This window comes from Achromobacter sp. GW823-FHT04E03 (genome assembly GCF_058796095.1).
Genome location: NZ_JBXAIJ010000004.1, coordinates 223,650 through 336,919, shown reverse-complemented (window position 1 = coordinate 336,919; position 113,270 = coordinate 223,650). Strand labels below are relative to the sequence as shown.

At 66.7% G+C, this 113,270-nt stretch carries 105 protein-coding genes and 2 tRNA genes (2 of these 107 cut by a window edge); 64 read left to right on the top strand and 43 right to left on the bottom strand.

The features are described 5' to 3' along the window. The 13 genes from AC1RHV_RS26690 to AC1RHV_RS26630 form a co-directional block, all read right to left on the bottom strand. Window positions 1–66 carry the 5' end (the start) of a D-alanine--poly(phosphoribitol) ligase gene (locus AC1RHV_RS26690; protein ID WP_175161244.1) on the bottom strand. It extends 1,377 nt beyond the left edge of the window, so 66 of the gene's 1,443 nt are visible here — the first part of the coding sequence; it begins with the start codon at window positions 64–66; the stop codon falls past the left edge of the window. Window positions 67–82: 16 nt separating this feature from the next. After that, window positions 83–1,210 carry an MBOAT family O-acyltransferase gene (locus AC1RHV_RS26685; RefSeq protein WP_054458338.1) on the bottom strand — a complete coding sequence of 376 codons (1,128 nt, stop codon included), beginning with the start codon at window positions 1,208–1,210 and terminating at the stop codon, window positions 83–85. Between the two features lie 7 nt (window positions 1,211–1,217). Next, window positions 1,218–1,427, bottom strand: coding sequence for a hypothetical protein (locus tag AC1RHV_RS26680; RefSeq protein WP_054458336.1), 210 nt, complete (start codon window positions 1,425–1,427; stop codon window positions 1,218–1,220). Further along, window positions 1,424–2,611: a D-alanyl-lipoteichoic acid biosynthesis protein DltD gene (locus AC1RHV_RS26675; RefSeq protein ID WP_054458333.1), complete on the bottom strand. Its 1,188-nt coding sequence runs from the start codon at window positions 2,609–2,611 to the stop codon at window positions 1,424–1,426. Before AC1RHV_RS26675 ends, AC1RHV_RS26680 begins: the two co-directional genes overlap by 4 nt. Then, window positions 2,589–2,828, bottom strand: a complete 240-nt coding sequence (locus tag AC1RHV_RS26670; RefSeq protein WP_006226661.1) for an acyl carrier protein — start codon at window positions 2,826–2,828, stop codon at window positions 2,589–2,591. Before AC1RHV_RS26670 ends, AC1RHV_RS26675 begins: the two co-directional genes overlap by 23 nt. A 416-nt stretch (window positions 2,829–3,244) precedes the next feature. Then, entirely contained in the window at window positions 3,245–3,748 is a 504-nt protein-coding gene (locus tag AC1RHV_RS26665) for an outer membrane lipoprotein (protein WP_013391382.1), read from the bottom strand. Window positions 3,749–3,943: 195 nt separating this feature from the next. Next, entirely contained in the window at window positions 3,944–4,885 is a 942-nt protein-coding gene (locus AC1RHV_RS26660; protein WP_054458332.1) for a carbohydrate kinase family protein, read from the bottom strand. Between the two features lie 12 nt (window positions 4,886–4,897). Further along, window positions 4,898–6,250, bottom strand: a complete 1,353-nt coding sequence (locus AC1RHV_RS26655; protein ID WP_192353467.1) for a DUF3426 domain-containing protein — start codon at window positions 6,248–6,250, stop codon at window positions 4,898–4,900. A gap of 24 nt (window positions 6,251–6,274) precedes the next feature. Next, window positions 6,275–7,204 (bottom strand): 50S ribosomal protein L11 methyltransferase, encoded by a 930-nt coding sequence (prmA, locus tag AC1RHV_RS26650; protein ID WP_054458328.1) that lies wholly within the window; start codon window positions 7,202–7,204, stop codon window positions 6,275–6,277. A 103-nt stretch (window positions 7,205–7,307) separates the two neighbouring features. Further along, entirely contained in the window at window positions 7,308–8,654 is a 1,347-nt protein-coding gene (gene accC, locus AC1RHV_RS26645; protein WP_054458326.1) for an acetyl-CoA carboxylase biotin carboxylase subunit, read from the bottom strand. Window positions 8,655–8,663: 9 nt separating this feature from the next. After that, entirely contained in the window at window positions 8,664–9,122 is a 459-nt protein-coding gene (gene accB, locus AC1RHV_RS26640) for an acetyl-CoA carboxylase biotin carboxyl carrier protein (protein WP_054458324.1), read from the bottom strand. 87 nt (window positions 9,123–9,209) lie between these two features. Beyond that, a complete protein-coding gene (gene aroQ / locus AC1RHV_RS26635) occupies window positions 9,210–9,644 on the bottom strand; it encodes a type II 3-dehydroquinate dehydratase (RefSeq protein WP_013391376.1) in 435 nt (144 codons plus the stop codon). 89 nt (window positions 9,645–9,733) lie between these two features. Further along, on the bottom strand, window positions 9,734–10,267 hold the full coding sequence (locus AC1RHV_RS26630) for a TlpA family protein disulfide reductase (RefSeq protein WP_492302270.1): 534 nt from the start codon (window positions 10,265–10,267) through the stop codon (window positions 9,734–9,736). A gap of 94 nt (window positions 10,268–10,361) precedes the next feature. Between AC1RHV_RS26630 and mpl the strand changes: the two genes are divergently transcribed. From mpl to AC1RHV_RS26565, 13 genes are all read left to right on the top strand, one after another. After that, complete coding sequence (gene mpl / locus AC1RHV_RS26625; RefSeq protein WP_119450716.1) at window positions 10,362–11,732, top strand: UDP-N-acetylmuramate:L-alanyl-gamma-D-glutamyl-meso-diaminopimelate ligase; 1,371 nt, start codon at window positions 10,362–10,364, stop codon at window positions 11,730–11,732. Window positions 11,733–11,761: 29 nt separating this feature from the next. Continuing rightward, a complete protein-coding gene (locus AC1RHV_RS26620; protein ID WP_054458319.1) occupies window positions 11,762–12,364 on the top strand; it encodes a YqiA/YcfP family alpha/beta fold hydrolase in 603 nt (200 codons plus the stop codon). Window positions 12,365–12,436: 72 nt separating this feature from the next. Next, window positions 12,437–14,341 carry a ribonuclease catalytic domain-containing protein gene (locus tag AC1RHV_RS26615; RefSeq protein ID WP_492302269.1) on the top strand — a complete coding sequence of 635 codons (1,905 nt, stop codon included), beginning with the start codon at window positions 12,437–12,439 and terminating at the stop codon, window positions 14,339–14,341. Window positions 14,342–15,367: 1,026 nt separating this feature from the next. After that, window positions 15,368–16,039: a response regulator transcription factor gene (locus AC1RHV_RS26610; protein WP_192330153.1), complete on the top strand. Its 672-nt coding sequence runs from the start codon at window positions 15,368–15,370 to the stop codon at window positions 16,037–16,039. Then, window positions 16,026–18,512, top strand: coding sequence for a sensor histidine kinase (locus AC1RHV_RS26605; RefSeq protein ID WP_492302268.1), 2,487 nt, complete (start codon window positions 16,026–16,028; stop codon window positions 18,510–18,512). The genes AC1RHV_RS26610 and AC1RHV_RS26605 overlap by 14 nt, the downstream gene beginning before the upstream one ends. Before the next feature lie 152 nt (window positions 18,513–18,664). Further along, on the top strand, window positions 18,665–19,762 hold the full coding sequence (locus AC1RHV_RS26600) for an ABC transporter substrate-binding protein (RefSeq protein ID WP_054459002.1): 1,098 nt from the start codon (window positions 18,665–18,667) through the stop codon (window positions 19,760–19,762). A gap of 144 nt (window positions 19,763–19,906) precedes the next feature. Beyond that, window positions 19,907–21,679: an ABC transporter permease gene (locus AC1RHV_RS26595; RefSeq protein ID WP_054459000.1), complete on the top strand. Its 1,773-nt coding sequence runs from the start codon at window positions 19,907–19,909 to the stop codon at window positions 21,677–21,679. Next, complete coding sequence (locus AC1RHV_RS26590; RefSeq protein WP_125471209.1) at window positions 21,672–22,760, top strand: ABC transporter ATP-binding protein; 1,089 nt, start codon at window positions 21,672–21,674, stop codon at window positions 22,758–22,760. Before AC1RHV_RS26595 ends, AC1RHV_RS26590 begins: the two co-directional genes overlap by 8 nt. A gap of 129 nt (window positions 22,761–22,889) precedes the next feature. Continuing rightward, on the top strand, window positions 22,890–23,789 hold the full coding sequence (locus AC1RHV_RS26585) for a TonB family protein (RefSeq protein WP_119450721.1): 900 nt from the start codon (window positions 22,890–22,892) through the stop codon (window positions 23,787–23,789). Continuing rightward, window positions 23,786–24,649, top strand: coding sequence for a shikimate dehydrogenase (gene aroE / locus AC1RHV_RS26580; protein WP_492302267.1), 864 nt, complete (start codon window positions 23,786–23,788; stop codon window positions 24,647–24,649). Before AC1RHV_RS26585 ends, aroE begins: the two co-directional genes overlap by 4 nt. 5 nt (window positions 24,650–24,654) lie before the next feature. Further along, a complete protein-coding gene (mtgA, locus tag AC1RHV_RS26575; RefSeq protein ID WP_054458994.1) occupies window positions 24,655–25,377 on the top strand; it encodes a monofunctional biosynthetic peptidoglycan transglycosylase in 723 nt (240 codons plus the stop codon). A 79-nt stretch (window positions 25,378–25,456) separates the two neighbouring features. Beyond that, window positions 25,457–26,635, top strand: coding sequence for an LPS export ABC transporter permease LptG (lptG, locus tag AC1RHV_RS26570; RefSeq protein WP_054458992.1), 1,179 nt, complete (start codon window positions 25,457–25,459; stop codon window positions 26,633–26,635). After that, complete coding sequence (locus tag AC1RHV_RS26565) at window positions 26,632–27,465, top strand: symmetrical bis(5'-nucleosyl)-tetraphosphatase (protein ID WP_054458990.1); 834 nt, start codon at window positions 26,632–26,634, stop codon at window positions 27,463–27,465. The genes lptG and AC1RHV_RS26565 overlap by 4 nt, the downstream gene beginning before the upstream one ends. 828 nt (window positions 27,466–28,293) lie before the next feature. Here the strand turns inward: AC1RHV_RS26565 and AC1RHV_RS26560 are convergent. Then, window positions 28,294–28,839 carry a hypothetical protein gene (locus tag AC1RHV_RS26560; protein WP_175213176.1) on the bottom strand — a complete coding sequence of 182 codons (546 nt, stop codon included), beginning with the start codon at window positions 28,837–28,839 and terminating at the stop codon, window positions 28,294–28,296. Further along, window positions 28,839–29,774 carry a LysR substrate-binding domain-containing protein gene (locus AC1RHV_RS26555; RefSeq protein ID WP_054458988.1) on the bottom strand — a complete coding sequence of 312 codons (936 nt, stop codon included), beginning with the start codon at window positions 29,772–29,774 and terminating at the stop codon, window positions 28,839–28,841. Before AC1RHV_RS26555 ends, AC1RHV_RS26560 begins: the two co-directional genes overlap by 1 nt. Window positions 29,775–29,941: 167 nt before the next feature. On the opposite strand from AC1RHV_RS26555, the gene gtdA reads away from it, so the two are divergent. The 12 genes from gtdA (at window position 29,942) to AC1RHV_RS26495 (ending at window position 41,017) form a co-directional block, all read left to right on the top strand. Further along, on the top strand, window positions 29,942–30,994 hold the full coding sequence (gtdA, locus tag AC1RHV_RS26550) for a gentisate 1,2-dioxygenase (protein ID WP_054458986.1): 1,053 nt from the start codon (window positions 29,942–29,944) through the stop codon (window positions 30,992–30,994). A 78-nt stretch (window positions 30,995–31,072) separates the two neighbouring features. Beyond that, window positions 31,073–31,771 carry a fumarylacetoacetate hydrolase family protein gene (locus AC1RHV_RS26545; RefSeq protein ID WP_313388054.1) on the top strand — a complete coding sequence of 233 codons (699 nt, stop codon included), beginning with the start codon at window positions 31,073–31,075 and terminating at the stop codon, window positions 31,769–31,771. Window positions 31,772–31,788: 17 nt separating this feature from the next. Next, window positions 31,789–32,427: a maleylacetoacetate isomerase gene (gene maiA / locus AC1RHV_RS26540; RefSeq protein WP_313388053.1), complete on the top strand. Its 639-nt coding sequence runs from the start codon at window positions 31,789–31,791 to the stop codon at window positions 32,425–32,427. Further along, window positions 32,424–32,807, top strand: a complete 384-nt coding sequence (locus AC1RHV_RS26535; RefSeq protein ID WP_054458979.1) for a chorismate mutase — start codon at window positions 32,424–32,426, stop codon at window positions 32,805–32,807. Before maiA ends, AC1RHV_RS26535 begins: the two co-directional genes overlap by 4 nt. Then, entirely contained in the window at window positions 32,800–33,789 is a 990-nt protein-coding gene (locus AC1RHV_RS26530; protein ID WP_119450291.1) for a Bug family tripartite tricarboxylate transporter substrate binding protein, read from the top strand. The genes AC1RHV_RS26535 and AC1RHV_RS26530 overlap by 8 nt, the downstream gene beginning before the upstream one ends. A gap of 46 nt (window positions 33,790–33,835) precedes the next feature. Next, entirely contained in the window at window positions 33,836–35,188 is a 1,353-nt protein-coding gene (locus AC1RHV_RS26525; RefSeq protein WP_492302266.1) for an FAD-dependent oxidoreductase, read from the top strand. 18 nt (window positions 35,189–35,206) lie between these two features. Further along, the gene (locus tag AC1RHV_RS26520; protein ID WP_054458972.1) at window positions 35,207–36,418 is read left to right on the top strand and encodes a 3-hydroxybenzoate 6-monooxygenase; all 1,212 of its coding nucleotides are present in this window, start codon (window positions 35,207–35,209) and stop codon (window positions 36,416–36,418) included. Between the two features lie 29 nt (window positions 36,419–36,447). Further along, entirely contained in the window at window positions 36,448–37,623 is a 1,176-nt protein-coding gene (locus tag AC1RHV_RS26515) for an ABC transporter substrate-binding protein (RefSeq protein WP_192353460.1), read from the top strand. Window positions 37,624–37,685: 62 nt separating this feature from the next. Beyond that, entirely contained in the window at window positions 37,686–38,600 is a 915-nt protein-coding gene (locus AC1RHV_RS26510; RefSeq protein ID WP_082401347.1) for a branched-chain amino acid ABC transporter permease, read from the top strand. Window positions 38,601–38,611: 11 nt separating this feature from the next. Beyond that, window positions 38,612–39,580: a branched-chain amino acid ABC transporter permease gene (locus tag AC1RHV_RS26505; protein ID WP_054458968.1), complete on the top strand. Its 969-nt coding sequence runs from the start codon at window positions 38,612–38,614 to the stop codon at window positions 39,578–39,580. Then, entirely contained in the window at window positions 39,573–40,325 is a 753-nt protein-coding gene (locus AC1RHV_RS26500) for an ABC transporter ATP-binding protein (RefSeq protein WP_119450289.1), read from the top strand. The genes AC1RHV_RS26505 and AC1RHV_RS26500 overlap by 8 nt, the downstream gene beginning before the upstream one ends. After that, window positions 40,325–41,017, top strand: coding sequence for an ABC transporter ATP-binding protein (locus AC1RHV_RS26495; RefSeq protein ID WP_054458964.1), 693 nt, complete (start codon window positions 40,325–40,327; stop codon window positions 41,015–41,017). Before AC1RHV_RS26500 ends, AC1RHV_RS26495 begins: the two co-directional genes overlap by 1 nt. Here AC1RHV_RS26495 and AC1RHV_RS26490 read toward each other — a convergent pair. The 6 genes from AC1RHV_RS26490 to AC1RHV_RS26465 form a co-directional block, all read right to left on the bottom strand. Beyond that, window positions 41,014–41,376, bottom strand: coding sequence for a glyoxalase superfamily protein (locus AC1RHV_RS26490; protein WP_118933914.1), 363 nt, complete (start codon window positions 41,374–41,376; stop codon window positions 41,014–41,016). The genes AC1RHV_RS26495 and AC1RHV_RS26490 overlap by 4 nt on opposite strands. A 447-nt stretch (window positions 41,377–41,823) precedes the next feature. Then, window positions 41,824–42,840 (bottom strand): Bug family tripartite tricarboxylate transporter substrate binding protein, encoded by a 1,017-nt coding sequence (locus tag AC1RHV_RS26485; RefSeq protein WP_059379098.1) that lies wholly within the window; start codon window positions 42,838–42,840, stop codon window positions 41,824–41,826. Between the two features lie 166 nt (window positions 42,841–43,006). After that, on the bottom strand, window positions 43,007–43,747 hold the full coding sequence (locus AC1RHV_RS26480; RefSeq protein ID WP_042795434.1) for an amino acid ABC transporter ATP-binding protein: 741 nt from the start codon (window positions 43,745–43,747) through the stop codon (window positions 43,007–43,009). 60 nt (window positions 43,748–43,807) lie between these two features. Continuing rightward, on the bottom strand, window positions 43,808–44,908 hold the full coding sequence (locus AC1RHV_RS26475) for an amino acid ABC transporter permease (protein ID WP_054458957.1): 1,101 nt from the start codon (window positions 44,906–44,908) through the stop codon (window positions 43,808–43,810). 1 nt (window position 44,909) lies between these two features. Then, window positions 44,910–46,100: an amino acid ABC transporter permease gene (locus AC1RHV_RS26470; protein WP_054458955.1), complete on the bottom strand. Its 1,191-nt coding sequence runs from the start codon at window positions 46,098–46,100 to the stop codon at window positions 44,910–44,912. A gap of 130 nt (window positions 46,101–46,230) precedes the next feature. After that, complete coding sequence (locus tag AC1RHV_RS26465; RefSeq protein ID WP_054458953.1) at window positions 46,231–47,247, bottom strand: amino acid ABC transporter substrate-binding protein; 1,017 nt, start codon at window positions 47,245–47,247, stop codon at window positions 46,231–46,233. A 291-nt stretch (window positions 47,248–47,538) separates the two neighbouring features. Between AC1RHV_RS26465 and AC1RHV_RS26460 the strand changes: the two genes are divergently transcribed. From AC1RHV_RS26460 to AC1RHV_RS26435, 6 genes are all read left to right on the top strand, one after another. Further along, entirely contained in the window at window positions 47,539–48,297 is a 759-nt protein-coding gene (locus AC1RHV_RS26460) for a cell division ATP-binding protein FtsE (protein WP_054458951.1), read from the top strand. Further along, a complete protein-coding gene (locus tag AC1RHV_RS26455; protein WP_175163493.1) occupies window positions 48,294–49,202 on the top strand; it encodes a cell division protein FtsX in 909 nt (302 codons plus the stop codon). Before AC1RHV_RS26460 ends, AC1RHV_RS26455 begins: the two co-directional genes overlap by 4 nt. A gap of 287 nt (window positions 49,203–49,489) precedes the next feature. Continuing rightward, window positions 49,490–50,236, top strand: a complete 747-nt coding sequence (gene cheD, locus AC1RHV_RS26450) for a chemoreceptor glutamine deamidase CheD (RefSeq protein WP_054458947.1) — start codon at window positions 49,490–49,492, stop codon at window positions 50,234–50,236. 26 nt (window positions 50,237–50,262) lie between these two features. Beyond that, entirely contained in the window at window positions 50,263–50,814 is a 552-nt protein-coding gene (thpR, locus tag AC1RHV_RS26445; protein WP_225590533.1) for an RNA 2',3'-cyclic phosphodiesterase, read from the top strand. 47 nt (window positions 50,815–50,861) lie between these two features. Then, the gene (locus AC1RHV_RS26440) at window positions 50,862–51,422 is read left to right on the top strand and encodes a 5'-3'-deoxyribonucleotidase (protein ID WP_054458946.1); all 561 of its coding nucleotides are present in this window, start codon (window positions 50,862–50,864) and stop codon (window positions 51,420–51,422) included. Window positions 51,423–51,493: 71 nt separating this feature from the next. Continuing rightward, a complete protein-coding gene (locus tag AC1RHV_RS26435) occupies window positions 51,494–52,831 on the top strand; it encodes an NAD(P)H-dependent oxidoreductase (RefSeq protein ID WP_054458944.1) in 1,338 nt (445 codons plus the stop codon). Window positions 52,832–52,864: 33 nt separating this feature from the next. On the opposite strand, the gene AC1RHV_RS26430 is transcribed toward AC1RHV_RS26435, so the two are convergent. Together AC1RHV_RS26430 and AC1RHV_RS26425 are read right to left on the bottom strand one after the other, a co-directional pair. Beyond that, window positions 52,865–53,611: a FadR/GntR family transcriptional regulator gene (locus AC1RHV_RS26430; RefSeq protein WP_054458942.1), complete on the bottom strand. Its 747-nt coding sequence runs from the start codon at window positions 53,609–53,611 to the stop codon at window positions 52,865–52,867. 107 nt (window positions 53,612–53,718) lie between these two features. After that, on the bottom strand, window positions 53,719–54,456 hold the full coding sequence (locus AC1RHV_RS26425; RefSeq protein ID WP_013396517.1) for an SDR family NAD(P)-dependent oxidoreductase: 738 nt from the start codon (window positions 54,454–54,456) through the stop codon (window positions 53,719–53,721). 240 nt (window positions 54,457–54,696) lie between these two features. Between AC1RHV_RS26425 and AC1RHV_RS26420 the strand changes: the two genes are divergently transcribed. The 11 genes from AC1RHV_RS26420 (at window position 54,697) to lpdA (ending at window position 66,832) form a co-directional block, all read left to right on the top strand. Further along, complete coding sequence (locus tag AC1RHV_RS26420) at window positions 54,697–55,515, top strand: shikimate dehydrogenase family protein (RefSeq protein ID WP_119450286.1); 819 nt, start codon at window positions 54,697–54,699, stop codon at window positions 55,513–55,515. A gap of 42 nt (window positions 55,516–55,557) precedes the next feature. Continuing rightward, on the top strand, window positions 55,558–56,793 hold the full coding sequence (locus AC1RHV_RS26415; RefSeq protein WP_054458939.1) for a branched-chain amino acid ABC transporter substrate-binding protein: 1,236 nt from the start codon (window positions 55,558–55,560) through the stop codon (window positions 56,791–56,793). Between the two features lie 167 nt (window positions 56,794–56,960). Continuing rightward, window positions 56,961–57,902, top strand: coding sequence for a branched-chain amino acid ABC transporter permease (locus AC1RHV_RS26410; RefSeq protein WP_054458937.1), 942 nt, complete (start codon window positions 56,961–56,963; stop codon window positions 57,900–57,902). After that, window positions 57,899–59,167: a branched-chain amino acid ABC transporter permease gene (locus AC1RHV_RS26405; protein ID WP_492302265.1), complete on the top strand. Its 1,269-nt coding sequence runs from the start codon at window positions 57,899–57,901 to the stop codon at window positions 59,165–59,167. Before AC1RHV_RS26410 ends, AC1RHV_RS26405 begins: the two co-directional genes overlap by 4 nt. Further along, window positions 59,164–59,916: an ABC transporter ATP-binding protein gene (locus AC1RHV_RS26400; protein ID WP_054458933.1), complete on the top strand. Its 753-nt coding sequence runs from the start codon at window positions 59,164–59,166 to the stop codon at window positions 59,914–59,916. Before AC1RHV_RS26405 ends, AC1RHV_RS26400 begins: the two co-directional genes overlap by 4 nt. Next, window positions 59,913–60,632, top strand: coding sequence for an ABC transporter ATP-binding protein (locus AC1RHV_RS26395; protein WP_054458931.1), 720 nt, complete (start codon window positions 59,913–59,915; stop codon window positions 60,630–60,632). Before AC1RHV_RS26400 ends, AC1RHV_RS26395 begins: the two co-directional genes overlap by 4 nt. 34 nt (window positions 60,633–60,666) lie before the next feature. Next, window positions 60,667–61,455, top strand: coding sequence for an SDR family NAD(P)-dependent oxidoreductase (locus tag AC1RHV_RS26390; protein WP_054458930.1), 789 nt, complete (start codon window positions 60,667–60,669; stop codon window positions 61,453–61,455). Window positions 61,456–61,493: 38 nt separating this feature from the next. Beyond that, on the top strand, window positions 61,494–63,677 hold the full coding sequence (locus AC1RHV_RS26385; RefSeq protein WP_492302264.1) for an alpha-ketoacid dehydrogenase subunit alpha/beta: 2,184 nt from the start codon (window positions 61,494–61,496) through the stop codon (window positions 63,675–63,677). Beyond that, window positions 63,674–64,165 (top strand): VOC family protein, encoded by a 492-nt coding sequence (locus tag AC1RHV_RS26380; RefSeq protein WP_492302263.1) that lies wholly within the window; start codon window positions 63,674–63,676, stop codon window positions 64,163–64,165. The genes AC1RHV_RS26385 and AC1RHV_RS26380 overlap by 4 nt, the downstream gene beginning before the upstream one ends. Before the next feature lie 10 nt (window positions 64,166–64,175). Next, the gene (locus tag AC1RHV_RS26375; protein ID WP_492302262.1) at window positions 64,176–65,426 is read left to right on the top strand and encodes a pyruvate dehydrogenase complex dihydrolipoamide acetyltransferase; all 1,251 of its coding nucleotides are present in this window, start codon (window positions 64,176–64,178) and stop codon (window positions 65,424–65,426) included. A gap of 8 nt (window positions 65,427–65,434) precedes the next feature. Further along, the gene (lpdA, locus tag AC1RHV_RS26370) at window positions 65,435–66,832 is read left to right on the top strand and encodes a dihydrolipoyl dehydrogenase (protein WP_492302261.1); all 1,398 of its coding nucleotides are present in this window, start codon (window positions 65,435–65,437) and stop codon (window positions 66,830–66,832) included. A 25-nt stretch (window positions 66,833–66,857) separates the two neighbouring features. Here the strand turns inward: lpdA and AC1RHV_RS26365 are convergent, their stop codons facing one another. From AC1RHV_RS26365 to AC1RHV_RS26315, 11 genes are all read right to left on the bottom strand, one after another. Next, window positions 66,858–67,739, bottom strand: a complete 882-nt coding sequence (locus AC1RHV_RS26365) for a LysR family transcriptional regulator (RefSeq protein WP_175160912.1) — start codon at window positions 67,737–67,739, stop codon at window positions 66,858–66,860. A gap of 117 nt (window positions 67,740–67,856) precedes the next feature. Further along, window positions 67,857–68,264 (bottom strand): RidA family protein, encoded by a 408-nt coding sequence (locus tag AC1RHV_RS26360; protein ID WP_042796274.1) that lies wholly within the window; start codon window positions 68,262–68,264, stop codon window positions 67,857–67,859. A gap of 42 nt (window positions 68,265–68,306) precedes the next feature. Then, window positions 68,307–68,732, bottom strand: coding sequence for an acyl-CoA thioesterase (locus tag AC1RHV_RS26355; RefSeq protein WP_013391343.1), 426 nt, complete (start codon window positions 68,730–68,732; stop codon window positions 68,307–68,309). A 20-nt stretch (window positions 68,733–68,752) separates the two neighbouring features. Then, window positions 68,753–70,393: an AMP-binding protein gene (locus tag AC1RHV_RS26350; protein WP_492302260.1), complete on the bottom strand. Its 1,641-nt coding sequence runs from the start codon at window positions 70,391–70,393 to the stop codon at window positions 68,753–68,755. A gap of 62 nt (window positions 70,394–70,455) precedes the next feature. Continuing rightward, window positions 70,456–71,625: an acyl-CoA dehydrogenase family protein gene (locus tag AC1RHV_RS26345; protein ID WP_054458917.1), complete on the bottom strand. Its 1,170-nt coding sequence runs from the start codon at window positions 71,623–71,625 to the stop codon at window positions 70,456–70,458. Between the two features lie 2 nt (window positions 71,626–71,627). Continuing rightward, entirely contained in the window at window positions 71,628–72,485 is an 858-nt protein-coding gene (locus tag AC1RHV_RS26340; protein ID WP_042796271.1) for an enoyl-CoA hydratase family protein, read from the bottom strand. A gap of 41 nt (window positions 72,486–72,526) precedes the next feature. Further along, complete coding sequence (locus tag AC1RHV_RS26335; protein ID WP_054458915.1) at window positions 72,527–73,318, bottom strand: SDR family NAD(P)-dependent oxidoreductase; 792 nt, start codon at window positions 73,316–73,318, stop codon at window positions 72,527–72,529. Then, window positions 73,315–75,666: a bifunctional salicylyl-CoA 5-hydroxylase/oxidoreductase gene (locus AC1RHV_RS26330; protein ID WP_054458914.1), complete on the bottom strand. Its 2,352-nt coding sequence runs from the start codon at window positions 75,664–75,666 to the stop codon at window positions 73,315–73,317. The genes AC1RHV_RS26335 and AC1RHV_RS26330 overlap by 4 nt, the downstream gene beginning before the upstream one ends. 628 nt (window positions 75,667–76,294) lie before the next feature. Continuing rightward, complete coding sequence (gene ilvD / locus AC1RHV_RS26325; protein WP_054459450.1) at window positions 76,295–78,163, bottom strand: dihydroxy-acid dehydratase; 1,869 nt, start codon at window positions 78,161–78,163, stop codon at window positions 76,295–76,297. 107 nt (window positions 78,164–78,270) lie between these two features. Beyond that, window positions 78,271–79,086, bottom strand: coding sequence for an AraC family transcriptional regulator (locus tag AC1RHV_RS26320; RefSeq protein WP_175160906.1), 816 nt, complete (start codon window positions 79,084–79,086; stop codon window positions 78,271–78,273). A 64-nt stretch (window positions 79,087–79,150) separates the two neighbouring features. Beyond that, window positions 79,151–80,041 carry a LysR family transcriptional regulator gene (locus AC1RHV_RS26315; RefSeq protein ID WP_492302259.1) on the bottom strand — a complete coding sequence of 297 codons (891 nt, stop codon included), beginning with the start codon at window positions 80,039–80,041 and terminating at the stop codon, window positions 79,151–79,153. Window positions 80,042–80,154: 113 nt separating this feature from the next. On the opposite strand from AC1RHV_RS26315, the gene AC1RHV_RS26310 reads away from it, so the two are divergent. Together AC1RHV_RS26310 and AC1RHV_RS26305 are read left to right on the top strand one after the other, a co-directional pair. After that, window positions 80,155–80,700 (top strand): GNAT family N-acetyltransferase, encoded by a 546-nt coding sequence (locus AC1RHV_RS26310; RefSeq protein ID WP_054459444.1) that lies wholly within the window; start codon window positions 80,155–80,157, stop codon window positions 80,698–80,700. Next, complete coding sequence (locus AC1RHV_RS26305; RefSeq protein WP_192353058.1) at window positions 80,697–81,887, top strand: MFS transporter; 1,191 nt, start codon at window positions 80,697–80,699, stop codon at window positions 81,885–81,887. Before AC1RHV_RS26310 ends, AC1RHV_RS26305 begins: the two co-directional genes overlap by 4 nt. Before the next feature lie 33 nt (window positions 81,888–81,920). Here AC1RHV_RS26305 and queC read toward each other — a convergent pair whose 3' ends face one another. Further along, window positions 81,921–82,640, bottom strand: coding sequence for a 7-cyano-7-deazaguanine synthase QueC (gene queC / locus AC1RHV_RS26300; protein ID WP_054459441.1), 720 nt, complete (start codon window positions 82,638–82,640; stop codon window positions 81,921–81,923). Window positions 82,641–82,862: 222 nt separating this feature from the next. Here queC and ppc point away from each other — a divergent pair, with 222 nt between their 5' ends. The 7 genes from ppc (at window position 82,863) to AC1RHV_RS26265 (ending at window position 93,414) form a co-directional block, all read left to right on the top strand. After that, window positions 82,863–85,712 carry a phosphoenolpyruvate carboxylase gene (gene ppc / locus AC1RHV_RS26295; RefSeq protein WP_054459439.1) on the top strand — a complete coding sequence of 950 codons (2,850 nt, stop codon included), beginning with the start codon at window positions 82,863–82,865 and terminating at the stop codon, window positions 85,710–85,712. A 96-nt stretch (window positions 85,713–85,808) separates the two neighbouring features. Then, window positions 85,809–86,330, top strand: coding sequence for a sigma-70 family RNA polymerase sigma factor (locus tag AC1RHV_RS26290; protein ID WP_175160902.1), 522 nt, complete (start codon window positions 85,809–85,811; stop codon window positions 86,328–86,330). A 6-nt stretch (window positions 86,331–86,336) separates the two neighbouring features. Continuing rightward, on the top strand, window positions 86,337–87,338 hold the full coding sequence (locus AC1RHV_RS26285; protein WP_119450272.1) for a FecR domain-containing protein: 1,002 nt from the start codon (window positions 86,337–86,339) through the stop codon (window positions 87,336–87,338). A gap of 120 nt (window positions 87,339–87,458) precedes the next feature. Beyond that, window positions 87,459–89,918, top strand: coding sequence for a TonB-dependent siderophore receptor (locus tag AC1RHV_RS26280; protein WP_346547327.1), 2,460 nt, complete (start codon window positions 87,459–87,461; stop codon window positions 89,916–89,918). 279 nt (window positions 89,919–90,197) lie between these two features. Further along, window positions 90,198–91,133, top strand: coding sequence for a 3-hydroxyacyl-CoA dehydrogenase family protein (locus tag AC1RHV_RS26275; RefSeq protein WP_054459431.1), 936 nt, complete (start codon window positions 90,198–90,200; stop codon window positions 91,131–91,133). Between the two features lie 180 nt (window positions 91,134–91,313). Next, complete coding sequence (locus tag AC1RHV_RS26270) at window positions 91,314–92,654, top strand: short-chain fatty acid transporter (protein WP_054459429.1); 1,341 nt, start codon at window positions 91,314–91,316, stop codon at window positions 92,652–92,654. 31 nt (window positions 92,655–92,685) lie between these two features. After that, on the top strand, window positions 92,686–93,414 hold the full coding sequence (locus AC1RHV_RS26265) for an SDR family NAD(P)-dependent oxidoreductase (RefSeq protein ID WP_054459427.1): 729 nt from the start codon (window positions 92,686–92,688) through the stop codon (window positions 93,412–93,414). Between the two features lie 47 nt (window positions 93,415–93,461). On the opposite strand, the gene AC1RHV_RS26260 is transcribed toward AC1RHV_RS26265, so the two are convergent. Continuing rightward, a complete protein-coding gene (locus tag AC1RHV_RS26260; protein WP_054459426.1) occupies window positions 93,462–94,244 on the bottom strand; it encodes an IclR family transcriptional regulator in 783 nt (260 codons plus the stop codon). A 145-nt stretch (window positions 94,245–94,389) separates the two neighbouring features. Between AC1RHV_RS26260 and AC1RHV_RS26255 the strand changes: the two genes are divergently transcribed. Genes AC1RHV_RS26255 through AC1RHV_RS26230 form a run of 6 tightly spaced genes read left to right on the top strand, consistent with a single transcriptional unit; the run spans window position 94,390 to window position 98,203 of the window. Next, on the top strand, window positions 94,390–95,079 hold the full coding sequence (locus tag AC1RHV_RS26255; protein ID WP_013396544.1) for a 3-oxoacid CoA-transferase subunit A: 690 nt from the start codon (window positions 94,390–94,392) through the stop codon (window positions 95,077–95,079). Beyond that, entirely contained in the window at window positions 95,076–95,720 is a 645-nt protein-coding gene (locus AC1RHV_RS26250) for a 3-oxoacid CoA-transferase subunit B (RefSeq protein WP_013396545.1), read from the top strand. The genes AC1RHV_RS26255 and AC1RHV_RS26250 overlap by 4 nt, the downstream gene beginning before the upstream one ends. A gap of 52 nt (window positions 95,721–95,772) precedes the next feature. Then, entirely contained in the window at window positions 95,773–96,048 is a 276-nt protein-coding gene (catC, locus tag AC1RHV_RS26245) for a muconolactone Delta-isomerase (RefSeq protein WP_043546701.1), read from the top strand. A gap of 13 nt (window positions 96,049–96,061) precedes the next feature. After that, window positions 96,062–96,358 (top strand): YciI family protein, encoded by a 297-nt coding sequence (locus AC1RHV_RS26240; RefSeq protein ID WP_054459424.1) that lies wholly within the window; start codon window positions 96,062–96,064, stop codon window positions 96,356–96,358. 19 nt (window positions 96,359–96,377) lie between these two features. Next, window positions 96,378–97,157, top strand: a complete 780-nt coding sequence (gene pcaD, locus AC1RHV_RS26235; protein ID WP_175160896.1) for a 3-oxoadipate enol-lactonase — start codon at window positions 96,378–96,380, stop codon at window positions 97,155–97,157. Between the two features lie 5 nt (window positions 97,158–97,162). After that, entirely contained in the window at window positions 97,163–98,203 is a 1,041-nt protein-coding gene (locus tag AC1RHV_RS26230) for a cyclase family protein (protein WP_492302258.1), read from the top strand. 76 nt (window positions 98,204–98,279) lie between these two features. Here AC1RHV_RS26230 and AC1RHV_RS26225 read toward each other — a convergent pair whose 3' ends face one another. The 5 genes from AC1RHV_RS26225 to hemA all read right to left on the bottom strand — a co-directional run bounded on the left by AC1RHV_RS26225 (window position 98,280) and on the right by hemA (window position 102,552). Then, entirely contained in the window at window positions 98,280–98,843 is a 564-nt protein-coding gene (locus AC1RHV_RS26225) for a UbiX family flavin prenyltransferase (RefSeq protein WP_119450266.1), read from the bottom strand. Between the two features lie 7 nt (window positions 98,844–98,850). Next, entirely contained in the window at window positions 98,851–99,177 is a 327-nt protein-coding gene (gene grxD / locus AC1RHV_RS26220; RefSeq protein ID WP_042797530.1) for a Grx4 family monothiol glutaredoxin, read from the bottom strand. 94 nt (window positions 99,178–99,271) lie between these two features. Next, window positions 99,272–100,096 carry a peptide chain release factor N(5)-glutamine methyltransferase gene (prmC, locus tag AC1RHV_RS26215; RefSeq protein ID WP_492302257.1) on the bottom strand — a complete coding sequence of 275 codons (825 nt, stop codon included), beginning with the start codon at window positions 100,094–100,096 and terminating at the stop codon, window positions 99,272–99,274. Window positions 100,097–100,104: 8 nt separating this feature from the next. After that, window positions 100,105–101,187 (bottom strand): peptide chain release factor 1, encoded by a 1,083-nt coding sequence (prfA, locus tag AC1RHV_RS26210; protein ID WP_054457628.1) that lies wholly within the window; start codon window positions 101,185–101,187, stop codon window positions 100,105–100,107. Between the two features lie 90 nt (window positions 101,188–101,277). Then, window positions 101,278–102,552, bottom strand: a complete 1,275-nt coding sequence (hemA, locus tag AC1RHV_RS26205; protein ID WP_042796220.1) for a glutamyl-tRNA reductase — start codon at window positions 102,550–102,552, stop codon at window positions 101,278–101,280. 300 nt (window positions 102,553–102,852) lie between these two features. On the opposite strand from hemA, the gene AC1RHV_RS26200 reads away from it, so the two are divergent. The 7 genes from AC1RHV_RS26200 (at window position 102,853) to AC1RHV_RS26170 (ending at window position 112,099) form a co-directional block, all read left to right on the top strand. Beyond that, a tRNA-Phe gene (locus AC1RHV_RS26200) sits at window positions 102,853–102,928 on the top strand. 875 nt (window positions 102,929–103,803) lie between these two features. Next, window positions 103,804–106,302, top strand: coding sequence for a mechanosensitive ion channel family protein (locus AC1RHV_RS26195; RefSeq protein WP_192353063.1), 2,499 nt, complete (start codon window positions 103,804–103,806; stop codon window positions 106,300–106,302). A gap of 35 nt (window positions 106,303–106,337) precedes the next feature. Beyond that, window positions 106,338–106,413, top strand: a tRNA-Phe gene (locus tag AC1RHV_RS26190). A 112-nt stretch (window positions 106,414–106,525) separates the two neighbouring features. Beyond that, window positions 106,526–108,265, top strand: coding sequence for an ATP-binding cassette domain-containing protein (locus AC1RHV_RS26185; RefSeq protein WP_225591442.1), 1,740 nt, complete (start codon window positions 106,526–106,528; stop codon window positions 108,263–108,265). 40 nt (window positions 108,266–108,305) lie between these two features. Further along, the gene (locus AC1RHV_RS26180) at window positions 108,306–109,073 is read left to right on the top strand and encodes a hypothetical protein (protein ID WP_125470470.1); all 768 of its coding nucleotides are present in this window, start codon (window positions 108,306–108,308) and stop codon (window positions 109,071–109,073) included. A 135-nt stretch (window positions 109,074–109,208) separates the two neighbouring features. Continuing rightward, window positions 109,209–109,604, top strand: a complete 396-nt coding sequence (locus tag AC1RHV_RS26175) for a hypothetical protein (protein WP_492302256.1) — start codon at window positions 109,209–109,211, stop codon at window positions 109,602–109,604. A gap of 128 nt (window positions 109,605–109,732) precedes the next feature. Then, complete coding sequence (locus tag AC1RHV_RS26170) at window positions 109,733–112,099, top strand: copper-transporting P-type ATPase (RefSeq protein ID WP_492302255.1); 2,367 nt, start codon at window positions 109,733–109,735, stop codon at window positions 112,097–112,099. 36 nt (window positions 112,100–112,135) lie between these two features. Here the strand turns inward: AC1RHV_RS26170 and AC1RHV_RS26165 are convergent, their stop codons facing one another. Beyond that, window positions 112,136–112,987, bottom strand: coding sequence for a nucleotidyl transferase AbiEii/AbiGii toxin family protein (locus tag AC1RHV_RS26165; protein ID WP_492302254.1), 852 nt, complete (start codon window positions 112,985–112,987; stop codon window positions 112,136–112,138). Next, window positions 112,984–113,270, bottom strand: the end of a protein-coding gene (locus AC1RHV_RS26160) for a type IV toxin-antitoxin system AbiEi family antitoxin domain-containing protein (protein ID WP_119450257.1). It continues 313 nt past the right edge of the window; the window shows 287 of its 600 coding nt (coding positions 314–600); its start codon lies off the right edge, out of view; it ends in the stop codon at window positions 112,984–112,986. Before AC1RHV_RS26160 ends, AC1RHV_RS26165 begins: the two co-directional genes overlap by 4 nt.

The window sequence follows — 113,270 nt, the reverse complement described above, 5'->3', positions numbered from 1 at the left end:
GACCGCAGGCGCGTCGGGCGCATATCCGGTATCTGTGAACTGGAAAGACTTCAGATCGAAACGCATGCCGAAACTCCCGGCGTCAGATGGGACTGCGGCCGCTGAACACGTACAGCGCCAGCGCAGCAAGAATCAGGGTGAGCACGCGCCCGAGAAAGCGCATGACGGGCTGCGCCAGCGCAGCCTGCAAGGCCGGGCGGGTGCGCGCCGCGTTGATCAGCAGGTTGTGGCCCACCGAGTACGCACCGAACATCAGGCCGCTGACGATGTAGTGCAGCGACAGGCCATTCCAGACGCCCATGGCCAGCAAGGTCGCGAAGATGCCGATGTTCTGCGCCGCCATGCGGTGGCGTCCAAAGAACTTGGTCTTGCTCAGCGCCTTGTAGATGGGCATGAACACCACGTCGCGCAACCACTCCGACAGGCTGATGTGCCAGCGGCGCCAGAAATCCTGCGGGTTCAGTGTGGCCAGCGGATTGCGGAAGTTGATCGGCAACGTGAAGCCGAACAGCATGCCGATACCGATCGCCATGGTGGAATAGCCGGCGAAGTCGAAGAACAGATAGGCGCTGTAGAGCGTAGCGTTGAGCGCCACGCCAGTGAACGAATAGTCATGCGCGTCCAGCGTCGCAAGGCCGTAGCGCCAGATCAGTTCGGCCACGCCGAACTTCTGGATTACGCCCAGCATGATGAGCTCCAGGCCGCTGAGCCAGGTGTTCAGGTTCACGCCTTCGTAGCCGCGCTTCAGGTCCGCCTGGAAATTACGCCAGCGGTACATGGGACCGGCCAGCAACGTCAGCGGGAAAAACAGGTAGATGAAGTAGTCCAGCGGCGACACGCGTTCGTTGCGCTGCGCGAACAGCAGCACGTCGATGGCGCGGAACGTGGCGAAGGACAGCCCCAGCATGGCACCCAGGTGCGACACGCCCGTCTTCACCAGCAGCAGCGGCGTCATGGTGATGATCACGGCCAGCCAGGTGGGGATGTAGTTGCGCCGCACCGCCCACAGCGCGGTGCCGGAAATGGCCAGCAAGGCGATGGGTTGATACGGGCGCGCCCAGAACACCGCCATCCACACGCCCAGGCAGATCACGCCGATGATGTGGCGGTAGCCGATACGGAACGGCATGCCGAAGGAACGGTAGGCCAACAGGCCCAGGCCGCCGCACAAGGCGCCGCCGAAAAAGCTCAAGCTTGCGAACAATTCCATGGCGGGCTCAGAACTGTTGGTATTGGAATTCGACCTTGATCGGCCCGCCGCTGCCCGTGGTGGGCTGCGCCTGCAGCACGAACACCAGGATCACGCCGATATACAGGCATAGGTGCCAGAGAAATCGGCGGCCCCAGGCGACGGCCGCCTTGCGGGTTTCCTGCCCTTCAACAGCGCGGCCGGCCTCGGGCGCGGCCGCGGGAAGAATCTTGCTCATCGGGAAAAGTACTCCGCAATGCCTTGATCGGCCATGGCCCAGCCAAGTTCGGCGAGGTGCATGTCGTCGCGCAGCATGCCCGGTTCAAAGGGGATGCTGTAGAGATCCAGGCAGCCCATCTGGTAGCGCTCGCACATACCCGTGATGGCGGCCACCACCGGGTCGAAGCGTTCCACGTCCAGGATGAGCTTGGGATTGAAGGGCTGGATGACGAAGTAGGCGTGGACCTTGCGCTTCTGCAGCAAGGCCATCACGCGCGACAGGTCGCCGAGTTCCGTGCGGGTGATCGGATCGATGTCGGCGAACTCGTTGCGGGCTGGCGAATACAGCGCCGCCAGGTACTGCTTGTAGTAATCGTCGCGCACGTCGTAGGGGTTATGGCCGCCCAGGTCCTGTTCGACCACGCGCGCCTGATGCGTCAGCCGGCCCCACTGGCCCTGGTCCAGGCGTGCGGCCGACGGCCACGACACGTAGCGGTGCGCCGGCACGGATAGCTTGGTGCGCGGACGATCGGGTGCAGGTTCCTTGCGCGCATGCCACCACAGCGCCAGCTTGTCCTTCAGCTCGGCAACCTGGCCATTGGCGATGAGCCACAGCAGGCCCCAGTTGGCGTTGTCGCTGATCCAGTTCTGCATCTGTTCGCGCGTGTTGGGCTGGTCCCAGAGCCGGTCCCAGACCGGTCCCGTGACGTGCTCCGCGAACGCGCTGCGCGGCAACTGCCCGCCCGAGGCAAACCAGGCCGGCGACAGCATGATCACCAACCGTGTATTGGGCGTGAGCGAATCCGCCACCGACTCCAGCACGCTGACGATGCCATAGGACTGGAACATGGCGTGGCCATAGGCCAGCGTCGGCACTTTCAGCTCTTCGGGGAAGAAGCGGTAAGGCACGAAGCGCAAGTCGTGGCTGGACAGTTCGGACGAGCCGAGCACGACCAGCGTGCCATCGCTCAGGGCGTTGCCCAGGCGGTTCAGGTTGACGTGCTGCGTACCCCAGTCCGGCCCCAGGTTGGGCAGGTAGTTGCTCTTGGCGGAGCCCGCGGCCGAGGGCGCCGACATGGGATTCACGACGCGGCTGAGCAGATCGTCCGCGCCGCAATACGTACCCACCGCCAGAGCCACCGCCGTCGCGGCTGCCGCGACGTGAGACAACAGCCGGGTATTACGAAGTATGGGCAGCGACATAGCCGGCAAGCGTGCGGACCGACTGTAGGTGCTCCGCGATCTCGGGAGCCGGAATGCTGCAGCCGTACTCCGACTCGACCGCCAGCGTGATGTCCACGGCGGCGAGCGAATCGACCAGGCCTGTGGCAATCAACTGCGTATCGGGGGTGACTTTCTTCATGACGATCGACTCGACGATCTCGCCGATCTTGGTGTGGAGTTCTTGCTCGGTATGCATAGATAGTGCGGCGTTACAGGCCTGATCGGCCAACAATCCCCCGCCCCGGGATTCAGGACGACGAGATTACAGAGAAACTGCTGAAACCAGGCTGAATATCCAGCCCCCCGGCAATCGACGTTCCGATGCACTCAGTTACATGATTTTCGCAATGCGACGTCGATCGCAGGCGCAATCATGGCACCACGTTCGTCAAATCGCCATGACGCTTTTGGAGGAAATCGCGAGAAAACGCTGGCAAACGTAACGTTCGCGGGTAAGTCCCTGGGCGCCGCGTTGCGGCCGAGCGACAGATTTTTACGCTTATCCAGCTTTTGCCGCCTTGCCCCCCCTTTTCGCCCCATGCACCGGCAATAAAAAAGCCCCCTGACGGGGGCTTTTGCGTGGCCGCGCCGCAAGCGGCGCTGGACTGGTCATTACATCGGCGTAACGCGGGTCGGGCCGGAGCCGCTGATCACCTGCACGCGCTGTCCCACGCTGATGGGCACATCGGCTTCCTGCGCGACCACGCGGGTTTCGCCGTTGTCCAGGCGCACGGTGATTTCGTAGCCGGAATTCTTGCCGGTCTGGTTCTCGATGGCGTTACCCGCCAGCGCGCCCAGGATGACACCGCCCACAGTGGCGATGGTGCGGCCGGTGCCGCCGCCGATGGCGTTACCCGCCACGCCGCCCAGCGCGCCGCCGGCCACCATGCCGACGCCGCTGGACTTGTCGTTCTGGATCACGATAGGACGCACGCCGGTGACCGTGCCGGTACGGACGATCTGCTCGCGCTGCGCCTGGTCATAGCTGTAGACGCCGCTGGACGCGCTGCGGTTGGCGCAGCCGCCCAGGACCGCCATCGAGGTCACGACGGCGGCGATCGCCAGCCAGCGCCCCGCGCGCGGCGTCACCAGGGAAAAAGTTTTGCTTTGATTCATTTGGACTCCTCGATCGGCCGTTGCCGACGATGTACTCATCATACCCTGGCCCCGAATTGGGGCCAGCGATGCTGCAACACACTGAAACGCACCGCCAGAAGCTGAAAAACACAGCCGCAAAAGACGCCGGAACCCGGCGTCTTCAGCCCTCGCCAACGCTTCGACCGCAGCGCAACTGCAGGGTTCCCGAGGGGTTTAGAGCGGCAGATGAATACCGTAGGTCGCGTGCAGCACGGCGTCGATCTCGGCGCGCGATGGCGCATGGTTTTGCGGGCCGCGCGAAGCGATCTTGATGGCGCCCATGACGTTGCCCAGACGGCAGCTGTCTTCCCAGTTCCAGCCGCTGGTCAGGCCGTAAAGCAGGCCGCCGCGCTGCGCGTCGCCGCAGCCGGTCGGGTCGACCACCTGGGCCGCGCGCACCGGCGGAATCTGGATGGTCTTGCCTTCGGTCAGCAACGTGGCGCCTTCCGCGCCGCGCGTCACCACCACGGCCTGCAAGCTACGGGCGATGTCGTCCATGCTGCGGCCCGTGCGCTGTTCCACCACGCCGGCTTCATAGTCGTTCACCGTCAGCGCCTGCGCCAGCTTGAGCATGCGCTCCAGGTCCGCCCCATCGAACAGCGGCATGGCCTGGCCCAGGTCGAAAATGAACGGAATGCCGCGCTTATGCAGGCGCTCGGCATGGGCGAACATGCCTTCCTTGGCGTCGGGCGCAACGATGGCCCAGGCCGCGTCGGCGTCGCTCAGATCATTTTCCGCCGCGTGCGACATGGCGCCCGGGTGGAAGGCAGTGATCTGGTTGTCGTCCAGATCGGTGGTGATGAAGCACTGCGCGGTGAACGTTTCCGGAATCACCTTCACGCGGCTGACGTCGATGCCCAGGCCAGCCATGCGCTCCATGTACTCGCCCGCGTCTTCACCCACGGTCGCGACAGGCACTGGCTTGCCGCCCAGGAGGTTCATGTTGTAGGCGATGTTGCCCGAGCAGCCGCCGTATTCCTTGCGCATGCTGGGCACCAGGAACGACACGCTCAGCGACTGGATGCGGTCGGCCAGAATGTGTTCCTTGAAACGTCCTTCAAACACCGCGATGGTGTCGAACGCCATCGAACCGCAAACCAGAACTGGGGTAGCCATGCGAGTCATCCCTTAAGGAAAGAATTTATTGATTTGAAAGCCATTGACCTGGACGCCAGTCACTTCAATCGGCACGGAAATCTTCAATTCGCCCTGAGGCGCGAAAGGACCGCGCAGTTGCTCGGGCGTCAGATAATCTTCGGGCTTGAGCGCGCGGCGCACCACCACCGTGTCCGACAGGTCGTTCAGGTCCAGCATCAGGGCGGGCCAGTGCTGCGGCTTGTCGTGACGGTTGCGCATCACCACCGTCAGCACCAGGCGGCTGCGGCCGTCATCGATCGCTGCCGCGCCGGTCGGCGGCTGCAGCGACGAGGAAGTGATGTGTATGAGTTCCAGGCGACGCGCGTACCCCACGGTGCAGCCCAGCGGCTGGCACGCCATCTCCAGCGCCGGCCGCAGAATGGGCACGGAATTGGCGATATCGGTGCGGTACACGTATGCCAGTTGCAGGCCCAGCGCGATCAGGCCGATCAGGCAGGCGTAGCCCCATAGCTTGCGCAGCAGGCCTTGCCGCTCCTCGCGGTCCTGGTCGAGGAATTCGGGCGGCGCGCGGCCCACGTCGGTGGCGCTGGAATAACGCGTGCGGGTGTCGCCCAGCACGGGCTCGCCAGCGTCTTCGCGATCGGGGCCGTGATCGTCGCGGTAGTGTTCCCGGTAATCGTCGGGGTCGTCGTCGCGATGCTCGTCGGCGTACTCGTTGTCATATTCGTCGTCGCGCGCTTCGTCACGCACGTCGGCGCGAGCGCGGCCTATGGTGAAGGACGGCTCCGCATGCTGGCCGCGCACGGCCGTGTCGGCATGATGCCCCGCCCTCGAAGCCGCGGGCGCAGTCCAGCGCAGCGGATCCTCGTCATCGCCTACGTCGTCGTCGGCCAGGTCGTCCGATTCATGACGCCTTGCATCTTCCTCGCCTGGGATCGGTTCGGCGCGCCGGCGGATATCGTCGCGGCCGCGCAGCACGGCAGGCGGCACCGCGGGCGGACTGTAGGGCGCCGCCACGGGTGCGCGCGGCGGTTCGGGCTCGTCGTCCCAGGGCGCGATCTGTGAAAAATCCACCGCGGGCGCGGGACGCTCCGGCGGCGGTGCGGCGGGAGGCAGAGGCGCAATGGGGGCAACCGGCACCTGCGGCGCAACGGGCGTCGCCAAGACTGGTGCGGCCTGGCTGGCGGCGGGCGTCACCGGCATCGGCGGTGCGGCCGGCGGCACGGATTGCGGCGCCGCGCCCGCGGCCGGCAGCAGGCAGGCGCGCCCGTCAAACACGGTCGAGCAGGCGCCGCAGCGCACCAGGCCATTACGGACCCGCAGCTGGTCAGGCACCACCTTGAAGGTGGTGCCGCACTGCGGGCAACGGGTGGTCAGGGCCATGGCGCGATCCAGCGGTGGCAGCGCTCAGGCCTTCTGGCCGTGCAAGCACACCCAGCCGTCGCGCGCGCGCCAGACCGACATGGCGATCCAGGGCGCGTAGGCGGCGGCCACTTCCTCGGCCTGCCGTTCCAGCACGCCGGACAAGACCAGATGGCCGCCCGCGGCGACGCGTCCGGCCAGCATGGGCGCCAGCACCTTCAGGGGGTTGGACAGGATGTTGGCGACCACCACTTCGAACGTGCCATCCGCCAGCCCGTCGGGCAGCATGGCCCGCAGCTCGACGTGGTTGACCTCGGCATTGAAGATGGTGCTCTGCACTGCCTGGGCGTCGATATCCACCGCCTGAGTCGGACCCGCGCCCAGCTTGCGCGCGGCGATCGCCAGGATGCCCGAGCCGCAGCCGTAGTCCAGCAGCGTGGCGCCGGCCGGCAACTCGGCTTCCAGCCAGGCCAGGCACAGATGCGTCGTGGGATGGCTGCCGGTGCCGAAGGCCAGGCCCGGATCCAGCTCGATGTGGATTGCGCCTTCCTGGGTGGCGGCGTCCGGCTCGAAGGCCGGCACATCGGGATTGTCGCGGTGCCAGCTGGGCACGATCCACAGGCGTTCGGCGATATGGATGGGGCCGAACTGCGACTGTGTCAGGCGCACCCAGTCGGCGTCGGGCACGTCACGCAGGCTCCAGCCCTCGAACACGGCGGGATCGAGTTCGCCCGCGGCGGCGGCTTCTTCCATGATCTGCGCGGGATCGGCTCCGTCGGGCAGCAGGGCGACGACGCGGTTGCGGTCCCAGGCCTGCACGTCGGGCTCGGTGCCCGGTTCGCCGAACAAGGGACGCTCGTCGTCGGTGCCCAGGTCGGCATCTTCGACAGATACCGACAGCACGCCAGCTTCCAGCAGGGCATCCGAGAGGGCTTCGGCCTGCGCCTCCAGGCAATGGAGCACGAGTTCACGCATGATGATTCTTCCATCTGGTCAACGGGCCGCGGCTTGCGCCGCGGCCCGTTGACCGTAAAACAAAACAGGAGCGGCCCGGGAGCGGAAAGCCCCCGGATCGCGGTCAGGGACGCTGAGCCAACTTGTGTTCCAGGTAATGGATGCTGGTGCCGCCTTCGATGAAGCGGGCGTCCTGCAGCATTTCGCGATGCAGCGGGATGTTGGTGGAAATGCCTTCCACCACCATTTCCGACAGCGCGGTGCGCATGCGGGCCAGTGCCTGGTCGCGCGTGTCGCCGTAGGTGATGACCTTGGCGATCATCGAGTCGTAGTTCGGCGGCACGAAATAACCGTTGAACGCATGCGAATCGATACGCACGCCCGGGCCGCCCGGCGTGTGCCAGTTGGTGATGCGGCCGGGGCTGGGCACGAAGCGGAACGGATCTTCCGCGTTGATGCGGCATTCGATCGCGTGGCCCTTGAAGGTGATGTCGCGCTGGCGCAGCGTGAACTTTTCGCCGGCGGCGATCAGGATCTGCTGCTGGACCAGGTCCACGCCGGTGATCAGCTCGGTAACCGGGTGTTCGACCTGGATGCGGGTGTTCATTTCGATGAAATAGAACTCGCCGTTTTCATACAGGAACTCGAACGTGCCCGCGCCGCGGTAGCCCATCTTGCGGCAGGCATCGGCGCAACGGTCGCCGATGCGCTCGATCAGGCGGCGCGCGATGCCGGGCGCCGGCGCTTCCTCGATGACCTTCTGGTGACGGCGCTGCATGGAGCAGTCGCGCTCGCCCAGCCAGACCGCGTTGCGGCCGCCGTCGGCAAGCACCTGGATTTCCACGTGGCGCGGATTCTCCAGGAACTTCTCCATATAGACTTCGGGGTTGTTGAACGCGGCGCCCGCTTCGGAACGCGTCATGGTGACGGCGTTCAGCAGCGCAGCCTCGGTGTACACCACGCGCATGCCGCGGCCACCGCCGCCGCCTGCCGCCTTGATGATGACCGGATACCCGACTTCGCGCGCAATGCGGACGATTTCCTGCGGATCGTCGGGCAAAGCGCCTTCCGAACCCGGCACCACCGGCACGCCGGCTTCGATCATGGCGCGCTTGGCGCTGACCTTGTCGCCCATCAGGCGGATGGTGTCGGGACGCGGACCGATGAAGACGAAGCCACTCTTTTCGACGCGATCGGCGAAGTCGGCATTTTCGGACAAGAACCCGTAACCCGGGTGGATTGCCTCGGAATCCGTGACTTCGGCCGCCGAAATGATGGCCGGCATGTTCAGGTAGCTTTCACGCGACGGCGCGGGCCCGATGCACACCGATTCATCGGCCAGGCGCACGTACTTGGCTTCGCGGTCGGCTTCGGAGTGCACCACCACGGTCTTGATGCCCAGCTCGCGGCAAGCGCGCTGAATGCGCAGGGCGATTTCGCCCCGATTGGCGATCAGGATTTTTTCGAACATTTTCAGCTATCAGCCAATGACGAACAGGGGTTGACCGTACTCGACGGGCTCGCCGTTTTCGACCAGGATTTCTTTGATGACGCCGGACTTGTCGGCTTCGATTTCATTGAGCAGCTTCATGGCTTCAATGATGCACAGCGGATCGCCTTCCTTGACGGTGGCGCCGACGTCGATGAACGGCGCGGCGCCCGGGTTCGGCGCGCGATAGAACGTGCCGACCATCGGAGCCTTCACGACATGGCCCTGGATCACCGGCGCAGCTTCGGCGGCGGCGGGCGCGGCCGGAGCGACGGCCTGGGCCACCGGCGCCGCCGGCACGCCAGCTTCGGGGTGGTGGTACGCGACCGGTTGCAAGGTCTGCGAGAACTTGACGATCCTCACCTTGCCTTCGCCTTCGGTGATTTCCAGCTCGGCGATGCCCGATTCAGCCACCAGGTCGATCAGGGTTTTGAGTTTTCGGAGGTCCATAGAAGCTGCTTCCCGAGATAGTGTCGGCGACGTCCCAGCGTCGGGTCCGCGCCGTATAAGATGTAAATGCTGTGGTTTGGTGCGAGATCAGTGCCGCACTGCGTAACGCAGAGCCGCCTCGTAGCCATCCGCGCCCAGGCCGCTGATGAGGCCTACCGCCAAGTCGGACAGATAAGAGTGATGCCTGAAGGGCTCTCGCTTATACAGATTGGACAAATGTACTTCAATAAATGGGATCGCGACCCCAGCCAGCGCATCGCGAATTGCGACGCTGGTGTGCGTATATGCCGCCGCGTTGATGATGATGAAGTCGGTGCCGTCTTGCCGGGCCGCCTGGATGCGGTCAACCAGCGCGCCTTCGTGATTGCCTTGCCACGCTGTCAGCGTGGCGCCCAGTTCGCCTGCGAGCAGCTCAAGTCCCTCGTTGATCTGTTGCAGTGTAAGGCTGCCGTAGATGTGAGGTTCTCGGGTGCCGAGCAGGTTCAGGTTCGGGCCATGCAATACCAGTATGTTTTGCGCCATGCGCTTGCCAATGAGTGGTTTGCCAATTGTTGGCAAAACAGCCGATAAACCAGCTTTTTACGCCAATTCCTACTATTTGTCCAACAGACTTACGCCTTTAAACCAGATAAGGTGCGATCCAGGTCGTCGGGCTGGATTTCACCCAATATCTTCCGGTTAATTCGGCCATCTGCATTGAAAACAATAGTAAAAGGCAGGCCGCCGCTGGGATTCCCCAGCTTACGCAATGTATCGATGGCGCCGGCCCCTATCACCCACAAGGGGTAGGAAACCTGTACTTTCTCGACAAATTTTTGCATATTCGCAGCCGAATCGACACCAATGCCGACAAATCGTACATGCGGGTACTTTTTCTGCAAAACGTCGAGCTCGGGCATTTCTCGGACGCACGGCGCGCACCAGGTTGCCCAGAAATTGACCACGATGGGCTGGCCTTTCCAGCCCGCCAGCGTATGGGACGCCCCGTTCAGGTCGGGCAGCGGCATCTGCATCAGGGCGGCGACGGGATCGCCGGCATCGGCTGCGGCCGAGGGCGTCGAGGTCTTGCGGCCCATCAGGGTGTAGCCGCCCGCAACCGTGGCGGCTATGGCCACGCCGGCGGAAAGAAGTAGGCGTCGATTCATGGCGCGATCATAACCGCTGCCGCAGGTTTGCGCCGCGCGGGCCGCGGCTGGCCGCCACTCTATATATATACAATGCAGGACAGGAGAGTTTTCAATGCACCTGCATATTCTTGGCATCTGCGGTACGTTCATGGGCGGTCTGGCGCTGATCGCGCGCGCCGCCGGCCACAAGGTCACTGGTTGCGATGCGGGCGTGTACCCGCCCATGAGCACGCAACTGTCCGAACAAGGCATCGAGCTGATCGAAGGCTTCGGCGCCGAACAGCTGGCGCTCAAGCCCGATCTCTTCGTGATCGGCAACGTGGTCAGCCGCGGCAATCCTTTGATGGAGGCCATCCTGGATTCGGGCGCGCGCTACGTGTCCGGCCCGCAATGGCTGGGCGACAACATCCTGCCCGGCCAGCACGTGCTGGCGGTGGCGGGCACCCACGGCAAGACCACCACCAGCTCGATGCTGGCCTGGGTGCTGGAAGCCGCGGGGCTCGCGCCCAATTTCCTGATCGGCGGCGTAGCACAGGACCTGCACGTGTCCGCGCGCTTCGATCCGTCGCGCCGCCCCTTCGTGATCGAGGCGGACGAGTACGACACCGCCTTCTTCGACAAGCGCTCGAAGTTCGTGCACTACCGTCCGCGCACGGCCATCCTGAACAATCTTGAATACGATCACGCCGACATTTTCCCCGATCTGGCAGCGATCGAGACCCAGTTCCATCATCTGGTGCGCACCATCCCTGGATCGGGCCGCATCGTGCGCCCGGCCCACTGCGCGGCGCTGGACCGCGTGATTGCGCGCGGATGCTGGTCCGAAACCGTCACGTTCGGCGCCGATGGCGCCTGGCAGGCGACGGCTCCGGATGCCGAGGGCGCATTCAGCGTGCTGCGCGGCGGCGTGACTGCCGGCACCGTGCGCTGGAACCTGACGGGCGAGCACAACCGCATGAACGCGCTGGCGGCTCTGGCCGCCGCCGAACACGTGGGCGTGCCGGCAGCCCAGGGCATCGAGGCCCTGAGTCGCTTCGCGGGGGTGAAGCGCCGCATGGAACTGCGCGGCACGGTCAACGGCATCAAGGTCTACGACGATTTCGCGCATCATCCCACCGCCATCGCCACCACCCTGGAAGGCCTGCGCCGCCAGGTCGGGCCGGCCCGTATCCTGGCCGTGCTGGAACCGCGCTCCAACACCATGAAACTGGGCACCATGGCCGCCCGCCTGCCCGAGGCCCTGGCCGACGCCGATCTGGTGTTCTGCTTCGGCGCCCATTCCGGCAAGCACGCCCTGGGCTGGAATCCGGCCGAAGTGCTGGCGCCCCTGGGCGACCGCGCTTCCAGCTACGATGACATCGGCGCGCTGGTCGCCGCCGTGGCGGGCGCGGCGCGTCCGGGCGACCAGGTGCTGGTCATGAGCAACGGCGGCTTCGGCGGCGTGCACGGCAAGCTGCTGGACGCCTTGCAGGCGCGCGGCTGATTCCGGCAAAGACACCGCAAAGGCGAGCCATGATTCTTTATCTGCACGGTTTCCGTTCCTCGCCGACCTCCTTCAAGGCCCGGATGATGGCCGACGCCATGGCCGAACGCGGCCTGTCGGCGGCCTGGGCCTGCCCGCAACTGCCCGCCAGCCCGCGCGAAGCCGTCGCGCAGGCGTTGGACATCGCCCGGCGCCAGCTGGCAGGCGCGGACTCGCCCCGTGCGCTGACCATCATCGGCTCGTCGCTGGGCGGCTTCTATGCCACCTGGCTGGCCGAACAGCTGGGCTGCAAGGCGGTGCTGCTGAATCCGGCGGTCGAGGCCGCCCGCGACCTCGCCACCCAGATCGGTGAGCACCGCATGTATCATTCCGACGCGCCGTTCGTCTTCCTGCCCGAATACGTGGACGAACTGGCCGCCATCCATGTCCCCCGCATCTCCCAGCCCGACCGCTACCTCCTGGTGGCGGCCACCGGCGACGAGGTGCTGGATTGGCGCGAGATGCGCGACCGCTACGCGGGCTGCCGCCAGCGCATCGTGCAAGGCAGCGACCACGGTTTGTCCGATTTTGCGGACTGGATGCCCGAAGTGCTTGAATTCGCCCTTGGCGACAAGCAGGTTCGCCCCCAATAATCAGTATCAGACTTCTACACTCTATAAGCAGCGCAAGGCGGCGCGTGCGCGCCGCCCAGGACGATCCCCACCATGTATGTGTTTTACGAAGACGACGGCAGCTTCAAGGCCGGCAATATCCTGTCCGAGACCGACGCCAGCCTGCAGGTGGAATCGGAATCCGGCAAGCGCAGCAAGATCAAGCGCGCCAACACCTTGTTCAACTTCGCCGCGCCCGAACCGGCCGCGCTGATGAGCCAGGCGGCCGCGACCGCCGAAACGCTGGACCTGCAATTCCTGTGGGAATGCGCGCCGCAGGATGAATTCGACTCCCCCGCGCTGGCCGCCGACTACTTCGGCCACGCGCCCACGCCGGTGGAACAGGCCGCGCTGCTGATGCGCCTGCACGGCGCGCCGGCGTACTTCCACCGTCGCGGCAAGGGCCGCTACCGCCCCGCCCCGCCGGACATTCTGGCCGCCGCCCTGGCCGCGCTGGAGAAAAAGCAGCGCCAGGCCGAGCAGCAGCAGGAATGGGTGGATGAAATGGCTGCCGGACGCCTGCCCGAGCCCATCGCCCAGGCCGCGGAGTCGCTGCTGATCCGCCCGGACAAGAATTCGCAGCAATGGAAGGCGCTGGACGCCGCCTGCGCCAAGCTGGGCAAGAGCCCCGACCGCCTGCTGCTGGAACTGGGCGCCTGGCCGCATGCGCTGGCGCTGCACAAGCGCCGCTTCCTGGCGGTGAATTTCCCGCGCGGACTGGCGTTCCCGGACCTGGAACTGCCTGCCATCGACCGCGAGCTGCCGTTGTCCGACGCCGAAATCTATTCGGTGGACGACGTCACGACCACGGAAATCGACGATGCGCTGTCCGTCTCCACCTTGCCCGACGGCCGCCTGCGCGTCGGCGTGCACGTGGCGGCCCCGGGCATTACCGTGACCCGCGACAGCGATTTCGACAAGCTGGCGCGCGCGCGCCTGTCCACCGTCTACATGCCGGGCGACAAGATCCCCATGCAGCCGGACAGCATCATCCAGGCGTTTTCGCTGGACGCCGGCCGCGAAGTGCCGGCGCTGTCCCTGTACGTGGTGGCCGATCCGGAAACCGGCGAAATCATCGAATCGGAAACCCGCCTGGAACGTATCGTGGTGCGCGAGAACCTGCGCCACAACATGCTGGACGCCCAGGTCACGGAAGCCAGCCTGTCCGATCCGTCGGCCGACCTGCCCTACGGCCACTGGCTGCGTCCGCTCTGGAAGCTGGCCCAGGCCCTGTCGGCGCAGCGCGAGAACGTGCGCGGCAAGCCTGAGAACAATTCGCGGGTAGAGTACAGCTTCTACCTGGACGGCAACCCCGACGATCCCGACACGCCGGTACACCTGGTGCCGCGCCAGCGCAACGCGCCGCTGGACCGCATGGTGGCGGAATACATGATCCTGGCGAACAACCTCTGGGGCGGCCTGCTGCACCAGCATGGCGTGCCGGGCATCTACCGCTCGCAACAGGCTGGCCGCGTGCGCATGAGCACCCAGGCCCTGCCGCACGAGGCCATCGGCGTGCCGCAGTACGCCTGGAGCACTTCACCGCTGCGCCGCTATGTGGACCTGGTGAACCAGTGGCAGTTGATCGCTGCGGTCGAGCACGGCGTGTCCGCCCGCCTGGTCGCCCCTTTCAAGCCGCGCGACGCGGACCTGTTCGCCATTATCGGCGCCTTCGATGCGCAATACGCGGCCTGGGCGGAGTTCCAGAGCGCGATGGAACGCTACTGGTGCCTGCGCTGGCTGAAGCAGCACAACGTGACCCGCACGGTGGCGCACGTGCTGCGCGAGGATCTGGTGCGGTTCGCGAATGCGCCGCTGGTGACTCGGGTGGGGGGAATGCCGGAGCTGGAGCGCGGGACTGCGGTGGAGATTGATATTCTGGGGATGGATGAGTTGTCTCTGGAGCTGGATTGCCGGTATATCGGGGAGATCAGTCCTGCTGTGGGTGGGCAGGAGTAAGGTCTTCTGTCTGGCTGGCGTGTTTTGGCGGTGCGCTGCTGCGAGTTCTACGTAGGCCGCCCGTCGGCGCGGGCGCCTGAGGGGCGGGCGCCCACGATTGCGGTCCGGAGCGTTCGCTCCGGACTGCCCCTTCGTCATCTTCGTCCAGGCCTTCGGCCTTCCCTTCAGATTCCCTCGGGCGCATCGAGGTTGCCCACCCCTCAGGCGCCCGCGCCGACGAGCTACGTGCGTCTTGGACTCATGCGCTGCTAGAGCCGTGGTCAGGGGCGATGCTTGTGCTGCCCGCCATTCTCGGCCGCGCGGGCGACCGAGAATGACGTACGTGATTTTTTGAATTTTGATTGTGTTCGCTTGCGCGTATGCGACGAATGGTTTGCTATTGGTCTCCAGCTCTTGGGGGATGGCGGTGATGGGTGGCGCGCGACGGACAGCCGCTTGCGCATGCAGATCCGGACGCGCGCCACCCATCCGGCATTCGCGTTGAAGTGACGATTACTGGCCGACCGCGTGCTTGGCCATCTCCCCAACACAACACCATACCCAGACCTGATTCTCGCTTGCCATATGCGTCACAAAGAGAACGCCTCCACCACCAGCGCGCAGCGCCATCACGCGACGCAAGACGCCGCGTAAGCCCCAAGAGGCCGCCCGCGCGGCCGGCCTGGGGCGGGCCCCGCAAGACACGCCCCACACTAGCCGTGGCAAGGACGCCAAGCACACCGACCGCCCCAAGCGCCCGTGAAGATTCAACTGACAGAGCCTGTCGCGTCGGCGGCCTGCGGGGCGCGGGGCGTCGATAAGCCCGAGGGAATCTGAAGGGAAGGCCGAAGGCCTGGACGAAGATGACGAAGGGGCAGTCCGGAGCGAACGCTCCGGACCGCAATCGTTGCCCCGCGCCCCGCAGGCCGCCGACGCGACAGGCGCCTTAAGAACCTACCACCACCGCAAGCACCAAACCCCAAACCCACAGAACCATCCCAGCCCTTTACACTCCCCCGAAAGCCACAAAAGACACGGAGACAACACATGCGCATTTTGCTGGTCGAGGACAATCTCGATCTCGGCGATGCCGTGGAAAGCAAGCTGCGTTTCGCCGGCCATAGCGTGCAATGGGTACGCGACGGCGTGGCGGCGTTGCGCTGGGGCCTGGGCGAGACCTGGGATGCCCTGGTGCTGGACATCAACCTGCCCGGCAAAGATGGTTTCACCGTCATCCGGGAACTGCGCGCCGCCGGCCTGGAAGCGCCCGTGCTGGTCATGACCGCGCGTTCCGAAATCGAAGACAAGATCGACATGCTGGACCTGGGCGCCGACGACTATCTGGTCAAGCCCTTCGACCTGCGCGAACTCGAAGCCCGGCTGCGCGCGCTGATGCGCCGCCCCGCCGGCCAGACCAGCAGCGTCACCGTCTATGGCAATCTCAGCCTGGACCTTGCCAACCGCAATGTCAGCGTGGCCGGCGCGCCTCTGGAGCTGGGCCGGCGCGAATTCCGTCTGCTGGAGATCCTGCTTGGCAAGCTGGGCCAGACCGTCGCCAAGGAACGGCTGATGAACCAGCTCTTCGACCTGGACGACGGCACGCTCAATGCGCTGGAGCTGCTGATATCGCGGCTGCGCAAGAAGCTGACGGGCGCCTCGATCGATATCGTCACCGTGCGCGGCGTCGGCTATCAGGCCCGCAGCCATGAAGAACCCTGAAAACTTTTCCATCCGCCGCCGTGTCTTCGCGCTGGGCGTGCTGCTGCTGGCCTGCGCGCTGATCGGGCTGGTGTTCTTCCTGCGCGGCTACGCGCAGCGCGCGGCGGAACAGGCGTTTGACCGGCTGCTGGCGGCGTCGGCGCTGACCATCGCCGGCTCGGTGCAGATCGAAGACAACAACGTCACCGTCGAACCGCCGGTGTCCTCATTGGCCATGCTGTCCGGCGGCGAGCGCGTGTTCTACGAGGCCCGCACCTCGAACGGCCGCCTCATCACGGGCTACGACGACCTGGCGCCCGGCATGCCGCTGGCGCAGTCGGCCACGCCGGTGTTCGCCTATCTGCGCTATCACGACGAACCCGTGCGCGTCGCCACCGTAGGCCGGCTGGTGTCCGCCAGCCAGCATGCGGGTTGGGTGACGGTGCGAGTGGCCGAGACGCTAGGCTCGCGCGAGGCCTTGGCCGACGAGATCCTGGGGCGCACCGCACTGCCGCTGGTAGTGGTGTCCCTCGTGGCGCTGGGCCTGCTGTGGTTCGGGGTGCAACGGGCCTTCGCGCCGCTGGCCGTGGTGGAGCGCGAATTGCGCAGCCGCGCGCCCGACGACCTGGCGCCGCTGGTGACGCCTGTGCCGCAAGAAGTGCGACGGCTGGTCGAAGCGCTGAACGCCTTCATGCAGCGCCTGTCCGGCGTCATGGGCACGCTCAACACCCTGGTGGCGGATGCCGCCCACCAGGTCCGTACGCCGCTGGCCTCGCTGCGCGCCCAAGCCGAAGTCGCCCTGGAAGAAACCGATCAGCAAAGGCTGCACGCGCGCCTCGAACGCATCCATCTGAACGCCACCCATGCCAGCCAGTTGATCAATCAGCTGCTGATGGATGCCACCATCACGCACCGCCTGGGCAAGGGATCGCGCACGCTGGTGGGCGTAGCCGAGACCGTCAACGAAACGCGCCGCCGCATCGGCCCGCTGGAAGCGCAGCGCCTGCGCATAGAGATCGCGCCCGAGGTCCGCCGCGCCCGCATCGCCGGCGACCGGGTCGCCTTGCGCGAAATGCTGCGCAACCTGGTGGACAACGCCCTGCGCTATGCGCCCGACGGCCCCGTGGACATCCAGGCCACGCCCGTGGCGGGTTTTCGCGTGGCGCTCAGCGTGTCGGACCGCGGGCCGGGCGTGGCCGACGACGAAAAGGACGCCGTGCAGCAGCGCTTCACCCGCGGCCGCGCCGGCGAAACGCAGCCCGGGTCGGGACTGGGGCTTTCCATCGTGCGCTCGGTGGCGGCCGCCCACGGCGGTTCGCTCTGGCTGCAGGACCGTCCGGGCGGCGGCCTGACGGCGCGCGTGATCCTGCCGCTGGCGCGTTCCGCACCGGGGCGCGCAGCAGCCGCCTGCCTGGGCGCGCTGTGCATGGCGGGCCTGCTGCTGGGCTCGGCCCCCGCCGAGGTACGCGCCGCCGACATCGCGGAAGTCGTCACCCGCTACCCCGCGCCGCAGCCCACGTCCCGGGTCCTGACCATCGCCGGACCCACGGACACGCCGGTGGTCGCGCCGCTGATCCAGGGCTTCCAGTCGCAACGGCCGGACGTCACCGTGGTGTACCGCGAGATGGGCAGCCGCGAGCTCTACGAAGCGGCCGTCGCCGGGCAGTTGAAGGACGTGGACGTGCTGATGAGTTCGGCCTCCGACCTGCAGATCCGGCTGGCCAACGACGGCTATGCGCTGAGCTATTCCTCGCCCTACGCCGCCAAGCTGCCCTCCTGGGCCATCTGGCGCCACGAGGTCTATGGCTTCACCTTCGAGCCGGCCGTCATCGTCTACAACCCCAAGCGCTATACCGAAGCCACCGTGCCGCGCTCGCGCCAGGACTTGTTGCGCCTGCTGGAACGCGACGCCGCGAAGCTGCGCGGCCGCATCGGCACCTATGACATCGCAGCCAGCAGCGTGGGCTATCTGCTGGCCGAGCAGGACGAGCTGGTGTCGTCGAACTTCTGGGGACTGGCCAACGCCATGGGCCAGGCCGGCGTGCGCCTGTCGGCCACCAGCGCCGAGATCCTGGACGCCATCGAGAACGACCAAATCGACATCGGCTACAACATCCTCGGCTCCTACGCGCTGTCGCGGCAGGCCGCGGGCGCGCCCATCGGCGTGGTCTTTCCGCAGGATTACGTGCTGGTGCTGGCGCGCTCGGTGCTGATCGCGCGCACCGCGCCCACCCCGGAGCTGGGCCGGGCGCTGGTGGACTGGCTGCTGTCGCCGGCCGGACAACAGGTGGCGTCCAGCCATGCGGCGCTCGGCTCCATCATGGAAGACACGCCTGGCCGCTGGACCTCCGAAGCGGTGCTGGCGCGTTCCCAGGGCATCGTGCAGCCGGTGGTGCTGAGCCCGGCCCTGCTGGTCGGCCTGGACCAGCGCCGCCATTCGCGCTTCGTGCAGAACTGGATCCGGCTGGTGACGGACACGCCCGCGCGGCCGTAAGGATCGAACGCGCTCGCGCCCACGCCGCCCAGGGATTTCCCCTAGACGCATCCTGCCGCCATGACAGGACGACGACAGACGCCGGCTCCTAAGATGCCCGCAAGCTGGACACGGATCCCGCTCCAACCACAAGACTCATCGGAGACACACCCATGCTTGCCAAGTCCCAACTGGCGGCCGCCTGCGCCGCTGCATTCGCCCTTGCCGCCGGCAGCGCCTTTGCGCAGCAAGTGCCGGCCGGCTACCCGGCCGACTACCAGAAGATCCTGGACGGCGCCAAGAAGGAAGGCAAGGTCGTCATCTATTCGACCACCGATACCAAGGCCGCTGGCCCCGTCATCAAGGGCTTCGAAGCGCTGTATCCGGGCATCAAGGTCGAATACAACGACATGAACAGCACCGAGCTCTACAACCGCTACATCAGCGAGCAGGCGGCGGGCGGCACCAGCGGCGACGTCGTCTGGAGCTCGTCGATGGACTCGGCCCTGAAACTGGCCAGCGACTACGCGCTGCAGTACAAGTCGCCGGAAGTCAGCAAGCTGCCGGCCTGGGCGGTGTGGAAGGATTCCGCCTACGGCACGACCTACGAACCGGCCGTGTTCATCTACAACAAGCGCCTGATCCCCGCCGCCGAAGTGCCCACCACGCACGGCGCCCTGGCCAAGCTGATCGCCAGCCAGCCGGACAAGTTCAAGAACAAGGTCACCACCTACGATATCGAGAAGTCGGCCGTGGGCTTCATGCTGGCGGTGCAGGACAAGGTCAACGACCCCAAGTACTTTGAAACGCTCAAGGGCATCGCCGCGGGCGGCCTGATCGTGCAGTCGTCCACCGGCACCATGATGGAACGCGTGTCCTCCGGCGAAAACCTGATCGGCTACAACATCCTGGGTTCCTACGCCGAAACGCGCGCCAAGAGCGACCCGTCGCTGGGCGTGGCCTACCCGACCGACTACGCGCTGGTCCTGTCGCGCGTGGCCTTCATCAGCAAGAAGGCCAAGAACCGCAACGCCGCCAAGCTGTGGATGGACTACATGCTGTCGCAGAAAGGCCAGACCATCCTGGCGAACCAGGCCGACCTGGCCTCCGTGCGCGACGACATCGAAGGCGACAACGATGTGGACGGCATGACCAAGAAGCTGGGCGCCTCGCTCAAGCCGATTCCGGTCAACGAAACGCTGCTGGACTACCTGGAACAGAACAAGCGCCTGCAGTTCATCAAGGACTGGCGCGCCGCGGCTGGCAAGTAATGCCGCGCAGCCCGGAGCCACGGTTCCGGGCCGCCTCGCGCGTAGGGGACGGCGGCGCGCCGCCGTCCGCCTGACCGCCGCCGGGGCGGTCGCCCCCGACCCGGCCGCGCGACCTTCGCGCCATTCAAGAACACAGGATTCCCCATGCAGTCATTGCGCTCGAAATGGCAGTCCCTGCCCCGCGGCGTGGTGGTGCTGATCACGGCGTTGGCCATCTACGTGCCACTGTCGTTCATCATCATCCAGAGCTTTCTGTCCGCGCCCTTTTTCACGCCGTCCAAGACCTTCAGCCTGGACGCGTTCCGCTTCATCTTCGCGGACCCCGATTTCTACAAGGCCCTGAAAAGCGGCTTCATCCTGGCCTTCGGCCTGGCCGTCATCGCCATCCCGCTGGGCGGCATGCTGGCCTTCCTGATGATACGCACGGACCTGCCCGGCCGCCGCTGGATCGAGCCGCTGATCCTGGTGCCGGTGTTCGTGTCGCCCATGGTGCTGGGCTTCGGCTATGTGGTGGCCGCGGGCCCGGTGGGCTTTTTCTCGACCTGGGCGCAAAACATCCTGGGCTTCGTGCCCTGGAACGTCTATTCGCTGACCAGCATCGTCATCATCGCCGGCCTGACTCACGTGCCGCACGCCTACCTGTATATCTCGTCGGCGCTGCGCAGCATGGGTTCCGATGTCGAGGAAGCCGCGCGCGTGTCCGGCGCCTCGCCGCTGCGCGTGATGGTGTCGGTCAGCCTGCCCATGGTGCGTCCGGCCATGCTGTACGCCACCGTGCTGCTGTTCTTCCTGGGGCTGGAGGTGTTCGGCCTGGTGCTGGTGCTGGGCGATCCGGAAGGCAACCTGGTGCTGGCGACCTATCTGTACAAGCTCACCAACAAGCTGGGCATCCCGTCCTATCACCTGATGGCCGCCGTGGCCGTGGTGCTGATCTGCATGACAATCCCCCTGGTGATGCTGCAGCGCCGCCTGATGCGCACCGCCAACCGCTTCGTCACGGTCAAGGGCAAGGCCTCGCGCGCCCGCGCGCTGCCGCTGGGCAAGTGGCGCTGGGTGGCCGGCGGCGTGGTGGCGTTCTGGCTGCTGGTGACCATCGTGGTGCCGCTGCTGGGCGTGCTGCTGCGCGCCTTCGTGTCCAACTGGGGCATGGGCGTGTCGTTGTTCGACGTGCTGTCGCTGGACGCGTTCCGCACCGTGTTCTCGCAGCCCAACCTGATGCGCGCCATCGTCAACTCGGTGGCCATCGGCGTGTTCGGCGGCGCCCTGGCCGTGTTCTGCTACATGTTCGTGGGCCTGGCCATGCACCGCAAGCCGGACAACGTCACGCGCTTCATGGACTACAGCGTGCTGGTGCCGCGCGCGGTGCCGGGCCTCTTGGCCGGCCTGGCGTTCCTGTGGGTGTTCCTGTTCGTGCCGATGTGGCTGGACAACGCCCTGGACGAAGGCGGCTGGCTGTCGGCCCTGCCCTTCGCGGAATGGCTGCGCGAGAACTTCATCGAATGGCTGCGCGCCATGCGCAGCACCATCTTCAGCGTGTGGCTGGCCTACACGGTGGTGTGGATGGCCTATGGCCTGCGGCTGATCTCCTCGACCCTGCTGCAAGTGGGCCCCGAGCTGGAAGAAGCCGCCCGCAGCGCCGGCGCGCGCCGCGGCCAGGTCACCCGCCACGTCACGGTGCCGCTGGCCAAGTACGGCCTGATCGGTTCCTGGCTGCTGATGTTCCTGATCTTCGAGCGCGAGTATTCCACCGGCGTCTACCTGCTGTCGCCCGGCACCGAAACCATCGGCTCCATGCTGGTGTCGCTGTGGGCCTCGGGCGCCATCGACATCGTGGCCGCGCTTTCCTTCATCAATATCGTTCTGGTCGTGATCGGCCTGGGCGTCGCCCTGCGATTCGGAGTCAAACTTCATGATTGAGCTTTCTGTAGAAGACCTGCACCTGGATTACGGCGACAACCCGGTGCTCAAGGGCGTGTCGATGCAGCTGCGCCAAGGCGAAGTGGTGTCGCTGCTGGGCCCTTCGGGCAGCGGCAAGACCACGCTGCTGCGCGCCGTGGCCGGCCTGGAAGGCCCCAAGCGCGGCCGCATCACCATCGGCGAGCGCGTCGTCTATGACGGCGCGGCAAAGAAAGAGGTCCCGGCCGAGGAGCGCAACCTGGGCCTGGTGTTCCAGTCCTACGCGCTGTGGCCGCACAAGACCGTGTTCGAGAACGTGGCCTATCCGCTCAAGCTGCGCAAGGTGCCCGGCGCCGAGGTGCGCGAACGCGTGCAGGCCGTGCTGGACCAACTGGGCCTGGGCAAGCTGGGCCAGCGCCATCCGCACGCCCTGTCCGGCGGCCAGCAGCAGCGCGTGGCCATCGGCCGGGCGCTGGTGTACAGCCCGCCCGTCATCCTGCTGGACGAACCGCTGTCCAACCTGGACGCCAAGCTGCGCGAGGAGGCCCGCGCCTTCCTGCGCGAGCTGATCATCCGACTCGGCCTGTCGGCCTTGATGGTGACCCACGACCAGAGCGAAGCGATGGCGATTTCGGACCGCATCCTGCTGCTGAACAACGGCAAGATCGAACAGCAGGGTACGCCGCAGGAAATGTACGGCTCCCCGTCCACCCTGTTCACCGCCGAATTCATGGGCAGCAACAACCGGCTGGACGGCAAGGTCACCGAGGTGCGCGACGGCCAGGCCCGCATCGAAGGGCGCGGCTGGTCGCTGTGGGGCAAGGCCAGCCCGGGGGTGGCCCAAGGCCAGGACGGCACCGCCGTGATCCGGGTGGAGCAGGTACGGCTGGCGGACGACCCCGACGGCAACCACGTCGACATGCCGCTCCTGACCAGCATGTATCTGGGCGACCGCTGGGAGTACCTGTTCCGCACCCCCGACGCCGACCCGGCCCATACCCTGGCCCTGCGCGCCTACGGCCCCGAAGGGCGCGAGCCCGGCCCTTGCCGGCTGTCGCTGCCCGCCAGCAAAGTCTGGGTCTTCCCCCGCACGGTCGCCTGAGGCGCCTGCTGGCTTGCGCCCCGGTCTGTTACAGACCCGGGGCCCAGGGCTTACGCGCGCCAGGCCTAGGCTTTCCGTGTGAGCCGCTACTGGCGCCCGGCAGACCTGGACTCGCTCTACAATGCGCAGGTGCAACGCCTCGCTGATTCCCCCTCCTCGCTGAGCCGTTACCTGCGGTGGCTGGGCGCACCCGCCCAGCATTACCTGCGCATCGGCATCGCGATATCGCTGTTGGTGCACGCCGGCGCCCTGGCGTGGCGCTTCGGCGCGCCCGCGCTCTCGCGCCCGCCGGCCACCAGCCTGGAAGTCGTGCTGCTCAATGCCCGCAGCGAGACGCCCCCGGAAACCCCGCGCGCGCAGGCCCAGAACCAGATGACCGGCGGCGGCAACGCCGAACGCGGCATGTCCACCACCCCGCTGCCCCGCACCGGCGAATCGGCCGAAACCATCGTGCTGGAGGCCATGCGGCGTCGCCAGGTGCAGCTGGAAGCCGAACAGACCCGCCTGATGACCCAGCTGCGCGCCGCTGACAAGGCCGGCGCCGAGCGCCAGGCCGTCAACCCCTGGCCCGACGGCGCCGACCTCGGCCGCGACGCCGAGGACCAGGCCAGCATCATCCAGAGCGCCCAGGTGGCCGCCCTGGCGGCGCGGGTCCAGCAATACAGCGCCGAACCGCGCAAGCAATTCGTCGCGCCTTCCGCCGAGGCCTCGCGCTACGCCGCCTACCTCGACGCCTGGCGCACCCGCATTGAAACGGTCGGCACCCAGCATTACCCGGACGAGGCCCGCGGCCGCATCTACGGATCCCTGCGCATCACGGTGTCGGTGCGCGCCGACGGCAGCATCGCCAACGTCGAGATCGACCAGCCTTCGCCGCATGCCGTGCTGAACCAGGCGGCCCGCCGCATCGTCCAGCTGGCCGCCCCCTTCCCGCCGTTCCCGCCCGATATCGCGCGCGACACGGACGTGCTGGTCATCACCCGCACCTGGCATTTCGTCAACGACACCCTGGAAACACAAGCCCCATGACCGAGGCGCCCCCTCTCGCCAGATACGCCGTCATCGGCAACCCCATCGCGCACAGCCGCTCGCCCCAGATCCACGCCATGTTTGCCGAACAGACCGGCAAGCCGCTGCACTACGAGCGCCTGCTGGCTCCGGTGGACGGCTTCGCCCAGGCGGTCGCCGCCTTCGTCGCCGAAGGCGGGCTGGGCCTGAACGTAACCGTGCCCTTCAAGCTGGACGCCTATGCCCTGGCTGCCGGCCGCCTGTCCAGCCGCGCCCGCCTCGCCGGCGCGGTCAACACCCTGTCCTGGCGCGACGGCGCCTGGCATGGCTGCAATACCGATGGCGTGGGCCTGGTGTCCGACCTGCTGCGCCTGGGCGTGCGCCTGACCGGGGCGTCCGTGCTGCTGGTCGGCGCGGGCGGCGCCGCCCGCGGCGTGCTGCAGCCGCTGGCCGAAGCCGGCTGCGCCCGCATCCATATCGTCAACCGCACCGCATCCAAGGCGGAAGAACTGGCCGCTTCCTGGCGCGAGAGCGGCGTGTCGCCGCAGACGGCGGTCACGGGCGGCAGCCTGGCGGACGCCGCCCTTGCCGGCGGCTGGAACCTGGTCATCAACGCCACCGCCAGCGGCCTGCAGAACGCCGCCCCGGACCTGCCCCCGAGCCTCTATGCGCCCGGCGCGGCCGCCTACGACATGATGTACGGCGCCCAGCCCACCGCCTTCATGCAACAGGCCCAAGCCGACGGCGCCGCACTTGCGGCCGACGGCCTGGGCATGCTGGTGGGTCAGGCGGCCGAGAGCTTCTACATCTGGCATGGCGTGCGTCCTGACCCCGCCCCCGTGCTGGCCGCGCTGCGCGAGGCGCTCAAGGCCGGGCAATAGACGGCATGGCGACGCGCAAGGGCCGCTCCTGGTTCCGGATCATCAGCGGCGCGCTGATGGCGCTGGTGTGCCTGGTGCTGCTCTATCAGTTCTGGCTGTTCGCCCAGGTGGTCTGGTACAACTACCGCCCCCCGGGCAGCAGCGCCATCATGCGCGAGGAACGATCCCGCCTGAGCGACGGCAACCCCGATTTCGAGCTGAAGTACGAATGGGTGCCCTACGACAAGATCAACCGCAACCTCAAGCGCGCGGTCGTGGCGTCCGAGGACTCCAACTTCACTGAACATGACGGCGTCGAATGGGACGCCATCCGCAAGGCCTGGGAATACAACCAGAAGCAACAGGAAGCCGGCCGCAGCAAGATGCGCGGCGGCTCCACCATCACCCAGCAGCTGGCCAAGAACCTGTTCCTGTCCAGCTCCCGCAGCTACATCCGCAAGGGCCAGGAACTCGTACTCACCTACATGATCGAACACGTCATGAGCAAGGAACGGATCCTGGAGCTGTATCTGAACGTGGCGGAATGGGGCGAAGGCGTGTTCGGCGCCCAGGCCGCCGCCAAGCACTATTTCAATACCTCCGCCGCCAACCTCGGGGCCAGCCAGTCGGCCCGGCTGGCGGCCATGCTGCCCAACCCGCGCTTCTATGACGCCCACCGCAATACCCGGTACCTGAACTCCCGGGTGGGCGTCCTGACGCGGCGGATGCAGATGGTCGACATCCCCTGATACGGATCCGGCCCTCCGGCCCCACCCTGAGCGGCGGGATTTGTTAAGCTTTCGGGTTTAGGCGTTCCTCCTTTTCTTCATGCGTACCGCACGTCGCTACCTGGCCCGCGAGATCTATCGCTCTTGCGCAGTGGTCCTCATGGCCCTGCTGGGCCTTTTCACGTTCTTCGCGCTGGTGGACGATCTGGACAACGTCGGCGACAAGTTCTCCATGATGGCCCTGCTGTACATGCAGGCCCTGGCGATCCCGACCCGTCTCTACGACCTGTTGCCCATCGGCCTGCTGATCGGCGCCATCCTGGCGCTGGCGGGGCTGGCCCAGCGCAACGAACTGGTCATCCTGCGGGTATCCGGCGTCAGCGGCATGAAGCTGCTGCGCATGCTCTGGATCGTCACGATCCCGCTGATGATAGGAGCGGGCCTGCTGTCCGAGTACGTCACGCCCTGGGCCGAAATCAAATCCGGCGAGGCCAACCTGCTGTTCCGCGGCAAGGCCGGCGGCGACCGCCTCAAGAGCGGTTACTGGTTCAAGGAACCCACCGCCAACGGCGGCACCCGCATCATCAACATCGGCGAACTCAAGGGCGACGGGCAGGTCAACTCCGTGATCCTCTACGAATTCAAGAAAGACCAGACGCTGTCCGCCCTGTCAACCGCGCCGACCGGCCTGTTCACGCAGGGCGACCTGCTGCTCAAGGACGTCACCGAAACCCGGCTGGACGACGACGCCGCCGAGGCGCTGGCCAACGCGCGTCCGCCCAAGAACCCGCCCGCCACCGTGGTCAAGGTGCCCGAGCGCAATATCGACACCACGCTCAGCGCCGAGCGCCTGCTGGCCCGCGTGCTGACCCCTGAACGCATGTCCATCGCCACGCTGCTGGACTATGTGGACTATTTGCGCAACAACCAGCTGCAATATGGTCGACAGGTCGTCGCCTTGTGGCGCAAACTGGCGTATCCGTTCACCCTGCTGGTCATGATCACCATTGCCGCTCCCATCGGCTTGATGCAGACACGCCGCGGCGGCGTAGGCGCCAAGGTTTTCATCGGCATCCTGTTGGGCGTAGGCTTCTTCATGCTGAACCAGTTGGCCCTGAACGTGGGCATGCTGGGCAAATGGCCGGCCTGGCTGACCGCCCTGGGTCCGAACATCGGCGCCATGATCGTGGCGTTGGGCGCCATGGGCTACATGGAGTACCGCCACACCATCACGCGGATCGCGCAACAACGTTGGCCTTGGAGCAAAAGTCCCGCATGAACGGCAGTATCTGGATGATCGGCGACGTGCAGGGCTGCTGCTCGCCGCTGGATCGCTTGCTGTCCCACCCCGAACTGGTCGGCGACCCCCAGTCGCGCTTCTGGTTCGCCGGAGACCTGGTCAACCGCGGTCCCGAATCGCTGGAAACCCTGCGCCGCATCATCGACCTGGGCGACCGCGCGACCTCGGTGCTGGGCAACCATGACCTGCACCTGCTGGCCACCGCCGCGGGGGTACGCAAGCCGTCCAAATCGGACACGCTCGAGGACGTCCTGCGCGCGCCGGACGCGGCCGACCTGATCAACTGGCTGCGCTTTCGCCCGCTGGCCCACTTCGAACAGAACCACCTGCTGGTCCATGCCGGCACGCTGGCCAAATGGGACGTGGCCAAGACGCTGGCGCTGGCCGGCGAAGTCCAGGACGCCCTGCGCGGGCCGAACTGGCAGAAGGCGCTGCAAAAGATGTACGGCAACGAGCCGGCCACGTGGAAGGAAGACCACAAGGGCGGCAAGCGCATGCGGGTCATCATCAACGCGCTGACACGCATCCGCCTGTGCACGCCCAATGGCCACATGGAATTCGCAACCAAGGTGACGCCGGGCGCCTGGCCGACCGGCCTGGTACCTTGGTTCGACGTACCCAACCGCGCCACGCGGAACGTCACGACGGTGTTCGGGCACTGGTCTACGCTGGGGTTGCTGCAGCGGCCGGACGTGATCTGCCTGGATACGGGGTGCGTTTGGGGTGGGTCGCTGACGGCTTTGCGGTTGCAGGATCGGAGGCTGGTGCAGGTGAAGTGTTCGCAGTTTCAGGATCCGTTGTCGGAGTAGGGTTGAGGCTTGCTCCGTCGCACCGGGTGCTTCGTAGGCCGCCCGTCGGCGCGGGCGCCTGAGTGGCGGGCGCCCGCGCCGATGGGCTACTTGAATCTTGGACTGATGCGCTGCTAGAGCTGTGGTCAGGGACGATTCTTGGGCTGCCCGTCATTCTCGGCCGCGCGGGCGGCCGTGAATGACATACGTGATTTCTTGAATTTCGATTGTGTTCGCTTGCGCGAATGCGGCGAGTGGTTTGCTAATGGTCGCCAGCTCATGGGGAATGGGCGGTGATGGATGGCGCGCGGTGGCGAACTACTTGCGCATGCTGACCGTCACGCGCGCCACCCATCCGGCACTGACGTTGAAAGACGATTGTTGGCAAACCGACGCGCTTCAACTCCCCGCATACCCAAATTCACCAACCACCAGCGCGCAGCGCCAACACGCGACGCAAAACGCCGCGTAAGCCCCAAAAGGCCGCCCGCGCGGCCGGCCTGGGGCGGGCCCCGCAAGACACGCCCCAACCCACTAGCCGTGGCGAGAATGCCAAACACACCGACCGCCCCAGCGCCCGTGAAGATTCATACATCGGAGCCTGTCGCGTCGGCGGCCTGCGGGGCGCGGGGCGTCGATAAGCCCGAGGGAATCTGAAGGGAAGGCCGAAGGCCTGGACGAAGATGACGACGGGGGGGGCCGCCGAGGCAAGTCCGGAGCGAATGCTCCGGACCGCAATCGTTGCCCCGCGCCCCGCAGGCCGCCGACGCGACGGGCGCCTTAAGAACCTACAGCCTCCTCAAGAACCCACAGCCTCCTCAAGAACCCACAGCCTCAAAAACCAAACCATCACCCCCGCCGCTCCATATACCTCCGCGCCATCTGATACCCCGCAAACACATAAAACCCATTGCTATTGAGCACCAGCCAAGCCCCCAACCCGCCAAGCAAAGCCACCACCGGCCCCACCGCCCGAACATCTCCCTGCGTCCACGCGATCACGCCCAGGAAGCCGACAGCAATCAAGCCCAAGGCCAGCCGCTTCAGCACCACCAGGCCGAATGCATGCCCGCCCATGAAGGCCACCACGCCAATGGCCAACGCCAGGGCCGTCGCCGCACAGACCAGCACCAGCGCGAACGCCGCCAACGCCGGCCCCGCGCCGCGCAGCAGCAGGCTCAGCAGACCTATCCCCACGCCCAGCCCGCCTGTCATCACCAACACCGCCAACACCAGCGGCGACCACATCCCCGGCGGCGCGCGACGCGCATCCATCTCCGCCACGAAGCGATGCATCGCCGCCGACGCAGCCGGTTGGTCCTGATCCGGCAGCGCCGCCTCCAGCTTGCGGCACTGCGCGATCAACGCGTTCAGGCCCGCCCGTGGCGCCTCCATCATGCCCTCGCCGCGCCCGGCGCATGTTCCGCCACCGTGCTGCGCAAGGCCGCCATTGCCTCCTGCACCGCGATCGGACGGAACGCATCCTCGCGCCAGTACATCGCCACCGACCCGAAGCCCGACAGACGCACTGGAATGATCCGCATCGCCCGCATCTGCGAAAACCGCAGCGCCGCCCGGTGCGAAGCCACCCCGATCATGTCGCTGTTATTGATCAACGTGAGATTGATGGTCACCGAATTCGATTCGACGTGGTCCGGCGGCGGCGCCTGGCCCGCCGCCGCCAGCGCCGCGTCCACCGCATTGCGGATAGGCGTGCCTTTTGGCCACAGGATCCAGCGGTAAGACAGCAGGTCTGGCCAAGAGGGCTGCTCGATCGCGAACAGCGGATGGCGCGGCCGCGCAACCAGGTGGATGGGTTCCAGGTACAGGGCCTCGAAGCGGATCGCCGGGTCGTGATGCTCCGGCGCCGAACGCCCCACCACGATGTCCAGGTCGCCCTGCGCCAACTGCGCCAGCAACTGGTCGGTCGTACCCTCCACCAGCTTCACGCGGGCCTGCGGCATGCGCTCGAGCAGCTTCATCACCGCCAGCGGCACGGTGTCCGACGCCGACGCGCCCGACGCGCCTATCACCACCCGGCCGCCGCCGCCCTCGCGCAATGCCGCCATGTCCGCGCTGGCGCGATCCAGTTGCGCCTCCACCCGCTGGGCATGCGCGATCAGCACGTCGCCGTGCGGCGTGGGCCGCAGGCCGCGCGCGTGCCGTTCGAACAGCGGCAGCCCGATGTCGTCTTCCAGATCCTTCAGCCACTTGGACAAGCCCGGCTGCGTCGTATTGAGCATCGCCGCCGAATGGCTGATGTTGCGGGTCTGGGCCAGGCTGAGCAGCATTTTCAGATTGCGCAGGCGCAACCGGTGGGTCCAGTCCATGCAGGCCCTCGTCTCGTCTATGTATATTCTTATTGGTATGGATAATAAGATAAATTCATTTCAAAACACATAGCTCCTTACGCATAATCGTCTCCATATCAGGACCAGCCGCGAGCCACGCGGCGGCCACGCGAAGCCGGCGCCAGCCGGACATTCCGGAGACAAGCATGCCCGACGGTCACACCCCCGGCGCGGACCGCGCCGCCTATTACGCACGCATCGCCAGAAAACACATGGCTCCCTTGTGGGAGTCGCTGCACAACCTGGTGCCGCGCGAACCCGCGCCGCGTTGCGTCCCCGCCATCTGGAAGTACGAAGACGTGCGCGACGACGTCATGGCGTCCGGCTCGCTCATCACGGCGGAAGAAGCCGTGCGGCGCGTGCTCATCCTGGAGAATCCCGGCCTGCCCGGCCAGGCCAGCATCACGCAGAGCCTGTATGCGGGCCTGCAGCTGATCCTGCCTGGCGAAATCGCGCCCAGCCACCGCCATACGCAGTCGGCGCTGCGTTTCATCGTCGAAGGCCGCGGCGCCTACACCGCGGTCAACGGCGAACGCACCACCATGCACCCCGGCGACTTCATCATCACACCGTCATGGACCTGGCATGACCATGGCAACGCCGAAACCGCCGAAGGCGGCGAGCCAGTGGTCTGGCTGGACGGCCTGGACATTCCGCTGCTGCGCTTCCTGGACGCGGGTTTCGCCGAAAACTATCCCTCGGCCACACAACCCGTGACCCGCCCCGAGGGCGACAGCATGGCGCGCTACGGCCACAACATGGCGCCCGTGCGCCACCAGACCTCCAGCGGCACATCGCCCATCTTCAACTACCCCTATGAACGCAGCCGCGAAGCCCTGGACCAGCTCTACCGCCACGGCGAACTGGACCCCTGGGACGGCGTGAAGCTGCGCTACCTGAATCCGGCCACCGGCGGCTACCCCATGCCGACCATGGCGACCTTCATGCAGTTCCTGCCCGCCGGATTCCAGGGCAAGACCTACCGCAGCACCGACTCCACGGTCTACAGCGTGGTCGAAGGCCGCGGCACCGCGCGCATCGGCGACCAGGAATTCCACTTCGGCCCGCGCGACGTCTTCGTCGCGCCGTCCTGGCAGCCCGTGCAGCTGGCCGCGCTGGACGACGCCACCCTGTTCAGCTATTCCGACCGCCCCGTGCAGGACGCGCTGGGCGTGTGGCGCGAAGCGCGCGTCGGCTAAAGGCCGGCGCGCTCCCTCCACTTCCGTATCAGGCCGGGGCCGCGCCAGGCCCCGCCCCGCATTCCTCAAAGGTGACCCATGTCTTTCGTCTTCGACCCCGCCGCTCCCATCGCCGTGCCCGTTGCCGGCAGCCAGGACAGCTTCCCCGTGCGGCGCGTCTATTGCGTCGGCCGCAACTATGCCGCCCATGCCCGCGAAATGGGCTTCGACCCCGACCGCGAACCGCCGTTCTTCTTCTGCAAACCGGCCGACGCCGTGGTGCCGGTGGCTGAAGGCAGCACCCTGTCGCTGCCCTATCCTTCCGAGACCGCCAATCTGCACTATGAGATCGAACTGGTGGCGGCCATTGGCAAGGGCGGCGCCAACATCGCCGTCGACGACGCGCTGCAGCACGTCTGGGGCTATGCCGTGGGCCTGGACATGACCCGCCGCGACCTGCAGATGAAGATGCGCGAAGCCGGCCGGCCCTGGGAACTGGGCAAGGCCTTCGACCTGAGCGCGCCCATCGGCCCCCTGCATCCTGCCGGCGCGGTCAAGAACATCGACCTGGCCGCCATCTGGCTGCAGGTCAACGGCACCGACAAGCAAAGAAGCGACATCGGCAAGCTGATCTGGTCCGTCGCCGAAACCGTCGCCTACCTGTCGAAGTATTTCCGCCTGGAAGCCGGCGACCTGATCTACACCGGCACCCCCGAAGGCGTGGGTCCGGTGGTGCGCGGCGACAAGATGGTCGGCGGCGTGGACGGCCTGGGCACGCTCAGCGTGCAGATGGTGTGAACCTTCCAGGAACCCGCATGCAACTGCACAGCTTCTTCAATAGTTCCACCTCCTATCGCGTGCGCATCGCGCTGGCGCTCAAGGGTTTGCCGTACGAGTACCTGCCTGTGAACCTGCGCAAGCAGGAGCAGCGCGCGGCGGATTACGTGGCCAAGAATCCTTCCGCGGGCGTGCCCCTGCTGATCGATGGCGACACCCAGCTGTCGCAGTCGCTGGCCATCGTCGACTACCTGGACGCCACCCATCCCGAGCCGCGCCTGATCCCGGCCAGCACGCTGGAGCGCGCCCGCGTGCTGGAGCTTTCCGACGCCATCTCCTGCGACATCCACCCCGTCAACAACATGCGCATCCTGCGCTATCTGCAGGACGTGCTGGGCGCCAGCGAAGAACAGAAGAACGCCTGGTATCACCACTGGATCCGCGAGGGCATGACGGCTGTGGAAGCGCTGCTGGCGCGCCACGGCCATGGCGCCTACTGCTACGGCGACGCGCCCACCCTGGCGGACTGCTGCCTGGTGCCGCAGATGGCGAACGCCCAGCGCATGGGCTGCGACCTGTCGGCCTATCCGCGCGCCATGCGCGTCTATGAACACTGCAATGCGCAGCCCGCCTTCCAGCAGGCGGCTCCCACCCAGCAACCGGACTACACCAAGTGAGCAACCAGGAACCCGACACCCAGGGCGCGCCGCTGCGCGAATACACCGATCCCGCCTACCGCCCGCTATGCGCCAACCTGGCGGAAGTGCGCGCCAACATCGACAGGCTGGACGATGAGATCGTGCGCCTGATCGCCGAACGCGCCATGTACGTGAAGGACGCCGCGCGCTTCAAGCGCGACGCCTTCCAGGTCAGCGCCCCGGCCCGCCAGGCCCAGGTCTTCGAAAAGGCGCGCCTGCTGGCCGAACGCCACAACCAGGGTTTCGCCAACCTGGACCAGGTGGTGGACGCCACCTATCGCGCCATGGTCGCGGCCTTCATCGCCAACGAACAAACCTATTTCAACACCATGAAGGATCTCGGAGACACCCATGCATAAGCCCTACGCGCGCCGTATCGCCGCCCATGCCCTGATCCTGGGACTGGCCGCGCTTGCGCCGCTGGCCGCCGCGCAGGCCCAGGCCTGGCCGGCCCAGCCGCTCAAGGCCATTGTGCCCTTCGGCCCGGGCTCCAGCCCCGACCAGGTGGCGCGCATCGTTGGCGAAAAGGCCGGCGCCATCCTGGGCCAGAGCATCGTCATCGAGAACAAGCCGGGCGCCAGCGGCAACATCGGCACCTATGCCATCGCCAACGCCAAGCCCGACGGCTACACCTTCGGCGTGTCCATTACCGGCCCGCTGGTCAACAACACTCTGCTGTTCGACAAACTGCCCTATGCGCCGGCAACCGACCTGGCGCCGCTGACGCTGGCGGTGCACCAGCCCAATGTGCTGGTCGTGCCCGTCTCGGCCGGCATCGACAACATCGGCCAGTTGCTGGAAGCGCTGAAGAAGAATTCGGACAAATACAACTTCCCTTCCACGGGCGCCGGCACGGTGTCGCACCTGGCCGTGGAACTGATGCTGCAGCAGACCGGCGCGCGCGCCACCCACGTGCCCTATCCCTCGTCGCCCGCGGCGCTGACCTCGCTGCTGTCCGGCGACACGCAGTTCGCCGCACTGCCGCCCATCGCCGTCATGCCCATGGTGAAGGATGGACGCCTGAAGGCCCTGGCCGTCACCTCCTCCAAGCGCTCCGCCCTGCTGCCCGACATCCCGACGCTGGCCGAAGTCGGCGTGCCGGGCATCGAGGGCTCGGCGTGGATCGGCTTCGTGATCTCGTCCAAGGTTCCCGCCGACATCCAGAAGAAGCTGTCCGACGCGCTGATCCAGGCCATCCGTGATCCCGAGGTCACCAAGCGCCTGCAGGCTCAGTTCATGGATCCCGCCGGCACCACGCCCGCCGAGTTCCGCGCCTACATGGACGACGAACTCAAGCGCTGGGAGCCGCTCATCAAGAAGCTGGGCATCAAGGGCCAGTAAACCGGCGCCCGGCCACGCCGCGCAACCCAAACAAGGAGAACACGGGATGCTCATCACCGAACCCGCCCGCCAGGTTCCGCTCTACGGCGAATATGAGGTCGTCGTGCTGGGCGGCGGCCCCGCCGGCCTGTTGGCCGCCGCCTGCGCCGCGCGCAACGGCGCCAGCGTGCTGCTGGTGGAACGCTACGGATTCCTGGGAGGGATGGGCACGGCGGCCGGCGTATCCAACTTCTGCGGCCTGCACGCGAACATCCGGGGCGACATCCGCCAGGTGGTCCACGGCATGACGGACGACCTGCTGGACCGCATGCGCGCCATGGACGGGCTCAACGAGCCTCACCTGATCCTGGGCAAGATCCACGCCCAGGCTTATGACATCTCGGCCTTCAAGTGCGCCGCCGACGGGCTGGTCCAGGCCAGCGGCGCACAGGTGCTGTTCCATGCGCTGGCCACCGGCCTGGCGCGCGGCGCCGACGGCAACGTGGATGCGCTCTTCCTGGAAACCAAGTCCGGCCGCTGTGCCGTGCGCGCCAAGGTCTATATCGATTGCTCGGGCGACGCCGATATCGCCCAATGGGGCGGCCTGCCCTTCGAAAAGGGCGACGAGCACGGCGGCATGCTCTATCCCACGCTGATGTTCAAGGTCGGCAATGTCGACGGCGCCCGCGCGCAGGAAGCCTGGAAGACCATCCCCCAGCTGATGGACCAGGCCGCGGCCAGCGGCGAATTCACCTTCCCGCGCCGCGGCGCCATCGTGCGCCCGCAAAAGCACGACTACGAGTGGCGGGTCAACGTGACCCAGCTGGCCAACGCCGACGGCAGCGCGGCCGACGGCACCGACGCCGATTCCCTGTCGGCCGGCGAACTCGAAGGCCGCCGCCAGATCGTGCAATACCTCGCCTTCCTGCGCGCCAAGGTGCCGGGCTTCGAGAACGCCTATGTGCTGGACATCGCGCCGCAGCTGGGCATCCGCGAGACCCGCCGCATCGTGGGCGAGGCCGTTCTGAGCAAGGAAGACGTGTTGGGCTGCGCCGACTTTCCGGACAGCATCGGCGTCAATGGCTGGCCGCTGGAAATGCACACGGCCGGCGACGTGCAATGGCTCTGGCCGCCGATCCCCGAGTCCCGCGGCTATAACCAGCTGCCGTTCCGCATGATGGTGCCCAAACGCGCCCCGGGCGTGGCGGGCAATGTGCTGGTGGCCGGGCGCTGCGCCTCGATGACGCACGAAGGCCAGTCGGCGGCGCGCGTAAGCGGCAGCTGCTTCGTCATGGGCGAAGCCGCGGGCACGGCGGCTGCCATGGCGCTGCGCGCAGGCATCGCCCCCGGTGACGTGCCCATTTCCGCCTTGCAGGCGCAGCTGGTGAAACAAGGCGTGTTCCTGGGCGGCCAGGACTGAACGGCGCGGAGGCCATACATGAACGCAACGCAAACCGATAAATCCGTGATCGTGGTGGGCGGCGGCATCGGCGGCCTGGCCGCGGCGCTGGCGCTGACCCGGCAAGGCATCGCCGTGCAGCTGCTGGAGCAGGCCGCGCACATCGGCGAAATCGGCGCCGGCATCCAGCTCGGTCCCAACGCCTTCGCGGCGCTGGACGCCCTGGGCGTGGGCCAGACCGCGCGCGCCCGCGCCGTGTTTACCGACCACATCATCATGATGGACGCGGTGGACGCCCGCGAAGTGGTGCGCATCGATACCGGCGAGGCCTTCCGCGAGCGCTTCGGCGGCCCCTATGCCGTGATCCATCGCGCCGACATTCACTTGTCCATCCTGGAGGCCGTGCAGCAGAATCCGCTGATCAGCTTTCGCACCTCCACCCAGATCGCCTCCATGTCGCAGGACGACAAGGGCGTGGAAGTCGTGGACACCCAGGGCAACCGCTATCGCGCCGACGCCGTAGTAGGCGCGGACGGCGTGAAGTCCGTGATCCGCGAACGCATGGTGGGCGACCCGGCGCGCGTGACCGGCCACGTGGTCTACCGCGCGGTGGTCGAACGCGAGAACATGCCCGAGGAGCTGCGCATCAACGCCCCCGTGCTGTGGGCTGGCCCGCACTGCCATCTGGTGCACTACCCCTTGCGCGGCGGCCAGCAATACAACCTGGTGGTGACTTTCCACAGCCGCGAACAGGAAGAATGGGGCGTGCGCGAGGGCAGCAAGGAAGAAGTGCTGTCCTACTTCCAGGGCATCCACCCGCGTCCGCACCAGATGCTGGACCGCCCCACGTCCTGGAAGCGCTGGGCCACCGCCGACCGCGAGCCCGTGGAACGCTGGGGCCAGGGGCGCGTGACCATTCTGGGCGATGCCGCCCATCCCATGACGCAATACATGGCCCAGGGCGCCTGCATGGCGCTGGAGGACGCGGTGACATTGGGCGAAGCCGTGAAGCAATGCGGCCAAGACCTGGAGGCCGCGTTCCGCCTGTACGAATCCGTCCGCATCCCGCGCAGCGCGCGGGTGGTGTGGTCCACGCGCGAAATGGGCAGGCTCTATCACGCGCGGGGCGTCGAACGCACCGTGCGCAACATGCTGTGGACCGGCCGCAGCCAGTCCCAGTTCTACGACGCGTTGCAGTGGCTGTACGGCTGGAAGGTGGAAAACTGCCTCGCGGGGCAATCCTCTCAATAGAAAAAATGCAGGCACCCAAGGAGACAACCATGAGAAAAACCGCAATCCGCGGCAGCGCCGCCCTCGTGCTTGCGCTGACCGCGTTCGCGGCCGGCGCGCAGCAAAAGCCGGTCGACATCGGCTTCATCGGCACCCTGTCCACGCCCGCCGGCTACATCGGCGAAGACGAGCGCGACGCCTTCATGCTGGCGGTCAAGGAAGGCGGCGGCAAACTCGGCGGCGTGCCGGTCAATGTGCGCGTGGAGGACGACGCGCTCAAGCCCGCCAACGCCAAGCAGATCGCCGACAAGATGGTGCAGGGCGGCGTGCGGCTGTTCACGGGCATCAACTTCTCCAACGTCATGGCGGCCGTGGGGCCGACCGTGCTGAACGCGGGCGGCTTCTATATCAGCCTGAACGCGGGCCCCTCCAACTACGCCGGCAAGGCCTGCAACCCGAACTACTTCTCGGTGGCGTTCCAGAACGACTCCTACGCCGACACTGCGGGCCTTGCCGCCAACGAGCTGGGCGCCAAGCGCGTGGTCATCATGGCGCCCAACTACCAGGCCGGGCGCGATGCGGTGGCCGGCTTCAAGCGCACCTACAAGGGCGAGATCGCCGACGAGATCTACACCAAGCTGGAACAGGCCGACTTCTCGGTGGAACTGGCGCGCATCCGCTCGCTCAATCCCGACGCCATCTTCCAGTTCCACCCCGGCGGCGCGGGCATCAACCTGACCAAGCAATTCGCCAACTCCGGCCTGGCCGACAAGATCCGCATGATCACGCCCATCTACTCGATGGACGACCGCATGCTGGCCGCGACCGGCAATGCCGGCAAGGGCTTCTACCTGAGCTCGTTGTGGAGCGCGGATCTCGACAACCCGCAGAGCAAGCATTTCGTCGAAGCCTTCACCAAGGCCTACAACCGCGCGCCCACCGCCTATGCGGCCCAGGCCTACGACACCGCCAACCTGATCGGCTCTGCACTGAAGGCCGTGGACGGCGACATCACCGGCCGCGCTGACGACTTCCGCAACGCGCTGCGCCGCGCCGACTTCCCCAGCGTGCGCGGCAAGTTCAAGTTCGGCCCCAACCAGCACCCGATCCAGGACTGGTACCTGCTGCACATCGAGGCCGGCCCCGACGGCAAGCTGGTCTACAAGAACCTGAAGGTCATCGCCCGCGACCATACCGACGTGCACGCCGCCGACTGCAAGATGTAAGTCCGCACGACGCCCGGCGGATTGCGCGCAGTCCGCCGGGCCCACTCCACGAGGAGTCCCCAATGCTGATGTTCCTGGAGCAGGTCTTGAATGGCCTGCAGTACAGCGCTTTGCTGTTCCTGCTGTCGGCGGGCTTGACGCTGGTGTTCGGCATCATGAACGTCATCAACCTGACGCACGGTTCGTTCTACATGGTCGGCGCGTTCTGCGCGGCCAGCGCCGCGGCGGCCACCGGATCGTTCCTGGCCGCGCTGCTGGCGGCGCTGGCTGGCGCGGCGCTCTATGGCCTGGTGGTGGAGTTGCTGGTGATCCGCCATCTGTACCGCCGCGACCACCTGGACCAGGTGCTGGCCACGCTGGGCCTGACGCTGTTCACCAACGAGATGGTGACGGTGCTGTTCGGCCGCAGCCCGCCCTTCATGGACATCCCGCCCTTCCTGTCGGGCTCGGTGGAGATCCTGCCCGGCCTGAACTATCCCCTCATGCGACTGGCTTTTATCGGCGCTGGCGTGCTGGTGGCGCTGGGGCTGTGGCTGCTGATCTCGCGCACGCGCGTCGGCATGCTGGTACGCGCGGGCGCCGACGACGGCGAAATGGTCGACGCGCTGGGCGTGAACATCCAGCGCCTGTTCACGCTGATCTTCACGCTAGGCGCCCTGCTCTGCGGCTTTGCCGGCGTGATGGCCGCGCCGCTCCTGGCGGTGGAGATCGGCATGGGCGAGCGCATCCTCATCACCACCTTCGTGGTTATCGTGGTGGGTGGCGTGGGTTCGGTGCGCGGCGCGCTGGTCGGTTCTCTGATGATAGGCATGACCGATGCGCTGGGGCGCGCCTACATCCCGTTCTGGATGTCGCGGCTGCTGCCGCCGGAGCTGTCGGACTCGGCGAGTTCCAGCCTGGTTTCGGCCAGCATCTACATCCTGATGGCCATCGTGCTGCTGTTCAAGCCGCGCGGCCTGGTGCCCGCGCAGCGATAGGAACGATACCCATGACCAGAAAAACCATCGTCAACACGATTGGACTGCTGCTGTTCGTGCTGGTGCCGGCCATCGCGTCGGCCACGGGCGAGAGCTTCCTGATCAACCTGATGACCCGCTTTCTCATCTACGCCATCGCCGCCGTCAGCCTGGACCTGATCCTGGGCTACGGCGCCATGGTCAGCTTCGGCCATGCCGCCTTCTTCGGGCTGGGCGGCTATGTGATCGGCATCGCGGGCTTTCACCTGAGCCAGGGCGACACACTGTTCGGCTGGAGCGGCAGCAACGCGGCGCTGGTGATGTGGCCGCTGGCCATCGCTGCCGCCGCCCTCGCCGGCCTGGTGGTCGGCTTCCTGTCGCTGCGGACCTCGGGCGTGCAGTTCATCATGATCACGCTGGCCTTTGGACAGATGCTGTACTTCATCCTGGTCGGCCTGATGGTCTACGGCGGCGACGATGGCCTGTCCATCGACACGCGCAACACCCTGCCCGGCCTGGACATGAACAACCCCACCGCCTTCTATTACGTCTGCCTGGCGCTCATGACGGCATGGATCCTGGCCTGCCGCCGCATCGTCAATTCGCCCTTCGGCATGGCGCTGCAAAGCATCAAGCAGAATCCGCGCCGCAGTATCGGACTGGGCCTGGCACCGCTGCGCTACCGGCTCACCGCCTTCGTGCTGTCGGCCGCGGGCACCGGGCTGGCGGGCGCCCTGTGGGCCAACTACGCGCTCTTCGTCAGCCCCGACATGTCGTCCTGGCAGAAGTCCGGCGAACTCATGGCCATGGTGATCCTGGGCGGCATGGGGTCCATCTTTGGCCCCGTACTGGGCGTGGCCGTGTACCTGGGCCTGGAACAGGTCGCCACCGCCTGGACCGAACACTGGATGCTGATCCTGGGGCCTGTGCTGGTGCTGGTGGTGCTGTTCGGCAAGCGCGGCGTCTATGGCTGGCTGGTGGGAGGCAAGCACCATGACTGATCATCCCAAGCTGGAAATCCGCGACCTGCAGAAATCCTTCGGCGCCGTGCGCGCGACCCAAGGCGTCAACCTGCAGGTCCGGCCCGGCGAACTGCATGCGCTCATCGGCCCCAACGGCGCGGGCAAGACCACGCTGCTGTCGCAGATCAGCGGCGAGATCCTGCCGGACTCGGGCGACATCCTGCTGGATGGCCGCGACATCACCCGCATGCCCGCCCACAAGCGGCCCGCGGCCGGGCTGGCGCGTTCGTTCCAGATCAGCCAGCTCTACCCCGCCTTCAGCGCCGAGGACAACGTCGCCATGGCGGTGCAGGCGCACAGCCCCGGCGGCTTCAACCTGTGGAAGAACGCCCGCCGCCTGCCGCAACTGCGCCAACCCGCCAGAGAGGCGCTGGAACGCGTCGGCCTGGGCGGCCGCGCCCACGTACGGGTTTCGGAACTGGCCCACGGCGAAAAGCGCCAGCTGGAACTGGCGATGGCCTTGTCGCTGGATGCCTCGCTGTTGCTGCTGGACGAGCCCATGGCCGGCATGGGCGCCGAGGAATCCCAACGCATGACCGCCCTGCTGCAGGAGCTGAAGGGCCGCTACGCCATCCTGCTGGTCGAACACGACATGGACGCCGTCTTCGCCCTGGCCGACCGCATCACCGTGCTGGTCTACGGCAAGACCATCTTTACAGGCACGCCGGACGAGGTGCGCCACCATCCCGACGTGCGCGCCGCCTATCTGGGCGAGGAGGACTGATGCTGCAACTCAAGCAACTGCAGGCCGGCTACGGCGCGAGCAAAGTGCTGTTCGGCGTGGACCTGGACATCGCCGCGCGCCAGGTCGTATCCCTGATCGGCCGCAACGGCATGGGCAAGACCACCACCGTCAAGACCATCATGGGCATGCTGCCCGCCCAGGGCGGCAGCATCCTGCTCGACGGCCAACCCATCGCGGGCCAGGCCCCGCACCGCATCGCCCAGCTGGGCATAGGCCTGGTACCCGAAGGCCGCCGCGTCTTCGGCTCGCTGTCGGTGGAAGAAAACCTGATCGCCACCGCCCGCAACACCCGCGCCGGCTGGCACGTCGGCCGCGTCTTCGACCTGTTCCCGCGCCTGAAGGAGCGCCGCGCCCAATCCGCCCGCACGCTGTCCGGCGGCGAACAACAAATGCTCGCCGTCGGTCGCGCCCTCCTCATCAACCCGCGCCTGCTCATCCTGGACGAAGCCACCGAAGGCCTGGCGCCGCTGATCCGCCACGAAATCTGGAACTGCCTGCGCCGCCTGAAGGAAGAAGGCCAGACCATCCTGGTGATAGACAAGAACCTGAAGGAAATGGCGACGCTCGTCGACCGCCACCACGTCCTGGAAAAAGGCCGCGTGGTCTGGCAAGGCAGCCCCGCCGAGCTCGCCGCGCAGCCCGAACTCGCGCAGCGCTACCTGGGCGTCTAGTCGGATGATTCGCAGAAACTCAGCCGATTCCCGAACGGATCGATGACCGCCATCACCCGCCCCCACGGCATCTCTTCCACGCCGGGCCGCATATAGCCATAGCCCTTGGCATTCACCTCGGCCTGGAACTCGTCCACGCCCCGCATCCGCACGAACACCGCGGATCCAGGCGTGGCATCGCCGTGGTGTTCGCTCAGGTGCAGCACCAGGTCGCCGCGATGCACTTGCGCATACAGCGGCATGCCCGGCTCGAAGCGATGCTCCCAGTCCCATTCGAACCCCAGGAAATCCAGATAGAACTCACGCGCCTTCTCGACGGAGAAAATGCGCAAGATGGGAATGGCAGCTTGCAGATGCATGACGGCCCCAGATCAATAAGCAAGGACGCTCAGCATAGACCACGAACCGCTCAGCAAGGCGCAAAACGCAAACACACACCATCCCGACGCAAGACACCGCGTAAGCCCCAAAAGGCCGCCCGCGCGGCCGGCCTGGGGCGGGCCCCGCAAGACACGCCACCAAACACAGATGTCGGCAAGAACCAGAAGAACGCCAATCGCCCCAGCTGACGTCAAGTTTCAACCGCCAGAGCCCGTCGCGTCGGCGGCCCGCGGTGTGCGGGGCGTCGATAAGCCCGAGGGAATCTGAAGGAACCGCCGCAGGCGGTGACGAAGATGACGAAGGGGGGGCCGCCGAGGCAAGTCCGGAGCGAACGCTCCGGACCGCAATCGCAGCCCCGCACACCGCGGGCCGCCGACGCGACGGGCGTCTCAAGAACTCAAAAAACGCCCATCAAGACAAACCAATCAATTCAAACTAGCACCCGAGATCTTCACAATCTCCTGATACTTCGCCTTCTCGCTCTTGACGAACTCAGCAAACGCCTCAGGCGTCATCGGCGCAGCCTCAGACCCCATCGTCAGCAAGCGCTGCTTCACATCCGCCTGCTGCATCGCCTCCGAGTAAGCCTTGTTCAGCTTCGCCACCACCGGCGCCGGCGTGCCGCCCGTCGTGAACACCCCGAACCAGGTCCCCAGGTCAAAGCCCTTGATCCCCGACTCTTCCACCGTAGGCACATCCGCCAGCAGCGAAGAACGCTTGGCAGTCGTCACGGCCAATGCCTTGACCTTACCGTCCTTGATCAGCGGCGCCGAAGCCGCCAGGTTGTCGAACATGAAATCCGACTGTCCCGACAGCAGCGCCAACTGCGCAGGCGCCGCGCCCTGGTAAGGAATGTGCTCGACATTGATCCCCGCGCGCGCCTTCAGCAGCTCGCCCGACAGATGGCCCGCGCTGCCGTTGCCGCCCGAACCGTAGTTCAGCTTGCCCGGATTCTTCTTGGCGTAGTCGATCAGATCGGCCAGCTTCTCGATCTTGTTCTTCTGCGCGAACTCGACGTTCATCACCAGCACATTGGGCACCGAGGCCACGATGGTCACCGGCGCGAAGTCCTTCACCGGGTCATACGGCAGATTGGCGAACAGCCAGGGATTGATGGCGTGGGTCGCGACCGCGCCCATCACCAGCGTGTAGCCGTCGGCCGGCGCCTTGGCCACCAGGTCGGCGCCGATGTTGCCGCCCGCGCCCGAACGGTTCTCCACGATGACCGGTTGGCCCAGCGAGCCGCGCACCTTCTCGGCCAGCATGCGGGCCATGGTGTCCAGCGGGCCGCCAGGCGGGTAAGGCACGACGAAGCGCAACGGCTTGGTCGGGAAATCGGTGGCCTGGGCCAGCGCCGGGGCGCCGAAAGGCAGGGTGGCGGCCAGCGCCACGGCGCCTTGCAACAGGGCGCGGCGCACAGCGCTGCGGGGGGTCTGCGTCATGATGTTGTTCTCCTCGCTTCGGATCAATAGCGGTCAGTAGCATACCGCAGCGAGGAATAAGGCGTAACAAAGAGATACCAGCAGAACCCCTGGCTGTTCACGCCGCTGCCCCGTCACGGCAACCCGCCGCCCCAAGAAAAAACCGCCCGAAGGCGGTTTTGAAGCATCAGTGCAGGATCTGGCTCAAGAAGAGCTTGGTCCGGTCGTTCTGCGGATTGTCGAAGAACTCGTCCGGGCTGTTCTGCTCGATGATCTCGCCGCGGTCCATGAAGATCACGCGGTTGGCGACCTTGCGCGCGAAGCCCATTTCGTGGGTCACGCAGATCATGGTCATACCGCTTTCCTGCGCCAGGTTGACCATCACGTCCAGCACTTCCTTGACCATTTCCGGGTCCAGCGCCGAGGTCGGCTCATCGAACAGCATGATCTTGGGGCTCATGCACAGCGAACGCGCGATCGCCACACGCTGCTGCTGGCCGCCCGAGAGCTGGCCAGGGAATTTCTTGGCCTGGTCCGGAATGCGCACGCGCTCCAGGTACTTCATGGCCGTGGCCTCGGCTTCCGCGCGCGGCTTCTTCAGCACCCACATGGGCCCCAGCGTCAGGTTTTCCAGCACGGTCAGGTGCGGGAACAGGTTGAAGTGCTGGAACACCATGCCGACGTCCTTGCGGATGGTCTCGATGTGCTTGAGATCGTTGGTGAGCTCCGTGCCGTCCACGATGATGTGGCCCTTCTGGTGCTCTTCCAGGCGGTTGATGCAGCGGATCATGGTGGACTTGCCCGAGCCAGACGGCCCGCACACCACGATGCGCTCACCCGGCGCGACGTCCAGGTTGATGTTGCGCAGCACGTGGAACTGGCCGTACCACTTGTTCACGTCCTGCAATTTGATGATGGCATCAGACATGCCTGTACTCCCGTAAGTATCGCGGTGCGCGTCCGCCCGGGGCGGACGCGCTGCAAAGTTCTAGCGTGCGTGTCCCGTGGCCAGGCGTTTTTCCAGCGCCTGGCTGTACTTGGACATGGAGAAGCAGAAGACGAAGTAGATGAGCGAAATGAACAGGTACGCCTCCACCCCGAATCCGCGCCATGCCGCGTCGGACAAGGCCGCCTTGGCCGCCAGCGTCAGGTCGAAGATGCCGATGATCACCACCAGCGAGGTGTCCTTGAACAGCGCGATGAAAATGCTGACCAGCGGCGGGATCACGATCTTCAGCGCCTGCGGCAGGATGATCTTGCGCATCTGCTGCCAGTAGTTCAGGCCCAGCGAATCCGCGCCCTCGTACTGGCCCTTGGGAATCGCCTGCAAGCCGCCGCGCACCGTTTCGGCGATGTACGCCGCCGCGAACATGATGATCGCGATCTGCGCGCGCAGCAGCTTGTCGATGGAGAAGCCTTCGGGCAGGAACAGCGGCAGCATCACCGAGGACATGAACAGCAGGCTGATCAGCGGCACGCCGCGGATCAGCTCGATGTACACGACGCACAGCGCCTTGATGGCAGGCATCTTGGAGCGCCGGCCCAGGGCCAGCAGCACGCCGATGGGGAAGGCGAAGGCGATGCCGAACGTGGACAGGATCAGCGTCAGCGGCAGGCCGCCCCAGCGCGCGTTTTCCACGTAGGTCAGGCCGAACACGCCGCCCCACATCAGGAGCGCCACGGCCGTCAGGCCCACGGTCCAGATGACGGCGAGCTTCCAGTTCCAGAAGCGCCGGATGCCGCTGCAGACGATCACGGCCACCAGGATGATGGTTGCGATCAGCGGACGCCATTGCTCGTCGTAGGGATAGGTGCCGAACAGGATCAGCCGGTGCTTCTCGATGATGAACGCCCAGCAGGCGCCCCCGGAAGCGCGGCACTCCTGCGCGTTGGCCGCGGAGAAGTTCGCCTTGATGAAGGCCCATTCCACCAGCGCCGGCACTGCCATCAGCAGGAACCACGCCAGCAGCACCGTGATGAGGATATTCAGCGGCGAGGAGAACAGGCGCGACTTGATCCAGGCCCAGGCGCCCACCTGGGTGCTGGGCGGCGGCAGGCCTTCGGCGGGGATATGCGAAGTGCTGCTCATATCAACGCTCCACCAGCGCGATGCGCTTGTTGTACCAGTTCATGAATATCGAGATCGACAGGCTGACCGTGAGGTACGCGGCCATGATGATGAGGATGCCCTCGATGGCCTGGCCGGTCTGGTTCAGCGTGGTGTTCACCACCGACACGATGTCGGGGTAGCCGATGGCCACCGCGAGCGAACTGTTCTTGGTCAGGTTCAGGTACTGGCTGGTCATCGGCGGGATGATCACGCGCAGCGCCTGCGGCAGCACCACCAGGCGCAGCACCTGCTTGCGGCGCAGGCCCAGCGAGCCGGCAGCTTCCCACTGCCCGTTGTTGACCGCCTGGATGCCTGAACGCACGACCTCGGCAATGAAGGCCGAGGTGTAGATCACCAGGCCCGCCATCAGGGCAGCGAATTCCGGCGACAAGGTCAGGCCGCCCGAGAAGTTGAAGCCCTTGAGCTCCGGCATGTCCAGGGTCAGCGAAGCGCCGCTGACCAGCCAGCCGATGATGGGAAAGCCGATGAGCAGGCCGATGGCGGCGCGGCCCAGCGGGAACACGCGGCCGGTGGCCTCCTGGCGCTTCTTGCCCCAGTGGCCCAGCAGGATGATCGCCACGATGGCCAGGCCCAGTCCGGCCAGCATCCAGTCCAGCGAATTGCCTTCCAGCCCCGGCACCTTCAAGCCACGGTTGGAGATGAAGACGCCGGGCAGCGGATTGTGCGCCTGGCGCGGACCGGGCATGTTTTCCGTGATCAGCGCGTACCAGAAGAACAGCTGCAGCAGCAGCGGCACGTTGCGCATTATCTCGACATAGACCGAGGTGATCTTGGCGACCAGCCAGTTCTTGGACAGGCGGCCGATGCCGATGAGCGTACCGAGGATGGTCGCCAGCACGATGCCGATGACGGCTACGCGCAGCGTGTTGAGCAGGCCCACCAGGATGGCGCGGCCGTAGGTGTCCGCAGGGGTATAGGCGATGGGCGTTTCGCCGATCGCGAAGCCGGCCTCGCGGTCCAGGAAGCCGAAGCCCGTGGCGATGTTGCGCACGGACAGGTTGTGCAGGGTGTTTGAAACCAGGAACCACACGGCCCAGGCCACCGCGGCCAGCGCCAGGACTTGATAGACCACGGAGCGCACCCCGGGATCGTTCCAGTTCAGACGCCGGGGAGGTGCCGATGCAGGCGCGCTTTTATTGGGAGTATTCATGAGTAAATCTACAGAAGTCGGACACCGGGCGGCGAAGCCGGTAGGGCCGCGCCACCCACTCCTGCCACCCGCCCGAGGGCGGGAGAGGAAAAACGGAGCGCCGGGCTCCGTTTTTCCAGGCAGCCGTGTGTTAGCGCACCGGCCAGCCGTACATCAAGCCACCATTCTTGTAGGAAGCGTTCAAGCCGCGCTCCAGCTTCATCGCGCTGCTCTTGCCCAGCGTGCTTTCGAAGCTTTCGCCGTAGTTGCCCACGTTCTTGATGATGTTGTAGGCCCACTTGTCATCCACGCCCAGGTTCTTGCCCATGCCCGGGGTCACGCCCAGGATGCGCTGGATGTTGGGGTTGGGGCTCTTGGCCATTTCCGCGACGTTGGCCTTGGTGATGCCGTATTCCTCGGCTTCGAGCATGGCGTTGAGCGACCAGCGCACGATGTTGAACCATTGCTCGTCGCCCTGGCGGACCATGGGGCCCAGCGGCTCCTTGGAGAAGTCTTCCGGCAGGATCACGTACTTGTCCGGGTTCTCGAGCGTGGTGCGGGTGGAAGCCAGTTGCGACTTGTCGGTGGTGAAGGCGTCGCAGCGGCCGGCCGAGAAGGCGCGGATGATTTCGTCGTACTTGTCGATCACGACCGGCTTGAATTCGATCTTCTGGCCGCGGAACCAGTCAGCCAGGTTCAGTTCGGTGGTGGTGCCGGGCTGCACGCAGATGGTGGCGCCGTTGAGTTCCTTGGCGCTCTTGACGTTCAGGTCCTTGGAGACCATGACGCCCTGGCTGTCGTAGTAGTTCACGCCCACGCCGATCAGGCCCAGCGTGGTGTCGCGCGTCAGCGTGACGGTGGTGTTGCGGGTGAGGACGTCGACTTCGCCGGACTGCAGCGCGGTGAAGCGTTGCTGCGTGTTCAGCGGGGTGAACTTGACCTTGGTGGCGTCGCCGAACATGGTCGAGGCGATGGCGCGGCACAGGTCCACGTCGATGCCCTTGTATTCGCCCTTGCTGTCAGCGATGGAGAACCCCGGGATGCCCGTCGAAACCCCGCACTGGACAAACCCTTTTTTCTTGACGTTATCGAAGGTTGCGCCCGCATTGGCAGCCGCGGATGCAGCGAACAAAGCGGCGCCGATCGCAGCGAGTTTCAGTACTTTCATCGTGTTCTCCGTGTGGGATAAAGCGAAGTCGCAACGCGGGCCGGGTTGGGCCGACGTATGGGGCGGATGGTAGCGTCCGCGCCGCTCGCGGCGCATCCGGGAATTCCCTTGAAATATAGGGACACTGGGTGAAATGAAACGCTGTTTCCTGTCGAAAATGGGGGCACTGTTTGAGCCAGGACAAACGCGCCCGGACGCCTTGCGCGCAAATATTTGTCCGCGCATCGTCCAGGCGGTTTAGGCCACCTTAGTGTCCCCGAGTTACTATTGCGGCTTCATCTGACAGCCGCCATGATCGAATTCCAGCACGTATTCAAATCATATGGTCGCGGCCGCAATATCCTGGCCGACATCAACTTCCGCGTGAGCGCGGGAGAGTTCGTTTTCGTATCCGGGCCGTCCGGCGCGGGCAAGTCCACCTTGCTCAAGCTGATCGGCGGACTGGAGCCCGCCAGCCGGGGGTCGATCCAGGTCAACGGCCAGCGGCTGGACAAGCTGCCCGCCCGCGCCCGGCCGTACCTGCGCCGCGCCGTGGGCGTGATCCTGCAGGACACGCACCTGCTGTTCGATCGCAGCGCGTTCGAAAATGTCATGCTGCCGCTGGCGGTCACGGGCCACGCCTGGGACTCGGCCGCGGCGCGCGCCCGCGCCGCCCTGGACAAGGTGGGGCTGTCCGGCAAGGAAGACCTGAATCCGATCGAACTGTCCGGCGGCGAACAGCAGCGCCTGGCGATCGCGCGGGCCATCGTGAACCGGCCCGCCATCCTGATCGCCGACGAACCCACCGCCAACCTCGACCACGACAACGCGCAGCGCATCATGAATGTGTTCCGCGACTTCAACCGCGTCGGCGTGACCACGCTGATCGCCTCGCACGACCAGGACCTCATGGCGCGCTACGCCACCCGCACCTTGCGCATCGACCCGGGCAAGTTCGCCGACTCCCAGGGTTCCGCAACGCCGCAGCCTGAGGCCGGCGCGGGACAATCCGGTATCGGGCAGCAGCCGGGCGCCGCGTCCGGCCGCGCCTACCCGGGAGAGTCCGCATGAACGCCTGGCTGCGGCAACACCGCTACGCACTGCTGGTCACCCTGCGCCGGCTGGTCAAGCAACCGTTCTCCTCCCTGGCCAACCTGCTGGTCATGGCCCTGGCGCTGGCCCTGCCACTGTTGGGCAGTGCCATCCTCGTCTCGGTCCAGCCGGTGGCGCGCCAGATGTCGGTCACCCCCGAAGTCACCGTCTTCATGCGCGTGGACGCCCCCTCGGGCGCCGCCGCGGACGTGGCCAAACGGATCCAGGACGAATTCAAGGACGACGTCCGCGCCGTGCGCGTGGTGGGCCGCGAGGACGCCTTGGCGGATCTGCGCGCCAACCCGGCCTGGCAGCAGGCGCTGGCCGTGCTGCCGGGCAACCCGCTGCCGGACGCAGTGGTGGTGACGCTGGCCGATGGCGACAACCTCGCCGGCCGGGCAGACAAGCTGGCCGCCTCCTGGAAACAATGGAACCACGTAGACCTGGTGCAGCTGGACAGCGCCTGGGTGCAGCGCCTGGAGGCGATCCTGCGCTTTGCCCGCATCGGCCTGGCCTTCCTGGCCGCCTGCGTGGCGGTGGTGGTGCTGGCGACGGTCTTCAATACCGTGCGCATGCAGGCGCTGTCGCAACGCGAGGAAATCGGCGTGGCGCGGCTGGTGGGCGCCACCGAATCCTTCGTGCGCCGCCCCTTCCTCTACCTGGGCGCGCTATCGGGCGCGGTGGCCTCGCTTCTGGCCATCGGCGTGGCGGCGGTCGCGCTGTCGCCACTGAACGACGCCCTGGTGGGGCTGGCCCGCAGCTACGGGGCCGAATTCGCCCTGCACCTTCCGGGCCCGTCCGTGCTGATCGGCGCGGTGGTGGCTTCGGCCGCCCTGGGCGCCCTGTCGGCCCGCTGGTCGGTCACCCGCAGCACGCGCTTCTGACGCGCAGCGCCTAAAGCTCCGTATAAAGCCCCTTCTTCCCCGTGATCCGGGGAACGACTTCCGCCCGCCTGTGTAGGATGCTTGCATGCCTGCCTGCGGGCGTCTTCGGCTTTGGGCCGGGCTGCAAAAACAGGACACATTACTGCGCCCGTTACATAGCAATTCACCCGCTGGAAGCTTGAGTATGCAAGAATAAAGCGACATTTTCTTACATACTTTGATACATTTCTGTTCTCGAGCTGCCACCTTCGTGTCCCAATCGTTGTACTTGCCCTTAATCGAGTCCCATGGCCGCCCGTCTTGAAGCCCGTGCGACGCGCCACTATTTCGACAGCGCGTTCCAGTGTCAGGCGGTGAAAGTACTGCCCAACGAGTACTACGTCACCAACGAAGACCTGATGATCTCGACCGTCCTGGGGTCTTGCGTCGCCGCCTGTATCCACGACCCGATCACGGGCGTGGGCGGCATGAACCATTTCATGTTGCCTGAGGGCGACATGCAGTCGCCCGCCTCGGCCACCATGCGCTATGGCGCCTTCGCCATGGAAGTGCTGATCAACGAACTGCTGAAGGCCGGCGCGGCGCGCGACCGGCTTGAAGCCAAGGTATTCGGCGGCGGCGCCGTGCTGTCCGCCATGCAGCAGATGAACATCGGCGAACGCAACGGCCAGTTCGTGCTGAACTATCTCAGAACCGAAGGCATCCCCGTCAAGGCGCAAGACCTGGGCGACGTGCACGCGCGCCGCATCAACTACTTCCCGCGCGACGGCCGGGTGATGGTCCGCAAGATGGCGCCGCATCATCAGCGCGCCGAGGAAATCATCGCCAAGCGCGAACAGGCGGCCGCCCAGAGCGTGCAGGCCAAGACCGAAACCCCGCAGCGCGTCGAGCGCTTCACCCGTCCCGGCGTGGAGCGTTTCGACCGCCCGGCCCGTCCCGGCGTGGAACGCTTCGACCGTCCAGCCCGCCCAGGCGTGGAACGTTTCGACACCGCCCTGACCCGCCGGCGCCGCACCGAAACCACAAGCGACTGAAGGGCCGCGCACGCGCATTGCGCCGCATGCGCCCCTACAATCAGCGCATGTCCACCGTCCGCCTGTTCTACGCCTTGTGGCCCGCCCCCTCGCTGGCCGCCCAGCTCGCGACCTGGGCAGAGCAGGCTCGGCCCAGCTGCGGCGGGCGCGCCATGCGCACGGAAACCCTGCACCTGACCCTGGCCTTCCTTGGGCCGGTGGACGCGGCGCTCGCCGATGAGCTGGCCGCGGCGACACCTGAACGCCGCCTCGCCCCCGAGGACATCATGCTGGACCGCTACGGCGTCTTCGGCCGCCAGCGCATCCTGTGGGCCGGTCCCGGCGACACGCCCGAAGGCCTGCAGGCCGCCCACGATGATCTGTGGCTATGGCTGTCGGGTTTTGGCCTGGCCGCGCCGCCGCAGCCCTTCCGCCCGCACGTCACCCTGCTGCGCAACATCGAGCACTCCAGTCCGCCAGCCGAAGCGCCCGCCCCCCTGCCCTGGCGCTACGACCGCATGGTGCTGGTCGCCTCCGAATCGCAATCGGGCGGCAGCCGCTACCGCATCGTGGCGCAGTCCCGGCCGCAAGACTCCTGACGTTCCGCTCTGGCACAATCAGCCGGTTGCCATCACCCGGGACCGCCATGATCATCCTGCTGGACCAAGACGGCGTGCTCGCCGATTTCGAACACGCCTTCATCGACGCCTGGCGCGCGCGCCATCCGGACATCCCGCCGGTGGCGTTCGAGGACCGCAAGTCTTTCTACATCCGCCAGGATTACGCCCCCGAGCTGCGCGGCATGGCCGAGGCCATCTACACGGCGCCCGGCTTCATCCGCGACCTGCCGCCGGTGCCCGGCGCGCTGGACGCCATAAAGGAACTGCTGGCGCTGGGCATGGACGTGCGCATCTGCTCCTCGCCCCTGTCGCAGTTCGAGAACTGCGTGGCGGAGAAGTACCTGTGGGTGGAAAAACACCTGGGCCGCGAAGCGACCAACCGGCTGATCCTGACCAAGGACAAGACCCTGGTGCACGGCCACCTGCTGATCGACGACAAGCCCCTGATCGAAGGCGCGGTCAAGCCGCGCTGGAAGCACATCCTGTTCGACGCCCCCTACAACCGCGAGGTGTCGGACCGCCCCCGCATCAGCTGGCAGAACTGGCGCAACGTGCTGGCCGGAGAGCTGTATACGGCAGACGAGTGAGTCCTGTTCAGTAGCCGCGATTTGGGACTATTCTGTGTTGCAGTACCCCCCACCCCGGAGGAGCCCGCGCCATGAATCTGTACCGCCTGCTGAAGCAGCGAGAAGCCGATCACAAGCCCTTGCGTGTTGCCTTGCTGGGCGCCGGAAAGTTCGGCGCGATGTTCATGAGCCAAGCCCCGCGCACGCCGGGAATGAGGCTGGTCGCCGTGGCCGATCTGGCGCCCGACCGGGCCCGCGCGGCGCTCACCCGGGTGGGCTGGCCCGCCAGCGCGCTCAACGCCAGCAGCACCAATGATGCGCTGAAGAACGGCAAGGTCTACTTCAGCGACGATCCCCACGCCGTGATCGCCAGTCCCGATGTCGATATCGTCATCGACGCCACCGGCCAGGCCGCCGCCGGCATCAGCCACGTGCTGGCCTGCTGCGAATACGGCAAGCACATCATCATGGTCAACGTCGAGGCCGACGCGCTGGCCGGCCCCCTGCTGGCGCGGCGCGCGCGAGAGGCCGGCATCGTCTATTCGCTGGCCTACGGCGACCAGCCGGCCCTGATCTGCGAAATGGTGGACTGGGCCCGCGCCAGCGGCTTCGAGGTGATGGCCGCGGGCAAGGGCACCAAGTATCTGCCGGAATTCCATACCTCCACGCCGGACACCGTCTGGCCCTATTACGGCTTCACCGCCGAGATGGTAGCGGCGGGCGACTTCAACGCACAGATGTTCAACAGTTTCCTGGATGGCACCAAGAGCGCGATCGAAATGGCCGCGGTGTCCAACGCCACGGGCTTGCTGCCCTCGCCATCCGGCCTGCACTTCCCGCCCTGCGGCGTGGACGATCTGGCGCGCGTACTGCGGCCGCGCGAAAGCGGCGGCATCCTGCACCATCGCGGCCAGGTCGAGGTGATTTCCTCGCTGGAGCGCGACGGCCGCCCGGTGTTCCGCGACCTGCGCTGGGGCGTGTACGTGACCCTGGCCGCCGACAGCGACTACGTGCGCCGCTGCTTCAAGGAATACGGCCTGGTCACGGACCCCAGCGGCAACTACACCGCCATGTACAAGCCCTATCACCTGATCGGCCTGGAGCTGGGCATCAGCGTGGCCAGCGTGGGCTTGCGCCGCGAACCCACCGGCGCGCCCGCGGGCTGGCATGGCGACGTCGTCGCCACCGCCAAGCGCGACCTGCCGGCCGGCCAGATCCTGGACGGCGAAGGCGGCTACACGGTGTACGGCCGGCTGATGCCGGCGCGCGATTCGGTGGACGAGGGCTATCTGCCGCTGGGCCTGTCGCACCAGGTCAAGTTGAAGAACCCGGTGCGCCAATCGCAGGCGATCCGCTGGGCCGACGTGGAGTACGACGAAAGGTCCACGGCCGTGCAGTTCCGCCGCGAAATGGAACAGACCTTCGCCTAGGACTCACCCGCGCGGCAGGCAGTCCCCGGCGCCCTAGACCGGCGCCGGCCGCTCCGCCTGGAACAGCCGCAAGCGGTCCGCGGCGTTGCGCAGGTGCTGGTCGGCGGCGCGTCCGGCGGCGTCCGGATCGCCTGCGTCGATGGCCGCGAAGATCGCCTGATGCTCGCTCTGCACCGCGGCCATGCGTTCGGTGTACATGCGCGCCGTATTGTTGCGCGCGCTGCGGATGACCCGGCGCACGTTGGCTTCCAGGTAATCGTTCAGGGCTACCAGGTGCGGATTATGGGTCGCCTGCACGATGGCATGGTGGAACTGGTAGTCCTCTTCGTCGCCCAGCTTGTCGTTGAGCAGCGCGTATTCCATGCCCACCAGCGCCTGGCGCATCTTCTTCAGATCCGCGTCGGTGCGGCGCTGCGCAGCGTAGCGCGCGGCGGTGACTTCGATGGACAGCATCAGCTCCAGGATATGTTCCAGTTCCTGGTTGTCGCCCGGCGTGGGCGCGGCGATGCGGAACGCGTTCTTCTGGAAGTTCGGATCGACGAACACTCCGCTGCCTTGCTGCGACGTGATCAGGCCTTCGGACTTCAGGCGCGCCAGCGCTTCGCGCACGACGGCGCGGCTGACGGAATAGGTTTCCGTCAGCTGCTTTTCCGTGGGCAGGCGATCGCCGGGTGCGAGCGTCCCCTGGCGGATCTGCTCCGCCAACGCGTCGCCCAGCGCCGCCGAAAGCGAACTCTTGGGCGCGGCGCGCGGCGGATCCTGTTCTTGGTTGGGCTGCATGGTCGAATGGTGGAAACTTGCGGGCGGCGCGCAGACGCGCCGCCTCTTGTTTATGGGAATGCCTGGCGGACCGGACGCGGCATGGGCAGGCGCGCCATCCTGGGACTTTACGCGATATAGATGCCGCCGTTGACCTGCATGACCTCGCCGGTGACGAAACCGGCCAGCGGCGAGCACAGGAACGCGATGGAGCCGGCGATTTCCTCCGCCGTGCCGTAGCGGCGCAGCGGCGTGCTTTCCAGCAGCTGCGCGCCCTTCTGTCCGATCAAGTCCTGCGTCATGGAAGTGGCGATGATGCCCGGCGCGACCGCGTTCACGCGGATCTGCGGCGCCAGCTCCAGCGCCAGGCTGCGCGTGAAGCTCTGCACCGCGCCCTTGGAAGCCGAATAGGCCGCATGCGCATAGCTGCCGCGCTGGGCCGCCAGCGAGGTCAGCAACACGATGGAGCCGTCGTGGCGCAAATGGCGCTGGGCGGCGCGGCATACATAGAAGGTGCCGTCCAGGTTCACGCGCATCAGCGTGCGCCAGGCCTCGTCGCTGGTGTCCTTGACCAGTTGCTCCGGATAGATGCCGGCGCAATGCACCAGGTGGTCCAGCCCGCCGAAATGCTTGGCCGCCGCCTCGAACACGCGTTCGCAGTCGGCCGACGCCGACACGTCCAGCGCCCGCGTGTAGACGCGCTGCCCGCTGGGGTCCAGCTCGGCCGCCACCTCTTCCAGGCGCGCGTTATCGATGTCGGTCAGCACCAGCCGCGCACCATGCGCCGCCATCAGCCGCGCCGTCGCCAGGCCGATGCCATTGCCCGCGCCGGTGATGGCGGCAACCTTTCCTTCGAACGAAATCATTCTGTCTCCTGTAGCACGCTCGTACGCGGGCTGAGCGCCTTTCCGGCGGTCCCTGGAATTCCGATTGGACTCCCGAAACCGCCGCTTGACACGGGAAAAACGCTTGCCCTATGATTTATCGGACAACTTAATAAAGTTGCCTGACAACTTATTCCGAAAGCGTAAAGCAACTGGCGCTTTCAGGCAAGAGAGTCGGGAACGACACGGCGGCAAGCCGCTACCCAGGCAGGGGACAAACAGGTGGAAATCACCGGCAGCACTACCGTTTTCGCGATCGCGGCGGACCCGATCGCGCACGTCAAGACGCCCCAGCGGCTCAACGCCCTGTTGCGCGAGCGCGGCGTGGACGCGGTCATGGTCCCGTTCCATGTGGCCCCCGACGCCCTGCCCGGCCTGTTCGCCGGCATCCGCGGGCTGGCCAATCTGGGCGGCATCGTGGTGACGGTGCCCCACAAGGAAAATGCCGCCGCCCTGTGCGACGCGCTGACGCCCTCGGCCCAGCTAAGCGGCGCGGTCAACGCGGTGCGCCTGCGCGACGGCGTGCTCACCGGCGGCAACTTCGACGGACTGGGTTTCGTCGCCGGCTTGCGCAGCCAGGGCCATGATCCGGCCGGCCGCCACGTCTACCTGGCCGGCCTGGGCGGCGCGGGCAAGGCCATCGCCTGTGCCGTGGCCGACGCCGGCCCCGCCAGCCTGCGCCTGTACAACCGCAGCGCCGACAAGGCGCTCTCCTTCGCCGCTCATCTGAGCCGCCAATATCCCGGCCTGGCCATCAGCGTGGCCAGCGCCGCGCCCCAGGCTTGCGACATCGCCATCAACGCGACCTCGCTGGGCCTGAACGACACCGATCCCCTGCCCTTCCAGCTGGACGCGCTTGCCGCCGGCACCGTCGTAGCCGACGCCGTCATGAGCCGCGTCGACACGCCCCTGCTGCGCGCCGCCGCCGCGCGCGGCTGCCGCACGCATCCGGGCCTGTACATGCTGGAAGGGCAGATTGCCGAAATTGCCCGCTTCCTGGGCATAGAAGAGCCGCGCAAGCCCGCCCGCGCGCTTGCCTGATCAACAGATTCACCACACTCCCGTCCCACGGAGGAGACACGCATGAAATTGGCTTTCACCACTGGCCTGCTGTGCCTGGCCGGCATCGCCGCATCGGCCCAGGCCGCGCCCGTCAAGATCGGCCTGATCGAGACGCTGTCCGGCCCGCAGGCCTCGACCGGCCTGATGTTCCGCGCCGCGGTCAAGTATGAGCTGGACCGCATCAACGCCGCCGGCGGCTGGAACGGCCAGCCGCTGGAACTGGTCGAGTTCGACAACCAGGGCGGCCCGGTGGGCGCGTCCGACCGCTTCCGCGCAGCCGCGGCCGAAGGCGTGCAGATCCTGGTGCAAGGGTCCTCGTCGGCCATTTCCGGCCAGCTGACCGAAGACGTGCGCAAGCACAACCTGCGCAACCCGGGCAAGGAAGTCGTGTTCCTGAACGTGGGCGGCGAGGCGCTGGAACTGACCGGCCAGAAGTGCCACTTCTACCACTTCCGCTTCACCACCAACGCCGACCTGCGCGTGAAGGCGCTGGCCTCGGTCATGTCGGCCGACGGCACGCTGGGCAAGCGCGTGTACGCCATCAACCAGAACTACTCCTGGGGCCAGGACATGGAAGGCGCCACCGAGCGCTTTGCCAAGCAGTATGGCTATGAAGTGGTCGGCAAGACGCTGCACGAAGTCAACAAGATCCAGGACTTCGCCCCCTACGTGGCGCGCATCCGCTCGGCCACGCCCGACACCGTGATCACGGGCAACTGGTCCAACGACCTGCTGCTCTTGATGAAGGCCACGCAGGCCGCCGGCCTGAAGGTCCGTTTCGCCACCGTGTTCCTGGACCAGGTGGGCAACCTGGCCAACGCCGGCGAAGTCGCGCTGGGCCACTACATCGCCCATCCGTACAACATCGAGGCCGCGGGCGAGGAAGGCGCCAAGTTCGCCGAGGACTACAAGGCCAAGACGGGCCACTACCCCAGCTATACCGAGCCGCAGACCGTGATCGGCATCCGCTTCCTGGGCGAAGCGCTCAAGCAGGTGAAGCCGCAGGACGGCAAGCTGTCCGTGCCGCAACTGGCCGGCGCGCTGGAGAAGGTCACCTACACCTCGTCGCTGGGCACCTACACGATGCGCGCGGAAGACCACCAGGTGCAGTTGCCGATGGTGGTGTCCAAGGTCGGCAAGAACGCCAAGTACAAGGCCGACGGCACCGACATGGGCTTCGAGCCGGTCAAGGTGCTGGCCGCGGCCGACGTGTCGGCGCCGCCGCAAGCCACTTGCAAGATGCAGCGGCCGAACTGATGGGTTGCAAGCGCGTCCGTCGCCAGCTTGCGCATGGCGCCACGGACGCGCTTGCCCATCCATTCGTCGCAGATCAATAAGCGCACCCCCGGCGCGGGCCGGAAAAACCCTGGTGCGCATCGCTCGCAAGACGTCCGTCGTCTTAGCGCAAGAATCCTGGAGCGGACATGGAATACTTTACCGTCTCGCTGTTGAACGGCGTGATTTACGGCCTGCTGCTATTCATGGTGTCGGCAGGCCTGACACTGATTTTTGGAATGATGGGCGTGCTCAACTTCGCGCACGCCTCGTTCTACATGATAGGCGCGTATGCCGCCTACACCCTGACGCCCGTCACCGGCTTCTGGACCGCGCTGGTCCTGGCCACCATCATCGCCGGCCTGCTGGGCATGGGCGTGGAGCGCTACTTCCTGCGCCGCGTCCACAAGTTCGGCCATGCGCAGGAACTGCTGGTGACCTTCGGCCTGGCCTTCATCGTGGCGGAGCTGATCAAGCTGTTCTACGGCGACTTTCCGGTCGACTACCGCGTGCCGCAGTTCCTCAACTTCGCGGCCTTCCGCGTGTTCGACGCGGACTACCCCTTCTACCGCCTGCTGATGGGCGGCGTGTCGCTGGCGATGTTCGCCGTGATCTATCTGCTGCTGTCGCGCACCCGCGTCGGCATCGTGGTGCGCTCGGCCATCTACCGCCCGCGCATGGCCGAAGCGCTGGGCCATAACGTGCCGCTGGTGTTCATGAGCGTGTTCGGCGTGGGCGCGGCCATGGCCGGCCTGGCCGGCGCGGTCGCGGGCGCTTTCTACACCACCAATCCGAACATGGCGCTGGAACTGGGCGTGCTGGTGTTCGTGGTGGTCGTGGTGGGCGGCCTGGGCTCGCTCGAAGGCGCGATGATCGCCTCGCTGCTGATCGGTCTGATCAGCTCGTTCTCGGTCGGCATCGACGCCAGCCTGGCGACCCTGTTCGGCCTGTTCGGCGCCGGGGAATGGGCCGAAAGCGTGGGCGGCCTGATGACCGTGAAGATTTCCAGCCTGGCGGCCACCCTGCCCTTCCTGCTGATGCTGGTGGTGCTGCTGGTCAAGCCTTCGGGCCTGAAGGGAGAACAGGCATGAGCCAGACCCGCCGTACTTCCGTCCTCCTGCTCCTCGTCCTGTGCGTGGCCGCGCTCTGCGCGCTGCCCTGGCTGCTGCCCCCGGGCCAGCTGGTGGCGGCCGTGCAGATGCTGATCGCCGCGCTGTTCGCCTGCGCCTTCAACCTGCTGGCCGGCCAGGGCGGCATGCTGTCCTTCGGCCACGCCGCCTACTTCGGCGTGGGCACCTTCGCCACCATCCATGCCATGAACGCGCTGGGCGGCGCGGGCCTCTTGCCCACGCCCCTGATGCCGCTGGCAGGCGGCGTGGCCGGCCTGCTGTTCGGCCTGGTCGCGGGCTGGTTCGCCACCATGCGCGCCGGCGTCTATTTCGCCATGATCACGCTGGCGCTGGCCGAGCTGCTGCATGCGCTGGCGCCGCACCTCAAGAGCGTGTTCGGCGGCGAGGCGGGCGTGTCCGCCATGCGCATGCCGGCCTGGGGCTTCACCTTCGGTTCCGACATCGAGGTCTATTTCCTGGTGCTGGCCTGGGTGCTGGTGTCGCTGGCCGCGCTTTACGGCCTGACCCGCACGCCGCTGGGCCGGCTGACGCTGGGCCTGCGCGAAAACGCCAACCGCCTGCGCTACCTGGGCTATCGGCCGCACACGCTCAAGACCCTGGTGTTCGCGCTGTCCGCCATGTTCGCCGGCATTGCCGGCGGCCTGCAGGCGCTGAACATCGAAGCCGGCAACTACGTGCTGTTCGACGTCAAGCTGTCCACCGACGCGGTGCTGTTCGCCTACATCGGCGGCGTCAACGCCTTCCTCGGTCCGGTGCTGGGCGCGTCCATCCTGACCTTCCTGTCGCAGACGCTGGCCGACATCACGCGCTCCTGGCTGCTGTACCAAGGCATCCTGTTCGTGCTGGTGATGCTGTTCGTGCCGGACGGCCTGGTCGGCCTGGTGCAGGGCGCCGCCCGTTCGCTGCGCGAGCGCGGCCTGGGCAACTGGCTGCCGCGCGCCGCGGTCTCGGTGGCAGGCGGCCTGCTGCTGACCTGCGCCACGGTCTTCACGGTGGAGCTGCTGCAACGCATGTTCGCCCGCGACTACCGGTCGCTGCTGGCCATGAATCCCGAGGCCGGCTGGCCCGACATTCCGCTGTTCGGCCACGACTGGGCGCCGCTGGCGCTGTCGACCTGGCTGATTCCGTTGGTGTTGTTCCTGGCAGGCCTCGCTGCCTGCCGCTGGGCGCTGGCCCTGTGGCGCGACGACGAACAAGCCGCTCCCGCGCTGGAGGCTGCACAATGAGCCACGAAATCCTGACCCTGACCGACGTGCGCAAGTCCTTTGGCGACGCGCAGATCATCCGCGGCGTGAACCTGAAGGTCGAGGCCGGCGAACGCCATGCCGTCATCGGCCCGAACGGCGCCGGCAAGTCCACGTTGTTCCACCTGATGTCGGGCTCGTTCGCGCCAACCTCGGGCGACATCAGCCTGCGTGCGCGCTCCATCGGCGGCCTGCCGCCGGAGCGCATCAACCGCCTGGGGCTGGCGCGCTCGTTCCAGATCACCAATGTGTTCCCGCGTCTGTCCGTGCGCGAAAACCTGCGACTGGCGGTGCTGCGCATGCACGGCCTGGTCTACAACTTCTGGCGTCCCATCGCCCGCAACCGCGCCGTCAACGAAGACGTCGACCGCCTGCTGGAGAAAGTGCGCCTGGCCGCCAAGCAGGACACCGCCGCCGGCGACCTGAACTACTCGGAACAGCGTTCGCTGGAAATCGGCATGACGCTGGCCTCGCGCCCCAAGGTCATCCTGCTGGACGAGCCCATGGCGGGCATGTCCCAGCACGAGGTGGACTACACGGTCGAACTGATCAAGGACGTGACCCGCGACTGCACGCTGCTGATCGTGGAGCACGACATGCAGGTGGTGTTCTCGCTGGCCGACCGCATCAGCGTGCTGGTCTACGGCGAGATCCTCGCCACCGGCACGCCGGCCGACATCCGCGGCGACGCCCGCGTGCGCGAAGCCTACCTGGGAGAGGAAACGGTATGACGACGCAATCCCCCTTGCTGAGCCTGCAAGGCGTGCATGCCCACTACGGCAAGAGCCACATCCTGCACGGCATCGACCTGACCGTGGGCCGCGGCGAGGTCGTGAGCCTGCTGGGCCGCAACGGCGCCGGCCGCTCCACCACCATGAAAAGCATCATGGGCCTGGTGGACGTGACCGGCGGCAGCATCGCCATCGAAGGCCGCGACATCACCAACAAACGTCCCTTCGAGATCGCCCGCGCCGGCCTGGGCTTCGTACCGGAAGAGCGCGAGGTGTTCGCCAACCTGACCGTGGACGAAAACCTGCGCATGGGCGAACAGCCCAAGCGCGACGACGCGCCCTACTGGTCGACCGAGCAAATGTTCGACTACTTCCCCCGCCTGAAGGAACGCCGCGGCACCAAGGCCGGCAACCTGTCGGGCGGTGAACAGCAGATGCTGACCATGTGCCGTTCACTGTTGGGCAACCCCAAGGTCATGCTGATCGACGAACCCACCGAAGGGCTGGCGCCGAAGATCGTGGAAGTGATCGCCGACGTGATCCGCGACATCCACAAGCGCGGCGTGTCCGTGGTGCTGGTGGAGCAGAAGCTGACCATCGCGCTGAAGGTCTCCACCCGCGTCAGCGTGATGGGCCATGGCCGCATCGTTTTCGAAGGACCGCCCGCGCAGCTGCATGAGCGCCAGGACGTGGTCCAGGAATGGCTGGCGGTCTGAGCGCCGGCATATACATCGCTAAGAGGCAAACATCTTGGACCAAACTCCGGAAGTCATCCATCCCGACCTGCGCGGCCAGAGCGTCGTCATCACCGGCGGCGCCAAGGGCATCGGCCTGGCCACGGCGCAGGCCTTCGTGCGCCAGGGCGCGCGCGTGGCGCTGCTGGACATGGACGCCACGGCGCTGGACGAAGCCGTCGCCGGCCTGACTGCCCTGGGCGGCGAGGCGCTGGCCGTGCAAGCGTCGGTCACGGACGCCGACGCGGTCGAGCAGGCTTTCGCACAGGTCGAAAAGGCCTGGAGCCGCATCGACGTGCTGGTCAACAACGCCGGCGTCTCCGCCAACAAGCCCACGCTGGAAGTCACCGTGGACGAGTGGCGCCGCGCCGTGGACATCAATCTGACCGGCGTGTTCCTGTGCGCCCAGGCCGCCGGCCGCCGCATGGTGCCCGCTGGCGCCGGCAGCATCATCAACCTGGCCTCCATGTACGGCGTGGTGGCGGCGCCCGACCGCGCCGCCTATTGCGCCACCAAGGGCGCGGTGGTGCTGCTGACCGAGACCCTGGCCGTGGAATGGGGCCCCATGGGCGTGCGCGTGAACGCGCTGGCGCCGGGCTACGTGGAAACGGACCTGGTGCGCGACCTGGCCGCGCGCGGCCGGCTCGACCCCGAACGCCTCAAGCAGCGCACGCCGCTGCGCCGCCTGGCGCAACCCGCCGAAATGGCGGACCTGGCGGTGTTCCTGGCCTCGCGCCAGGCCGCCTATGTCAACGGACACACCCTGGTGGCCGACGGCGGCTGGAGCCGCTACAGCTACCTCTAATCGCAAGAACGCATACACACATCTCTGGAGATTCACTCATGGCCACCCACCAACCGCTTGAGTCCCAAGCGCCCTGGCGGCAACTGACGGTAGACGCCAAGGACTGGCAACAGGCGGACCCGGCCCTGCTGGGCACCATGCTGACCCAGCTGCACTGGATCCGCGCCTTTGAAGAAGCCGTGCTCGACCTGGCCGCCGAAGGCCTGGTGCACGGCCCCGCGCACTCGTCCGTGGGCCAGGAAGGCGGCGCGGTCGGTTCCGTGCTGGCGCTGGGCGCCGGCGACCAGATCAACGGTTCGCACCGCGGCCACCACCAGTTCCTGGCCAAGGCGCTGCAGCACGTCGCCCCGCTGGGCCTGGACCCGCTCGATCCGCTCACGCCCGCCATCGATGAAGTCCTGCAGAAGACGCTGGCCGAGATCATGGGCCTGGCCCAGGGTTACTGCCGCGGCCGTGGCGGCAGCATGCACCTGCGCTGGCTCGAAGCCGGCGCGCTGGGCACCAACGCCATCGTCGGCGGCGGCGTGCCGCTGGCCGCCGGCGCGGGCTGGGCGCACAAGCATGCCGGCACCGACCGCGTCGCCGTGACCTACTTCGGCGACGGCGCGGTCAACATCGGCTCGGTGCTGGAAACCATGAACCTGACCGCGGCCTGGAAGACGCCGCTGTGCTTCTTCATCGAGAACAACCGCTACGCGGTGTCCACCACGGTCGAAGAGTCCACCGCCGAACCGCGCCTGTCGGCGCGCGGCCTGGCCTTCAACATCCCGTCGTGGAAGGTGGACGGCATGGACCCGCTGGCGGTCCACCTGGCCATGTCCGAAGCCGTGGCGCACATGCGCGCGGGCAACGGCCCCACCATCGTCGAAGTGGACGTGTACCGTTTCTTCCACCAGAACGGCCCGTTCCCTGGCAGCGCCTTCGGCTACCGCAGCAAGGACGAGGAAGCGCAATGGCGCCGCCGCGATCCGCTGGACAAGATCGCCACGGAAATGATCACCCGCAAGCTGATCACGCAAGCCGAAGTGGACGCCCTGCGTCAGCGCTGCAAGGACGTCATGAAGGACGTTTCCGGCCGCCTGACCGAAGCCGCCGACGGCGGCAAGCGCCGCGTGCGCGCCGACCTCTGGCCCAGCCCCGATTTCCGCGACGTGGGCCTGCGCAGCGACGGCTCGGAACTGGCCGGCCTGCGCTACCAGGAAGCCGCCGACTACGCAGGCCAGTCCGCCGAGCGCAAGTTCGTGGACGCGGTGGCCGACGTGCTGGACCGCCGCATGGAAACCGACCCCGGCGTGGTGGTGCTGGGCGAAGACGTGCACCGCCTGAAGGGCGGCACCAACGGCGCCACGCGCGGCCTGAAGGACAAGTATCCCGACCGCGTACTGGGCACCCCGATCTCCGAGAACGCCTTCGCCGGCCTGGGCGGCGGCCTGGCCATGGACGGCCGCTACCGCCCTATCGTGGAATTCATGTACCCCGACTTCATGTGGGTCGCGGCCGACCAGATCTTCAACCAGATCGGCAAGGCCCGCCACATGTTCGGCGGCGACATCGACGTGCCCTTCGTGCTGCGCACCAAGGTCGCCATGGGCACGGGCTACGGCTCGCAGCACTCGATGGATCCGGCCGGCATCTTCGCCACCGCGCCCGGGTGGCGCGTGGTCGCGCCGTCCACGCCTTACGAGTACGTCGGCCTGATGAACACCGCGCTGGCCTCCAAGGACCCTGTGCTGGTGATCGAGCACGTGGACCTGTACGCCTCCTCGGGCGAGGTGCCCGCGGACGACCTGGACTATGCGATCCCGTTTGGCAAGGCTCGCGTGCGCCGCGAGGGCGGCAAGGTCACCATCCTGACCTATCTGTCCATGGTCAGCCGCGCGCTCAAGGCGGCGGAAGCCGCCGGCGTGGACGCCGAGGTCATCGACCTGCGCACGCTGGACCGCGCCAGCCTGGACTGGGACACCATCGGCGCCAGCATCATGAAGACCAACAACGTGCTGATCGTGGAGCAAGGCGCGCGCGGCACCTCCTACGGCGCCATGTTGGCCGACGAGATCCAGCGCCGCTACTTCGACTGGCTGGACCAGCCAGTCAAGCGCGTGACCGGCGGCGAAGCCTCGCCCAGCATCTCCAAGGTGCTGGAGCGCGCCGCCTTCGCGGACACCGAGGAAGTCATGGCCGGCCTGGCCGACGTGCTGGCCGACCTGGGAGAACAGGCATGAGCGCATCCCTGCACATGACCGTGCCGATGGAAGTCGGCATCTGCTGCGCCGACCTGGACGCGCTGCTGGCCTTCTATACCGGGGTCCTGGGCCTGAAGCTCGTCAACCGCGTGAGCGTGCCGGCAGACAAGGCCCAGGCCACCGGCCTCACGCGCCATGGCTACGACGTGGCGCGCCTGCAGACCAGCTATGGCGAACGCATCAAGCTGCTGCAACCCGCCGCCGCGCCGGAGGCCGCCGCGCGCGGCGCGGCCATCCTGGACCGCCAGGGCGCAACCTACCTGACCTTCATCGTGCGCGACCTGTCCGGCGCGGTGCGCGAACTGGAAGCCCGGGGCGTGGTTTTCGACAGCAAGCCCGCGCCGATGGAAGTGCGCCCCGGCACCTGGCTGGCGTTCTTCCGCGACCCGGAAGGCAATGTGCTGGAACTGGTCGAATACGACGATCCCGCCACCTACCGGCCAGACCTGGCCGGCGCCGCTGAATAGGACGAACATCGTGGCACACCTTATCAAGCTCCCCTCCGTTGCGGCCGACACCTCGGGCGGCACGCTGCACCAGTGGCTCAAGAAAGAAGGCGACACCGTCGCCGTGGGCGACGCACTGGCCGAAATCGAAACCGAGAAGGCCATTGTCGAGATCAATGCCGAGCAGGCCGGCGTGCTGGGCCGTATCGTGGTCCAGGCCGGCGCCGCCTCCGTGCCGGTGAACACCGTGATCGGCGTGCTGCTGGCGCAGGGCGAGGACGCTTCGGCCATCGACCGCGCGCTGGCAGAGGCCGGCGCCGCCGCGCAGCCCGCGGCCGCGCCAACCGCCGAACCCGCGCCTGCGGCCGCCGCCCCTGCCACTGCGGCCGCGCCGCAGGCAGCCGCTGCCGCCAGCAACGCCCCGATCCCCGGCGGCCGCTTGTTCGCCAGTCCGCTGGCGCGCCGCCTGGCCGCGCAATGGCATGTGGATCTGCTGGGCGTGACCGGCACCGGCCCGCACGGCCGCATCGTGCGCCGCGACGTGGAAGCGGCGCGAGACCGCGCCCCGGCCGCGGCAGCCGTGCCGCTGGCCGGCCGCCCGGCCGCACGCCGCGTGCCGCATACCGGCATGCGCCGCGCCATCGCCCGCCGTCTCACCGAAAGCAAGCAGAACGTGCCGCACTTCTACCTGACGGTGGACTGCCGGATGGACGCGCTGTTGGCGCTGCGCGCCCAGGCCAACCAGGGCGGCGCGGTGAAGCTGTCGGTCAATGACTTCATCGTGCGCGCCGCTGCGCTGGCCCTGCGCGAAGTGCCGGAGGTCAATGCCAGCTGGCACGAGGACGCCGTCGAATACCATGCCGGCGCCGATATCTCGGTGGCAGTGGCCACCGACGGCGGCCTGGTCACGCCCATCGTGCGCGATGCCGACGTGAAATCCTTGTCTGCCATTGCCGGCGAAATCGTCGAGCTGGCCGGCCGCGCCAAGATCAACCGGCTCAAGCCCGAGGAATTCACCGGCGGCTCGCTGACCGTCAGCAACCTGGGCATGTACGGCATCAGCCAGTTCGCCGCCATCATCAATCCGCCGCAGGCCGCCATCCTGGCGGTGGGCGCGGCCGAGAAGCGTCCGGTGGTGGACAGCGACGGCCAGTTGGCCGCCGCCACCGTCATGACCGTGACCCTGTCCGCGGACCACCGCGTGGTGGACGGCGCGGTGGGCGCGCGCTGGCTGGCCGCCTTCCGCACGCTGATCGAAAACCCCGTGCGCATCCTGCTGTGAGCCCCGCCATGACCAAGACTACGTTTGATCTCGTCGTGGTGGGCGGCGGCCCCGGCGGCTATGTCGCCGCCATCCGCGCCGCCCAGCTGGGCATGTCGGTCGCGCTGGTGGAGCGCGCCGAACTCGGCGGCATCTGCCTGAACTGGGGTTGCATCCCCACCAAGGCGCTGCTGCACAGCGCCACCGTGCTGCGCGCCTGCCGCGAGGCGGCGCACTATGGCGTGGCGGGCGCGGGCGAAGCGCGTCCGGACCTGGCCGCCATGGTGGCGCGTTCACGCAAGGTGGCGGGCCGCCTGGGCCAGGGCGTGGCGCACCTGATGAAGAAGAACGGCGTGACCGTGTTCGCCGCCAGCGCCAAGCTGGCGGGCGGCGGCCGGCTGGCGTTGGACAATGGCAGCACGCTGTCGGCCAAGCACATCATCCTGGCCACGGGCGCGCGCGCCCGGGAGTTGCCGGCGCTGCCCCTGGGCGAACGCGTCTGGGCCTACCGCCAGGCGCTGGTCCCGGCCGAGATTCCGAAGTCGCTGCTGGTGGTGGGCGCGGGCGCCATCGGCGCGGAGTTCGCCAGCTTCTACCGCGCCGTGGGCGCGGAGGTCACGCTGATCGACATGACCGCGGAAATCCTGCCGCAGGAAGACGCCGAGATCTCGGCGCTGGCCCGCAAGGCTTTCGAGAAGCAGGGCATCCACGTGCTGACGCAATGCGCCGTGACCTCATCGTCGCTGACCGCGACCGGCGTGAAGGTGACGCTGGACCGGCAAGGCCAGCGCAGCGAGCTGGAAGTGGATCGTGTCATCGTCGCCGCCGGCATCGTCGGCAACGTCGAGAACCTGGGCCTGGAGCAGACCCGCGTCAAGGTGGAGAGGACCCATATCGTCACCGACGGCCTGTGCCGCACGGCCGAGCCCGGCGTCTATGCCATCGGCGACGTGGCCGGCGCGCCGTGGCTCGCCCACAAGGCCAGCCATGAAGCCGTGCTGTGCGTGGAGGCCATCGCCGGCAAGCCCGCGCATCCCATCGATCCGCTGCGCATCCCGGCCTGCACCTACTCGTATCCGCAGGTCGCCAGCATCGGCATGAGCGAAGCCCGCGCCCGCGAACACGCCGCCAAGACCGGCGGCGACATCCGCGTGGGCAAGTTCACCTTCGCCGGCAACGGCAAGGCGATCGCCATGGGCGAGGACCAGGGGCTGGTAAAGACGGTGTTCGACGCCAAGAGCGGCGAGCTGCTGGGTGCGCACATCATCCACCCGGAAGCGTCCGAGCTGATTACCGGCTACGGCGTGGCGACCTCGCTGGAAGCCACGGAGGAAGACCTGATGCACACCGTGTTCGCGCACCCGACCTTGTCGGAAACGCTGCACGAATCGGTGCTGTCGGCCTTTGGCCGCGCCTTGCACGCCTAGGCGTCATGCCAAACGCGGCGCGGGTTCAGATCCGCGCCGCGAAGAAATCCAGGAAACAGGCGATGCGCCGCGAGAGCTGCGTGTTGCGGTGATACACCGCGTGCATGGGCTGTAGATAGTCCGTGTGCACGTCTTCCATCAGCTTCACCAGCCGGCCGGCCTTGACGTCCTCGCGCACCACGAAATCGGACAGGCAGGCGATGCCCACGCCGCGCACCGCCAGTTGCCGCTGCGTCTCGCCGCTGGACGTCGCCAGCGTCGGCACCGCCAGATAGCTGGACCCGCCAGCGTGGCGCAAGGGCCAGACGTTCAGGCTTTCAGGCTGGGTGAAACCCAGCACTTCATGCGTCGCCAGGTCCTCCACCGTCTGCGGCGCGCCGCGCCGGGCCACGTAATCCGGGCTGGCCATCACCCAGCGGGGCGACGGCCGCAGCGTGCGCGCATGCAGGGTGGAATCCGTCAGCGGTCCCATGCGCAGCGCCACGTCGGTGCGATGCTCCATGAGATCCACGATGCGGTCGTTGCTGGTGAGTTCGAGCGCGATCGCCGGGTATTCCCGCCGGAACTCCGCCACCAGCGGCACCACGCAATGCAGCATGACGGGCACCGACGCGTCCACCCGCAGGCGGCCGGCCGGGCGCTGATGCACCATGCGCATGCAGTCCTCGGCTTCGTCCAGCGACGCGACGATATGCCGGGCCTTGGGCAGGAAATGCTTGCCCTCCTCGGTCAGCTCCATGCGACGGGTGGTGCGGTTGATCAGGATGACACCGAGGTCTTCCTCGAGCCGCGACAGGCCGCGGCTGACGCCCGACGCCGTGTGGCCCAGCAGCTCGGCGGCGGCGCTGAGGGAGCCGGCATCCACCACACCCAGGAACAGGCGTACCGCGTCAGAGTTCAGGGACATGAGGCTGGCTCCTTGGTTTATGGGTCGATTGTATAGAGCCCACAGCACGCAGAGCCTGCAAAAAAACGCCGAAGGCCGGACGACAGCCGGCCCTCGGCGCTCAGGAGCAACCGGCGGTTACTGCGCCGGCACCACGGCAGTAACCTCAATCTCCACCTTGGCGCGGTCCTCGACCAGGTCCGCGACCTCCACGGCCGTCATCGCCGGGAAATGCCGGCCGATGTACTCGCGGTAGTGCTTGCCGATGGCCGGATACGCCGCCACGTACTCGTTCTTGTCCGTCACGTACCACGTCATCCGGACGATATGCTCAGGCTTGGCGCCGCCTTCGGCCAGAATCGCAACAATGTTCGCCAGCGTCTGGCGCACCTGCTCCGCCAGATCGTCGGTCTCGAACTGCTGCTGGCCATTCCACCCCACCTGTCCGCCCACAAATACGAGCTTGCTGCCCACCTGCATCTCGGTGAGCACGCCATTCGAATAGCCCCGGGGCGCCATCCAATCCGGCGGTTGCAGAATCTTCATAACGTCATCCTATATTTAAGAAAAGCAAACGATCCCCGCCGCTTACGCCGCGGGAACCAGATAAGCCTGCATGCGTTCCCGCAGATCCGCAGGCAGCGGCATGGACTTCATCGTCCGCAAATCCACCGTCACGATCGTCAGCGTCGCCGACAAGCGCAACTGGCCATCCGGCCCCTCGAAACGCACCAGCGCCTTGAACGACGCGCCGCCGATGCGCTGTACTTCCAGCACCTGGCGCAAACGCTCGTGCCAGCGGCTGGGCGCGCTGAAATCGCACTGCACCGACGCCATCGGCGTGCCGATGTGCCGCTCCACGTGCAGCGCATGAAACGGCAACCCCATGCCCTTGTCGAACCACTCCTCGACAAAGTCGTTGATCATCTCGAAATAGCGAGGATAGAAAACAATGCCCGCCGGATCGCAATGACGGAAGCGGACTTCGACCTGGCTGATGAAAGGGGCTGCCATGGAATTTCCTTGTTGCCGGTTCAGGCCATCTTGCGCAGCGCAAAGCGCTGCAGCTTGCCGGTTTCGGTGCGCGGCAGCGCATCGACAAACTCGATGGCACGGGGATACTTGTAGGGCGCGATATTGGCCTTCACGAACTGCTGCAGCGCCGCGACCAGCTCGCTGCCGGCCTCATAGCCCGGCTTGAGCACCACGAAAGCCTTGACCACCTGGCCGCGCTCGTCGTCCGCCGCGCCCACCACGCCGCACTCCGCCACGGCTTCGTGGCGCAGCAACGCGTCCTCGACCTCGGGGCCGGCAATGTTGTAGCCCGCCGAAACAATCATGTCGTCGTTGCGCGCCTGATAGAAGAAGTAGCCGTCGTCATCCTGCAGGAACGTATCGCCCGGCAGGTTCCAGCCGTTCTGCACGAAGCGCCGCTGGCGTTCGTCCGCCAGATAGCGGCAGCCGGTCGGCCCCTTGATCGCCAGGCGGCCCACCGTGCCGTTGGGCACGGGATTCATGTCGTCATCGACGATCTGCGCCACATAGCCCGGCACCACCCGACCGATGGCGCCGGCCTTGACCGACTCCGGCGGGCTCGACACGAACACGTGGATCATTTCCGTGCCGCCGATGCCGTCGATCATCTCGATGCCGCTGGCCTTTTTCCAGAGCTGGCGCGTCGCGTCCGGCAGCGCCTCGCCCGCCGACACGCTCTTCTTCAGCGACGACAGGTCGAACTTGCCCACCAGCGCCGCCATCTGGCGGTAGAACGTGGGCGCCGTGAACACGATGGTGGCGCGGAAATCCTGGATCAGCTGCAGCAGGCTTTCCGGCGACAGCTTCTCGGCCAGCACCGTGCTCGCGCCCACGCGCAGCGGGAAGCACAACAGGCCGCCCAGGCCGAAGGTGAAGGCCAGCGGCGGCGTGCCGCAGAAGATGTCGTCCGGACCCGGCTTGATGACGTGCTTGGGGAACAGGTCGCACATCGCCAGCACATCGCGGTGGAAGTGCATGCAGCCCTTGGGCGCGCCCGTGGTGCCGCTGGTGAAGGCGATCAGGCACACGTCGTCCGCCGCCGTATCGCAGGCCTTGAAATCGTCCGGCTTGGCCGCCGCCAACGCATCCAGCGCATCGGGCGCCTTGTCGTTGAAGTACATGACCTTCGTCAGGCCGGGGCAATGATGCTCATGGCTGGGCTGGGTGCAGAACTCCGCCTCGTCCTTCAGGCGGGCATCGCACAACACGGCCTGGATCTGCGCCTTGTCGATGATCTGCTTGAGTTCCTTGGCGCGCAACAGCGGCATCGTCGGCACCGTCACCAGACCGGCCTTGATCGCTGCCAGCCACGAGGCGGCCATCATGGGATTGTTCGGCCCGCGCAGCAGCAGGCGGTTGCCCGGCGCCAGCCCCATGTCTTCGGCCAGCACCCGGGCGATGCGATTGGTCAGCGCGGCCAGCTCGCGGTAAGTCATCGTGGCCTGCTTGCCGTCCTGGCTCCAGCGCAGCGCGACGCGCTCGCCATGGCCGCGCTCGACCATGGCGTCCACCAGTTCGACCGCGCAATTGAAGCGTTTCGGATAGGCCACGTCGGGGCCGTCGAGCAGGAACTCTGGCCATTGTTCGCCCGGGGGCAGATTGTCCCGGGCGAAAGTGTCGATGTGGGCGGATGCTTCCATGGAATTCCCCTTGCTATTGCGGTGTAGTTGCTGTGCCGGGACGACGGAGCTCGATGGCTGCCTTACGCCTTCAGCAGTTCACGGGCAATGATCAACTTCTGCACTTCTGTCGCGCCTTCGTAGATCCGCAGCGCTCTTATTTCCCTGTAAAGCTTCTCCACCGGCATCCCCGACACCACGCCCGCGCCGCCGAACATCTGCAGTGCGCGGTCGATCACGGTCTGCGCCGATTCCGTGGCCGTCATCTTGGCCATGGCCGCTTCGCGCGTGGTGCGCTGCTTCAGCACGTCGCGCATCCAGGCCGCGCGGTAGGTCAGGAGCGCAGACGCGTCGATGGCGGTCGCCATGTCGCCCAGCGCGGCCTGCGTCAGTTGCAGGTCCGACAGCGTCTGGCCGAACATGCGGCGCGACTTGGAACGCGCCAGTCCTTCGTCCAGCGCGCGGCGCGCAAAACCCAGCGCGGCAGCCGCCACCGAGGCGCGGAAGATGTCCAGCGTCATCATGGCCAGCTTGAAGCCCTGGCCCGCGTCGCCCAGCCGGTGCGACGCCGGAATGCGGCAGTTGTCGAACGTGATGGTCGCCAGCGGGTGCGGCGCGATCAGGTCGATGCGTTCGCTGACCTCGAAGCCCGGCGTGTCGGCATCCACCACGAAGGCGCTGATGCCGCGCGCGCCGGGGGCTTCGCCAGTGCGCGCGAACACGCAATAGAAATCCGCGATGCCGCCGTTGGAAATCCAGGTCTTGGCGCCATTCAGCACGTAGTGGTCGCCTTCCAGCCTGGCTTCGCAGGCCAGCGCGGCCACGTCGGAGCCGGCGTCGGGTTCCGACAGCGCGAAGGCCGCGATGGCCTCGCCGCGGGCCACGCGCGGCAGATAGCGTTGGCGCAGTTCGTCCGAGCCCATCAGCGAAATCGCGCCGCTGCCCAGCCCCTGCATGGCGAAGGCGAAATCGGCCAGCCCTTCGTGGCGCGCCAGGGTTTCGCGCAGAATGCACACGGCGCGGGAATCCACTTCCGGCAGCGCGCCGCCCCAGGCGCCGCCAGGGCCGCCCGCGACCGCGTAGCGCAGCCAGCCGGCCTCGCCCATGGCGCGCACCAGCTTCTTGCAGGCGCCGTCGGCGTCATGGTGATCCACGTCCCCCAGGGACGCTTCGCACCAGGCGTCGACCTCGTGCGCCAGCTTGCGGTGCGCATCGTCGAAAAAAGGCCAATCCAGCCAGCTTGCGTCGCGCATGCTCAGTCCCCTTGGAACACCGGTTTTTGCTTGGCCACGAAGGCCTCGTAGGCGCGGCGGAAGTCGCGCGTCTGCATGCAGATGGCCTGGGCCTCGGCTTCGGCCTCGATGGCCTCGTCCACGCCCATGTTCCATTCCTGGTGCAGCAGCTTCTTGGTCACGCCGTGGGCGAAGGTCGGGCCCGCGGCCAGCTGCGCGGCCAGCGTCTGCGCGGCATCGGCCAGCGCGCCGGGTTCATGCAGGGCATTGAAAAAGCCCCAGCTGGCGCCTTCTTCCGCCGTCATTGCGCGGCCCGTGTAGAGCAGTTCGGACGCGCGGCCCTGGCCGATCATGCGCGGCAACAAGGTGCAGGCGCCCATGTCGGCGCCGGCCAGGCCGACGCGCGTGAACAGGAAGGCGGTGCGCGCGGCGGGCGTGCCCAGGCGCATGTCCGAGGCCAGGGCCACCATCGCGCCCGCGCCGGCGCAGATGCCGTCGACCGCCGCCACGATGGGCTGCGGGCAAGCGCGCATGGCCTTGACCAGATCGCCCGTCATGCGGGTGAAGTCCAGCAGCTCGGGCATGCTCATCTTGGTCAGCGGACCGATGATCTCGTGCACGTCGCCGCCCGAGCAAAAGTTGCCGCCCGCGCCCGTCACCACCACGACCTTGATGTCGGTGGCGTACACCAGCGCGCGGAACAGATCGCGCAGCTCGGCGTAGGAGTCGAACGTCAGCGGGTTCTTGCGCTCGGGGCGATTCAGCGTCACCGTGCCGATCTTGCCGTCGGCCGACACCTGCCACAGGAACGTCTTGGCCTGGTAGCCGGCAAACGGACGCTTGTGGTGTTTCATGGTGTGTTCTTCGGGCTGGGTGCTCATGGTGTCTCCGTTCGTGAATTGGGGTGGATGGGGCGCCGGCTTCAGCCGGTCATCACTTCGCCGCCGTCGACGGCGATGGCCTGGCCATTGACCGAGGCCGAGGCCGGCAGGGCCAGCCAGGCGACCGTCTCGGCCACTTCCTCGGGCTGCACCAGGCGGCCCTGGGGGTTGCGCTCGGCCAGCTTGGCGCGCGCGGCGTCCGGCGTCATGCCGGTCTTCTCGACGATGTTCGACACCGCGCCGCGCACGATGTCGGTTTCGGTGTAGCCGGGGCACACGGCGTTGACCGTGACGCCCTTTTGCGCGGTTTCCAGCGCCAGCGAGCGGGTCAGGCCGATCACGCCGTGCTTGGCCGCGCAATAGGCGCTGACATAGCCGTAGCCGATCAGGCCGGCCGTGCTGGCCACGTTGATTACCCGGCCCCATTTTTCCTGCAGCATGCCGGGCAACGCGGCCTGGATGCAGTGGAAGGTCCCGGTCAGGTTGACGTCCAGCATGGACTGCCACAGCGCCGCGTCCGTACGGTCAAATCGCTGGCTGACGGCCTGGCCGGCGTTGTTCACCAGCACCAGCACGGGGCCGAACTCGGCCTCGGCCTGGGCGAAGGCCGCCCGCACCGAGGCTTCGTTGGCGATGTCGGCGCTGACGGCCTGCACTTGGCCCAGGCTGGCCAGGCTGTCGGCCGCGGCGTCCAGGGCCGCACCATCGCGGCCCAGCAGCGTGACGCGCGCGCCGCGCTGCAAGAGCGCCCGGGCGCAGGCCAGCCCGATGCCGCGGGCGCCGCCCGTCACCAGGGCGTGGCGTCCGGCCAGCGGGAGCGGAGTTGCGTTCATTTGATATCCAGTTGCGCCATGGCCGCGGCGCGTTCGAAGTTGGTTTCCAGTTGGCGCTTGCCTGCGAAGTACTGGCTCGGCCATGAAACATCACGGTAGCCCACTCGCGCCGCTTCGCGTAGCGTCCAGGAGGCGTCAGCCAAATGGGGACGCGCCAGCGCGCAAAGGTCGGCGCGACCCGAGGCGATGATGCCGTTGGCGTGGTCGGCCTCGAAGATGGCGCCCACCGCGATCGTCGGAATGCCGGCCTCGTTGCGCACGCGGTCCGCGAACGGGGTCTGGAACATGCGGCCGTAGACCGGCTTTTCTTCCTTGCTGACCTGGCCGGACGAGCAGTCGATCATGTCGGCGCCGGCTGCCTTGAAGTGGCGCGCGATCTCCACCGCGTCATCGGCCGTGATGCCGCCTTCCACCCAGTCGCTGGCGGAGATCCGCACCGACATGGGCTTGTTCTCGGGCCATACCGCGCGCACGGCATGGAACACCTCCAGCGGGAAGCGCAGGCGGTTCTCCAGGCTGCCGCCGTATTCGTCGCTGCGGTGGTTCGTGAGCGGCGAGATGAAGCTGGACAGCAGGTAGCCGTGCGCGCAGTGCAGCTCCAGCCAATCGAAGCCAGCCTGCTCGGCGCGGCGGGCGGCGGCCACGAAGTTGTCGCGCACATCGTCCATGTCGGCGCGCGTCATGGCGCGCGGCGTCTGCGACACGCCTTCGATGTAAGGCAGGGCCGACGCCGACAAGAGCGGCCAGTTGCCTTCGGCCAGCGGATGATCGATCTTCTGCCAGCCCAGCTGCGTGGAACCCTTGCGGCCGGCGTGGCCCAGCTGCAGGCCGATGCGGGCATCGCTGTTGCCATGCACGAAGCCGACGATGCGGGCGAACGCGTCGCGCTGCTCGTCGTTCCAGAGGCCCGGGCAGCCCGGGGTGATGCGGCCGTCCGGCGACACGCAGGTCATCTCGACCATGACGAGGCCCGCGCCGCCCATGGCGCGCGCGCCCAGGTGCACCAGGTGGAAATCGCCCGGCACGCCATCGGTGCACGAATACATGGCCATCGGCGACACCAGGATGCGGTTCTTCAGCCGCACGCCGCGCGCCTGATAGGGCGTCAGCATCGGGATCGCAGGCCGCTGGCCCGGCGCGGCGGCAGCGCCGGCGCGTTCCGCGATCCAGCGCTCGAAGCCTTCCAGCCAGGCGGGGTCGCGCAGGCGCAGGTTTTCATGCGAAATCCGCTGCGAGCGGGTCAGGAGCGAATAGGCGAACTGCTCAGGCTCCAGGTCGGCATAGCGCTCGACGTTCTCGAACCATTCGGTGGAGTTGCGGGCGGCGTTCTGGATCTTCAGCACTTCGACGCTGCGCACTTCCTCGTAGTGCTTCAGGCCCGCTTCGACGCTGCCTTCGGCGCCGCTCAGGCAGCGCGCCAGCTCGATCGCGTCTTCCAGGGCCAGCTTGGTACCGGAGCCGATCGAGAAGTGCGCGGTGTGGGCGGCATCGCCCATCAGCACCACCGGCACGCGGCGCTCGCCGCGGGCGGTGTCGAGCTTGTTCCAGTGCACCCAGGTATTGCAGATGACGCGCGGGAAGCGGATCCAGATGGCCGAGCCGCGCAGGTGCGTAGCGTTGCTGATCAGCGGATTGCCATCCAGCCAGGGCGCGAACAGCTTTTCGCAGTAGGCGATGCCCTCTTCCTGGCTCATCTGCTCGATGCCGGCGGCCTGCCAGGTTTCCTCGGGCGTCTCCACAATGAACGTGGACATGCCGTCTTCGTAGCGGTAGGCGTGCGCCTGGAACCAGCCGTGCTCGGTCTGGACGAAGGCGAAGGTGAAGGCATCGAACACCTTCTTGGTGCCCAGCCACACGAAGCGGCAGCGGCGCTGGTCGATGTCCGGATGGAAAGTGTCGGCGTAGCGGGTACGGACCTGGCTGTTGATGCCGTCCGAGGCGATGACCAGGTCGGCGTCGTATTCGCGGGCGATGGCCTGGTCGTCCTGGATGAACTGTTCGAACACCAGCTTCACGCCCACGTCCTCGCAGCGCGCCTGCAGGATGTTCAGCAGCTTCTTGCGGCCGATGCCGATGAAGCCGTGGCCGCCGCTGCGGATGCTGCGGCCCTTGAAGTTGATGTCGATGTCGTCCCAGTGGTTGAAGGCGTCGCCGATGGTCTGGGCGGAAACGGGGTCGGCTTCACGCAGGTTCTGCATGGTGGCGTCGGAGAACACCACCCCCCAGCCGAAGGTGTCGTAAGGGCGGTTGCGCTCGATCACGGTGACTTCGTTGGCGGGGTCTTGCAGCTTCATGAGCAGACCGAAATACAGGCCGGCGGGGCCCCCGCCGATGCAGACTATTTTCATTGCCGTAGCGCTCCGTGGTAAGCGACATCCGCTCTGAATTCCTGGAGCTGGCGGCCGCAGATATTTAAACCTGGATAGTTTAGGCTTGAAATATATACCTGAAGGTCCCGAGGCGCAAATGGGGAAAGTATCTAGATACTTTGGACCTAAATAGGGACGCGCTTGCCGCCCCACCGCATTCGCGCCAGCGAACACAATAGCAATGAAAGCAATCACGTATGTCATTGTCGGCCGCCTGCGCGGCCGACAATGACGGGCAACACAAGCCCCGCCCCCGACCACGGACGCAGCAGCGCCACAAACCAAGACTCAAGCAGCCCGTCGGCGCCGGCGCGTGGGAGGCGAGCAACCTCGATGCGCCCGAGGGAATCTGAAGGGAAGGCCGAAGGCCTGGACGAAGATGACGAAGGGGCAGTCCGGAGCGAAGGCTCCGGACCGCAATCGTGGGCGCTCGCCTCCCACGCGCCGGCGCCGACGGGCGGCCTACGAAGCACTACGGCACCGGCACCGGCACCCGCACCCGCACGCACGCACGCACGCACGACGTCAACACCAACCAGCACTCACCAGACGCCAAAAAAAAAGCGGCGCTAAAAAGCGCCGCCCTCTTACCCAACAGCAAGCAAAATCAACGCTTGCCCTTCTGCTTCAGCTGCGACAAATCCCGCACAGCCCCGCGATCCGCCGAAGTCGCCAACGCCGCATACGCTTGCAGCGCCTGCGACACGACACGTTCGCGACCGACCGGCTCCCAGCCATCGGCACGAGCATCCATCGCCGCCCGGCGGCGCGCCAGTTCCTCGTCGGACACCGCCAGATGCATCTTGCGGTTCGGGATATCGATCTCGATCACGTCGCCCTCTTCCACCAGGCCGATCGTGCCGCCTTCCGCCGCTTCCGGCGAAGCATGGCCGATCACCAGACCCGACGAACCGCCAGAGAAACGGCCATCGGTAAACAGCGCGCAAGTCTTGCCCAGGCCCTTGGACTTCAAGTACGACGTCGGGTACAGCATTTCCTGCATGCCCGGACCGCCCTTCGGGCCTTCGTAGCGGATCACCACCACGTCGCCCGGAACGATCTTGTCGCCCAGAATGCCTTCCACCGCATCGTCCTGGCTTTCGAAAACGCGCGCACGGCCGGTAAAGACCCATTGCGACTCGTCCACGCCCGCCGTCTTCACGATGCAGCCCTTTTCAGCCAGGTTGCCGTAAAGCACGGCCAGGCCGCCGTCCTTCGAATAGGCGCTTTCCTTGCTGCGGATGCAGCCCGTCTTGCGGTCGGTATCCAGCGTCAGGAAGGTTGCGTCCTGGCTGAACGCCACCGTGGTCGGAATGCCGCCCGGAGCCGCCCGGTAGAACTTCTGCGCCTCTTCGCCAGCGCCGCCGGCCACGTCCCATTGCTTGATCGCATTGCCCAGCGTGCCGCTGTGCACGTTGCCGCAGGACAGATCGAGCAGGTCCGCGCGCGCCAGTTCACCCAGGATGCCCAGGATGCCGCCAGCGCGGTGCACGTCTTCGATGTGGTATTTGTCGGTGGCGGGCGCCGCCTTGCACAGGCATGGCACCTTGCGCGAAATGCGGTCGATGTCGGCCATGGTGAAGTCCACGCCAGCTTCCTGCGCCGCGGCCAGCAAGTGCAACACGGTGTTGGTCGAGCCGCCCATGGCCACGTCCAGCGCCATCGCGTTCTGGAACGCGCTCTTGGTGGCGATGCTGCGCGGCAGGACCGACGCGTCCTCTTCCTGGTAGTAACGACGGCACAGGTCCACCACCAGGCGGCCGGCCTGTTCGAACAGACCCTTGCGCCAGGCGTGCGTGGCAACGATCGTGCCGTTGCCCGGCAGCGCCAGGCCGATGGCTTCGGTCAGACAGTTCATCGAGTTGGCGGTGAACATGCCGGAACAGGAGCCGCAGGTCGGGCAGGCGCTGCGTTCGACTTCCGCCACTTCCGCATCCGACACCTTGGGGTCGGCGGCCTTGATCATGGCGTCGATCAGGTCGATCTTGGCGATGACCTTGCCGTCGGTGGGCGACTTGACCTTGCCCGCTTCCATCGGACCGCCCGACACGAACACGACCGGGATGTTCAGGCGCATCGCGGCCATCAGCATCCCCGGGGTGATCTTGTCGCAGTTCGAGATGCAGACCATGGCGTCGGCGCAGTGCGCGTTGACCATGTATTCGACCGAGTCGGCGATCAGTTCGCGCGAGGGCAGCGAATACAGCATGCCGCCGTGGCCCATGGCGATGCCGTCGTCCACGGCAATGGTGTTGAATTCCTTGGCGACGCCGCCTGCGGCCTCGATTTCCTTGGCGACCAGCGCGCCCAGGTCGCGCAGGTGCACGTGGCCCGGCACGAACTGCGTGAACGAGTTCACTACCGCGATGATCGGCTTGCCGAAGTCGCCGTCCTTCATGCCGGTGGCGCGCCACAGGGCGCGGGCGCCGGCCATGTTGCGGCCGTGGGTCGAGGTGCGGGAGCGGTAGTGCGGCATGGTTTGTCTCTGGCTGTAGCTGTTAGCGTAGGCGGCAAAACGTTAAATAATACGCTGGTTCGGGCCGCCCTCGCCCGTCGGCCGCCCCCGGGACGCAGCCGCGGCCATCAGGCGGACGCCATGCCGCGGGCCGCGAAGGCGCTGGGCGGCTCGCCCACGGCCTTGCGGAACATGGCCGCGAAAGCGCTGGGGCTTTCGTACCCCAGGTCCAGCGCCACCTCCAGCACACGTTCGCCGCGCGCCAGCCGCTCCATTGCCGCCAGGAGCCGCGCCTGCTGGCGCCACCGGCCAAAGGTCATGCCGGTGTGCCGCAGGAACAGCCGGTGCACCGTCTTCGGGTCCACTCCCAGCGCGCGCCCCCAGTCGGCCGCGCCGTCCTGGCGTTCCGGGTGGCGCACGATGGCGCGGCAAATGCGCGCCAGGCGGGGTTCGGAAGGCTGCGGCAGGTGCAGCGGCAGCACCGGCTCCTGGCGCAATTCGTCCAGCAGCAACATCATCAGCCGGCCGTCGCGCGTGTCGGGCGCCCAGTCCAGCGGCACCTCGGCCGCCGCGACCATCAGCTCGCGCAACAAAGGGGAAATCGACAACACACAGCAGCTGGACGGCAAGTGCGCGGCCGCGCCCGGCTCCACAAACACGGTGCGCATGCGCGGCTCGCCACTCATGCGCAGGCCGTGCGACACCCAGGCCGGCACCCAGACGCCGCGCGTGGGCGGCACCACCCAGATCCCGGCGTCGGTATCCACCACCATGACCCCGGAGATGGCGTACAGCAACTGGGCGCGGCGGTGCCGGTGGCGGCGCACGCGGTGGCCGTCTTCGTAATCCACCGCCAATCCGGCCACCGGACGCCGCGAGGACTCATAAGGAAACAGGTCCAGCTCTGCGGGCTTATAGGGCTTGCGGGCAGCAGGCTTGTCCATTTTGCGATGATTGTGATTCAAGTGGCGTGGAATGGTCTGCGCCAGTGTACCCACGTCCTTGGGTTCACCCTCGCAACGCCAGCAGCGAGTCCTGCAGATGCCGCAACCCCCGGCTGAGCGGCTTGTCCCTTCGCAGCACGATGGCCAGGCTGCGCGACAGGCGCGGCGCCAGCGAGCGCACCTCCAGCGCCTGGCGCTGGCCCGCGCCCGACACCGCCAGCCTGGGCAGGATCGCGCAACCCAGGCCCGCGGCGACGATCTCCTTCATGGCCTCGGTGCTGCCCAGCTCCATCACGGGCTTGGCGGCCAGCCCGGCTTCCTCGAACCAGTCGTTCACCAGGCGGCGTGTGCGCGCGCCCGGTTCGAACAGCACCAGCGGCAGCTGCGCCAGCGCCTGCGGCGTGGCGGCCGCGGGTATGGCGGCCGGATCGCGGGCGGGAAAGATCGCCACGAACTCGTCATCCAGCACCGGCGTGACCTGGAACATGCGTCCCGGCGCGGGCAAGGTGACCAGGCCGATATCGAGCGTGTTGTTCTCCAGCCCGCGCAGCATGTCCGCCGTATTGCCGGTGCTGGCCACGATATCCAATGCCGGAAAGCGCCGCCGCAGGTCCGCCAGGATCGGCGGCAGCAGATAGGTGCAGGCGGTGGCGCCCGTGCCCAGCCGGATGCGGCCGGACACCTGCGACGCATGCGCGGTCATGGCAAGTTCGGCCTGCGCCAGCGCCGCGTCGATGACGCGCACGTGCGACAGCAGCTCCAGCCCGGCCGCTGTCGGGCCGGCGCGGCGGCCGATGCGTTCCACCAGCTTCAGGCCGAAGCGCCGCTCCAACTGGCGGATCTGCAGGCTGACGGCGGGCTGCGTCACGCCGCCCCGCTCCGCCGCGGCGGAAAAACTGCCCAGTTCGATCACCTGCGCAAAGGTGCGCAGGTGATCCAGGTTAAGGCCACGCATCGCTGAATCCATAGTTTTACTTATACAAATCATAATGGACCAAAGCTTTATTAATAAATAAGCTTGCGCGACACTGGCGGCTTCTGTTTTCCTTTCCTGCTCACGGCCCGCCCATGTCGTCCCCCCGCCCCACCGTCCTCATCCGCGACAGCGCGGAAGCCGATCTTCCCGCCATCAAGACCATCTACGCCCACCATGTACAGCACGGCACCGCCTCGTTCGAGCTGGAGCCGCCGTCCATCCAGGAAATGCGCCAGCGCCGCGGCGCCGTACTGGAAAAGGAAATGCCCTATCTGGTGGCCGAGATCAACGGTGAGGTCGTGGGCTACGCCTACGTCACGCCTTACCGCCCGCGCCCGGCCTACCGCCACACGGTCGAAGATTCGGTGTACGTAAAGGCGGGCCGCTCCGGCCTGGGCATCGGCGGCAAGCTGCTGGCCGAGCTGATCGAGCGCTGCACCGCCGCCGGCTGGCGCCAGATGCTGGCCGTCGTGGGCGACAGCCGCAACGCCGCATCGCTGGCGCTGCACGCCAGCCAGGGCTTCCATCCCGCCGGCACCCTGCGTTCGGTGGGGCACAAGCATGGCGAATGGCGCGACACGGTGCTGATGCAGCGCGCGCTGGGCGAAGGCGACGCCACGCCGCCGCAACGGCCGTGATTGCGCCGCGCGCCATCGTCTGCCTGGGGCTGACGCAACTGGTCGGCTGGGGCGTGACGTACTACTTGATCGGCGCCCTGGGACCCGCAATGGCCGCCGACCTGGGCTGGAACGCCGCCACCGTCTACGGCGGTTTTTCGGCGGCCATCGTGGTGATGGCCCTGGTGTCTCCGCTGGCCGGCATGGCCGTGGACCGCTGGGGCGGCCATCGCGTCATGCCGCTGGGCGCGCTACTGGGCGCGCTGGGCTGCACGGGCCTGTCGATCGCGCACGCCATACCTTGGTACTTCCTGTCCTGGGCCGTGCTGGGCGTTGGCATGCGGCTGAGCCTGTACGACGCGGCTTTCGCCTCGCTGGCGCGCGCGGCCGGCCCCTTGGCGCGCCGGCCCATGTCGCAGATCACATTGTTCGGCGGACTCGCGTCCACGGTGATGTGGCCGGTAGGCCATGCGCTGTCGGGCTGGCTGGGCTGGCGCGGCGCGGCGCTGGCCTATGCCGGTTTGGCGCTGGCCACGGTGCCGCTTTACCTGGCGCTGCCGCGTGCACGCTATGCAGCGGCCCCCGGCGGCAAGGACAAGGCGCCCGCCGGCCTCACCCGCAACGCCGCCGAGCGCCGCCTGGCGGGCGGACTGTACGCGTTGGTCGCCATGCTGACCAACTTTCTGGCGGCGGGCAACGCGGCCCATCTGATTTCATTGCTGTCGGGCCTAGGCTTGGCCGCGGCCGCCGCGGTCAGCGTCGCGGCCCTGTGGGGTGTCGGCCAGTTCGCGGCCCGTCTGGCCGACGTGGCGTTGGGCTCGCGCCTGCATCCGCTGACATTGACGCTGGCGGTCGGCGCGCTGCTGCCCCTGTGCTTCCTGCTGGCGCTGCTGTCCGGCGGCAACCTCTATGCCACCGCCACCTACGCGCTGCTTTATGGCGCCTGCAATGGCCTCTTGACCATCACGCGCGGCACCCTGCCGCTGGCGCTCTTCGATTTCCGCAGCTATGGCACGCTGGTGGGTTCATTGCTGATCCCCAGCTTCCTGGTCACCGCCGCCTCTCCGGTCGCCTATGCCTACATCGTGGACAGCTACGGCGCACGCGGCGCGATGGGGCTGTCGGTGGGCTTGGCCGCGGCTATCGGTGCGGCAGCGTTCGCGCTAAGGTGGAAGTTCATCGCCAGGACGCGCGCGGCGTTTGCCTGAAGCGCCGGCCGCGCGATGGCGGCGGCCGGCGTCTCAACCCTCGGCGGCGGAGGCCACCACCCATTTTTCCCAACCGATCTTGCGCAGCTTGCAGGCGGGACACTCGCCGCAGCCGTAGCCCCAGTCATGGCGCGCGCCGCGCTCGCCCAGATAGCAGGTGTGACTTTCCTCGACGATGGTTTCCACCAGCGCGTCGCCGCCCAGCCGATGCGCCAGCGCCCAGGTCTCGGACTTGTCGATCCACATCAGCGGCGTCTCGATCGTGACCCGCGAGCCCAAGCCCAGGCCCAGCGCCACCTGCTGCGCCTTGATGGTGTCGTCGCGGCAATCCGGATAGCCGGAAAAATCGGTTTCGCACATGCCGCCCACCAGCACGTCCAGCTGACGGCGGTAGCCCAGCGCGGCGGCCAGCGTCAGGAACAGCAGGTTGCGCCCAGGCACGAAAGTGTTGGGCAGGCCGTTGGCCTGCATTTCGATGGCGCGGTCGCTGGTCATGGCGGTATCGCCCACCTGGCCCAGCACCTTCAGGTCCAGCAGATGATCCTCGCCCAGGCGCGGCGCCCAGTCGGGGAAATTGCTGCGGATCTCGCGCAGCACGTTCAGCCGCGCAGTCAGTTCAATGTGGTGGCGCTGCCCGTAGTCGAACGCCACGGTTTCCACATGGGCGTAGCGGTCCAGCGCCCAGGCCAGGCAAGTGGTGGAATCCTGGCCGCCCGAAAACAGCACGAGCGCGCGACGTTGATGATTTTGCATAAATGGGGGCTTCTGGAAAGACGAAGGGACTGAAGGCTTGTACGCACAGGTGACGGCCTGCCTTTAGTGTAAACATGCTGCTGGCGGACTTTAAACCGATGCCGGCGGCCGGCGTAAAAAGTCTGCGTAAAATCTTCCAGATTCTCTTTCCCGGTTTACCTGCAACGCCTCTTCTTTCCTACCCCTTCCCCTCTCTCAGCAGCCTCGACGGATCCCCGCCAGATGAATGCCATGCGCCCGCAGTCCGATTCAGCAGAACCCTTGCGTCACGATATCCGGCTATTAGGCCGATTACTGGGCACCGTCATCGAGGAATGTGAGGGCAAACGCGTCTTCGACACCATCGAAACCCTGCGCCGCACGGCCGTAAAGTTCCGCCGCGAAGGCAACGACGCCGACGGCAAATTGCTGGAGCAGCGCGTCAAGCGCCTGCAAGGCAGCGACCCCAACTCGGTGGCGCGCGCCTTCAGCTACTTCCTGCACCTTTCCAATATCGCCGAAGACCGCGACCAGAATCGCCGCCAGCGCGCCCGCGCCATCGCCAGCGGCGCGCCCGAGCGCGGCAGCCTGCGGGACGCGGTGCAGACCCTGGGCCGCCAGGGCGTGGGCGTAGCCCGCATCCGCCGGCTGCTGGCCGAAGCCTGCGTCATGCCGGTGCTGACCGCGCACCCCACCGAAGTGCAGCGCAAGAGCACGCTGGACGTGCACCGCGAGATCGCCGGCGCGCTGACGCAGCGCGAAGGCACGCTCACGCCGGAAGAGCTGGCCGACCTGGACGCCTCCCTCCTCGGCCGCGTCGCCACGCTGTGGCAGACCCGCATGCTGCGCTACACGCGCCTCACGGTGGCCGACGAAATCGAGAACGCGCTGTCGTACTACCGCAGCACCTTCCTGCAAGTCATTCCGCGCGTGTACGGCGACCTGTCCAAGCTGCTGAGCCGCGAATCCGCCAAGCCCTTCGCCGCTCCGCCCGCGCCGCTGGAGCCCTTCCTGCGCATGGGCAGCTGGATCGGCGGCGACCGCGACGGCAACCCCAACGTGGATGCCAGCACCCTGGAACGCGCGCTGCTGCGCCAGGCCACCGTGCTGTTCGAACACTATCTGCAAGAGGTCCATGCGCTGGGCGCGGAGCTGTCCGTCACCACCTTGCTGATTGGCGTGGATGCCGAACTGCTGGCCCTGGCCGACGCCAGCGGCGACGACTCGCCCCACCGCCGCGATGAGCCCTATCGCCGCGCGCTGGTCGGCGTGTACGCCCGCCTGGCCGCCACCGCGCAGCGCCTGACGGGCCAGGACCTGGCGCGGCGCAGCACCGTCGCGGCAGCCCCCTACGAAGGTCCGCAAGAGCTGTCCGCCGATCTGGCCGTGATCGCCGCGTCGCTGGCCGCCCACCATGGCTCGCCCATCGCCAAGCTGCGCCTGGCCGGCTTGCAGCAGGCCGTGGAAGTATTCGGCTTTCATCTGGCCACGGTGGACCTGCGCCAGAGTTCCGACGTGCACGAGCGCGCGCTGGCCGAGCTGTTCACCCTCGCCGGCACGCAACGCGACGGCAAGCCGCTGGACTACCTGGCGCTCACCGAAGAGCAACGCGTCGAACTGCTGCGCGCCGAACTGGCGCAGGCCCGTCCGCTGGCCTCGCCCTGGATCGCCTATAGCGAAGACACCACGCGCGAACTGGCGGTGCTGCGCGCCGCCGCCGCCGGCCGCGCGCGCTACGGCAAGCAGGCCGTGCGCCAGACCATCGTGTCGCACACCGAAACGCTGAGCGACCTGCTGGAAGTCATGGTGCTGCAAAAGGAAGCCGGCCTCATCGCCCCGGCGGGCCAGGAGATCCAGCCCGAGGACGGCCTGATGGTCGTGCCGCTGTTCGAGACCATTCCCGACTTGCAGCGCGGCGCCGAGATCATGGCTGCCTGGCTGGACCTGCCCGAAATCCGCCAGCGCGTGAAGCTGGCGCAGAACGGCGCGCAGGAAGTCATGCTGGGCTATTCGGACAGCAACAAGGACGGCGGCTTCCTCACGTCCAACTGGTCGCTCTACCAGGCCGAGCGCGCGCTGGTCGACGTGTTCTCGGCCCGCAACGTGCGGCTGCGCCTGTTCCATGGCCGTGGCGGTTCGGTAGGCCGCGGCGGCGGCTCCAGCTTCGACGCCATCCTGGCACAGCCCCCGGGCACCGTGGCCGGCCAGATCCGCCTGACCGAACAGGGCGAAGTCATCCAGAGCAAGTACAAGGACGCCGAGGTCGGCCGCTGGCACCTGGAGCTGCTGGTCGCGGCCACGCTGGAATCCAGCCTCGCGCCGCGCGCCGAAGCCACCAGCGCGGAAGACGCGCACATGGCCCAGCACGGCCCGGCCATGTCCTTCATGTCCGAAACCGCGCAGCGCACCTACCGCGGCCTGGTCTACGACACCCCGCGCTTTGCCGATTACTTCTTCGCCGCCACGCCCATCAGCGAAATCGCAGGCCTGAACATCGGCTCGCGTCCCGCCTCGCGCAAGAAAGGCCAGCGCATCGAAGACCTGCGCGCCATCCCCTGGGGCTTTTCCTGGGCGCAATGCCGCCTGATGCTGACCGGCTGGTACGGCATGGGGTCGGCCATCGAGGCCTATCTGGAAACCGGCGCCCCCGACGCGCCCCGCTCGCGCCGCGGCCGCCTGGCCCAGCTGCGCGAAATGGCGCGCGACTGGCCCGCCTTCCGCACGCTGCTGTCCAACATGGAAATGGTGCTGGCCAAGTCCGACCTGGCGATCGCCGCGCGCTACGCGCAGCTGGTGCCGCAGCGCGGCGTGCGCGAACGCATCTTCGGCGCCATCAGCGCCGAGCACGGCCGCACGCTGGCCATGCTCAAGCTGCTGACCCAGCGCGAACTGCTGGCCGACAACCCCACGCTGCAGGCGTCGTTGCGCGAGCGCTTCGCCTACATCGATCCGCTCAATTACCTGCAGATCGACCTGATCCGCCGCCACCGCGCGGCGCAGAAGCATCCCGAGGCCGAGGTCGACAAGCGCGTGCAGCGCGCCATCCACCTGACGATCAACGGGATTGCGGCGGGGCTGCGCAACTCGGGCTAGCGATTGCTGGTGAAATGGCGCGCGGTATAGAATGAGTCTGATTCTCATCCTTTACCCGCGCCATTTTTGCCGCCTTCGCGCGTTGCAGGGGCCCGCATGTCGACCAACCAATCCGCAGCGCAGCAGGGCATCGAAGGCCTGTATGCCGATCATCACAGCTGGCTGAGAAGCTGGCTGCGTCGAAGGCTGGGCAATGCGTTCGACGCGGCGGATCTGGCGCACGACACCTATCTGCGCATCCTGCACACTGGCCGGCTGCCCGAACCGCACCAGTCGCGCCAGCATCTGGCGCAGGTCGCCCGCGGCCTGGTGATCGACCTCTACCGCCGCCGCCAGATCGAGGCCGCCTATCTCGAAGCCCTCGCCGGCCTGCCGCAGGCGCATGCGCCGTCGGAAGAAGCCCGCGCCATGGCGGTACAAGCCCTGGTCGAGATCGACGCCGTGCTGCAGAGCCTGCCAGCCAAGGCGCGCGAGGCGCTGCTGCTGCGCAAACTGGACGGTTTGAGCTACCGCGACATCGCGTCGCGGCTGGCCGTGTCGGTGTCGTCGGTGGAGAAATACGTGGCTTCCGCGCTGCTGGCCTGCTACCAGGCCCTGCACGTGCCCCCTGGCGGCTGACCGGGCATGTCCGCCACGCCCGGCATTCCGTCAAATCCCCAGGGCTTGAATCGGGCCATCGACCCCGCCATCGTGCAGCGGGCAGCCGAATGGATGGCGCGCTTGTGGTCGGAAGACGTCAACCCCACCGACCAGTCCGACTGCGCCCGCTGGCGCGCGCAACATGCCGACCATGAACTGGCCTGGCAACGGCTGCTGGAATTCGAGGACAAGCTCGGCAGCGTATCGCCGCAGGCCGCCAGCCACGCTCTGCGCAAACGCCCGGCTGGCGTCTCGCGGCGCCGCGCGATCAGCCTGCTAGGGCTGGGCGCAACCATCGTGGGCGTGGGCTACATCCTGCGCGGCACCGACTCCTGGCAAACCGCAACGGCCGACTACCGCAGCGGCACTGGCGAAATCCGGACCATCACCCTGCCGGATGGGTCCAGCGTGACGCTGTCCACCGCGACCGCCATCGACCTCAGGTTCACCGCGGACGAACGCGTGGTGGTGCTGCACGCCGGAGAAATCCTGGTAGCAACCGCGCCAGATCTCGCAGCCATGGCCCGGCCATTCCGGGTGCGCAGCCGCCACGGCTCCATCCAGGCCCTGGGCACCCGATTCTCGGTCAGGGACGATACCGAAACCTCCCGCGTGGCCGTGTTCGAAGGCGCCGTGGAAATCCGTCCCCTCGGCGCACCGGAACAGGCAGTCCTGCTTCAAGCCGGCCAGGGTTCGCGCTTTTCGTCAGGCGGCGCCGCGGCACCTAGTCCTGCGCAGGAAAGCGCGGCGGCCTGGAGCCGCGGGGTATTGGTGGCCGATGCCATGCGCCTGGACGAATTCCTGGCAGAACTGGCCCGCTACCGGCCAGGCCTGCTGCGCTGCGATCCCGAGGTTGCGGGCCTGCTGGTGAGCGGCGTCTTTTCCGTACGCAACACGGACCGGGCGCTGGACAACCTCACGCGGGCTCTGCCGGTGGCGGTTAGCTACCGGACGCGCTACTGGGTGACAGTGCAGGCAGCGCAATGACGGCCAATCGGCTGTCGCCGTTACAAACTTTTCGAGGCGGCAATTGCGGATTCGGCGTTCTTGCTCGGGATATAGGGTGACCCCCTTCCATCTCCAGCACGAACCGCAAGGCATCACCCAATGTCCCGTCACCCGCAGCCCAGGTCCCATTCCCACGCGCCAGCCACGCCAGCGCTCCGCCCCGCGATTCCCCGCCTGATGCGCCTGGCGCTGTTTCTCAGCGTGGCGTTCTGCGTCATCCCTGGCGCGACCGCCACCGCGCAGGCGCAGAGCGTCGACACCAGGCGCAGCTACGACATCGCCGGCGGCCCGCTGAGCCAGGTGCTCAATGCCTACGCCAGCGCGGCCGGCGTAGAACTGAGCATGGACGCCGCGCTGCTGCATGGAAAGCGCAGCAACGGCCTGTCAGGCAGCTATTCGGTGCGCGAAGGCTTCGGTGAATTGCTGCGCGGCCAAGGCCTGCAAGCCCTGCCGGAAAGCAACGGCAGCTACACGCTGCGCCCCGCGCCGGCGTCGCACCACGACGCCACCACGCTCGAAGCCGTGACCGTCACCGCGCAGGCCGCGGAGACCGCCACCGGCCCCCTGCATGGCTACGCGGCCCGGCTCAGCGCGACCGGCACCCGCACCGACACGCCCATCATCGAAACGCCGCAATCGATCTCGGTCGTGGGCGCGGAGGAAATCGACACCCTGAAATCGCAGAGCATTCAAGATGCGCTGGGCTATGTGGCGGGCGTCAGCCGCGCTGAAGGCATGGACCGCACGTCTGACAGCCTGTTCCTGCGGGGCTTCCGCAGCAACCTGGGCAACTACTACCGCGACGGCATGCTGTACACCGTGAACATCTACAACGGGCGGCAGGAGGTGTATGGGCTGGAGCGCATCGAGTTCCTCAAGGGCGCATCCTCCGTCCTCTACGGCTCCGCGTCGCCCGGCGGCATCATCAATACGGTCAGCAAACGCCCCACCGTGGAGCCGCTGCGCGAACTGAACGTTGAAGCGGGCAACTACAGCCGCAAGCAGATCTCCGGCGATTTCGGCGGCGCGCTCGATGAAGATGGCAAGTGGTCGTACCGATTGACCGCCTTGCTGCGCGAGAGCGATACGTTCATCGACCATGTGCCTGACGATCGGACCTACATCGCGCCTGCCATCACGTGGCAGCCAAGCGCCGCCACCTCGCTGACCCTGCTTGCGGAATACCAGAAGGACCACACCGTCTACGTTTATGGCCTGCCGGCGCAAGGCACGGTGCTCCCCAACGTCAACGGCCGGATCCCACGCAATCGTTTTACCGGCGAGCCTGGTTTCGACAAGTTCAACATGGAACGCTATTCGATCGGCTATCTGTTCGAACACGCCTTCAACAGCCAGCTTAAGCTGCGCAACAGTGCACGCTATTTCCATGCGGACAGCACCTATCACTCCACCGACATCTGGCAGCTCGCGCCCGACCAGCGCTGGACCGCCGATCGCGGCGCCATGCCACGCTGGGATCGCTCCTCCGCCCTGATCTCCGATACGTCCTTGCAATACGAGGTGGGCAGCGGCATGGTGCGCCACACGCTGTTGGCGGGCATCGATTACTCGCTGCCCAAACACGAAACCGAACGCTATATCCGCAGCAACAACAACATCGACCTCTACGATCCTGTGTATGGCATGCCGCTAGGCCCCGTCGCGCCGTTCCCCGGGTCCTCCTCCGTCACCGACATGAAGCGCCTGGGCATCTACGTTCAGGACCAGATCAAGATCGCCGACAAATGGGTCGTCCTGCTGGGCGGACGACAGGATTGGGTCACGGTCGACGAGCACAACTTCTTCACCGACGAAAAATATGCGGACGGCGAAAAGAGCAAGGCCTTCACCGGCCGCGCCGGCCTGGTCTACCTGGCCGACAACGGGCTGGCGCCGTTCCTCAGCTATAGCGAGTCATTCGAGCCTACCAGCGGCCAGGACCGCCAGGGCAGCCGCTTCCAGCCCACCACCGGCCAGCAGTACGAAGCCGGGCTGCGCTACCAGCCCGCCGGCTCGGACACCATGCTGTCGGCGGCGGTCTACCAGCTGACCCGCAAGAACATGACCGTGACCGACCCCTTGGACACGTCCTATCAGATACAGGCCGGCGAGGCGCGGACCCGCGGCCTGGAACTGGAGGCGCGCACCCGCATCGGCCGCAATGCCAACCTGATCGCCGCCTACGCCTACACCGACGCGCGCACGCTCAAGGCCAGCCCCCTGCAACCCGACGAGGAAGGCAAGCGCCTGAGCTCGGTCCCCTACAACCAGTTCTCGCTATGGGGCGACTATGGTTTCGGCGACTTCGGCCTGCCTGGCTTGAGAATCGGCGCTGGCCTGCGCTATGTGGGCAGCACCCGCGGCATGGCGCACGGCATGCCGGTGGAGGTGCCATCCTTCACCTTGTTCGACGCCATGATCAGCTACGCGACGGGGCCATGGAAGTTCGCGCTGAACGCGTCCAACCTGACCGACAAGACCTATATCGGCAGTTGCACCTACGGCTGCTTCTACGGCGAACCGCGCCGGGTGATCGGCACCGCCACCTACCGCTGGTGAGGTCAGGCCGGCCCGCGCTCGCGCCAGAGCGCGGGCCGGCGTCCCCTGCCTGCGCACCGTCCACCAGCCGGACACCCAAAATCCCCCATTTGTCCGCCCCCCGCGACTTTTAGTACTATCTCTTTCAGAAATTCTATATACGCACAAATGTTCGTATATAGAACATAAAGATTTTTCTGGCCAGGCGCACAGGAAGGCACACCCGGAAGAGACAGAAAGCATCCTGGTTCCGCACGTGCCCGCCCGCAAGCCCGGCGTGTCAGCACCGAGCGAACCATCATGGATACTCCCCTCAAGAATCTCGCCATCGTCGGCGCAGGCGCCATGGGCAGCGGCATCGCCGCGCTGTTCGCCTCGAAGGGATTGAACGTCGTCCTGATCGACCCGATGGAAGGCGCGCTGGACCGCGCGCTGCAGACCATAGACCGCCAGTTGAATGTCTATGCCCCGGGCAACGTCCAGGAAGCGATGCAGCGCATTCAAGTCGCACCGGGGCTGGAAGCGGCCTGCAACAGCGACCTGGTGATCGAGGCCGTGCCCGAGAACCTGGAGCTCAAGCGCGGCATCTTCGCCAAGCTCGATTCCCTGTGCCCCGCGCACACCCTCTTCGCCACCAACACCTCCGGCCTGTCCATCAACGCCATCGCCAGCGCGGTAGTGCGGCGCGACCGTTTCGTGGGCACCCATTTCTTTACGCCCGCCGACGTGATTCCGCTGGTGGAAGTGGTGCGCAACGACGGCACCTCCGAGGACACGGTCGCCCGGGTGATGGCCACGCTGCGCTACGCCGGCAAGCGTCCGGTGCTGGTGCGCCAGGACATCCCCGGCTTCATCGCCAACCGCATCCAGCACGCCCTGGCACGCGAGGCCATCTCGCTGCTGGAGAAAGGCGTGGCCAGCGCCGAGGACATCGACGAAGTGGTCAAGTGGAGCCTGGGCATCCGCCTGGCCCTGTCGGGACCGCTGGAACAGCGCGACATGAACGGCATCGACGTGCACTACGCGATCGCCAGCTATCTCTACAAAGACCTGGAAAACCGCACCGAACCTTCCGAACTCCTGAAGAGCAAGGTCGAAAGCGGCCAGATCGGCGCCAAGAGCGGCCAGGGCTTCTACACCTGGAGCCCCGAACGCCGCGAGCGCGTGCTGCGCGAGAAAAGCGCCGCGCTAGGCGAACTGGCTGACTGGCTCAACGGCAAGGCCAGCGGCTCCTGACGGCCGCGCAAGCAAAGCATTCACACCATAAGGCGCGGGGCATCCCGCCACCAGCGCCAGCGGGCCACAAGCCCAACCACACAAAGAAAGCAATCGTCCCACCCGCCCCCGCCGACACCCGGCGCCGGGCGGCGCAAGACGCGAGAAAACTTAGCCTTACCGGAGTTTGTAGGAGGCACCATGAATAAACTGGCTTCATTCTTTACGGAGCTGATGCGCAAGTATCTGCCCGACCCCTTCGTCTTCGCGATCGCGCTGACCCTGCTCACCGTGCTGCTGGCCATGGGCGTCGAGGGCAAGGGCATCGGCGACATCACGCGCGCCTGGGGCAACGGCTTCTGGAGCCTCCTGGCCTTCACGACCCAGATGGCCGTGATCCTGGCGATGGGCTACGTGCTGGCCACGGCGCCGCTCACCGACCGCATGCTCAACCGCATCGTCAGCCACGTGCACAAGCCGCATACCGCCATCATCGTGGCGACGCTGGTCGGCGGCATCGGCAGCTACCTGAACTGGGGCTTCGGCCTGGTCATCGGCGGCATCGTCGCCAAGAAGCTGGCGCTGAAGGTCAAGGGCGTGCACTACCCGCTGATCATCGCCGCGGCCTACAGCGGCTTCACCATGTACGGCCTGGGCCTGTCGGCCAGCATCCCCGTGCTGGTCGCCACCCCCAATCACCCCACCGCCAAGCAGATGGGCACCATCCCGCTGTCGGAAACCATTTTCTCGGTGCCGATGCTGATCACCAGCCTGGTGATCATCGTGACGCTGCCGCTGCTCAACGCCTGGCTGCACCCCAAGAAGGGCGAGAAGATCGTTGAAGTGGACCCGGCCATCGACCGCGACGCCAACACGTCCAGCGCCGCCGAAGACATGCTGGAAAAAGGCACCATCGCCTCCAAGCTGAACAACAGCCGCATCCTGAGCCTGCTGATCGGCGCGCTGGGCATCGCCTACGTGACCTTCCACTTCATGGACGGCGGTTCGCTGGACCTGAACCTGATCAACTTCATCATCCTGTTCCTGGGCATCATCCTGCTGGGCACGCCGGCCGCCTACGTGGCCAAGCTGACCGAAGGCATCAAGACGATCTCCGGCATCATCCTGCAGTACCCCTTCTACGCCGGCATCATGGCCATCATGGCCGCCTCCGGCCTGGTCACCACGATCTCGCAAGTGTTCGTCGACGTGGCCACGCCCGAGTCGCTGCCGTTCTGGGGCCTGATCAGCTCGTTCGTCATCAACTTCTTTGCGCCTTCGGCCGGCGGCCACTGGGTCATCCAGGGTCCGTTCATGATCGACGCCGCCAAGGAAATCGGCAGCGCGCTGAACCAGACCACCATGGCCGTCATGCTGGGCAACGCCTGGAACGACCTGGTGCAGCCCTTCTGGATCCTGCCCGCGCTGGCGCTGTCCAAGCTCAAGCTGCGCGACGTGATGGGCTATACCGTCATCATGATGCTGTGGGTCGGCGTGATCCACATCACCGCCGTCCTCCTTTGGGGTTATCTGACCCACTGACCGGCGCGCTTACTCTAGGAACGGAACCGATATGAGCAAACCTACTGCGTATCTCGTGACCGGCGGCAGCGCCGGGATCGGGGCTGCGATCATCCGCATGCTGCTGGATGCGGGACACAAGGTCGTCAACATCGACTACAAGCTGCCCGAGAATCCGCCCGCGGGGCTGGTGTCTTATCAGGCCGACCTGACCGACGAAGCGCGCACCAAGGAAGTGGCCCGCGAAGTGACCGCGGCCTACAACATCGTGGGCCTGGTCAACAACGCCGGCGCGACCCGCCCGGGCACGGCCGACACGGCCACGCTCGCGGACCTGGACTACGTGGTCAACCTGCACCTGCGCACCGCGCTGATCCTGGTGCAGGCCGCGCTGCCCGCCATGCGCGAAGCCGGCTTCGGCCGCATCGTGAACATGTCGTCGCGCGCCGCGCTGGGCAAGCCGGACCGCGTGGTCTATTCGGCCACCAAGGCCGGCCTGGTGGGCCTGACCCGCACGCTGGCCATGGAACTGGGCGGCGACGGCATCACCGTCAACGCCATCGGTCCCGGCCCCATCGCCACCGATCTGTTCACCAAGAGCAATCCGGCAGGCGCGCCGCAGACCGAACGCATCATCAACAGCATCGTGGTCAAGCGCCTGGGCACGCCCGAAGACGTGGCGCGCGCCGCGATGTTCTTCCTGTCGCCGGACAACGGCTTCGTCACCGGCCAGATGCTGTACGTCTGCGGCGGCACGACGCTGGGCGTCGCGCCCATCTGAGATCCGCCGTGCGCACGCCAGCCGCCCTCGTCTCTCCCCTGCCCCGCCTAACGGCGAAGCAGGGCGTGGTTGATCTGGTCGGCCGCGCGGCGCAATGGCGGCAGAAACGCCGCCAGCATTTCCTCGCGCGTAAAGCGGTTGGCATGGCCGCTGACGTTCATCGCGGCGATCACGCGGCCGCTGCGGTCCATGATGGGCACGGCCACCGACTGCAGCCCCGGCTCCAGCTCCTGCGCGACGCAGGCGTAGCCGTCGGCGCGCACGCCGGCCAGCACGCGCTTCAACTCCGCGATGTCCGTGACGGTGTGCGGGGTGTAGGACTGGATCTGGCTCAGCGCCAGCACCCGGTCCAGCTCCGGCTCCGTCAGCCCCGCCAGCAACACGCGGCCCATCGAGGTCGCCCAGGCCGGCAGGCGGCTGCCCACGGCCAGGTTGATGGTCATGACCTTGTGCGTGGACAGGCGCAGGATGTAGACGATGTCCGCGCCTTCCAGCACCGAAACGGAACACGACTCCCGCGTCTGCTCGGCCACTTCTTCCATGTACGGCAACGCCAGGTTCCACAGCGGCGTGCCGGACAGGTAGGCGTAGCCCAGCTCCAGGATGCGCGGGGTCAGCGAGAACTTGCGGTCGTCGACGGTGACGTAGCCCAGGTGCTCCAGCGTCAGCAGGATGCGGCGCGCGCCGGCGCGAGTCAGCCCGGTCACGGCCGCGACCTCGGACAAAGTCATCTCGGAACGGTCGGGGCCGAAGGCCCGGATCACGGACAAGCCGCGCGCGAAGGACTGCACGTAGCTGTCGCTGGGTTGCTGGGTATCTTGCTCGGCCATCCGTCTACCGCGAAAAGAGTAAATGGGGATGACGCCGCGCCGGCTCGCCTTGACGCCCGGCTCATCCCCATGAAACGATGTTCTTCAGAAGAACGAAAGTTCTAATTAAGAACAAATTATGACACGCCACCTATGAGCAAACATCATGATTTCTAAGCTTGTTGCAAGCGCGGCGGCCGCCCTGGCGGACGTACCCGACGGCGCCACCGTCATGATCGGCGGCTTCGGCACCGCCGGCCAGCCCATGGAACTGATCGACGCCCTGCTGGAGCAGGGCGCGAAGGACCTGGTCATCATCAACAACAACGCCGGCAACGGCACCACCGGCCTGGCCGCCCTGCTGGGCGCCAACCGCGTGCGCAAGATCATCTGCTCGTTCCCGCGCCAGGTGGATTCGCAGATCTTCGACGGCCTGTACCGCAGCGGCAAGATCGAGCTGGAACTGGTGCCGCAGGGCAACCTGGCCGAGCGCATCCGCGCCGCCGGCGCCGGCATCGGCGCGTTCTTCACGCCCACCGGCTACGGCACCCCGCTGGCCGATGGCAAGGAAATCCGCGAGATCAACGGCCGCCAGTACGTGCTGGAGTATCCGCTGCACGCCGACTACGCGCTCATCAAAGCCGAACGCGGCGACCGCTGGGGCAACCTGGTCTACCGCAAGACCGCCCGCAACTTCGGCCCCATCATGGCCAGCGCGGCGCGCGTGGCCGTGGCGCAGGTGCGTGAAGTGGTCGAACTGGGCGAGCTGGACCCGGAAACCGTCGTCACCCCCGGCATCTTCGTGAAACGCGTCGTGCAGATCGCAGCCACCCCGGCCGCCAAGGAGCAGCAATGAGCACCAAACTGACCCGCGACCAGATCGCCGCCCGCGTGGCGCAGGACATTCCTGAAGGCGCCTACGTGAACCTGGGCATCGGCCTGCCCACGCTCGTCGCCAACCATCTGCCGGCGGACCGCGAAGTCATCCTGCACACCGAAAACGGCATGCTGGGCATGGGCCCCGCCCCCGCCAAGGGCGAGGAAGACTACGACCTGATCAACGCCGGCAAGCAGCCCGTGACGGAACTGCCCGGCTGCTCGTTCTTCCATCACGCCGACTCGTTCGCGATGATGCGCGGCGGCCACCTGGACATCTGCGTGCTGGGCGCCTTCCAGGTTTCGCAGCACGGCGACCTGGCCAACTGGCATACCGGCGCGCCCGACGCGATTCCCGCCGTGGGCGGCGCGATGGACCTGGCGATCGGCGCCAAGGACGTCTTCGTGATGATGGAACTGCAGACCCGCGAAGGCCAGAGCAAGCTGGTCGAGGCCTGCACCTATCCGCTGACCGGCGTGCGCTGCGTGTCGCGCGTGTACACCGACGTGGCGGTGTTCGACATCCGCGCCGACGGCGTGACCGTCATCGACATGTTCGGCGACACCACCGCCGATGAGCTGCTGCGCCTTACCGGCCTGCCGCTGAAGTTTTCCCGCTGAATTTTGTGCGCGCTCCGGCATCGCCGGAGCGGCTTTACAGGAGAGAGTCATCATGTTGTTCATGGTTCAAATGCAAGTCAATCTTCCCGTCGACATGCCCGCCGACCGCGCCGACAAGCTGAAGGCCGACGAAAAGGCCCTGGCGCAGCAGCTGCAGCGCGACGGCAAGTGGAAGAACCTGTGGCGCGTGGCCGGCCGCTACGCCAACGTCAGCATCTTCGACGTCGAAAGCAACGACGAGCTGCACACGCTGCTGTCCTCGCTGCCGCTGTTCCCGTACATGGACATCAACGTCACGGCGCTGGCGCGCCACCCCTCGGCAATCTGACCAGGAGCGGCTGATGCCCTACATCATCGAAACCTTCGACAAGCCCGGCCACCAGGAAGTGCGCCAGCAGCATCGCGCCGCGCACCTGGAATACCTGGACGCGAACAAGCAGCTGCTGCTGGCCTGCGGCGCCAAGCTGCAGGACGACGGCAAGGACGCCGGCGGCGGCCTCTACATCGTGGCCCTGGAAACGCGCGAAGCCGCGCAGCAGTTCATCGACGCCGACCCGTTCTCCCAGGCCAATCTGTTCGAGCGCGTGACCATCACGCGCTGGCGCAAGGCCTATGTCGACGGCGTCTGCCACCTGTAAACGCAAGGAATAAACCCGCATGTCTTACGCCGATCTCAGCCAGGCACGGCTGTACTACGTCATCGATGGCCCCGCCGACGCGCCGGTGCTCGTGCTCTCCAACTCGCTGGGCACCTGCTCCGACATGTGGGCCCGCCAGATTCCCGAACTGAGCAAGCACTTCCGCGTGCTGCGCTACGACACCCGCGGCCACGGCAAGTCGTCGATCCCCGAGGGCGAATACAGCTTCGAGCAGCTGGGCAACGACGTCGCCGAACTGCTGGCGCACCTGAACATCAAGCGCGCGCACTTCTGCGGCCTGTCGATGGGCGGCCCCACCGGCCTGTGGCTGGCGCTGGCGCGTCCCGAACTGCTGGACAAGCTGATCCTCTGCAACACCGCCGCGCGCATCGGCTCGGCCGAAGGCTGGAGCGCCCGCATCGCCGCGGTCGCCGAACAGACCCTGGAAAAGATGGCGCCCACGCTGGTCGAACGCTGGCTCACCGACAGCTACCGCGCGGCCGAGCCTGGCCTGACCCAGGTGCTGATCGACATGCTGCGACGCACGCCGGACGCTGGCTACTCGGGCAACTGCGCCGCGCTGCGCGACGCCGACTTCCGCGAACAAGTGGCCTCGATCAAGGCGCCCACGCTGGTCATCAGCAGCACGCACGACCTGGCCGCCACCCCGGCCCAGGGCCGTGAACTGGCTGAGGCCATCCCCGGCGCGCGCTACTTCGAAATGAACACCTCCCATATCTCGAACTGGGAGCAACCCGAAGTCTTCACCCGCACGGTCGTCGACTTCCTGAAGGGGTAAGCGGCATGCAGCGCTGGAAAAACCGGCCCGAAGGCTCCAACTGGGGCGACTTCGGGCACGACGACCAACTCGGCCGCCTGAACCTCATTACCGAAGAACAAGTCCTGAAAGGCGCGCGTGAAATCCGCGCCGGCAAGACCTTCTGCCTGTCGCTGCCGCTGGACCTGCCCGGCGGCAACGTGCTCAACCCGCGCCGTCATCCGCCGCAACTGAGCCCCACGCGCCTGGCGGACACGCCCTACCTGAACTTCCCGCTGCGCAACGTCAACCCGGACGCGGTGGACGTGCTCAGCGATGACCAGGTGCTGCTGTCGATGCAGTATTCGACGCAATGGGACGCGCTGGCCCACGTGGGCGCCTTGTTCGACGCCGACGGCGACGGCAAGCCCGAACTGCGCTACTACAACGGCTACCAGGCCGGCGTGGACGTCGTCGGCCCGGCCGACGGCGACCATACCGGCTGCGGCTGCAACAGCGGCGGCCCGTCGGCGGCGCTGAAGCTGGGCGTGGAAAACCTGGCGCAGAAGGGCATGCAGGGCCGCGGCGTGCTGGTGGACCTGTTGCGCCACTACGGCCCCGGCCGCACACTGATCGGCCATGCGGGACTGATGCATGTACTGAAGACGGACGGCATCAGCGTCGAAACCGGCGACATGCTGGTGCTGCGCACCGGCTACGCCGAAGCGGTGGTCGCCATGAACGGCACGCCCGACGCCGAGACGCTGCACACCTACGGCGCCGCGCTGGACGGCACCGACCAGGCGCTGCTGCAATGGATCACGGACAGCGGCATCGCCGCCATCTGCGCCGACAACTACGCCGTGGAAGCCTATCCCGCGCGCGAGAAGACCGGCCCGCGCGCCATGCTGCCGCTGCACCACCATTGCCTGTTCAAGCTGGGACTGCCGCTGGCGGAACTCTGGTACCTGAAGGACCTGGCGGACTGGCTGCACGCCAACGGCCGGCACCACTTCATGCTGACCGCCCCGCCCCTGCGCCTGCCGCATGCAATCGGATCGCCGGTCACGCCGATCGCAACGGTGTAATCGCCAGCAACCCGGCGCCATCGCGCAAATGAAAAGAGCTCCAGACCTGGAGCTCTTTTTTTTGATGCGGCGATCGCTACTTCATGCCTTCCCAATGCGGTCCGGGCACGATGATGTCGAACAGCTCCAGCACCCGCGCCACGGTATGGTCCACCATCTCTTCGATGGAGGCGGGCCGGTGGTAAAACGCGGGCAGCGGCGGAAACACGATGCCGCCCATTTCGGTGACGGCAGTCATGTTGCGCAGGTGCGCCAGGTTGAAGGGCGTCTCGCGCACCATCATCACCAGGCGCCGGCGCTCCTTGAGGGTCACGTCGGCGGCGCGGGTAATCAGGTTATCCGACAGGCCGTGGGCCACGGCCGCCAGCGTGCGCATGGAGCACGGCACGATGACCATGCCGGCCGTCTGGAACGCGCCGCTGGCTAGCGTAGCGCCCACGTCGCGCACGCTGTGCACGTGGTCGGCCAGGGCATAGACATCATGGCGGCTGACGTCCAGCTCGTGCTTGATGTTCAGCACGCCGGAGGCCGACACCACCAGATGCGTTTCGACATCGTCCGCGCCGCGCAATGCCTGCAGCATGCGCACGGCGTACAGGGAGCCCGTGGCGCCCGTGATGCCGATGACCAGTCGCCGCATGGGCTGATCAGGCCGTTGCGCCGGACTGGTCCAGCAACGTCTTCAGTTCGCCGGATTCGTTCATCTCGTTCATGATGTCCGAGCCGCCGATGAACTCGCCGGCCACGTACAGCTGCGGAATCGTGGGCCAGTTGGAGAATTCCTTGATGCCCTGGCGGACTTCGTCGTCCTCCAGCACATTGACGGTGACCAGCTTCTTCACGCCACAGCCCTTCAGGATCTGAATGGCCTTGCCGGAAAAGCCGCATTGCGGGAACTGGGCGGTGCCCTTCATGAACAGCACGACGGGGTGCTGGGTCACGGTTTCGCGGATGAATTCTTGAACGTCGCTCATGGTGGTCTCTTGGACAGGCATAACGGAATACGCCAATTATAGGTACAGCGGGAAAATTCGCCCGGATACCCCGGGCGTCCCGCCGGGAATGCGGTCAGGCGGGCAGCCGGCCGCCGGAAATACGCTCGATGCCGGCCAGGTCCTGGCGGCTGTGCACGTCCTGGAATCCGGCCGCGGCCAGCAGGTCCCGCACGGCTTGTGCCTGGTCCCAGCCATGCTCCATCCACAGGGATCCCCCCCGTTTCAGGTGACGGCCGGCGCCCTGGACGATGCGGGCCAGGTCTTCCAGACCGCCCGCGCCGTCGGTCAGCGCCCCGAGCGGCTCGAAACGCACGTCGCCCTGGTCCAGGTGCGGGTCGTCGCAGGCCACATAGGGCGGATTGGACACGATCAGGTCGAAGCCCTCGCCGGCGGGCACGGCCTCGTACCAGCTGCCTTCGACCAGGCGCACGGATGCGACCAGGTCCCAGGCGTTGCCGGCGGCGACCGCCAGCGCGGCGGCGCTGACGTCGGATGCCATCACCCGGGCGTCACGGCGCGCCAGCGCAATCGAAATGGCGATCGCGCCGCTGCCGGTGCCCAGGTCCAGCACCGCGGGCGCGGCCAGCCCGGCCAGGCATTCCAGCGCGGTCTCCACCAGCACCTCGGTGTCCGGGCGCGGAATCAGCACGTCCGGGGTCACGCGGAAGCGGTGACCCATGAATTCGCGGTGGCCCAGCAGATAGGCCATGGGTTCCCCGGCCAGGCGCCGCTGGGCCAGGGCCTCGTAGGCCGCGGCCGTTTCAGGCAGCAAGGGGTCGGTATCGTGCGCCAGCAGCCAGGCGCGCGGCTTGGCCAGCACGTGCTCCAGCAGCATGCGCACCTCCAGGCGGGGCAGGCGCGTGTCGAGCAGCAGGCTTTTCAGCTGGGGCGGCGTCATGGCCGGGCTCAGATGTCGTCGCCCAGGGCCGCCAGCTGCTCGGCCTGGTGTTCGGAGATCAAGGCGCCGGTCAGCTCTTCCAGATCGCCTTCCATGATCTGCTGCAGCTTGTACAGCGTCAGGTTGATGCGGTGGTCGGTCACGCGGCCCTGCGGGAAGTTGTAGGTGCGGATGCGCTCGGAGCGATCGCCCGAACCGATCAGGCTCTTGCGCTCGGCGGCTTCCTTGCTCTGCCGTTCGCGGGTTTCCTTGTCCTTCAGGCGCGCGGCCAACACCTGCATGGCCTTGTCCTTGTTGCGGTGCTGGGACCGGTCATCCTGGCATTCCACCACCAGCCCCGTCGGCAAGTGGGTGATGCGCACCGCCGAATCGGTCTTGTTGATGTGCTGGCCGCCCGCGCCGCTGGCGCGGAAGGTGTCGATGCGCAGGTCGCTGGGGTTTATGACGATTTCCGACATCTCGTCCGCTTCAGCCATGATGGCCACCGTGCAGGCGGAGGTGTGGATGCGGCCCTGCGCCTCGGTGGCGGGCACGCGCTGCACGCGGTGCGCGCCGGACTCGAATTTCAGGCGGCCATAGGCGCCATCGCCGTCGATGCGCGCGATCACTTCCTTGTAGCCGCCCAGCTCGGATGCGCTTTCGGACATCAGTTCCACGCGCCAGCCGCGCTGTTCCGCGTAGCGCGTATACATGCGCAGCAAGTCGCCCGAGAACAGCGCGCTTTCATCGCCGCCCGTGCCGGCGCGGATTTCCAGGAACACGCTGCGCCCGTCGTTGGGGTCGCGCGGCAGCAGCAGCAACTGCAATGCGCCTTCCAGTTCCTCGAGCTTGACGCGGCCGGACTTGATCTCGTCCTCGGCCATGGATTTCAGGTCCGGGTCGGACAGCATTTCTTGCGCCGCGGCCAGATCATCCTCGGTGCGGGCGAAGGCCGTGAACGCCTCGACCACGGGTTCCAGTTCAGCGCGTTCACGCGAGAGCTTGCGGAAACGGTCCATGTCGGACGCGGTTTCCGGTTCGGCGAGCAGCGCGTCGACCTCGATCAGGCGGTGACACAGGTGCTCCAGCCGGCTGCGCATGGAAGATTTCATGGGGAATGACCAAAAAGAAAAGCGGGAAAGCGGATAGCGGGCGCCCAAAAGACGAACGCCCGCCAGGAGGCGGGACGTGGGGCAGAGTCGCTAACGGCGGGAGTCGCGGCCGGGGAACAGGCGCGGCATCCAGGCAAGCAGTTGCTTGCGGTCGTCGCCTTCGCTGCGGTTCAGGGCCGCCAGCGGGCCGTGCAGGTACTTTTGAGTCAGGCCGTGGGCCAGTTGTTCCAGCACGGCTTCCGGCGATTCGCCCCGCGCCAGCAGGCGGCGGGCCCGTTCCAGCTCGGCGCTGCGCACGTCCTCGGCGGCCTGGTGCAGGTCGCGGATGACGGGCACCACTTCGCGGGACTGCATCCAGTGCATGAAGCCCTGGACGCGGGTTTCGATGATGGCTTCGGCCTGCACCACGGCCGCGCGGCGCGCGTCCGTGCCGGTCTGCACCAGCCGGCCCAGGTCGTCCACCGAATACAGATAGACGTCGTCCAGGCGGCCGACCTCGGGTTCGATGTCGCGCGGCACGGCCAGGTCGATCATGACCATGGGGCGGTGGCGGCGCAGGCGCGTGGCCCGTTCCACCATCCCCAAACCGAGGATGGGCAGGGAGCTTGCCGTACAGGAAACGATGACGTCGAACTCGGACAGACGGTCGGTCAGGTCCGACAGCTTCATGGTGCTGGCGGCAAAGCGGTTGGCCAGGACCTCGGCGCGTTCGGCCGTGCGGTTGGCCACCACCATGCTGCGCGGACGCTGCGCGGCGAAGTGCGTGGCGCACAATTCGATCATTTCGCCCGCGCCGATGAACAGCGTGCGGGCCTGGTCCAGATTGCCGAACACGCGTTCGGCCAGGCGGACCGCGGCGGCGGCCATGGACACCGACTGCGCGCCGATGGCGGTCTGCGACCGGACTTCCTTGGCCACCGAGAAGGTGCGCTGGAACATCTGGTGCAGCAAGGTGCCCAGCGAGCCGGCTTCGCCGGCCGCGCGCACGGCGTCCTTCATCTGGCCCACGATCTGGGTTTCGCCCAGCACCATGGAATCCAGGCCGCTGGCCACGCGGAAAGCGTGGCGCACGGCGTCGTCCTGATGATGGCGGTATAGATGCGGGCGCAGCGTGCCGGCGTCCAGGCGGTTGTAGTCAGCCAGCCAGGCGGGCAGTTGATCGGCCACGTGGCCGTCGGCGGCGCAATAGATTTCGGTGCGGTTACAGGTGGACAGGATGGCGGCTTCGCGGACCGAGCCGCCGAATGCCGAGCGCAGGCCTTCCAGCGCGGGCTTCACCAGATCGACGGGCATGGAAACACGCTCGCGGACCGAAACCGGCGCGGACGTGTGATTCAGACCGAAGGCAAGGACAGCTACCGACATGTGGGAAGGATGGCCGGGCCATCCGCGCGTAAGCGTTAAGTACTGCCACTAAGAACGAGGCGCCGCACCGGGATATTCAAACCTGGATGCAGCGTCAGACCGCTAATCATTATACCCCTGCGGGTTATCCCCAGGCCATTTCACCCCCGGGGCGCGACCCTGGGTCGCACCTTTCGTGCCGTCTGACCAACAGTCAGCCCATGATTCATGCGGCGGCCCGGCCGGGAAACGACATATCTCAGGATTTTCGCCTCCGACTGGCGCAAGCCTCAAAAATTGTGTATAGTTGCGGACTTCGTTGGCCTGGTAGCTCAGTCGGTAGAGCAGAGGATTGAAAATCCTTGTGTCGGTGGTTCGATTCCGCCCCAGGCCACCAAAAGATTCAAGCACTTAGCCCCGCGAAAGCGGGGCTTTTTGCTTTGGTCTGTCGCGACGGCCAGTTCTGCGCCCAGTTCCCCACGTCCATCGATGATGTTCAACACATCTTCCAGGTCATGGCTGTTCATGAAGTCGCCGCCCCCTCGGCTGGCGAAAGCTCCAAGTTTGGTGACAAGCTCACGCTCGCGGGCGCGCCCGGTGCGCAAGGCATCCAACAACGCGAGCAGGCGGTGCAGCGCCGGGTCCGATAGAGCAGCCTGCGGTGTTGTGCGGTAGAGCGGCGAAAGCGTGGGCCCTTTTGATGAGCCCGTGGGGTATGCCCAGACGGGCGCCTCTCCTGGAGCTGCCGTCAATTGGCTGGCCAGGGGGTCGCTGCCGACAGCTATCGGGACGCCACTCTTGACCGGGCCCAGTGTGGCCGGCCAGACGTAGCGCACGCCGTACACGACAAACTCTAGAAGGTTGGCACGTACCGGTGACCATTGGCCGCGTGCCGGCGCCACCGCCAAGCCCGAAGCCACGGAACGCTTCACGCTCGCATGGGTTTCCGAAGCGCTCATGGACAGCGCTGCGCCCAGCGCGGCATAAGTCCAGCGCTGCGGCGGATGGGCGGCCACCTTTAGCAATACCAGCAGGTCTTGGGGTTTTAGTTCCATCTCAGGGTGATATTCGCTATTCGCGAATAGCGAATATCACCGACGAGACAGTTTTTGTGCGAGTGTCCTACCTTCTATCCGAGGCCAAAAAAAGCCCAGCCCTTATGGGCTGGGCTTTTTGCTTTCCGGACGGCCCTTTCCCTCAAGCGCGCTTCCGCGATATCGTAAGACGCCATTTTTTTTGTAGCCCGCCGCATCCATCCACCGGAGCCGCGACATGCGCGCCCAAGCAACAGCAAGAGCAAAAGCGCTTTTCGGTCTGATTGCACTGCTGGCCAGCCTGCTCGGTTCCCCCTACGCGCAGGGCGCCGCGCCGGCGCCGGCCTCCCCCGCCCCGGCTTCCACGCAAGCCCACGCGATCCTGGTGGCAGAGATCCCGCTGCGCGCGGACACCGACCACCGCTATGCCGAAAGCGTCATGGAGCGCATCACGGGGGCCGACCCCACCGACTCGCTGGCGCCGCGCCTGGAATCGATTTCCCGGTCCGTGGACGAAAAGCTCCAGCAATTCCTGCCGGCCCAATTGCGCACCCTGCCGATCATGCGGCTGGAAAGCCTGGAGCGGCACTGGATGTTCGATGCGAGACGTTTCGCCGACTGGCAGGAGGACATGCGCCAGGCGACCGCCGCCTACGCCAGCGATGCCGCCGAGCTGGCGCGCCGCCGCGAAGCCTGGCAGGCGCTCAAGGGAGCCCCCGGCGCCGCCGATCTGCCGCCGGCCCTGACCGCGCGGATGGACTCGGTCATCGCGCAATTGGCTCGGGCCGAACAGGCGTTATCGGTGCCGCTGGGCCGCCAGATTGCGCTGGGCCAGCGCGCCAACTCCGTCGAAGAGCGCATCCAGGCCGGACAGCGCTCGGTGGCCGACGCCATCCGTTACATCGATGCCCGCCTGCTCGAACTGGACGGACCGCCGCTGTGGGCCGCCACCTTCACGCCCACCGCCCGCAGCGATGCAAAGGCCTACCTGCGCAGCGGCCTGGACATGGAATTGCGCTTCGCCCGCCAGTACGCGGCGGCCGATACCGGCAACCAGCTCGCCCTGCACGTGCTGCAAGTGGTGCTGCTACCCCTGTTGCTATGGCTGGCCTGGCACAGCCGCCACGCGATCCGGGCCGGCGAAATGAGCGAGACGGCCGCGCGGGTGCTTGGGCGCCCGCTGTCAGCCTGGCTGCTGCTGGCCATGATGGGCGTGCAGCTGCTGGAGTCGGACGCGCCGCTGATCGTGCTGCAGATCGCCCTGCTGCTGGCGGTCGTCCCGGTACTGCGCCTGCTGCCGCCAACCGCGCGCGAGCAGTTGGACCTGTGGCCCTATGCCATCACCGGCCTGTATCTGGCCGAGCGGCTGGGCATTTTCTTCCTGGCCAGCGAAACGCTGTACCGGCTGCACAACCTCGTCATCACCCTGCTGGCCCTGGCCACGGCGCTGTGGCTGCATGCCCGGGCCAAGCGCCGCGGCAGCGCTGCCCAGGCTCCCGGCCGGCTGCACCGGGCCGTGCGCATCGGCGCCTGGGCCGCGGTGGCGCTGCTGGCCATTGCCGGCGTCGCCAACCTGATCGGCAACCTGTCGATGGCCGAGATGCTGACCAGCGCCGTCATCAGCAGCGGCTATTTCGGGCTGATGCTCTACGCCGGGGTCACCATCATCGTCACCCTGCTGCAACTGATGCTGGCGCGGCCCGGCGTGTCGCGCTTTCGCATCGCGCGCGAGCATGCTCCTCCGCTGGTGCAATTGTTGATCCGCCTGGTGATGGCCAGCGCGGTCGCGGGGTGGGCCATCTACACGATGGACCGTTTCCGCATCCTGCGCGCGACCTACGCCTTCACCACGAAGGTGCTTTCGTACACGCTGGCGCTCGGCGACATCACCATCAGCCTGGGCAACATCCTGGTGTTCGCGATCTCGGTGCTGATCGCGTTCTGGGCCGCGCGCGCGATCCGCCTGGTGCTGCACGACGAAGTGCTGGCGCGCATGCCGCTGCCGCGCGGCGTGGGCAACAGCATCGCCTCGCTGACCTACTACTCGGTGCTGCTGCTGGGACTGGCAGTGGCGCTGTCGGCCGCCGGAGTCAGGACCAGCCAATTGGCCCTGGTGCTGGGCGCCCTGGGCGTGGGCATCGGCTTCGGCCTGCAGAACGTGGTCAACAACTTCGTGTCGGGCCTGATCCTGATGTTCGAGCGCCCCATCCAGCCCGGCGATGTGGTGGAAATCGGCGAAACCTCCGGTCAGGTACGCGAGATCGGGATGCGCGCGACCCGCATCAGGACTTTCGAAGGCGCCGACGTGGTGGTCCCCAACGGCACCCTGCTGTCGGAAAAACTGACCAACTGGACCATGCTGGACCGCAACCGCCGCATCGAGATCAACGTGGGCCTGGCCTACGGCACGGACCCGGCGCAGGCCATCGAACTGCTGGGCTCGGTGGCGCGCGGCACCCTGGGGGTCTCTACCCAGCCGGCTCCGATCGCGCTCTTCATGGGATTTGGCGCCAGCACGCTGGATTTCAGCATCCGCGCCTGGACGCCGGATTTCGATCAGTGGATGTCCATCCGCAGCGACATGCTGTCGCGGATGTACGAGGCGCTGACGCAGGCCGGCATCGAGATCCCCTATCCGCAGACCGACCTGCACCTGCGCAGCATTTCCCCGGAAGCCGGCGCCGTCCTCGCGCAAGCCCGCCGCGCGGCGCCCGATGGCGGGCCGCCGCCCACATGACGCGGATATTGTGTATAGTGGCGGACTTTCGCGTTGGCCTGGTAGCTCAGTCGGTAGAGCAGAGGATTGAAAATCCTTGTGTCGGTGGTTCGATTCCGCCCCAGGCCACCAATGAATTCAAGCACTTGGCCCCGCCTTTGGCGGGGCTTTTTGCTTTGGAGCGCGGTGGCGCCTGTCGGATAGCATAATCATGCCGTGCCCCCCCTGACTTCCCCTCCACGCGATGAAGCCTGATTCTTCTTCCCCCTCTTCCTCCGTCGGCATGGGCCGCGCGGCGATCGTGCTGTGTCGCGCGCTCTGGCACTATGCCGACGGCGCGCGGCGGCAGCTGATGGGCGCCATCGCGCTGCTGTCGGGCGCGCAACTGGTCAAGCTGACCCTGCCCTGGCTGGCCTCGCACGCCATCAATGCCTTGCAGCAGAACGACATGCCCACCGCCGGCTTGTGGATCCTGTTCCTGGTTGGCAGCTACATGATGTCCTGGGTATTCCACGGCCCCGGACGCGTCCTCGAAGGCAATGTGGGCGTGCATGTCCGCGAACGGCAGGCCGACGATCTTTATGCCCGCATCGCTGCCGCCCCGTTGACCTGGCGCGACGGCAGGCATTCCGGCGACCTGCAGCATCGCGTATTGCAATCCAGCCGCGCACTGGCCGCTTTTGCCCGCAGCATGTACGGCTACCTGCACAGCGCCTTGAACTTCATCGGCCCGCTGGTGGCGCTGACCTTGCTGTCCCACGTCAGCGGCATCATCGCCGTAAGCGGTTACCTGATCATCGCCCTGGTCACCTTGCGCTTCGACCTCGCGCTGATGCGGCTGGCCCGCGACGAAAACGACCAGGAACGCCGCTACGTCGCGGCGCTGCTCGATTTCGTCAGCAACGCCGGCACCGTGATCGGCCTGCGGCTGCAAGCCGCCTCGCGCAAGATCCTGGGCCGCCGCCTGCAGGCGGTCATGAAGCCCTTGCGCCGTGCCCTGTGGATCAACGAAGTGAAATGGTGCGTGGTGGACCTGGCGGGCATGTGCCTCACCTGGATCCTCGTCGTGGAGTACGTGCTGCGGCACCGCGAGCCCGGGCAGGCGCTATTGCTAGGCACCATCTTCATGATCTACCAATATGCCCAGCAGGCCGCGTCCGTGGTCAGCGCCATCGCCTCCAACTTCCAGAGCTTCGCGCGCATGCACACCGACTACAGCAGCGCCGAACCCATCTGGCAGGCCCCGGGCAACCCCAATGCCGCCGTCCCCGCGGTCCAAGCCGACGCGCCTTGGCAGACCCTGGAGTTGCGCGGCGCCACCTGGCGCTATTCGGACGAAGGACGCGGCGGCCTGCATGGCGTCGACCTGGTGCTGCGGCGCGGCTCGCGCGTCGCGCTGATCGGCGCCAGCGGCGGCGGCAAGAGCACGCTGCTGCGCACCCTTGCCGGACTCTATCCGCCGCAACACGGCGAACTGCTGCGCGACGGCAAGCCGGTGGACTGGGCAGAACTGCGCACGCTGGCCACGCTGATTCCGCAGGAAGCCGAAGTCTTCGAAGCCAGCGTGCAGGAAAACCTCACCTTCGGCGAACCCGCCGACGCGGCCGCGCTGCAAGCCGCCGTGCATACCGGCGTGTTCGACGAAGTGCTGCAACGCATGCCCGAGGGTCTCGCCAGTCCGATGAATGAACGGGGCAGCAACCTGTCCGGTGGGCAACGCCAACGCCTGGCCCTGTCGCGCGGGGCGCTGGCTGCGCAGGGCAGCTCCTTGCTGCTGCTGGACGAGCCCACCAGCGCGCTCGACCCGCAAGCCGAAGGCCGGGTGTTCGACCGCATGTACGCCGCGTTTCCGACCGCTTGCATCGTGGCCTCGGTGCACCGGCCCAGCCTGCTCAGCCGTTTCGATACCATCGTGGTGATGGAAGCCGGACGCGTGGTGGATGCGGGACCCCGCGACGAAGTGCTGGCCCGGCATCAGCCTTGATGAACTCCCCCTGCCGACCAGGCGTCTACACTCAGCATCCATGACACAGCCGCCCGCCACCCCAACTGCACAGCGCCAGCCCAGTCGACGGCTCGCGAATCTGCTCTTCTATGTCTGCCTGGCGATCAGCCTGACGTTCGTCTACCTGGGCTCGCAAATGATCCGGGACGGCGCCGATGCAGGCATTCCCGTCACGCTGTTCTTCGGCGTCTGCGCCGCGACTGCCGTCCTGCAGATCTGGCCGCAACTGCTGCAGCGCGACTCGCGCTCGGCCGCAACACTGCTGGCGCGGTACCCAGGCCCCCTGGAACTCAAGGCCGCGAAAGGCAAGCTGCTGGCGTTCTCGCTGCTGTCCGCGGGCTTCGGTGGCGTGATCCTGTGGATGCTGCTGCAGGAATCGCTGCCGCCTCTCAAGCAATTGATCCTCTGGCCGGGCGCCGCATTCTTTCTGCTCGGCGCGGTCATGCTGCTGGTGCGCGCCGCCAAGGACGACATCGGCCTGCGCCTGGGGCGCGACGGCTTTCAAGCGCGACAGGTGTGGAACGGCAGGACAATACGCTGGCAAGACACCAGCGAGTTCAACGTGATCAGAGCCAGCCGCGCGGTGCCCAAGCTGATTGTCTTCGACGATGCTGCGGTCGAACGCAGCGGCACTGCCGGGCTCAACAAGCATTTCGTCGGCCGCAATTCCAGCCTGGGTGAAACTTACGGGCTGACCCACGAAGCTTTGGCCGACCTGCTCAATGCTTGGCGCAAGCGCGCGCTGGAGCAGGATGCGATTTTTACGCGATGGCCTGATAACCAATGACCGCCACATCGTGTCGGATGTACGCCCGCCTGCCCCGCAACATTACAAAAAAGTAATCCGCGCGTAACCTCCCCGCCCCGGTCAGCACTCCAAACTGGAGTTAATGCACTTCCAGACCACAGAAAGGAGCTGACCATGAAGACCCTGACCACCTTGTTCAGCGCGTGCGCGTTGAGCCTGGGATTGCTCGGCGCGGCCCACGCGCAGGCGGGGAACGGCGATCATGCCGCGCATCATCCCGCGTCGCCTGCGGCGGGCGAATCGGCCACGAAGCCGCAAATGGCGCCGGACGCCAGCATGATGAAGAACATGGAGGCGCACTTGCAGGCCATGAACGGCATGCACCAGAAAATGGCCGCCGCCCAGACGCCCGAAGAGCGCCAGGCCTTGATGGCCGCCCACATGAAGTCCATGCCCGCCAATGGCGCCGACATGCAAGGTTGCCGCCAGATGATGGGATCGATGATGAACCCGGCGGGTGATGCACCCTCGGCGGCGGAACCCGCGACTTCCCCGGCGGCCAAGGGCTGATCGCCATGGGCCATCGCTGCGGCCGGCTCCGCGGCGATACCACTGCGGCCAGCGGTTGCGCCGCAAACACCCCAGCCTGGGCATAATAGGCGCACGAAGGATCACACCAGTACTCGAAAGGGATGGGTATGAATCACTCTCGTCACGGCGACGCGGCATCGAAAGACGGCACGCTCTACGTGTGTCCCATGCACCCGGAAATCCGCCAGGACCATCCGGGACGCTGTCCGAAGTGCCAGATGCATCTGGTGCCGCAGGGACAGCCAGAGGATCAGGCTGCGCATGCATACGGCGGCCATGATGCGCACCAGCATCACGGTCACGGCAAGCGCCACGCGGGCCACGACGATGCCACCGCGCTCCCAGCCGCGCCCGCCGATGCCCCCACCGATGTCCCCGCGGGCACGATCTACACCTGCCCCATGCACCCGGAGATCCGCCAGGATCACCCCGGGAACTGCCCCAAATGCGGCATGACGCTCGAACCGCTCATCCCGCTGGACGAGGAAGACAACAGCGAACTCAAGGACTTCCAGCGCCGCTTCTGGTGGACGTTGCCCCTGACCCTCATCGTCGCCGTGATGGCCATGTTCGGCCATCGTCTGGGCTGGTTCGACATGGCGACCCAGAGCTGGTTGGAGCTGGCGCTATCCCTGCCGGTGGTGTTCTGGACGGGTTGGCCCTTCTTCGTGCGCGGCTGGCAATCCCTTGTGCATCGCAGCCCGAACATGTGGACCTTGATCAGCCTGGGCACGGCGGCGGCTTTCATCTACAGCGTGGTCGCCACGCTGGCGCCGGGCGTATTCCCGGATTCCTTTGTATCGATGGGCCGCGTGGCGGTGTACTTCGAAGCCGCCGTGGTCATCATTTCGCTGACCATGCTGGGACAGATCCTGGAGCTGAAGGCGCGTTCGCAGACGTCCGCCGCGATCAAGGCCTTGCTCGGCCTGGCGCCCAAGACGGCGCGGCGTATCAACGCTGACGGCAGCGAGGAAGACGTGCCGCTGAACCATGTGCATGTGGGCGACCTGCTGCGCGTGCGGCCCGGCGAGAAGATCCCGGTGGACGGCATCGTCACCGAAGGCCGCAGCGCCGTGGACGAGTCCATGCTTACCGGCGAGCCCGTGCCCGTCAGCAAGCGCGAGAACGACAAGCTGATCGGCGCCACCCTCAACACCAGCGGCACCCTGGTGATGCGATCGGAGAAGGTCGGCGCGGCCACCATGCTGGCGCAGATCGTGCAGATGGTCGCCAACGCCCAGCGCTCCAAGGCGCCCATGCAGCGCATGGCGGACGTGGTGGCGGGCAAGTTCGTCATTGCCGTGGTGCTGGTGGCGATCTCCACGCTGCTGGTGTGGGGCTTTTTCGGGCCGGAGCCTAGCTGGGTGTACGGCCTGATCAACGCGGTCGCGGTGCTGATCATCGCCTGCCCCTGCGCGCTGGGGCTGGCCACGCCCATGTCGGTCATGGTGGCCACGGGCCGCGCCGCGGCGCAGGGCGTGCTGTTCCGCGACGCTGGCGCGATCGAGAAAATGCGCGAGGTGGACACGCTGATCGTGGACAAGACCGGAACGCTCACCGAAGGCAAGCCAGCCTTCGACACCGCCATCGCCGCCCCCGGATATACGCCCGACGAAGTGCTGCGCCTGGCGGCCAGCCTGGACCAGGGCAGCGAACACCCGCTGGCCGACGCCATCGTCAGCGCGGCGCGCGCCCAGGGCCTGGCGCTGGCCAAGGCCGGGGACTTCGATTCCGGCAGCGGCATAGGCGTGCGCGGCACGGTGGAAGGCAAGCGCCTGGCGCTGGGCAACACCGCCCTGATGGAGCAGGAAGGCGTGCGGGTGGACGCGCTGCGCGCGGACGGCGAGCGCCTGCGCGGCGAAGGCGCCAGCATCATGCATTTGGCCGTGGACGGCCAGTTCGCCGGCATCCTGGCGGTGACCGACCCGATCAAGCCCAGCACGCATGAAGCCATCCAGAACCTGCACGACAGCGGCCTGCGCATCGTGATGGCGACAGGCGACGGCCTGACCACCGCCCGCGCCGTCGGCGCCGCGCTGCGCATCGACGAGGTGCACGGCGAGGTCAAACCGGCCGACAAGCTGGCGCTGGTGGAAAAACTGCAGAAGGACGGCCACGTGGTGGCGATGGCGGGCGACGGCATCAACGACGCCCCCGCGCTGGCGCGCGCCGACGTGGGCGTGGCCATGGGCACGGGCACCGATGTAGCCATGAACAGCGGCCAGGTGACCCTGGTCAAGGGCGACCTGCGCGGCATCGCCGCCTCGCGCCAGATCTCGATCGACACCGTGCGCAACATGCGGCAGAACCTGATGTTCGCCTTTGTCTACAACGGCATCGGCGTGCCGATAGCGGCGGGCGTCCTGTATCCGTTCACGGGTTGGCTGCTGTCGCCGATGATCGCGGCGCTGGCGATGAGTTTGAGTTCGGCTTCGGTGATATTCAATGCGTTGAGGTTGCGGGGTGCGAAATGAGCGGTCCAGGACAACCGCAGCCGCGCGATATCAAGGTTACTTTTTCAGAGCTGCCAGCCATAGCGGCCGTATCGCCCCCACGGCTTCGTTCAACGACACTTTCGCCAACCCATTCTTGCGCAGAAAGGCATCCCACTGTTGCACCTTTCTTTCGTCTTGGACGAATTCGTCAGCCAATCCCAAAGGGAAATCTGTCGGAAGCGGTGTTTCGCGGCGTGCAAACGTCGCGCGCACCGCGCGTGCGAGCATCCCATCATCGAGTTCTACGCGCCGCGCCATCACCCAAAGATCGAAGTAATCCTTCATGCGTGTATTGCCCATGCCCAGTGAAACGATAGCCTCCAGCTTTTCTGCGACAACTGTGTACTGGGGATAAACCTGCAGGCGTGGCGCAGGCATGTCGCCGAAGATGACGGGATACTGCGCCTCTTCCGGCCCAGGAACGACCGCATCTCCAAAGCCTATATCGATCTGTACCGGACATCGTGCGCCGTCCAGAGAGCCGGCCAGATTTACGCGTATGCCCGCATAGTTGGCTTCTTTGCGAATTTCGGCAGCCCTTACCGACTCAGGCGGAAAGGTCATGCCGTCCTCGCAGGCAATGGCGCTGATCTCTTGAAACACGGCCATCAAGTGCGGCACTTCCGCGAGCGTGAATCCGAGAAGATCGGCATCGTGCGTCGGACGATGCGGCATGTCAAACCACAGGTCAAACAGCAACGAACCCTTCAACAAGAACTGCTCGCGGTAGGGTGAGACACTCAGGCGATACAGAATGCGCTCCAACGCATAGCGGGTGAGCAGCAGGTTGAAATTCTGCTTGTCCGCGCGCGCCTTGTTGAGCAGCCGCGCCCGCACCGATGCCGCGATATTGCGAGCGACAGTCATTCCAGACTTTCAAGATAGGGGCGCATTACGTTGGCCACCCTGCATAGCTTCGCATAGCGCCACATTTCATCGCTGGTCATGCGTTTTTCGCGCCACGCTTCACGCAACGCCTCCAGGGCAACGTCCAGGCCAATCTTATTGCGGAACTTGAAGCAATCTGCCACGGTCTTGGCGACTCCCGTGACGTGGATGAGTACACCATCAACCACATGCTCCTCTACCCCTGCGGCCAGCGCAATTGTGGAAAACCGCAGAACACGCAATGGCGGATAGTCAAGCTTCG

Excerpts from the sequence above, each read along its gene's own strand:
- AC1RHV_RS26685 (WP_054458338.1), bottom strand. The coding sequence starts at position 1,210 with ATGGAATTGTTCGCAAGCTTGAGCTTTTTCGGCGGCGCCTTGTGCGGC.
- AC1RHV_RS26680 (WP_054458336.1), bottom strand. The coding sequence starts at position 1,427 with ATGAGCAAGATTCTTCCCGCGGCCGCGCCCGAGGCCGGCCGCGCTGTT.
- AC1RHV_RS26675 (WP_054458333.1), bottom strand. The coding sequence starts at position 2,611 with ATGTCGCTGCCCATACTTCGTAATACCCGGCTGTTGTCTCACGTCGCG.
- AC1RHV_RS26670 (WP_006226661.1), bottom strand. The coding sequence starts at position 2,828 with ATGCATACCGAGCAAGAACTCCACACCAAGATCGGCGAGATCGTCGAG.
- AC1RHV_RS26665 (WP_013391382.1), bottom strand. The coding sequence starts at position 3,748 with ATGAATCAAAGCAAAACTTTTTCCCTGGTGACGCCGCGCGCGGGGCGC.
- AC1RHV_RS26660 (WP_054458332.1), bottom strand. The coding sequence starts at position 4,885 with ATGGCTACCCCAGTTCTGGTTTGCGGTTCGATGGCGTTCGACACCATC.
- AC1RHV_RS26655 (WP_192353467.1), bottom strand. The coding sequence starts at position 6,250 with ATGGCCCTGACCACCCGTTGCCCGCAGTGCGGCACCACCTTCAAGGTG.
- prmA (WP_054458328.1), bottom strand. The coding sequence starts at position 7,204 with ATGCGTGAACTCGTGCTCCATTGCCTGGAGGCGCAGGCCGAAGCCCTC.
- accC (WP_054458326.1), bottom strand. The coding sequence starts at position 8,654 with ATGTTCGAAAAAATCCTGATCGCCAATCGGGGCGAAATCGCCCTGCGC.
- accB (WP_054458324.1), bottom strand. The coding sequence starts at position 9,122 with ATGGACCTCCGAAAACTCAAAACCCTGATCGACCTGGTGGCTGAATCG.
- aroQ (WP_013391376.1), bottom strand. The coding sequence starts at position 9,644 with ATGGCGCAAAACATACTGGTATTGCATGGCCCGAACCTGAACCTGCTC.
- AC1RHV_RS26630 (WP_492302270.1), bottom strand. The coding sequence starts at position 10,267 with ATGAATCGACGCCTACTTCTTTCCGCCGGCGTGGCCATAGCCGCCACG.
- mpl (WP_119450716.1), top strand. The coding sequence starts at position 10,362 with ATGCACCTGCATATTCTTGGCATCTGCGGTACGTTCATGGGCGGTCTG.
- AC1RHV_RS26620 (WP_054458319.1), top strand. The coding sequence starts at position 11,762 with ATGATTCTTTATCTGCACGGTTTCCGTTCCTCGCCGACCTCCTTCAAG.
- AC1RHV_RS26615 (WP_492302269.1), top strand. The coding sequence starts at position 12,437 with ATGTATGTGTTTTACGAAGACGACGGCAGCTTCAAGGCCGGCAATATC.
- AC1RHV_RS26610 (WP_192330153.1), top strand. The coding sequence starts at position 15,368 with ATGCGCATTTTGCTGGTCGAGGACAATCTCGATCTCGGCGATGCCGTG.
- AC1RHV_RS26605 (WP_492302268.1), top strand. The coding sequence starts at position 16,026 with ATGAAGAACCCTGAAAACTTTTCCATCCGCCGCCGTGTCTTCGCGCTG.
- AC1RHV_RS26600 (WP_054459002.1), top strand. The coding sequence starts at position 18,665 with ATGCTTGCCAAGTCCCAACTGGCGGCCGCCTGCGCCGCTGCATTCGCC.
- AC1RHV_RS26595 (WP_054459000.1), top strand. The coding sequence starts at position 19,907 with ATGCAGTCATTGCGCTCGAAATGGCAGTCCCTGCCCCGCGGCGTGGTG.
- AC1RHV_RS26590 (WP_125471209.1), top strand. The coding sequence starts at position 21,672 with ATGATTGAGCTTTCTGTAGAAGACCTGCACCTGGATTACGGCGACAAC.
- aroE (WP_492302267.1), top strand. The coding sequence starts at position 23,786 with ATGACCGAGGCGCCCCCTCTCGCCAGATACGCCGTCATCGGCAACCCC.
- mtgA (WP_054458994.1), top strand. The coding sequence starts at position 24,655 with ATGGCGACGCGCAAGGGCCGCTCCTGGTTCCGGATCATCAGCGGCGCG.
- lptG (WP_054458992.1), top strand. The coding sequence starts at position 25,457 with ATGCGTACCGCACGTCGCTACCTGGCCCGCGAGATCTATCGCTCTTGC.
- AC1RHV_RS26565 (WP_054458990.1), top strand. The coding sequence starts at position 26,632 with ATGAACGGCAGTATCTGGATGATCGGCGACGTGCAGGGCTGCTGCTCG.
- AC1RHV_RS26560 (WP_175213176.1), bottom strand. The coding sequence starts at position 28,839 with ATGGAGGCGCCACGGGCGGGCCTGAACGCGTTGATCGCGCAGTGCCGC.
- AC1RHV_RS26555 (WP_054458988.1), bottom strand. The coding sequence starts at position 29,774 with ATGGACTGGACCCACCGGTTGCGCCTGCGCAATCTGAAAATGCTGCTC.
- gtdA (WP_054458986.1), top strand. The coding sequence starts at position 29,942 with ATGCCCGACGGTCACACCCCCGGCGCGGACCGCGCCGCCTATTACGCA.
- AC1RHV_RS26545 (WP_313388054.1), top strand. The coding sequence starts at position 31,073 with ATGTCTTTCGTCTTCGACCCCGCCGCTCCCATCGCCGTGCCCGTTGCC.
- maiA (WP_313388053.1), top strand. The coding sequence starts at position 31,789 with ATGCAACTGCACAGCTTCTTCAATAGTTCCACCTCCTATCGCGTGCGC.
- AC1RHV_RS26530 (WP_119450291.1), top strand. The coding sequence starts at position 32,800 with ATGCATAAGCCCTACGCGCGCCGTATCGCCGCCCATGCCCTGATCCTG.
- AC1RHV_RS26525 (WP_492302266.1), top strand. The coding sequence starts at position 33,836 with ATGCTCATCACCGAACCCGCCCGCCAGGTTCCGCTCTACGGCGAATAT.
- AC1RHV_RS26520 (WP_054458972.1), top strand. The coding sequence starts at position 35,207 with ATGAACGCAACGCAAACCGATAAATCCGTGATCGTGGTGGGCGGCGGC.
- AC1RHV_RS26515 (WP_192353460.1), top strand. The coding sequence starts at position 36,448 with ATGAGAAAAACCGCAATCCGCGGCAGCGCCGCCCTCGTGCTTGCGCTG.
- AC1RHV_RS26510 (WP_082401347.1), top strand. The coding sequence starts at position 37,686 with ATGCTGATGTTCCTGGAGCAGGTCTTGAATGGCCTGCAGTACAGCGCT.
- AC1RHV_RS26505 (WP_054458968.1), top strand. The coding sequence starts at position 38,612 with ATGACCAGAAAAACCATCGTCAACACGATTGGACTGCTGCTGTTCGTG.
- AC1RHV_RS26500 (WP_119450289.1), top strand. The coding sequence starts at position 39,573 with ATGACTGATCATCCCAAGCTGGAAATCCGCGACCTGCAGAAATCCTTC.
- AC1RHV_RS26495 (WP_054458964.1), top strand. The coding sequence starts at position 40,325 with ATGCTGCAACTCAAGCAACTGCAGGCCGGCTACGGCGCGAGCAAAGTG.
- AC1RHV_RS26490 (WP_118933914.1), bottom strand. The coding sequence starts at position 41,376 with ATGCATCTGCAAGCTGCCATTCCCATCTTGCGCATTTTCTCCGTCGAG.
- AC1RHV_RS26485 (WP_059379098.1), bottom strand. The coding sequence starts at position 42,840 with ATGACGCAGACCCCCCGCAGCGCTGTGCGCCGCGCCCTGTTGCAAGGC.
- AC1RHV_RS26480 (WP_042795434.1), bottom strand. The coding sequence starts at position 43,747 with ATGTCTGATGCCATCATCAAATTGCAGGACGTGAACAAGTGGTACGGC.
- AC1RHV_RS26475 (WP_054458957.1), bottom strand. The coding sequence starts at position 44,908 with ATGAGCAGCACTTCGCATATCCCCGCCGAAGGCCTGCCGCCGCCCAGC.
- AC1RHV_RS26470 (WP_054458955.1), bottom strand. The coding sequence starts at position 46,100 with ATGAATACTCCCAATAAAAGCGCGCCTGCATCGGCACCTCCCCGGCGT.
- AC1RHV_RS26465 (WP_054458953.1), bottom strand. The coding sequence starts at position 47,247 with ATGAAAGTACTGAAACTCGCTGCGATCGGCGCCGCTTTGTTCGCTGCA.
- AC1RHV_RS26460 (WP_054458951.1), top strand. The coding sequence starts at position 47,539 with ATGATCGAATTCCAGCACGTATTCAAATCATATGGTCGCGGCCGCAAT.
- AC1RHV_RS26455 (WP_175163493.1), top strand. The coding sequence starts at position 48,294 with ATGAACGCCTGGCTGCGGCAACACCGCTACGCACTGCTGGTCACCCTG.
- cheD (WP_054458947.1), top strand. The coding sequence starts at position 49,490 with ATGGCCGCCCGTCTTGAAGCCCGTGCGACGCGCCACTATTTCGACAGC.
- thpR (WP_225590533.1), top strand. The coding sequence starts at position 50,263 with ATGCGCCCCTACAATCAGCGCATGTCCACCGTCCGCCTGTTCTACGCC.
- AC1RHV_RS26440 (WP_054458946.1), top strand. The coding sequence starts at position 50,862 with ATGATCATCCTGCTGGACCAAGACGGCGTGCTCGCCGATTTCGAACAC.
- AC1RHV_RS26435 (WP_054458944.1), top strand. The coding sequence starts at position 51,494 with ATGAATCTGTACCGCCTGCTGAAGCAGCGAGAAGCCGATCACAAGCCC.
- AC1RHV_RS26430 (WP_054458942.1), bottom strand. The coding sequence starts at position 53,611 with ATGCAGCCCAACCAAGAACAGGATCCGCCGCGCGCCGCGCCCAAGAGT.
- AC1RHV_RS26425 (WP_013396517.1), bottom strand. The coding sequence starts at position 54,456 with ATGATTTCGTTCGAAGGAAAGGTTGCCGCCATCACCGGCGCGGGCAAT.
- AC1RHV_RS26415 (WP_054458939.1), top strand. The coding sequence starts at position 55,558 with ATGAAATTGGCTTTCACCACTGGCCTGCTGTGCCTGGCCGGCATCGCC.
- AC1RHV_RS26410 (WP_054458937.1), top strand. The coding sequence starts at position 56,961 with ATGGAATACTTTACCGTCTCGCTGTTGAACGGCGTGATTTACGGCCTG.
- AC1RHV_RS26405 (WP_492302265.1), top strand. The coding sequence starts at position 57,899 with ATGAGCCAGACCCGCCGTACTTCCGTCCTCCTGCTCCTCGTCCTGTGC.
- AC1RHV_RS26400 (WP_054458933.1), top strand. The coding sequence starts at position 59,164 with ATGAGCCACGAAATCCTGACCCTGACCGACGTGCGCAAGTCCTTTGGC.
- AC1RHV_RS26395 (WP_054458931.1), top strand. The coding sequence starts at position 59,913 with ATGACGACGCAATCCCCCTTGCTGAGCCTGCAAGGCGTGCATGCCCAC.
- AC1RHV_RS26385 (WP_492302264.1), top strand. The coding sequence starts at position 61,494 with ATGGCCACCCACCAACCGCTTGAGTCCCAAGCGCCCTGGCGGCAACTG.
- AC1RHV_RS26380 (WP_492302263.1), top strand. The coding sequence starts at position 63,674 with ATGAGCGCATCCCTGCACATGACCGTGCCGATGGAAGTCGGCATCTGC.
- lpdA (WP_492302261.1), top strand. The coding sequence starts at position 65,435 with ATGACCAAGACTACGTTTGATCTCGTCGTGGTGGGCGGCGGCCCCGGC.
- AC1RHV_RS26365 (WP_175160912.1), bottom strand. The coding sequence starts at position 67,739 with ATGTCCCTGAACTCTGACGCGGTACGCCTGTTCCTGGGTGTGGTGGAT.
- AC1RHV_RS26360 (WP_042796274.1), bottom strand. The coding sequence starts at position 68,264 with ATGAAGATTCTGCAACCGCCGGATTGGATGGCGCCCCGGGGCTATTCG.
- AC1RHV_RS26355 (WP_013391343.1), bottom strand. The coding sequence starts at position 68,732 with ATGGCAGCCCCTTTCATCAGCCAGGTCGAAGTCCGCTTCCGTCATTGC.
- AC1RHV_RS26350 (WP_492302260.1), bottom strand. The coding sequence starts at position 70,393 with ATGGAAGCATCCGCCCACATCGACACTTTCGCCCGGGACAATCTGCCC.
- AC1RHV_RS26345 (WP_054458917.1), bottom strand. The coding sequence starts at position 71,625 with ATGCGCGACGCAAGCTGGCTGGATTGGCCTTTTTTCGACGATGCGCAC.
- AC1RHV_RS26340 (WP_042796271.1), bottom strand. The coding sequence starts at position 72,485 with ATGAGCACCCAGCCCGAAGAACACACCATGAAACACCACAAGCGTCCG.
- AC1RHV_RS26335 (WP_054458915.1), bottom strand. The coding sequence starts at position 73,318 with ATGAACGCAACTCCGCTCCCGCTGGCCGGACGCCACGCCCTGGTGACG.
- AC1RHV_RS26330 (WP_054458914.1), bottom strand. The coding sequence starts at position 75,666 with ATGAAAATAGTCTGCATCGGCGGGGGCCCCGCCGGCCTGTATTTCGGT.
- ilvD (WP_054459450.1), bottom strand. The coding sequence starts at position 78,163 with ATGCCGCACTACCGCTCCCGCACCTCGACCCACGGCCGCAACATGGCC.
- AC1RHV_RS26320 (WP_175160906.1), bottom strand. The coding sequence starts at position 79,086 with ATGGACAAGCCTGCTGCCCGCAAGCCCTATAAGCCCGCAGAGCTGGAC.
- AC1RHV_RS26315 (WP_492302259.1), bottom strand. The coding sequence starts at position 80,041 with ATGCGTGGCCTTAACCTGGATCACCTGCGCACCTTTGCGCAGGTGATC.
- AC1RHV_RS26310 (WP_054459444.1), top strand. The coding sequence starts at position 80,155 with ATGTCGTCCCCCCGCCCCACCGTCCTCATCCGCGACAGCGCGGAAGCC.
- queC (WP_054459441.1), bottom strand. The coding sequence starts at position 82,640 with ATGCAAAATCATCAACGTCGCGCGCTCGTGCTGTTTTCGGGCGGCCAG.
- ppc (WP_054459439.1), top strand. The coding sequence starts at position 82,863 with ATGAATGCCATGCGCCCGCAGTCCGATTCAGCAGAACCCTTGCGTCAC.
- AC1RHV_RS26290 (WP_175160902.1), top strand. The coding sequence starts at position 85,809 with ATGTCGACCAACCAATCCGCAGCGCAGCAGGGCATCGAAGGCCTGTAT.
- AC1RHV_RS26285 (WP_119450272.1), top strand. The coding sequence starts at position 86,337 with ATGTCCGCCACGCCCGGCATTCCGTCAAATCCCCAGGGCTTGAATCGG.
- AC1RHV_RS26280 (WP_346547327.1), top strand. The coding sequence starts at position 87,459 with ATGTCCCGTCACCCGCAGCCCAGGTCCCATTCCCACGCGCCAGCCACG.
- AC1RHV_RS26275 (WP_054459431.1), top strand. The coding sequence starts at position 90,198 with ATGGATACTCCCCTCAAGAATCTCGCCATCGTCGGCGCAGGCGCCATG.
- AC1RHV_RS26270 (WP_054459429.1), top strand. The coding sequence starts at position 91,314 with ATGAATAAACTGGCTTCATTCTTTACGGAGCTGATGCGCAAGTATCTG.
- AC1RHV_RS26265 (WP_054459427.1), top strand. The coding sequence starts at position 92,686 with ATGAGCAAACCTACTGCGTATCTCGTGACCGGCGGCAGCGCCGGGATC.
- AC1RHV_RS26260 (WP_054459426.1), bottom strand. The coding sequence starts at position 94,244 with ATGGCCGAGCAAGATACCCAGCAACCCAGCGACAGCTACGTGCAGTCC.
- AC1RHV_RS26255 (WP_013396544.1), top strand. The coding sequence starts at position 94,390 with ATGATTTCTAAGCTTGTTGCAAGCGCGGCGGCCGCCCTGGCGGACGTA.
- AC1RHV_RS26250 (WP_013396545.1), top strand. The coding sequence starts at position 95,076 with ATGAGCACCAAACTGACCCGCGACCAGATCGCCGCCCGCGTGGCGCAG.
- catC (WP_043546701.1), top strand. The coding sequence starts at position 95,773 with ATGTTGTTCATGGTTCAAATGCAAGTCAATCTTCCCGTCGACATGCCC.
- AC1RHV_RS26240 (WP_054459424.1), top strand. The coding sequence starts at position 96,062 with ATGCCCTACATCATCGAAACCTTCGACAAGCCCGGCCACCAGGAAGTG.
- pcaD (WP_175160896.1), top strand. The coding sequence starts at position 96,378 with ATGTCTTACGCCGATCTCAGCCAGGCACGGCTGTACTACGTCATCGAT.
- AC1RHV_RS26230 (WP_492302258.1), top strand. The coding sequence starts at position 97,163 with ATGCAGCGCTGGAAAAACCGGCCCGAAGGCTCCAACTGGGGCGACTTC.
- AC1RHV_RS26225 (WP_119450266.1), bottom strand. The coding sequence starts at position 98,843 with ATGCGGCGACTGGTCATCGGCATCACGGGCGCCACGGGCTCCCTGTAC.
- grxD (WP_042797530.1), bottom strand. The coding sequence starts at position 99,177 with ATGAGCGACGTTCAAGAATTCATCCGCGAAACCGTGACCCAGCACCCC.
- prmC (WP_492302257.1), bottom strand. The coding sequence starts at position 100,096 with ATGACGCCGCCCCAGCTGAAAAGCCTGCTGCTCGACACGCGCCTGCCC.
- prfA (WP_054457628.1), bottom strand. The coding sequence starts at position 101,187 with ATGAAATCTTCCATGCGCAGCCGGCTGGAGCACCTGTGTCACCGCCTG.
- hemA (WP_042796220.1), bottom strand. The coding sequence starts at position 102,552 with ATGTCGGTAGCTGTCCTTGCCTTCGGTCTGAATCACACGTCCGCGCCG.
- AC1RHV_RS26195 (WP_192353063.1), top strand. The coding sequence starts at position 103,804 with ATGCGCGCCCAAGCAACAGCAAGAGCAAAAGCGCTTTTCGGTCTGATT.
- AC1RHV_RS26185 (WP_225591442.1), top strand. The coding sequence starts at position 106,526 with ATGAAGCCTGATTCTTCTTCCCCCTCTTCCTCCGTCGGCATGGGCCGC.
- AC1RHV_RS26180 (WP_125470470.1), top strand. The coding sequence starts at position 108,306 with ATGACACAGCCGCCCGCCACCCCAACTGCACAGCGCCAGCCCAGTCGA.
- AC1RHV_RS26175 (WP_492302256.1), top strand. The coding sequence starts at position 109,209 with ATGAAGACCCTGACCACCTTGTTCAGCGCGTGCGCGTTGAGCCTGGGA.
- AC1RHV_RS26170 (WP_492302255.1), top strand. The coding sequence starts at position 109,733 with ATGAATCACTCTCGTCACGGCGACGCGGCATCGAAAGACGGCACGCTC.
- AC1RHV_RS26165 (WP_492302254.1), bottom strand. The coding sequence starts at position 112,987 with ATGACTGTCGCTCGCAATATCGCGGCATCGGTGCGGGCGCGGCTGCTC.